Origin of the sequence: Corynebacterium sp. Marseille-P4321, from assembly GCF_903645305.1 — a bacterium.
Classification (GTDB): Bacteria; Actinomycetota; Actinomycetes; order Mycobacteriales; family Mycobacteriaceae; genus Corynebacterium.
Window position 1 is genome coordinate 455,290 of the sequence record NZ_CAHJXO010000002.1, and the last position, 111,286, is coordinate 566,575.

Annotated in this window: 111 protein-coding genes, 2 tRNA genes, 3 rRNA genes, 1 other RNA gene and 1 pseudogene (2 of these 118 running past the window's edge); 48 read left to right on the forward strand and 70 right to left on the reverse strand. The window is 64.4% G+C overall.

Annotated elements, in window-relative coordinates:
• The 3 genes from HWX32_RS07445 to HWX32_RS07455 all read left to right on the forward strand — a co-directional run.
• Positions 1-794 carry the 3' portion of an HtaA domain-containing protein gene (locus HWX32_RS07445; protein ID WP_075469041.1) on the forward strand. 37 nt of this gene lie to the left of the window's left edge, so 794 of the gene's 831 nt are visible here — the last part of the coding sequence; its start codon lies off the left edge, out of view; the stop codon is at positions 792-794.
• On the forward strand, positions 794-1,060 hold the full coding sequence (locus HWX32_RS07450) for a hypothetical protein (RefSeq protein ID WP_131820157.1): 267 nt from the start codon (positions 794-796) through the stop codon (positions 1,058-1,060). The genes HWX32_RS07445 and HWX32_RS07450 overlap by 1 nt, the downstream gene beginning before the upstream one ends.
• Positions 1,061-1,266: 206 nt before the next feature.
• On the forward strand, positions 1,267-1,929 hold the full coding sequence (locus tag HWX32_RS07455) for an HtaA domain-containing protein (RefSeq protein WP_075469043.1): 663 nt from the start codon (positions 1,267-1,269) through the stop codon (positions 1,927-1,929).
• 10 nt (positions 1,930-1,939) lie between these two features.
• Here HWX32_RS07455 and ppk2 read toward each other — a convergent pair whose 3' ends face one another.
• From ppk2 to HWX32_RS07470, 3 genes are read right to left on the reverse strand one after another with little or no spacing between them, the layout of a single operon-like run.
• Positions 1,940-2,791, reverse strand: coding sequence for a polyphosphate kinase 2 (gene ppk2 / locus HWX32_RS07460; protein WP_075469044.1), 852 nt, complete (start codon positions 2,789-2,791; stop codon positions 1,940-1,942).
• Positions 2,792-2,825: 34 nt separating this feature from the next.
• Positions 2,826-3,149: a putative quinol monooxygenase gene (locus HWX32_RS07465; RefSeq protein ID WP_175935372.1), complete on the reverse strand. Its 324-nt coding sequence runs from the start codon at positions 3,147-3,149 to the stop codon at positions 2,826-2,828.
• Positions 3,150-3,199: 50 nt separating this feature from the next.
• Positions 3,200-3,679 carry a hypothetical protein gene (locus tag HWX32_RS07470; protein ID WP_075469046.1) on the reverse strand — a complete coding sequence of 160 codons (480 nt, stop codon included), beginning with the start codon at positions 3,677-3,679 and terminating at the stop codon, positions 3,200-3,202.
• 526 nt (positions 3,680-4,205) lie between these two features.
• Here HWX32_RS07470 and HWX32_RS07475 point away from each other — a divergent pair.
• Entirely contained in the window at positions 4,206-4,847 is a 642-nt protein-coding gene (locus HWX32_RS07475; RefSeq protein WP_075469047.1) for a GntR family transcriptional regulator, read from the forward strand.
• 66 nt (positions 4,848-4,913) lie between these two features.
• Here HWX32_RS07475 and HWX32_RS07480 read toward each other — a convergent pair whose 3' ends face one another.
• The 6 genes from HWX32_RS07480 to HWX32_RS07505 all read right to left on the reverse strand — a co-directional run bounded on the left by HWX32_RS07480 (position 4,914) and on the right by HWX32_RS07505 (position 11,968).
• The gene (locus tag HWX32_RS07480; RefSeq protein WP_175935374.1) at positions 4,914-6,740 is read right to left on the reverse strand and encodes an ABC-F family ATP-binding cassette domain-containing protein; all 1,827 of its coding nucleotides are present in this window, start codon (positions 6,738-6,740) and stop codon (positions 4,914-4,916) included.
• Positions 6,741-6,754: 14 nt separating this feature from the next.
• Complete coding sequence (locus HWX32_RS07485) at positions 6,755-7,876, reverse strand: exonuclease domain-containing protein (RefSeq protein ID WP_175935375.1); 1,122 nt, start codon at positions 7,874-7,876, stop codon at positions 6,755-6,757.
• 47 nt (positions 7,877-7,923) lie between these two features.
• On the reverse strand, positions 7,924-8,889 hold the full coding sequence (locus HWX32_RS07490; RefSeq protein WP_254868334.1) for a 4-(cytidine 5'-diphospho)-2-C-methyl-D-erythritol kinase: 966 nt from the start codon (positions 8,887-8,889) through the stop codon (positions 7,924-7,926).
• Complete coding sequence (gene rsmA, locus HWX32_RS07495; protein ID WP_175935377.1) at positions 8,882-9,730, reverse strand: 16S rRNA (adenine(1518)-N(6)/adenine(1519)-N(6))-dimethyltransferase RsmA; 849 nt, start codon at positions 9,728-9,730, stop codon at positions 8,882-8,884. The genes HWX32_RS07490 and rsmA overlap by 8 nt, the downstream gene beginning before the upstream one ends.
• Positions 9,731-9,766: 36 nt before the next feature.
• Entirely contained in the window at positions 9,767-10,921 is a 1,155-nt protein-coding gene (locus HWX32_RS07500) for a resuscitation-promoting factor (protein ID WP_175935378.1), read from the reverse strand.
• Between the two features lie 216 nt (positions 10,922-11,137).
• Positions 11,138-11,968, reverse strand: coding sequence for a TatD family hydrolase (locus HWX32_RS07505; RefSeq protein ID WP_175935379.1), 831 nt, complete (start codon positions 11,966-11,968; stop codon positions 11,138-11,140).
• A gap of 12 nt (positions 11,969-11,980) precedes the next feature.
• Here HWX32_RS07505 and HWX32_RS07510 point away from each other — a divergent pair, with 12 nt between their 5' ends.
• A complete protein-coding gene (locus HWX32_RS07510) occupies positions 11,981-12,361 on the forward strand; it encodes a DUF3806 domain-containing protein (RefSeq protein WP_175935380.1) in 381 nt (126 codons plus the stop codon).
• Positions 12,362-12,371: 10 nt separating this feature from the next.
• Positions 12,372-12,698, forward strand: a complete 327-nt coding sequence (locus HWX32_RS07515) for a hypothetical protein (RefSeq protein ID WP_131820159.1) — start codon at positions 12,372-12,374, stop codon at positions 12,696-12,698.
• A 36-nt stretch (positions 12,699-12,734) separates the two neighbouring features.
• Here HWX32_RS07515 and metG read toward each other — a convergent pair whose 3' ends face one another.
• From metG to rsmI, 3 genes are all read right to left on the reverse strand, one after another.
• Positions 12,735-14,579, reverse strand: a complete 1,845-nt coding sequence (gene metG / locus HWX32_RS07520; RefSeq protein ID WP_254868335.1) for a methionine--tRNA ligase — start codon at positions 14,577-14,579, stop codon at positions 12,735-12,737.
• Between the two features lie 84 nt (positions 14,580-14,663).
• Complete coding sequence (locus HWX32_RS07525) at positions 14,664-16,478, reverse strand: BCCT family transporter (RefSeq protein WP_175935382.1); 1,815 nt, start codon at positions 16,476-16,478, stop codon at positions 14,664-14,666.
• Between the two features lie 87 nt (positions 16,479-16,565).
• A complete protein-coding gene (rsmI, locus tag HWX32_RS07530; RefSeq protein ID WP_175935383.1) occupies positions 16,566-17,438 on the reverse strand; it encodes a 16S rRNA (cytidine(1402)-2'-O)-methyltransferase in 873 nt (290 codons plus the stop codon).
• A gap of 92 nt (positions 17,439-17,530) precedes the next feature.
• On the opposite strand from rsmI, the gene HWX32_RS07535 reads away from it, so the two are divergent.
• Positions 17,531-19,090: a dolichyl-phosphate-mannose--protein mannosyltransferase gene (locus tag HWX32_RS07535; protein WP_254868359.1), complete on the forward strand. Its 1,560-nt coding sequence runs from the start codon at positions 17,531-17,533 to the stop codon at positions 19,088-19,090.
• A gap of 57 nt (positions 19,091-19,147) precedes the next feature.
• Here HWX32_RS07535 and HWX32_RS07540 read toward each other — a convergent pair whose 3' ends face one another.
• A complete protein-coding gene (locus HWX32_RS07540; protein WP_175935384.1) occupies positions 19,148-19,780 on the reverse strand; it encodes a zf-HC2 domain-containing protein in 633 nt (210 codons plus the stop codon).
• A complete protein-coding gene (locus HWX32_RS07545) occupies positions 19,773-20,180 on the reverse strand; it encodes a DoxX family protein (protein WP_175935385.1) in 408 nt (135 codons plus the stop codon). The genes HWX32_RS07540 and HWX32_RS07545 overlap by 8 nt, the downstream gene beginning before the upstream one ends.
• 52 nt (positions 20,181-20,232) lie before the next feature.
• Between HWX32_RS07545 and HWX32_RS07550 the strand changes: the two genes are divergently transcribed.
• Positions 20,233-20,850: a DNA-3-methyladenine glycosylase I gene (locus HWX32_RS07550; RefSeq protein WP_175935386.1), complete on the forward strand. Its 618-nt coding sequence runs from the start codon at positions 20,233-20,235 to the stop codon at positions 20,848-20,850.
• A 58-nt stretch (positions 20,851-20,908) separates the two neighbouring features.
• On the opposite strand, the gene HWX32_RS07555 is transcribed toward HWX32_RS07550, so the two are convergent.
• Complete coding sequence (locus HWX32_RS07555) at positions 20,909-21,529, reverse strand: cation transporter (protein WP_175935387.1); 621 nt, start codon at positions 21,527-21,529, stop codon at positions 20,909-20,911.
• A gap of 26 nt (positions 21,530-21,555) precedes the next feature.
• Between HWX32_RS07555 and HWX32_RS07560 the strand changes: the two genes are divergently transcribed.
• Positions 21,556-21,888 carry a metal-sensitive transcriptional regulator gene (locus HWX32_RS07560; protein ID WP_175935388.1) on the forward strand — a complete coding sequence of 111 codons (333 nt, stop codon included), beginning with the start codon at positions 21,556-21,558 and terminating at the stop codon, positions 21,886-21,888.
• Positions 21,889-22,465: 577 nt separating this feature from the next.
• Here the strand turns inward: HWX32_RS07560 and HWX32_RS07565 are convergent.
• From HWX32_RS07565 to HWX32_RS07585, 5 genes are all read right to left on the reverse strand, one after another.
• Positions 22,466-22,538, reverse strand: a tRNA-Ala gene (locus tag HWX32_RS07565).
• 127 nt (positions 22,539-22,665) lie between these two features.
• The gene (glpR, locus tag HWX32_RS07570; RefSeq protein WP_175935389.1) at positions 22,666-23,985 is read right to left on the reverse strand and encodes a gephyrin-like molybdotransferase receptor GlpR; all 1,320 of its coding nucleotides are present in this window, start codon (positions 23,983-23,985) and stop codon (positions 22,666-22,668) included.
• A 103-nt stretch (positions 23,986-24,088) separates the two neighbouring features.
• Complete coding sequence (locus HWX32_RS07575; RefSeq protein WP_175935390.1) at positions 24,089-24,736, reverse strand: GNAT family N-acetyltransferase; 648 nt, start codon at positions 24,734-24,736, stop codon at positions 24,089-24,091.
• A gap of 12 nt (positions 24,737-24,748) precedes the next feature.
• Positions 24,749-26,080 (reverse strand): gephyrin-like molybdotransferase Glp, encoded by a 1,332-nt coding sequence (gene glp / locus HWX32_RS07580; RefSeq protein WP_175935391.1) that lies wholly within the window; start codon positions 26,078-26,080, stop codon positions 24,749-24,751.
• 14 nt (positions 26,081-26,094) lie between these two features.
• Positions 26,095-27,096, reverse strand: coding sequence for a UTP--glucose-1-phosphate uridylyltransferase (locus HWX32_RS07585; RefSeq protein WP_175935392.1), 1,002 nt, complete (start codon positions 27,094-27,096; stop codon positions 26,095-26,097).
• A gap of 64 nt (positions 27,097-27,160) precedes the next feature.
• Between HWX32_RS07585 and HWX32_RS07590 the strand changes: the two genes are divergently transcribed.
• Genes HWX32_RS07590 through mscL form a run of 3 tightly spaced genes read left to right on the forward strand, consistent with a single transcriptional unit; the run spans position 27,161 to position 28,882 of the window.
• Positions 27,161-27,748, forward strand: a complete 588-nt coding sequence (locus HWX32_RS07590) for a 5-formyltetrahydrofolate cyclo-ligase (protein ID WP_175935393.1) — start codon at positions 27,161-27,163, stop codon at positions 27,746-27,748.
• A gap of 59 nt (positions 27,749-27,807) precedes the next feature.
• Positions 27,808-28,446 carry an SAF domain-containing protein gene (locus HWX32_RS07595; protein WP_175935394.1) on the forward strand — a complete coding sequence of 213 codons (639 nt, stop codon included), beginning with the start codon at positions 27,808-27,810 and terminating at the stop codon, positions 28,444-28,446.
• Position 28,447: 1 nt separating this feature from the next.
• Entirely contained in the window at positions 28,448-28,882 is a 435-nt protein-coding gene (mscL, locus tag HWX32_RS07600; protein ID WP_075466049.1) for a large conductance mechanosensitive channel protein MscL, read from the forward strand.
• Here mscL and HWX32_RS07605 read toward each other — a convergent pair.
• The 7 genes from HWX32_RS07605 to HWX32_RS07635 form a co-directional block, all read right to left on the reverse strand.
• Complete coding sequence (locus HWX32_RS07605) at positions 28,870-29,082, reverse strand: hypothetical protein (protein ID WP_082259692.1); 213 nt, start codon at positions 29,080-29,082, stop codon at positions 28,870-28,872. The genes mscL and HWX32_RS07605 overlap by 13 nt on opposite strands.
• Before the next feature lie 11 nt (positions 29,083-29,093).
• Entirely contained in the window at positions 29,094-29,648 is a 555-nt protein-coding gene (locus tag HWX32_RS07610) for a molybdenum cofactor biosynthesis protein B (protein WP_075466047.1), read from the reverse strand.
• Between the two features lie 65 nt (positions 29,649-29,713).
• The gene (locus tag HWX32_RS07615) at positions 29,714-30,988 is read right to left on the reverse strand and encodes a S1C family serine protease (protein ID WP_175935395.1); all 1,275 of its coding nucleotides are present in this window, start codon (positions 30,986-30,988) and stop codon (positions 29,714-29,716) included.
• 89 nt (positions 30,989-31,077) lie between these two features.
• Positions 31,078-32,568 (reverse strand): HAMP domain-containing sensor histidine kinase, encoded by a 1,491-nt coding sequence (locus HWX32_RS07620; RefSeq protein ID WP_175935396.1) that lies wholly within the window; start codon positions 32,566-32,568, stop codon positions 31,078-31,080.
• Entirely contained in the window at positions 32,565-33,263 is a 699-nt protein-coding gene (locus tag HWX32_RS07625) for a response regulator transcription factor (RefSeq protein WP_075466043.1), read from the reverse strand. Before HWX32_RS07625 ends, HWX32_RS07620 begins: the two co-directional genes overlap by 4 nt.
• Positions 33,264-33,379: 116 nt before the next feature.
• The gene (rpmF, locus tag HWX32_RS07630; RefSeq protein WP_075466041.1) at positions 33,380-33,553 is read right to left on the reverse strand and encodes a 50S ribosomal protein L32; all 174 of its coding nucleotides are present in this window, start codon (positions 33,551-33,553) and stop codon (positions 33,380-33,382) included.
• A 33-nt stretch (positions 33,554-33,586) separates the two neighbouring features.
• Complete coding sequence (locus HWX32_RS07635) at positions 33,587-33,859, reverse strand: type B 50S ribosomal protein L31 (protein ID WP_075466039.1); 273 nt, start codon at positions 33,857-33,859, stop codon at positions 33,587-33,589.
• Positions 33,860-34,254: 395 nt separating this feature from the next.
• Here HWX32_RS07635 and rpmB point away from each other — a divergent pair, with 395 nt between their 5' ends.
• From rpmB to HWX32_RS07660, 5 genes are all read left to right on the forward strand, one after another.
• Positions 34,255-34,491, forward strand: a complete 237-nt coding sequence (gene rpmB / locus HWX32_RS07640; protein WP_075466037.1) for a 50S ribosomal protein L28 — start codon at positions 34,255-34,257, stop codon at positions 34,489-34,491.
• Positions 34,491-34,655, forward strand: a complete 165-nt coding sequence (rpmG, locus tag HWX32_RS07645) for a 50S ribosomal protein L33 (RefSeq protein ID WP_006063179.1) — start codon at positions 34,491-34,493, stop codon at positions 34,653-34,655. Before rpmB ends, rpmG begins: the two co-directional genes overlap by 1 nt.
• A gap of 3 nt (positions 34,656-34,658) precedes the next feature.
• Positions 34,659-34,964, forward strand: a complete 306-nt coding sequence (rpsN, locus tag HWX32_RS07650) for a 30S ribosomal protein S14 (protein ID WP_075466035.1) — start codon at positions 34,659-34,661, stop codon at positions 34,962-34,964.
• 12 nt (positions 34,965-34,976) lie between these two features.
• On the forward strand, positions 34,977-35,225 hold the full coding sequence (rpsR, locus tag HWX32_RS07655) for a 30S ribosomal protein S18 (RefSeq protein ID WP_075466033.1): 249 nt from the start codon (positions 34,977-34,979) through the stop codon (positions 35,223-35,225).
• A 148-nt stretch (positions 35,226-35,373) separates the two neighbouring features.
• Positions 35,374-36,042: a TetR/AcrR family transcriptional regulator gene (locus HWX32_RS07660; protein ID WP_075466031.1), complete on the forward strand. Its 669-nt coding sequence runs from the start codon at positions 35,374-35,376 to the stop codon at positions 36,040-36,042.
• On the opposite strand, the gene HWX32_RS07665 is transcribed toward HWX32_RS07660, so the two are convergent.
• From HWX32_RS07665 to HWX32_RS07700, 8 genes are all read right to left on the reverse strand, one after another.
• The gene (locus tag HWX32_RS07665; protein ID WP_175935397.1) at positions 36,039-37,436 is read right to left on the reverse strand and encodes a hypothetical protein; all 1,398 of its coding nucleotides are present in this window, start codon (positions 37,434-37,436) and stop codon (positions 36,039-36,041) included. The genes HWX32_RS07660 and HWX32_RS07665 overlap by 4 nt on opposite strands.
• Positions 37,437-37,469: 33 nt before the next feature.
• A complete protein-coding gene (locus HWX32_RS07670) occupies positions 37,470-38,417 on the reverse strand; it encodes a hypothetical protein (RefSeq protein WP_175935398.1) in 948 nt (315 codons plus the stop codon).
• 18 nt (positions 38,418-38,435) lie between these two features.
• Complete coding sequence (locus HWX32_RS07675) at positions 38,436-39,281, reverse strand: hypothetical protein (RefSeq protein ID WP_175935399.1); 846 nt, start codon at positions 39,279-39,281, stop codon at positions 38,436-38,438.
• Between the two features lie 61 nt (positions 39,282-39,342).
• Positions 39,343-40,230, reverse strand: a complete 888-nt coding sequence (locus HWX32_RS07680; RefSeq protein ID WP_254868336.1) for a hypothetical protein — start codon at positions 40,228-40,230, stop codon at positions 39,343-39,345.
• A 3-nt stretch (positions 40,231-40,233) separates the two neighbouring features.
• Positions 40,234-41,115 carry a hypothetical protein gene (locus tag HWX32_RS07685; protein WP_217702894.1) on the reverse strand — a complete coding sequence of 294 codons (882 nt, stop codon included), beginning with the start codon at positions 41,113-41,115 and terminating at the stop codon, positions 40,234-40,236.
• 41 nt (positions 41,116-41,156) lie between these two features.
• Positions 41,157-42,698 (reverse strand): bifunctional phosphoribosylaminoimidazolecarboxamide formyltransferase/IMP cyclohydrolase, encoded by a 1,542-nt coding sequence (gene purH / locus HWX32_RS07690; RefSeq protein WP_175935401.1) that lies wholly within the window; start codon positions 42,696-42,698, stop codon positions 41,157-41,159.
• A complete protein-coding gene (gene purN / locus HWX32_RS07695; RefSeq protein WP_254868337.1) occupies positions 42,685-43,275 on the reverse strand; it encodes a phosphoribosylglycinamide formyltransferase in 591 nt (196 codons plus the stop codon). Before purN ends, purH begins: the two co-directional genes overlap by 14 nt.
• Before the next feature lie 14 nt (positions 43,276-43,289).
• Positions 43,290-44,525 carry a DUF6350 family protein gene (locus tag HWX32_RS07700; protein WP_175935402.1) on the reverse strand — a complete coding sequence of 412 codons (1,236 nt, stop codon included), beginning with the start codon at positions 44,523-44,525 and terminating at the stop codon, positions 43,290-43,292.
• A 296-nt stretch (positions 44,526-44,821) separates the two neighbouring features.
• On the opposite strand from HWX32_RS07700, the gene HWX32_RS07705 reads away from it, so the two are divergent.
• Entirely contained in the window at positions 44,822-45,544 is a 723-nt protein-coding gene (locus HWX32_RS07705; RefSeq protein WP_075466015.1) for a M23 family metallopeptidase, read from the forward strand.
• A gap of 333 nt (positions 45,545-45,877) precedes the next feature.
• Entirely contained in the window at positions 45,878-46,576 is a 699-nt protein-coding gene (locus HWX32_RS07710; protein WP_175935403.1) for a M23 family metallopeptidase, read from the forward strand.
• Positions 46,577-46,623: 47 nt separating this feature from the next.
• Here HWX32_RS07710 and pcrA read toward each other — a convergent pair whose 3' ends face one another.
• Complete coding sequence (gene pcrA, locus HWX32_RS07715) at positions 46,624-48,957, reverse strand: DNA helicase PcrA (protein WP_254868338.1); 2,334 nt, start codon at positions 48,955-48,957, stop codon at positions 46,624-46,626.
• A gap of 92 nt (positions 48,958-49,049) precedes the next feature.
• Between pcrA and HWX32_RS07720 the strand changes: the two genes are divergently transcribed.
• Entirely contained in the window at positions 49,050-49,343 is a 294-nt protein-coding gene (locus HWX32_RS07720; RefSeq protein ID WP_075466011.1) for a chorismate mutase, read from the forward strand.
• A 171-nt stretch (positions 49,344-49,514) separates the two neighbouring features.
• Here the strand turns inward: HWX32_RS07720 and HWX32_RS07725 are convergent, their stop codons facing one another.
• Positions 49,515-49,844, reverse strand: coding sequence for an antibiotic biosynthesis monooxygenase (locus HWX32_RS07725; RefSeq protein WP_175935405.1), 330 nt, complete (start codon positions 49,842-49,844; stop codon positions 49,515-49,517).
• A gap of 193 nt (positions 49,845-50,037) precedes the next feature.
• Here HWX32_RS07725 and pgi point away from each other — a divergent pair, with 193 nt between their 5' ends.
• Genes pgi through HWX32_RS07740 form a run of 3 tightly spaced genes read left to right on the forward strand, consistent with a single transcriptional unit; the run spans position 50,038 to position 53,807 of the window.
• A complete protein-coding gene (pgi, locus tag HWX32_RS07730) occupies positions 50,038-51,675 on the forward strand; it encodes a glucose-6-phosphate isomerase (protein ID WP_175935406.1) in 1,638 nt (545 codons plus the stop codon).
• Positions 51,675-53,162 (forward strand): glutamate-cysteine ligase family protein, encoded by a 1,488-nt coding sequence (locus tag HWX32_RS07735; protein WP_175935407.1) that lies wholly within the window; start codon positions 51,675-51,677, stop codon positions 53,160-53,162. The genes pgi and HWX32_RS07735 overlap by 1 nt, the downstream gene beginning before the upstream one ends.
• A gap of 15 nt (positions 53,163-53,177) precedes the next feature.
• On the forward strand, positions 53,178-53,807 hold the full coding sequence (locus HWX32_RS07740) for a DedA family protein (RefSeq protein WP_175935408.1): 630 nt from the start codon (positions 53,178-53,180) through the stop codon (positions 53,805-53,807).
• Between the two features lie 52 nt (positions 53,808-53,859).
• Here the strand turns inward: HWX32_RS07740 and HWX32_RS07745 are convergent, their stop codons facing one another.
• The 3 genes from HWX32_RS07745 to HWX32_RS07755 form a co-directional block, all read right to left on the reverse strand.
• On the reverse strand, positions 53,860-54,108 hold the full coding sequence (locus HWX32_RS07745; RefSeq protein WP_175935409.1) for a hypothetical protein: 249 nt from the start codon (positions 54,106-54,108) through the stop codon (positions 53,860-53,862).
• Positions 54,109-54,739: 631 nt separating this feature from the next.
• A complete protein-coding gene (locus HWX32_RS07750; protein ID WP_175935410.1) occupies positions 54,740-55,204 on the reverse strand; it encodes a hypothetical protein in 465 nt (154 codons plus the stop codon).
• 131 nt (positions 55,205-55,335) lie between these two features.
• Positions 55,336-56,145 (reverse strand): Fpg/Nei family DNA glycosylase, encoded by an 810-nt coding sequence (locus HWX32_RS07755; RefSeq protein WP_175935411.1) that lies wholly within the window; start codon positions 56,143-56,145, stop codon positions 55,336-55,338.
• 79 nt (positions 56,146-56,224) lie between these two features.
• Between HWX32_RS07755 and HWX32_RS07760 the strand changes: the two genes are divergently transcribed.
• Positions 56,225-56,485 (forward strand): antitoxin, encoded by a 261-nt coding sequence (locus HWX32_RS07760; RefSeq protein WP_217702895.1) that lies wholly within the window; start codon positions 56,225-56,227, stop codon positions 56,483-56,485.
• A gap of 59 nt (positions 56,486-56,544) precedes the next feature.
• The gene (locus HWX32_RS11415; RefSeq protein ID WP_082259686.1) at positions 56,545-56,745 is read left to right on the forward strand and encodes a PIN domain-containing protein; all 201 of its coding nucleotides are present in this window, start codon (positions 56,545-56,547) and stop codon (positions 56,743-56,745) included.
• A gap of 4 nt (positions 56,746-56,749) precedes the next feature.
• Here HWX32_RS11415 and HWX32_RS07765 read toward each other — a convergent pair whose 3' ends face one another.
• Positions 56,750-58,033 carry an ATP-binding protein gene (locus tag HWX32_RS07765; RefSeq protein ID WP_175935412.1) on the reverse strand — a complete coding sequence of 428 codons (1,284 nt, stop codon included), beginning with the start codon at positions 58,031-58,033 and terminating at the stop codon, positions 56,750-56,752.
• 210 nt (positions 58,034-58,243) lie between these two features.
• Here HWX32_RS07765 and HWX32_RS07770 point away from each other — a divergent pair, with 210 nt between their 5' ends.
• Complete coding sequence (locus HWX32_RS07770) at positions 58,244-58,483, forward strand: AbrB/MazE/SpoVT family DNA-binding domain-containing protein (RefSeq protein WP_082259685.1); 240 nt, start codon at positions 58,244-58,246, stop codon at positions 58,481-58,483.
• A 12-nt stretch (positions 58,484-58,495) separates the two neighbouring features.
• Positions 58,496-58,909: a type II toxin-antitoxin system VapC family toxin gene (locus tag HWX32_RS07775; protein ID WP_175935413.1), complete on the forward strand. Its 414-nt coding sequence runs from the start codon at positions 58,496-58,498 to the stop codon at positions 58,907-58,909.
• A gap of 21 nt (positions 58,910-58,930) precedes the next feature.
• Here HWX32_RS07775 and HWX32_RS07780 read toward each other — a convergent pair whose 3' ends face one another.
• Positions 58,931-63,643 carry a DEAD/DEAH box helicase gene (locus HWX32_RS07780; RefSeq protein WP_175935414.1) on the reverse strand — a complete coding sequence of 1,571 codons (4,713 nt, stop codon included), beginning with the start codon at positions 63,641-63,643 and terminating at the stop codon, positions 58,931-58,933.
• A gap of 46 nt (positions 63,644-63,689) precedes the next feature.
• Here HWX32_RS07780 and HWX32_RS07785 point away from each other — a divergent pair, with 46 nt between their 5' ends.
• The 4 genes from HWX32_RS07785 to HWX32_RS07800 are packed head-to-tail and all read left to right on the forward strand — an operon-like array spanning position 63,690 to position 66,046.
• A complete protein-coding gene (locus tag HWX32_RS07785; RefSeq protein WP_175935415.1) occupies positions 63,690-64,463 on the forward strand; it encodes a 3'(2'),5'-bisphosphate nucleotidase CysQ in 774 nt (257 codons plus the stop codon).
• The gene (locus HWX32_RS07790; protein ID WP_303049143.1) at positions 64,464-65,276 is read left to right on the forward strand and encodes a thymidylate synthase; all 813 of its coding nucleotides are present in this window, start codon (positions 64,464-64,466) and stop codon (positions 65,274-65,276) included.
• Positions 65,276-65,767, forward strand: coding sequence for a dihydrofolate reductase (locus tag HWX32_RS07795; protein WP_175935416.1), 492 nt, complete (start codon positions 65,276-65,278; stop codon positions 65,765-65,767). The genes HWX32_RS07790 and HWX32_RS07795 overlap by 1 nt, the downstream gene beginning before the upstream one ends.
• Entirely contained in the window at positions 65,768-66,046 is a 279-nt protein-coding gene (locus HWX32_RS07800) for a glutaredoxin domain-containing protein (RefSeq protein WP_175935417.1), read from the forward strand. It abuts the gene before it with no gap.
• 8 nt (positions 66,047-66,054) lie between these two features.
• Here the strand turns inward: HWX32_RS07800 and HWX32_RS07805 are convergent, their stop codons facing one another.
• The gene (locus tag HWX32_RS07805; protein ID WP_175935504.1) at positions 66,055-66,747 is read right to left on the reverse strand and encodes a hemolysin III family protein; all 693 of its coding nucleotides are present in this window, start codon (positions 66,745-66,747) and stop codon (positions 66,055-66,057) included.
• A 145-nt stretch (positions 66,748-66,892) separates the two neighbouring features.
• Here HWX32_RS07805 and HWX32_RS07810 point away from each other — a divergent pair.
• The 4 genes from HWX32_RS07810 to HWX32_RS07825 all read left to right on the forward strand — a co-directional run bounded on the left by HWX32_RS07810 (position 66,893) and on the right by HWX32_RS07825 (position 70,825).
• A tRNA-Arg gene (locus HWX32_RS07810) sits at positions 66,893-66,965 on the forward strand.
• A gap of 88 nt (positions 66,966-67,053) precedes the next feature.
• The gene (locus tag HWX32_RS07815) at positions 67,054-68,565 is read left to right on the forward strand and encodes a gluconokinase (RefSeq protein WP_175935418.1); all 1,512 of its coding nucleotides are present in this window, start codon (positions 67,054-67,056) and stop codon (positions 68,563-68,565) included.
• 19 nt (positions 68,566-68,584) lie between these two features.
• The gene (locus HWX32_RS07820; RefSeq protein ID WP_217702896.1) at positions 68,585-69,532 is read left to right on the forward strand and encodes a DUF1906 domain-containing protein; all 948 of its coding nucleotides are present in this window, start codon (positions 68,585-68,587) and stop codon (positions 69,530-69,532) included.
• A gap of 330 nt (positions 69,533-69,862) precedes the next feature.
• Entirely contained in the window at positions 69,863-70,825 is a 963-nt protein-coding gene (locus tag HWX32_RS07825) for a hypothetical protein (protein ID WP_175935419.1), read from the forward strand.
• Positions 70,826-70,950: 125 nt separating this feature from the next.
• Here the strand turns inward: HWX32_RS07825 and HWX32_RS07830 are convergent, their stop codons facing one another.
• The 5 genes from HWX32_RS07830 to HWX32_RS07850 form a co-directional block, all read right to left on the reverse strand.
• A complete protein-coding gene (locus tag HWX32_RS07830) occupies positions 70,951-72,594 on the reverse strand; it encodes a cation acetate symporter (RefSeq protein ID WP_075467658.1) in 1,644 nt (547 codons plus the stop codon).
• 3 nt (positions 72,595-72,597) lie between these two features.
• Positions 72,598-72,936, reverse strand: coding sequence for a DUF485 domain-containing protein (locus HWX32_RS07835; RefSeq protein ID WP_075467661.1), 339 nt, complete (start codon positions 72,934-72,936; stop codon positions 72,598-72,600).
• Between the two features lie 267 nt (positions 72,937-73,203).
• The gene (locus tag HWX32_RS07840) at positions 73,204-74,031 is read right to left on the reverse strand and encodes an aldo/keto reductase (protein ID WP_175935420.1); all 828 of its coding nucleotides are present in this window, start codon (positions 74,029-74,031) and stop codon (positions 73,204-73,206) included.
• Between the two features lie 14 nt (positions 74,032-74,045).
• Positions 74,046-74,405 (reverse strand): FKBP-type peptidyl-prolyl cis-trans isomerase, encoded by a 360-nt coding sequence (locus HWX32_RS07845; RefSeq protein ID WP_075467667.1) that lies wholly within the window; start codon positions 74,403-74,405, stop codon positions 74,046-74,048.
• A 141-nt stretch (positions 74,406-74,546) separates the two neighbouring features.
• Positions 74,547-75,842, reverse strand: coding sequence for a citrate synthase (locus HWX32_RS07850; RefSeq protein WP_175935421.1), 1,296 nt, complete (start codon positions 75,840-75,842; stop codon positions 74,547-74,549).
• Between the two features lie 166 nt (positions 75,843-76,008).
• Here HWX32_RS07850 and serC point away from each other — a divergent pair, with 166 nt between their 5' ends.
• Genes serC through HWX32_RS07865 form a run of 3 tightly spaced genes read left to right on the forward strand, consistent with a single transcriptional unit; the run spans position 76,009 to position 79,036 of the window.
• Positions 76,009-77,130: a phosphoserine transaminase gene (gene serC / locus HWX32_RS07855; RefSeq protein ID WP_175935422.1), complete on the forward strand. Its 1,122-nt coding sequence runs from the start codon at positions 76,009-76,011 to the stop codon at positions 77,128-77,130.
• Between the two features lie 30 nt (positions 77,131-77,160).
• A complete protein-coding gene (gene sepH / locus HWX32_RS07860) occupies positions 77,161-78,165 on the forward strand; it encodes a septation protein SepH (RefSeq protein WP_175935423.1) in 1,005 nt (334 codons plus the stop codon).
• A gap of 25 nt (positions 78,166-78,190) precedes the next feature.
• The gene (locus tag HWX32_RS07865; protein ID WP_075465849.1) at positions 78,191-79,036 is read left to right on the forward strand and encodes a hypothetical protein; all 846 of its coding nucleotides are present in this window, start codon (positions 78,191-78,193) and stop codon (positions 79,034-79,036) included.
• A gap of 428 nt (positions 79,037-79,464) precedes the next feature.
• On the opposite strand, the gene HWX32_RS07870 is transcribed toward HWX32_RS07865, so the two are convergent.
• From HWX32_RS07870 to HWX32_RS07880, 3 genes are all read right to left on the reverse strand, one after another.
• Entirely contained in the window at positions 79,465-80,259 is a 795-nt protein-coding gene (locus tag HWX32_RS07870; RefSeq protein ID WP_175935505.1) for an RNA methyltransferase, read from the reverse strand.
• 4 nt (positions 80,260-80,263) lie between these two features.
• A complete protein-coding gene (locus HWX32_RS07875; RefSeq protein WP_254868360.1) occupies positions 80,264-81,676 on the reverse strand; it encodes an NCS2 family permease in 1,413 nt (470 codons plus the stop codon).
• A gap of 180 nt (positions 81,677-81,856) precedes the next feature.
• Positions 81,857-82,525 (reverse strand): DUF3027 domain-containing protein, encoded by a 669-nt coding sequence (locus HWX32_RS07880; RefSeq protein WP_175935425.1) that lies wholly within the window; start codon positions 82,523-82,525, stop codon positions 81,857-81,859.
• Between the two features lie 27 nt (positions 82,526-82,552).
• On the opposite strand from HWX32_RS07880, the gene HWX32_RS07885 reads away from it, so the two are divergent.
• The gene (locus tag HWX32_RS07885) at positions 82,553-83,371 is read left to right on the forward strand and encodes a glutaminyl-peptide cyclotransferase (protein ID WP_254868339.1); all 819 of its coding nucleotides are present in this window, start codon (positions 82,553-82,555) and stop codon (positions 83,369-83,371) included.
• An 11-nt stretch (positions 83,372-83,382) separates the two neighbouring features.
• Complete coding sequence (locus HWX32_RS07890; RefSeq protein WP_175935426.1) at positions 83,383-83,910, forward strand: DUF2771 family protein; 528 nt, start codon at positions 83,383-83,385, stop codon at positions 83,908-83,910.
• A 6-nt stretch (positions 83,911-83,916) separates the two neighbouring features.
• On the opposite strand, the gene HWX32_RS07895 is transcribed toward HWX32_RS07890, so the two are convergent.
• Positions 83,917-84,300, reverse strand: a complete 384-nt coding sequence (locus HWX32_RS07895) for a cold-shock protein (RefSeq protein WP_075467767.1) — start codon at positions 84,298-84,300, stop codon at positions 83,917-83,919.
• Positions 84,301-84,543: 243 nt separating this feature from the next.
• Between HWX32_RS07895 and HWX32_RS11310 the strand changes: the two are divergent.
• Positions 84,544-85,158 (forward strand): annotated as a pseudogene (locus HWX32_RS11310) (resuscitation-promoting factor Rpf1 domain-containing protein); the annotation flags it as partial.
• A 198-nt stretch (positions 85,159-85,356) separates the two neighbouring features.
• On the opposite strand, the gene HWX32_RS07905 reads toward HWX32_RS11310, so the two are convergent.
• On the reverse strand, positions 85,357-86,328 hold the full coding sequence (locus HWX32_RS07905; protein WP_175935427.1) for a YeeE/YedE thiosulfate transporter family protein: 972 nt from the start codon (positions 86,326-86,328) through the stop codon (positions 85,357-85,359).
• A gap of 155 nt (positions 86,329-86,483) precedes the next feature.
• On the reverse strand, positions 86,484-86,678 hold the full coding sequence (locus tag HWX32_RS07910) for a hypothetical protein (RefSeq protein WP_175935428.1): 195 nt from the start codon (positions 86,676-86,678) through the stop codon (positions 86,484-86,486).
• Between the two features lie 65 nt (positions 86,679-86,743).
• Between HWX32_RS07910 and HWX32_RS07915 the strand changes: the two genes are divergently transcribed.
• Positions 86,744-88,777 carry a helicase-associated domain-containing protein gene (locus tag HWX32_RS07915; RefSeq protein WP_175935429.1) on the forward strand — a complete coding sequence of 678 codons (2,034 nt, stop codon included), beginning with the start codon at positions 86,744-86,746 and terminating at the stop codon, positions 88,775-88,777.
• Here HWX32_RS07915 and HWX32_RS07920 read toward each other — a convergent pair.
• Positions 88,774-91,587 carry an FAD-binding and (Fe-S)-binding domain-containing protein gene (locus tag HWX32_RS07920; RefSeq protein WP_175935430.1) on the reverse strand — a complete coding sequence of 938 codons (2,814 nt, stop codon included), beginning with the start codon at positions 91,585-91,587 and terminating at the stop codon, positions 88,774-88,776. The two genes, HWX32_RS07915 and HWX32_RS07920, sit on opposite strands and share 4 nt — an antisense overlap.
• Before the next feature lie 68 nt (positions 91,588-91,655).
• Between HWX32_RS07920 and HWX32_RS07925 the strand changes: the two genes are divergently transcribed.
• The 3 genes from HWX32_RS07925 (at position 91,656) to HWX32_RS07935 (ending at position 94,353) form a co-directional block, all read left to right on the forward strand.
• On the forward strand, positions 91,656-92,534 hold the full coding sequence (locus tag HWX32_RS07925; RefSeq protein ID WP_175935431.1) for an ABC transporter ATP-binding protein: 879 nt from the start codon (positions 91,656-91,658) through the stop codon (positions 92,532-92,534).
• Complete coding sequence (locus tag HWX32_RS07930) at positions 92,534-93,730, forward strand: ABC transporter permease (RefSeq protein WP_175935432.1); 1,197 nt, start codon at positions 92,534-92,536, stop codon at positions 93,728-93,730. Before HWX32_RS07925 ends, HWX32_RS07930 begins: the two co-directional genes overlap by 1 nt.
• 278 nt (positions 93,731-94,008) lie before the next feature.
• On the forward strand, positions 94,009-94,353 hold the full coding sequence (locus HWX32_RS07935; protein WP_175935433.1) for a hypothetical protein: 345 nt from the start codon (positions 94,009-94,011) through the stop codon (positions 94,351-94,353).
• Between the two features lie 89 nt (positions 94,354-94,442).
• Here the strand turns inward: HWX32_RS07935 and HWX32_RS07940 are convergent, their stop codons facing one another.
• Positions 94,443-94,628, reverse strand: coding sequence for a type II toxin-antitoxin system ParD family antitoxin (locus tag HWX32_RS07940; RefSeq protein ID WP_075467742.1), 186 nt, complete (start codon positions 94,626-94,628; stop codon positions 94,443-94,445).
• Positions 94,629-94,736: 108 nt separating this feature from the next.
• On the opposite strand from HWX32_RS07940, the gene HWX32_RS07945 reads away from it, so the two are divergent.
• Together HWX32_RS07945 and HWX32_RS07950 are read left to right on the forward strand one after the other, a co-directional pair.
• The gene (locus HWX32_RS07945) at positions 94,737-96,377 is read left to right on the forward strand and encodes a DNA repair helicase XPB (RefSeq protein WP_175935434.1); all 1,641 of its coding nucleotides are present in this window, start codon (positions 94,737-94,739) and stop codon (positions 96,375-96,377) included.
• A gap of 10 nt (positions 96,378-96,387) precedes the next feature.
• Positions 96,388-97,041 (forward strand): DUF3239 domain-containing protein, encoded by a 654-nt coding sequence (locus HWX32_RS07950; protein WP_254868340.1) that lies wholly within the window; start codon positions 96,388-96,390, stop codon positions 97,039-97,041.
• A gap of 47 nt (positions 97,042-97,088) precedes the next feature.
• On the opposite strand, the gene HWX32_RS07955 is transcribed toward HWX32_RS07950, so the two are convergent.
• The 4 genes from HWX32_RS07955 to HWX32_RS07970 all read right to left on the reverse strand — a co-directional run bounded on the left by HWX32_RS07955 (position 97,089) and on the right by HWX32_RS07970 (position 102,952).
• On the reverse strand, positions 97,089-97,262 hold the full coding sequence (locus HWX32_RS07955) for a hypothetical protein (protein WP_175935435.1): 174 nt from the start codon (positions 97,260-97,262) through the stop codon (positions 97,089-97,091).
• 393 nt (positions 97,263-97,655) lie between these two features.
• Positions 97,656-97,773 (reverse strand): 5S ribosomal RNA (rrf, locus tag HWX32_RS07960).
• Between the two features lie 177 nt (positions 97,774-97,950).
• A 23S ribosomal RNA gene (locus tag HWX32_RS07965) occupies positions 97,951-101,042 on the reverse strand.
• A gap of 397 nt (positions 101,043-101,439) precedes the next feature.
• A 16S ribosomal RNA gene (locus HWX32_RS07970) occupies positions 101,440-102,952 on the reverse strand.
• Together the 16S, 23S and 5S rRNA genes form the textbook arrangement of a ribosomal RNA operon.
• 7 nt (positions 102,953-102,959) lie before the next feature.
• Between HWX32_RS07970 and HWX32_RS07975 the strand changes: the two genes are divergently transcribed.
• The gene (locus HWX32_RS07975; RefSeq protein WP_175935436.1) at positions 102,960-103,502 is read left to right on the forward strand and encodes a hypothetical protein; all 543 of its coding nucleotides are present in this window, start codon (positions 102,960-102,962) and stop codon (positions 103,500-103,502) included.
• Between the two features lie 7 nt (positions 103,503-103,509).
• Here the strand turns inward: HWX32_RS07975 and HWX32_RS07980 are convergent, their stop codons facing one another.
• From HWX32_RS07980 to prfB, 10 genes are all read right to left on the reverse strand, one after another.
• Complete coding sequence (locus HWX32_RS07980; protein ID WP_175935437.1) at positions 103,510-104,265, reverse strand: ABC transporter ATP-binding protein; 756 nt, start codon at positions 104,263-104,265, stop codon at positions 103,510-103,512.
• Positions 104,262-105,269: an iron chelate uptake ABC transporter family permease subunit gene (locus tag HWX32_RS07985; protein WP_254868341.1), complete on the reverse strand. Its 1,008-nt coding sequence runs from the start codon at positions 105,267-105,269 to the stop codon at positions 104,262-104,264. Before HWX32_RS07985 ends, HWX32_RS07980 begins: the two co-directional genes overlap by 4 nt.
• A gap of 4 nt (positions 105,270-105,273) precedes the next feature.
• Complete coding sequence (locus tag HWX32_RS07990) at positions 105,274-106,251, reverse strand: ABC transporter permease (RefSeq protein ID WP_175935439.1); 978 nt, start codon at positions 106,249-106,251, stop codon at positions 105,274-105,276.
• Between the two features lie 4 nt (positions 106,252-106,255).
• The gene (locus HWX32_RS07995) at positions 106,256-107,290 is read right to left on the reverse strand and encodes a siderophore ABC transporter substrate-binding protein (protein ID WP_082259970.1); all 1,035 of its coding nucleotides are present in this window, start codon (positions 107,288-107,290) and stop codon (positions 106,256-106,258) included.
• A 236-nt stretch (positions 107,291-107,526) separates the two neighbouring features.
• Positions 107,527-107,918, reverse strand: a transfer-messenger RNA (tmRNA) gene (ssrA, locus tag HWX32_RS08000).
• Positions 107,919-107,967: 49 nt separating this feature from the next.
• Entirely contained in the window at positions 107,968-108,621 is a 654-nt protein-coding gene (locus tag HWX32_RS08005) for an SDR family oxidoreductase (RefSeq protein WP_075469409.1), read from the reverse strand.
• Between the two features lie 27 nt (positions 108,622-108,648).
• Positions 108,649-109,137, reverse strand: a complete 489-nt coding sequence (gene smpB / locus HWX32_RS08010; RefSeq protein WP_075469441.1) for an SsrA-binding protein SmpB — start codon at positions 109,135-109,137, stop codon at positions 108,649-108,651.
• A gap of 9 nt (positions 109,138-109,146) precedes the next feature.
• The gene (gene ftsX, locus HWX32_RS08015; RefSeq protein ID WP_175935440.1) at positions 109,147-110,049 is read right to left on the reverse strand and encodes a permease-like cell division protein FtsX; all 903 of its coding nucleotides are present in this window, start codon (positions 110,047-110,049) and stop codon (positions 109,147-109,149) included.
• 5 nt (positions 110,050-110,054) lie between these two features.
• Positions 110,055-110,747 (reverse strand): cell division ATP-binding protein FtsE, encoded by a 693-nt coding sequence (gene ftsE, locus HWX32_RS08020; RefSeq protein ID WP_075469411.1) that lies wholly within the window; start codon positions 110,745-110,747, stop codon positions 110,055-110,057.
• A gap of 35 nt (positions 110,748-110,782) precedes the next feature.
• Positions 110,783-111,286: the 3' portion of a peptide chain release factor 2 gene (gene prfB, locus HWX32_RS08025; RefSeq protein ID WP_175935441.1), read on the reverse strand. The gene runs 606 nt beyond the window's last position; 504 of the gene's 1,110 nt are visible here — the last part of the coding sequence; its start codon lies off the right edge, out of view — the gene reads right to left on this strand; the stop codon is at positions 110,783-110,785.

Here is a 111,286-nt window from a genome sequence, read left to right on the forward strand (position 1 = left end):
CCACCGTGGCCGCCTCCACCCTCGTCGCGCCCGCCGCGTCCGCCGACGCCCCGGCAATCCAGTCAGGCACTGCCAACTGGAACATCAAGGCTTCGTTCCTTCGCTACGTGCAATCGTCGTTCGTGAACAGCACCATCACCGTCACCGACGGCGCGGAGAAGGTGCTCGCCGACGGCAAGCTGACTAACTTCACCCTTCCGGTCAACGCCGCCGACTCCGCCCTGGACGCGAACGGCAACGGCACCATCGATCTCGACGGTGCAGTGCACATCGTGGGTCACCACGGCGCTATGGACATTCGAATGTCAGACTTCAAGATCGTGGTCAACGGTGACAAGGGCGCCCTTCAGGCCGACTACGAGCGCAAGGGCTCCATGCCGGGCAGCTCCGAGCCGGACACGGCTACCGGCGACGACAAGCCGATCGTCGAGTTCGTCGTCAGCGACAAGATCGTCCCGGGCGCAGACCAGAAGTACAACGCCACCTTCACCCCGACCTCCATGACGGAGTTCGGTGTCGACATTTTCGGTTCCAGCTACACCGCCGGCAAGCCGATGGAAGACGGTCACGTCGCCCTCAACCTTGCTTTCGAAGGCGCCAAGCAGGAGACCACCCCGTCCAACACCACGGATAAGCCGGGCGAGACCAAGCCGACGGACGCCGGTTCAAGCACCGGCGCCATCATCGGCATCGTCGTCGCAGTTCTCGCAGTGCTTGGCGGCCTCGCCTTCGCCGCGACTCAGCCGGGCGTACAAGCGATGATTAACCAGTTCCTCGGTGGCTTGCCGTTCTAATGCGTACAGCAGGAGCCCTCACCGTGGCGGCGGCAATCGGCCTCAGCGCAATCCCGGCCGCCGCGGTTGAAAAGCCCGCAGAGCAGGGTGTGACCGAGCGCCTGTCGTCTACCGACGAGGGCTCACCAGCCGCCAATTTGACCGCGGTGGTGAACTCGCTCATCGCAGTTGTCGGTTTGGCATTCGCGCTTGCCGCGCTAGTGCAAGGAGCGGCGACCATTCTGGGAATCACACCACCTCCGCTACCGCAGCTTCCCACGCGGTAGCAGGACCCCTCCACGCCATCTCGGGAACAACAGGGACACTGCCCTGCCACTCCGAGGTGGCTTTTTCATACCTAAAACACCGAAAAGACAGCACCATGCACACACCTAAATGCTTGAATACCGCGGTTGCTACGAGCCTCATCGCCGCTGCGGTAGCTTTCTGTCCAAACGCCACCGCGGCCAACACAGCGAAGGTTGCCGATGGATTGTTCGTATGGCCAATCTCAAAGGGTTTCCTGAACCAGGCGGTCAACGTCGGCAAAGGGCAGGTCACCACAAGCGACGGCGCGAGATGGAACGCGGAGACGCTCAAAGTCTCGTTCCCCGTCACCTCCACAACCCGCTCCGGTAACACGCGGACATTCGCCCTCGACGGATCCGCTCAAATCCAGGGGTACAAGAACGCAGGCGGCTTCGACGGGTGGGCCGTGGACGTCACTTACTCCGATCTGAAGATCGAGGTGCAGGGCACCGATGCCACTCTCATCGGCGACTACCGCCTCACCGGCGTGGCAAATAAGACCTTCGATCCGGTCGGCGCTGAAGGTGACAACGAGCCGCTCGTGACGTTCACGCTGAACGACGCAGTCGCCCCACCGAAACCCATCGCAGAAGAAAACCGCACTACTTTCTCAGACACGGGACTCGAAAAGTCCCTCATGCACTACCCGAAAGGCACGGAATTGAAGGACTCCGGTGCGGATTTGCGCGTCGAGTTCGACAAAGACACAGCCTTAGCACCGAGCAGTCTCTCCCCCGGCGCGGTAGCAGGCATTCTGCTGGGTGTGGTAGCCGTGCTCGGTACGCTGGGCTGGGTGGCCACCCAGCCATCTGTCCGTGCACAGGTTGAGCGGCTGTTGGCGTCGTAAAGCTAAAGCCCTATTTTTTCTTTTTCTTCTTGCCGTCTTTGCCCACCTTGCGCTGCTCCAGCTGCGCGGCGGCGTCCGGCACGTAGCGGAACTCCTCACGCGGCGGGCGCTCGTAATCGGTGGTCTCCGGGCGTTCCGGGATCTCCGGCAAATCACGGTCGACGTGCTCGTACGGGATCGTCGAGAGCAGGTGCGAAATCACATTGATACGCGAGCGCTTCTTGTCTTCACTCTCCACCGTGTACCACGGCGCGGAAGGGATGTCGGTGTGCACGAACATCTCGTCCTTAGCGCGGGAGTATTCCTCCCACTTCGTGATGGATTCCAGGTCCATCGGTGAGAGCTTCCACTGACGCAGCGGGTCCTCGCGGCGGGAAACGAAGCGCTTGTACTGCTCCTCATCAGACACGGAGAACCAGTACTTGCGCAGCATGATGCCGTCTTCCACCAGCAGACGCTCGAAGATCGGAGCCTGGTGGAGGAAGCGGCGGTACTCCTGCGACGTGCAGAAGCCCATCACACGCTCGACACCTGCGCGGTTGTACCAAGAGCGGTCGAAGATCACGATCTCGCCGGCCGTTGGCAGGCGCTCGATGTAGCGCTGGAAGTACCACTGCCCCGCCTCACGGTCGTTCGGCTTCGGCAGCGCCTCCACGCGACAGGTGCGCGGGTTGAGGTACTGGGTGATGCGCTTGATGGCAGAACCCTTGCCAGCCGCGTCGCGGCCCTCCATGACGATGACAAGGCGTTCGCCGTTTTCCACGACCCACTGCTGCATCGCCACGAGCTCTGCCTGGAGGCGCAGCAACTCCTTCTCGTAAGCCTTCTTGGACAGCTTCGGTGGCTTCTTCTCTTCGCTCATAAGAATCCACCGTACAACTGGGGCCTACTTCGGCCTACTTCACCTGGAATTCCGCCATCTCGTCCCACTCGGTCTTGCCCTCAATGAGGGTGTTGATGATGGTGGGCGTCTCTTTCAGAATCGTCGGGAAGAACTCCTGCGCATCCTTGAAGTGCTGGGAGTTCACGTGCGCCTCCGCGGCGTCGTCCTTGAACCCTTCGACAAGGATGTACTCGTCCGGATTGTCGGTGTCGCGGTACCAGTTGAAGAAGAGGTTGCCCTCCTCGGCGCGGGAGGCCTGCGTGAACTCGTCGACAAGCTCGCGGAAGTTCTCCACGTTTTCGGGCAGGGGCTTAAAACGGACGTTGATAAGGATCATGCCCCTACCCTACAAACCTCGGGCGCGCGACGAGCGCGCAGAAGCCGCGCCTAGTTCAGGAAGTACTCCACCAGGTAGATGGTTTTGCCGTCTTTCGAGGTAGCGGTGGCGACGCCGAAGCGCTTCGGGTTCGGGTCCTGGGTCGTTTCAACCGCGTCCACGCGCTCGTCTTTGGTGAGGTAGTTCATCCGCTCCAGCGCATCGGTGGGGCTGAGCCGGTAGATGTTGCCGGTTCCGCGGGTCAGACCAGTCGTGCCACGCCCCACATCACCGGTGAACGTCGCCTTGCCCTCCACGGCCTCGCGCGCCCAGTCGCTCGCGATGCGCTGCGCTTCCGCGTCCTGCGCGTGCCCCTGTGCCAAGAGCTGTTCGCGGGACTTGGCGGCCACCTTCTCCTCCAGCGGCGCAGTTTCTGGCACCTCGACAGGAGCGGTGGTGGCCTGGCGCTTCGCGGCCGCGTTGTTCACGCGCGGATCCAGCTCAATACGCTGCGGAACCGCAATACCGAAGACACTCGCAGCGTCGCGCACGCCCTTGGGCACCTCCACGGAAGGAAGGCGCGGGAACGTAAACGAACTGGTGAATACCGGCGACGCCGGCTGAGACGACGTGTCGTTCGCAGTTTGCGCAACGGGGACTGCAGGGGCTGCAGGGGCCGCGGGGGCTGAAGGGGCCGCGGAAATGGGCTGAGCAAGGGCCGCCGGTGCTGCCCCAACAAGCAGTGTGACTGCCGCGGCGACAGCGAGCGGCCTACGTGTGTTATGTCCGAAAATCCTCATGCGTTATATTCTGCCACATTTCTCCAGTAAGTACACCTGCATAGATGTGCTGCAATGCGTACAATGGGCGAAGATGCCACCCCCCGATCTAGGTGTGAGCTGCACGCAGTTCGCGCACGTAATGGCTCTGCGGACGGCAAATATAAGAAGGAGGGATCTTTTTTGGAGCCGGAGTACATTGTTGAACAATAGATGGGTTATACTTTTCCAAGTTCCTAGCAATACAGGTGACATTGCACCGTAAAGGTGCAGGTCACACGATAAAAACACGGATGTCATGCTTGCTCACAACGTTTCCGCCGAGATTCGCCGCGCGATTTCGCGAGGCGAGTTCGCCCCGGGGCAGAAGCTCAACGAGGTAGCCCTCGCTGAGCGCTTCGGCGTATCGCGCAACACGCTGCGCGAGGCGTTCGCGATGTTGACGGCTGAGGGTCTCTGCGAGCGCATTCCTAACCGCGGCGTATTCCTCGCAACCCCGTCGCCGGAATTTGTCACTGATACCTTCCGTGCCCGCGCCGCTATTGAGCCGGCCGCTCTGCTGTGGGGCCCGGACTTGGATATCGAGCGACTTGAGGAACTTAACGCCGAGGGGCAATCCGCGATTGAGCAGGAAGACGACGATCTCTTCATCGCGGTGAACCAGGCATTCCACCACGTGGTGCTGTCCTCCATGGGTTCCAAAACCCTGGGCGACACCATGGACCAGCTTGACGCGTTCATGCGCCTGGCAATGCTGCCCATCTTGGAGCGCGACCCTTCGTTCAACCGCCGCTTCATCGAGGTCAATGAGCACGTCGTCGAGCTGGTGAAGTCCGGCGACCGCCAGGCGGCTTCGGACTACTTGCAGGACAAACTCCTCGAGCAGTCCATGGTGATCAACGAGATGATCGAGAAGATCAACAACGGCCAGATCGGCTAGGCCAGCCCGAGAACCTTGGCCAGCCCTAGCCCTTAAGGGCCTTCGAGCTGGCATCGGGCTTTCGCCCTACCCCTCCAGCTGCTCGCCGAGTTCGAGCCACTCCATTTCCAACTCGTCGCGTGTCTCCCGCACCTGCGACAGTTCTTTGGTCTTCGACGCGATCGCTTCGAAATCAGGCGCAGCCTCACCTGACAGCGCGGTGATCTCCCCCTCCAGCGCGTCAGCTCGCTCGGTCTCCTTCGCGATCTTGCGCTCCAGAGCATTCATACGCTTGCGAACTTCCCGCTCCTCTTGCGAAGACAGGGTGTTGCCAGCAGTGCGTCCCTCCGCAGTCGCGGCTACCTCAGCCGCCTGGGGCCTATCCCCCAGATCGAGCTTCCCGGATGCAGGTACCTGCTGCGCGCGCTGGTCCAAGTACTGCTGGATCCCGCCGGGCAGGTTGGTCAGCTTGCCGTCGCCGAACAGCGCATAGGTGGTGTCGGCGATGCGCTCAATGAGGTAGCGGTCGTGCGAGATAACCACCAGCGTTCCGGGCCAGGAATCAAGCAGGTTCTCCAGCTCCTGGAGTGTGTCGATATCTAGGTCGTTCGTCGGCTCGTCGAGAAGCAGCACGTTTGGCTCGCTCATCAACACCCGGGTCAGCTGCAAACGGCGCCGCTCGCCACCGGAGAGATCGCGCACCGGGGTGCGCTGGCGCTTCGGGGAAAAGCCGAGGCGTTCCGCGAGCTGCGAGGCTGATAATTCCCCCTTTCCGAAGGAAATGTAGCTCGCCACGTCCTCCACCGAATCGATGACCGCACGGTCTGGATCCAGGTCGTCGAGCTCCTGGCGCAGCCACCCAATCCGCGTGGTCTGGCCCTCGATCCGCTTGCCCGCCGCGAGAGGGTACTCACCGGCCAAAGTGCGAAGCAGAGTCGTTTTGCCGGAGCCATTGACCCCCACAAGGCCGATACGCTCGCCCGGCGCGAGCCGCCAGGTGAGATGGTCGACGAGCGTGCGCCCATCCGGCGCGTCGATACGCGCGTCTTCGAGCTCGATGACCACTTTGCCCTGGCGCTGCTTGGAAAACGCCATCAGCTCCACCGTGTCACGCGGCGGCGGCACGTTCTTAATTAGGGCCTCGGCCGCCTCGATGCGGTAGCGCGGCTTCGAGGTGCGCGCAGGTGCTCCGCGGCGCAGCCACGCGAGCTCCTTGCGGGCGAGGTTCTGTCGGCGCTGCTCAATCGCGTCCGCTTGGCGGGCACGCTCCGCGCGTGCGAACGTCCAGTCGTTGTATCCGCCCTCGTAGACGTCCACCGCACCATCGTGCACCTCCCAAGTGAGGTTGGCCACCGTGTCTAAGAACCAGCGATCGTGCGTCACCACAACCACCGCGACCTTGCGCGCAAGTAGATGCTCGGCAAGCCACTGCACACCCTCGACGTCTAGGTGGTTCGTCGGCTCGTCGAGCACCACCAAGTCGAGGTCCTGCACGAGCGCGGCCGCCAGGTTCACGCGCCTGCGTTCACCGCCAGAGAGTTGCCCCACCGGTGTATCCAGGCCGAGCTCGGCGACGCCCGTGCCCTGGAGCACTTCGCGTACCTTCGCGTTCGACGCCCACTCGTAGGTGTTCAGGCCTAGGGGTTCCACCACAGCCTGGCCTACGGTGAGCTCCTCGTCTAGCTCGAAGCGCTGAGTAACTACCGCCATGCGCAACCCGGAGGTATGTGACACCCGGCCTTCGTCCGGCGGCTCGATGCCAGTGAGCACCTCCAGCAACGTAGTCTTGCCGCCGCCGTTCACGCCGACGATGCCGATGCGGTCTTGCGTCTGCACGCCGAGCGAGACCCCGTCGAGCAGCGTTTTCAGCCCCCAGGTTTTGGAGACGTTTTCCAGGTTGATCAGGTTAGCCATATCGGGAGTTCATTCTACGCAGGCAGCAAATGGTGCAGCGTGCGAGTACGTCGCAGCATCGCGACGATATGCGCACAAGCCAACGCGTCCGAGTCAGCCCGGTGGTGGTTCAGTGCGAAACCGGGGGCGCAGTACTCGGTGACCGTCGGCAACGTGTGGTCCGCGAGCCCCGGAAGCAGGCGCCGGCTCATGCGGCACGTGCAGTAAAACGCCTTGGGGTACGTGCCCGTGAAGTAGTAGCGATCGAGGCCCCGCCACACCGACGCATCGAACGTGGCGTTGTGCGCGTAAACGGGTGCATCGCCCACGAACTCCACCACGTCGTCGGCAATGTCGAACCAGCTCGGCGCATCCTCCACGTCGCCGCGATAAATGCCGTGGATGTGGCTGAATTCGAACAGGATGTACTCCTCCGGCGGTCGCAGGTAGGTGCAGAAAGAATCGACGACTTCCCCACCGGAAACCTTCACCATGGCGACTTGGCACGCAGAGGCGCCGGAGATGCGGTTCGCAGTCTCAAAATCCACGGCGACGTAGGTGTCTTTAAGCAGTTCAGCCTTGGGCGGTATCCATATCGACGGGGCCGCTTTCTTCACCCGCGGCTGCCTCGCCCTCCCGGTGAGTTCCGCGCGCGGCGTGGCCGGAATAGCTTTTGCCTGCGCCACTTTCTCCCGCCACCGTGCCCGCGCCGGAGCCGGGTCTGCGCCCGCCTGCCGGGCGAGGTTCTCCTCTGCTTTCGCGAGACGCTTTTCTAGATCGGCACGCATGTCGGGGTGCGGCGGATCGAACCCGAGAGCAAGCCAGTCAGTGATGGTGGCTACCGCGTCCTGGTCTCTTCGCAACGCCTGTTGCAGGGCTACCACCTCCACCACGTAGAGCTCGTAGACGTTCGACGGGTCGCGTTGCGCCGCTTGCCGCATTGCGTCCATCGAGCCTTCGGCCAGCGCGAGCGCTGCACGCAGCTCGCCGCCGCGCTTCAGACGCGCGATCTCGGGCAGGTGCTCCCAGATCGGCCGCCCGCGAAATTCCGGCGGGCGCCACTGCGGTTCCGGCGGTTCAGCGAGGTCGCGGAGGTTGGCTTCCACCGCGCTGGTGGTGCCGTGAAGGTAGTTGCGGGTTGCGTCGAGAAGCGGCATGCCCCGCACCCTAGTAGGACGAAAGACGCGAGGCGAACATACATTCGCTAAAGCAACGTAGCCCCCTGGTCAGGGCCCGCGGCGACGAAGATTTCATACCCCGGGAACTCCTCTAAAAGATGCTCAGCCACCCACCGCGCGTGGTCCTCGTCGCTACACAGGACCGCCACCGTCGGGCCAGATCCGGAGACCACCGCGCGCAGGCCAGCCTCGTTGCCGACGGTGAGTAGACGAGCGAGCTGCGGGCGCATAGTCACCGCCGGCGCTTCGAGATCGTTGTGGAGCGCCGCCGCCACCCGCTGCGCATCGCCGGACGTCAGCGCCTGGGACAACTCAGAGGTGTTGAGGTGAGGGACGACGGAGGCATTGTTGAACCGGAGGTCGTCGAGAAGCGAAAAAGCCCCCGGGGTGGAGATGCCTACCTTCGGATTGACAAAAACCCAGTGCAGTTGGCCGCGCGAAAGCATCTCCACCAGCTCGTCGCCTCGTCCCGTACCCAAAGCTGTGCCGCCCATGAGGGAAAACGGCACGTCAGCGCCTAGGGTTGCTGCGAGCGGGTGCAGATCAGCCACCGGCTCGGCGTACTCGCCCATCAGTGCGTTCGCCGCCACCAGCGCAGCCGCGGCGTCTGCGGAGCCACCTGCCATGCCACCGGCGACGAAGACGTGCTTATCCACCTCGATGCGCACCTTCGGCAGCGCTAACGTCGCCCCATCACTCTCGGTGTTCTCGGTGCGGATCTGCTCCGCCACCGCCTCTACTGCGCGCCAGGCGAGGTTGTCAGGCCCATCGATGTCCTCGTCCGGCTGATCGACGAAAAAGCGCGTCTCCATCGCTTCAACCACGGGCCCCTCCGTAAACTCGCCGGTGGGCAGTAGGCGCACGACCTCGCGGCGGTCGACTGCGTGGAAGACGCTCACCAGGTCGTGGTAGCCGTCCGCGCGCACCTCACCCACACCGAGGTGGAGGTTCACCTTGCCCGGGGCCGAGGCGCTGAACACTCGCTTATCCACGCTGCCTCCCCAGCTCGATGAAGTCCTCGACGGAAAGCTTCTCGCCGCGCAGGCCTGGGTCGATACCGGCCGCGCGCAACGCCTCCTCCGCATCCGCGGGCGAGCCGTACACGCCTGCGAGCGTGGAGCGCAACGTCTTGCGTCGCTGAGCGAACGCCGCGTCCACCAGGGGAAATACCGCGTCGCGCAAGCTGCGGTCCACCTCCGGGTCCACGTCGATGCGCACCAGCCCAGATTCGATGTTCGGCGCGGGCCAGAACACGTGCTTGCCAATCGTGCCGGCCTGCGAAACGTCGCCGTAGAACGCCGCTTTCACACTCGGCACGCCGTACACCTTCGAGCCAGGCTTCGCCGCGAGCCGGTCCGCCACTTCTTTTTGCACCATCACGAGCACTTTGCTTATCGACGGCACCTCAGCCAACAAGTGCAACAACACCGGCACCGCGACGTTGTAGGGCAAGTTAGCCACCAGCGCTGTCGGTTCGGCAGGCAGGTCTTCGCGCATGACCTTCAGCGCGTCGGTGTTAATGACGGTGAGGCGGTCGGCGAATTCCCCGGCCCGTTCCTGCGCGGTGCGCTCAAGGCGGCCCGCAAGGCGCGGGTCGATCTCTAACGCGATGACCTCGCGGGCGGTGTCGAGTAGCCCCAGGGTGAGCGAGCCCAGGCCGGGGCCTACCTCCACCACCACGTCGTCAGGCGAAAGATCCGCCGCGGCAACGATGCGACGCACCGTGTTCGGGTCGTGGACGAAGTTCTGGCCCAGCTTCTTTGTGGGCGTGACATCCAACTCGGCAGCGAGCTCGCGGATCTGGGCGGGGCCTAACAGGTGGGATTGCGCCATGCGTGAAAGCGTAACGCAGACTTATCTGCGCGCCGCTTAGCGCAGGCCAAGCGAGGCAGAGCAGGCCGGCCATGCGCCCCAGCCCTGTGCGGCCTGGGTCTTCTCGGCGATGGCAATCTGCTGCTCGCGGGTGGCCTGGTCCGCAGTCGGCGCGTACGCCGTGCCGCCGTATGCCGCCCAGGTACCGGCGTTGAACTGCAGGCCGCCGTGGTAGCCGTTGCCAGTGTTAATCGCCCAGTTACCGCCGGACTCACACGCGGCAAGCGCGTCCCACACGGAGCCGTCAGCCACAGCGGGAGCGGCCGCGCCAGTGTTGCCGGCCGCCGCGCGCTCCGCCGGCTTCGTGCCGCGCTTGACCACGGACGGCTTCGCCTTGCGCACGACCTTCTCCTCGGCCACGCCGTCGGACTCCACCACGCCGTTGACAGTCACCGTGCGGTGCACGAGCTTCTTCTCACCCGCCTTGCCCTCTTCGACGAGTTCCTCGGTGCCCTCGTCCATCTCGGCATCATCGATGTAATCCACCGGCGCGTCGATCGGCAGCGTCTCGGTGCGGTTGGACACATCCACGCGGTCGAGGACGATCTCCATCCCCTCAGCGATCGGGGCGTCGAGCGGGACGTTGAGACGGTCGTTGGAGTCGAAGGTCACCCCGCGGGCCTTGAGCAGGTCGCCCACCGTCTTCGCCGGTGCGGAGACGTAGGTCAGCGCGCCACCGTCGCGAAGCGCGACGATCTTCGGCGTGGTCACGTCCACGTTCAGGCCCTCAGTGACCGGGTGGTCGCGGTCCACGTCGGTAGCCGACGCGACGGCGATGCCAGCCTCGTCCATCAGCTCGCCGACAGTACCTGCGGTGGAGGTGAGCTGCTGCGCCACACCGTCAATCACCACGGCAACCGGCTTCGCGGTGCGCACGGTGATGGTGTCACCGCCGGAGAGGTTTTCGCCCGGCGCCGGGTACACCAAGTCGGCCGGGGCCACCTCAACGCCAGCGGCCTGTAGCGCGCCGGCAACGTCGCCCGCGTAGGTGCGCACCTGCTGCGCCTCACCGTTGACCTCGACGATGACCTGCTTCTGGGCCGCCACCGCGGTGCCCGCACCGCCGACCAAAACGGCGCCGGCGACGGTACCAACCGCTACCTGCTTCGCCTTCGAGGTCTTCGGGTTGATCCGCTTCGTCTGACGGGTCATGTGGCAACGCATCCTTTGGCTTAGAGGGCTTTCGTACGGCTTAGCGAGTGACTAACTCCGGTAACAGTACGGTAACGAAACGGCGAAGACAAGGGCGGTGCCCCAGCTCACAGGCCATTCACACGAAAGCGCGCCACTCTTTTCGCTCGCGTCACACCCCGTCACACAAGTCCCTTGCGCTAGCCCTTGCGCCACACCTTGGCCCCAGCCCTTGCACTAGCGTGCGAGCCCGTACACCCGGTTAAAGGTCGCCCCGATTTCCGCCGCCAAATCCTCCACGGCCACCCCGCGCACCTCCGCGAGCAGGTTCGCGGTATGCCCAATCAAAGAAGGCTCATTGCGCGCCCCGCGGAACGGCTCCGGGGTCATATACGGCGCATCGGTTTCCACCAGCAACTGCCCCGCCGGCGCGAGCGCGGCGGCCTCGCGCAGCTCTTCGTTGCGCTTGAACGTGACATTGCCGGCGAAGCTGAGCACGTAACCCCGCTCGATGGCCTCCTTCGCCACGTCCAGCGGGGAGGAGAAGCAGTGCAGGATCACGTGCTCGGGTCGCGGGGCATCGTCGAGAATGCGCATGATCTCCTCATCGCCCTCGCGGTTGTGGATCATCAGCGCCTTGCCGGAGCGCGCCGCCAGGTCGATGTGCCAGCGAAACGCCTCCTCCTGCACGTCGAGCGGCGCGGTGGATTCCGCGTCATGCTTGAGCCAGTAGGTGTCTATGCCGGTCTCCCCCACGGCCACGCAACGCTCGTCGGCCGCCATTTCCTCGAGGCGGGCCCGGGCCGCGCCATCCAACGTGTGGGCTTTCGTCGGGTGAATCGCGCACGCCGCAAAGACGGATTCGTGCTCGTGCGCAGCGTTAAGGGCCAGCTCGGCTTCTTCTAAGCCGTCGCCCACGGTGCAGATTCGCCTCACCCCCGCCTCGGCCGCGCGGGCGACCAGCTCCGCGGTGGGCACTTTGCAGGAGGCGAGGTGCGTGTGCGCGTCGATAAGCCCCGCGATCGGCTCGGCGGGCACGGGAGTGGGGCGCGGCTTCTTCTTGCTCATAGGATCAACCCTATGGCATACACCGACATCGATTCAGCCACCCGCACCCAGATCGAAGCCGACCTCGCCGAAGCCGCCGGGCGTGGCATCAACGGCCACGCAAGCGACATCGTCGCCTCGTTCGAGGCGGAACTCGCCGACTACCTCGCACTGCCCGCCGACGTGCGGCGCAGCTTCCCCCGCGGCGAAACGGCCCGCATTTTCGGCACCGCGCTCGGGCAGGCACTGGTGCGCGACGAGGGTTTTGCATGGCAGTTGCTTATCGACGATTACGGCACCGACCTCGTCGTCGCCCGCGGCGAGAATTACACCGCGCCGCTCGTGGTGGTGGACCAGCGCTTCGAGGACGAAGAACCCGGCAAGCTCACCGTGTTCCTCGAGCAGTTTCTTTAAGGTGGGCGACATGTCTTCTCACACCGCCATCATCGCCCGCGACACCGTCCAGCCGGAGGCGCTGCGCGCATTCGCGGACGTCTACTTCCCGAAGATCGCCGAGTTCTTGGAATCCGTCGGCGCGAACCCAAAAGCCGCGCGCATCTACTACTTCGGCTCGGGCGAGGTGGGCGCGGGCTTTGCGCTTGACGACGCAGACCTGCCCATGGTCGAACCCCTCATCGGCGACATCGGCGATCCACTCGTGCAGCTCGTCCCCATCAGCGATGAGGCCGGTGAGAACGTCGAGGCCGGGGGAACCGGCGTCCGCGTCGAGGAGTACACCGGCGACCTCTAGCCGGTAGGCGTCACGTGCCTTCTACGCTGGCTTCGCCTACTGCACCGGCGCCCAGGCGGGGCCGGTCTCGCCGAGCTCCGGGTCCAGCTTCGCCACCAGCGGCTGCGGCTTTGCAAGCTCCGTGCCCGGCTCCACGTCCACGCGCTTCCAGACGGCCTGCTGCTGGGTGTAATCGCCGGTGATGGTGAGGTAGGTCTGGCCCTTCTCCGGCAGGCCCACGCCCACGAGGTCGTAGTCCGCGTCGTCCACGACCTCCTCGATGCGCGGCTCCGCCGCCCACACACCACTGCGGCCCAGAGTCTCGTGCACCTTCTGCGCGGTGTGCGGCAGGAACGGGGTGAGCATCGCATTGCAGTCGGAGACCACCTGCAGAGCGGTCCACAGCACCGTCGCCAAGCGTTCGCGCTGCGCGTCATCCTTCGCCAACTTCCACGGCTCCTGCTCCGCGATGTAGGCGTTCGCCTCGCCGACGACGTGCATGATCTTGGTGATGGCCGCCTTGAAGTGCGCCAGGCTCAAGTCCGCCCCGGCCGCGTCGAAGGTCTCGGCGGCGAGTGCAAGGATGCGCTCGTCCGACTCCTCCAGCGGGCCCGGCGCGGGCACCTGGCCGAAGTTCTTGTGCGCCATGGACACTGTGCGGTTCACCAGGTTGCCCCAGCCGTTTGCCAGCTCGTTGTTCACGCGACGGACGAACTCATCCCACGTGAAGTCGGTGTCGTTGTTCTCCGGGCCCGCAACCGCGATGAAGTAGCGCAGCGGGTCGGCGCCGAACTCTTCGAGGAAGTCCTTGACGTAGATCACCACGCCCTTCGACGAGGAGAACTTCGAGCCGGACATGGTGAGGAACTCCGACGAGACGACCTCGGTCGGCAGGTTGAGCTCGCCCAACGGCCCGGCCTCGCCGCCCTTGGAACCCTTACCCGCGTAGCCGAGCAGCTCGGCGGGCCAGATCTGGGAGTGGAAGGTGATGTTGTCCTTGCCCATGAAGTAGTACCCCTCGGTGGACGGGTCCTGCCAGAAGTCCTTCCACGCCTCCGGGTTGCCGATGCGGTGCGCCCACTCGATGGACGCAGACAAGTAGCCCACCACGGCGTCGAACCACACGTAGAGCTTCTTCGACGGGTTGTCCTGCCAGTCCTCCACCGGAATCGGAATCCCCCAGTCGATGTCGCGGGTCATCGCGCGCGGGCGCATGTCCTCAAGCAGGTTCAGCGAAAACTTCAGCACGTTCGGGCGCCAATCCTCGCGGGTGGTCAGCCACGCCTCCAGCGCGTCGTGCAGCGCAGGCAGGTCGAGCATGAAGTGCTCGGTCTCGATGAACTCCGGGGTCTCCCCGTTGATCTTGGACACCGGGTTGATCAGGTCCGCCGGGTCGAGCTGGTTGCCGCAGGTGTCGCACTGGTCGCCGCGCGCGTCGCCCGCCCCGCAGATCGGGCAGGTGCCCTCGATGTAGCGGTCCGGCAGCGTGCGCCCCGTCGACGGGGAGATCGCGCCCTGGGTGGTCTCGCGCAGCATGTAGCCGTTCGCGTTGAGGCCCTTAAACAACTCTTGGACCACCGCGTAGTGGTTACGCGTGGTGGTGCGGGTGAACAGGTCGTAAGACAGGCCAAGACCGGCCAGGTCCTTCACAATCTGCTCGTTGTAACGGTCCGCGAGCTCCTTGACCGTCACGCCTTCCTTGTCCGCCTGCACCAGCAGGGGCGTGCCGTGCTCGTCTGTGCCGGAGACCATCAACACGTTCTTGCCGGTCATTCGCTGGTAGCGGGCGAAGACATCGGAGGGCACCCCGAAGCCGGCGACGTGGCCGATGTGGCGCGGGCCGTTGGCGTACGGCCAGGCAACGCACACGAGAACGTTGTTGTTGGTGTCAGGTGAAGTCATGGCTTCAAGCATAAGTTATGGCCCCGGACAGCACTCAACGTGCCGTCCGGGGCCGTCCGCCCTAGGGCGGGAAGGGGCGAAACGCTAGCTGCGGCTAAACCGCCCCTTCAGCTCGCGCTTGCGCGCCTCCAGCTCCATCTGGTCGCGGTGCATGCGGCGCTCGATGGCCAGCTGGCGGTTGAAGCGCTCCTGTTCCTTCTGGTCCAGGTAGATCGTGTCGTTGGACATGTCCTTCACAATCGCGAACATCAGCGCGACGAGGATGAACAGGAACGGGGTGGCGGCGACGATGGTCACCGACTGCAGCGAGTTCAGCGCGTCGGACCCGCCGGAGATGAGCAGCGTCAGGCCGACGAACGCGGTGGCCAGGCCCCACACGGCGGCGAGCCACGGCTTCGGATCCGACTTACCGTTCTGCGTCAGCGAGGCCATCACCGTGGAAGCCGAATCCGCCGAAGTGATGAAGAAGGTGGCCAGCAAGATCAGGGCGAAGATTCCAACCACGTAGCCGCCGGGCAGGGCGTGCAGCAGGTTGAACAGCTGCTGCTCGTTCGTGCCGTCGCCGTAGATGGAGTTGCCGGACTGCTCCAGCTTGATCGCGGTGCCGCCGAAGATGGCGAACCAGACGGTGGACAAACCGGCAGGCACGAGCAGGATGCCGAGGCAGAACTCGCGCACCGTGCGGCCGCGGGAGATGCGCGCCAGGAAGGTGCCCACGAACGGCGACCAGGAGATCCACCAGGCCCAGTAGAAGATGGTCCAGCCGGAGAGGAACTCGCCGGCCTCGCCGTCGGCGGACTCGGCGGTGCGGGCCGCCATCTCGAAGAAGTTCTGCAGGTAGTTGCCTAGGGCCGTGGGCAGCATGTTGAGCTGCGCAACCGTCGGGCCCATCACGAACACGAAGATGGCCAAAATAGCGGCGATGACCATGTTCGTGTTGGACAGCCACTGAATGCCCTTGGACACACCCGACATCGCGGACAGCAGGAACGCGAGCGTGAGCACGGAGACGATGCCGATAGTCAGTTTCGTGGAGGGGTTGTCCACAAACCCGGACGCCTCAAGGCCCGAGGAGATCTGCAGGGCGCCCAAGCCCAGGGAGCATGCGGTGCCGAAGATGGTGGCAAAGACCGCGAAGCCGTCGATAAGCTGCCCCAGCCATCCGTTCGCGCGCTCCTCCCCGATCAGCGGGATGAACGCGGAGGACAACAGTTGCTTGCGCCCGAGGCGGAACGTGGAGTACGCGATGGCCAGGCCCAAGATGGCGTAGACCGCCCAGGGGTGCAGCGTCCAGTGGAACATGGTCTGCGCCATGGCGGTGCCTACTTCGTTCGGCTCGTGGCCCGGCACGCCGTCGCGGTACATGGCCAGCGGCTCCGCCGCGCCGTAGAACATCAGGCCGATGCCCATGCCGGCGGCGAACATCATCGCAACCCACGACGACGTCTTGAATTCGGGGCGCTCCCCGGACGCGCCGAGGCGGATGCGGCCGAAGCCGGAGAAGGCGATGACCAGCACGAACGCGACGAACGCGGTGCCGAAGAACACGAACGCCCAGCCCAAGTTCTCAATCACCCAGGTAAACGCGGCGTCGGAGAAGTCGGAGAAGTGTGCCGGGGCGAGCAGTCCCCACAGCACCACCCCGGCCACGATGACGGCCAGCGGCACCACGATCGCCCAGTTGACCGGCGCCGAGTCGTCCTCGGACTGCAGCGGGGTGTTTTCCTCCGGGTCTTCGGTCTCGCCGCGGTTGCCGGTGTTCTCGGCCTGCAGCAGCGAGGCGAGCTCGCTGGTGGCCGAGGGTTCCGGGGCAGTCGGATCATTCTCCAGTTGCGGGTCCGGCGAGTGCGGTTGCGCGTGCGGATCGTGCGGATCCCGTTGCGCCTCACGCTGCGTCATAGGATTCTCCTTACAAAGTTTCAGGAAATCTGGAACTTTGGCAGGTTAACGTAATCCCGGTGACCTCGCTAGCCGGGCGGCGGTGCGCTACTCCCGGTTCGCCAGTGCCGCGTCGTATAAATCGCCGACCTTTACCCCGTTGGCCTTGGCCACTTCTTTCACGGCGTCTTTCAAGCGCGCGCCATTATCGACGAGCTCCGCTACGGCCCCCAACAACTCTTCCGGCTCTGCTTGCTTCGCGGCGCCACCTTCGATCACAAGCGTGATCTCGCCGCGCACACCCTCGGCGGCCCACTCGGCCAGCTCGCCCAACGCGCCGCGTTTGACCTCCTCGTACGTCTTCGTCAGCTCGCGGCACACCGCGGCGCGACGGTCGGGGCCAAGTACCGCGGCTGCGTCGATAAGCAACTGCTCGATGCGGTGCGGCGACTCGAAGCAGCACACCGCGCGACGCTCCTGCACCAGCGATTCCAGCCAGGCGCGGCGCGCGCCGGATTTGCGCGGAGCGAAGCCGTCGAAGATGAAGTGGCCCACATTCAGCCCGGACAGCGCGAGCGCAGTGGTCACCGCCGATGGCCCCGGGATGCACGTCACCGGCACGTCAGCGTCGTGCGCCGCCGCAACAATCGACAACCCCGGGTCGGAGACAATCGGCATGCCCGCGTCCGTGACCACCAGCACCACCCCGTTTCGTGCCGCGGCGATAAGGTCGGCGGCGCGCGCGTCCTCGTTGTGGTCGAAGTTGCTCACCACCCGGCCGGTGATCTCCACCCCCAGCGCCGCGGCGAGTGCACGCGTGCGGCGGGTGTCCTCCGCAGCCACCACATCGGCGCCCGCGAGCGCCGCCCGCAACCTGTCGGAGGCGTCCCCGATGTTGCCCAGCGGCGTGGCGGCGAGCACCACCCCGCGGGCGGGAAGACGGGCGGAATCGGCATCGAGTGCATCGTGCGGTGCGACCATGGGCCTTGAGTGTACGCAGCAGGCGCTAGAATCTTTGAGCCGTGACCACAATTGCGCCCCTCCCCGACACGCACGCCACCTCCACCCCGGCCGTGCGGCCCAACCGCCCGGACCCCAAAGCGCCGGTCGACTCGCCTTGGACGCGCCGCGACACCATCGCAGCGTGGGTGATCGGCGTAGTCGCGCTACTCACCCGCTTCATCGGGCTGACCCAGCCCACCAGCTCCGGCACCCCGGTCTTCGACGAGAAGCACTACGTGCCGCAGGGTTGGGACATGGTGCGCAGCCACTTCAACATCGTGCTCGGCGGAATCGAATCCAACCCCGCCTACGGCTTGGTGGTGCACCCGCCGCTGGGCAAGCAACTGCTGGCGGCGGGCGAGATGATCTTCGGCTACACGCCGCTGGGCTGGCGCATCATGACCGCGTTGTTCGGCACCGCCGTGATTGTGTTCATCTTCCTGCTTGCGCGCCGGTTGTCGCAGTCCACGAACATCGCGATTGTGGCGGGCATCATCGCCATCTTCGACGGCGTGCTGCTGGTCGCCGCGAAGTTCGGCATGCTGGATATCTTCCAGGTGCTCTTTGTGGTCATGGCGGCCTGGACGATCGTCGGCGACATGCGCCAGGTGCACCACCGCTGGCACGACGCGTGGCTGGCCGGAAAGCTGGAGGGCACCGGCCCGTACGGCCCGCGCATGGGGTTCCGCTGGTGGCGCTTCGCCACCGGCGTGCTTTTGGGGCTCGCGCTCTCCGTGAAGTGGTCGGGCCTGTACTACATCATGTTCTTCGGGCTGATGAGCTCGTTTTGGGATTTGTGGTTGCGCCGAAAGTACGGGGTGGAAAAGCCGGTTGCGGGCACGTTGCTTCGCGACGTCCCCTCGGCGCTCGCCTCCATCGTGCTCATCCCGGCGCTGCTGTACATCTGGTCCTGGCGCGCCTGGTTCGCCTCCGAGACGTCCGTGTACAGGCACTCGCTTGCCGACGGAACCATCGCCGACTCCGACTGGCCCTGGCTTTCCCACCTGCCTGAGCCCGCGGCGGGGTGGCTGTACTACCACTTCTCAGTGCTGGACTTCCACAGCTCCCTGACCTCCTCCGGCGGGCACTCGCACCCGTGGGACTCCAAGCCGTGGGCGTGGCTCGTCTCGGCGCGCCCCATCCTCTACTACTCCGCCACCGACCTGGAATGCCCGGTGGGCGACGGCACGTGCCGCGAGATGATCTACATGTTCGGCACACCCATCATCTGGTGGCTGACCATCCCGGTGTTGCTGTGGGCCGCATGGGTGTGGCTCACCCGCAAGGACTTCCGCGTGATTGTCCCGTTCATCGGGTTCATGGCCGGCTTCGTGCCGTGGCTGGCCGCCTTCGACCGCCAGATGTACTTCTTCTACGCCATCGCGCTGGTGCCGTTTACCATCGTGCTTATCGCTCTCGCGCTCGGCGAGCTATCGAAGCGCGGTGGGCCTGTCACCTGGGGCTGGGTGCGAAAGCTCGCAGGGTTTGAAATGCGCTGGGGCCAGCTTGCCGCCGTGGTCTACCTCGCCGCCGTGGTGGCCGCGTTTATTTACTGGTCCCCCATCTTCTACGGCTTCACGGTGCCGGAGGGCTACTACCAGTCCCTGATGTGGCTGCCCAGCTGGCAGTAACCGACTCGCGCCGGCTGGCACCGGCTAGGGCCTGCGGGTCTACTTTGGGTTGCGAGTCTACTGCGGGTTGGCGCTGAGCATTCGCCACCAACGGCGCAGACCGAAGCCGCGGTCCGCCGCCCACGTCCATGTCAGCGCCAGCAAGGTAAGCAGGGGGATAAACACCACTGCAGGCGAGCTCGCACCGGTGGAAAGCACCGCCTCGCGCAACGCGTAGCCGATGTTGAACGTGCACATCGTGCCCACGATGAGCAGCACGCCGGGGATCTGCGCGGGCCGCCAGGCGGTCACACCGAGCGCGAGCGCCACGCCAAGGCGCACGGACGCGGCAGAGGCCGCCACCGGGTCGTCGCCCCCGCTAACCAACAGCCGCACGGCCCACACGACCCACACCACGGTCATCACACCCAACAGCACCTTGCCCACAGCCAGGGTGAGCGCGCGCTGCTGGGAGATCCGGCGCCACTCGTCGTCCACCCCGGCCAGGATCACCGCCGACAGGTCCTGCGGCGGCGCCATCTCGCCCTCGCCGCCGTTCAAACGCTCAGACAGCGCGAGCGCGCGCTCGAAAAAAGCCTGGCACTGGGTGCAGTTGGACAGGTGGGCGTCGACCACGGCGTCGTCGATAAGCGATTGCTCCCCATCAATGCGCGCCGAGAGCGCCGCCTGGACCTCCTCGTGCCTAATCACGCGTTAACACCCCGTCCAAGCTCGCACGGCCGGTGCCGAACACCACGAGGATGAGCAACGCCGCGGTGAGCACCAGCGGGTACTCCACCCCGCCCTGCTCCGCGAAAAACCCGTTGCCCAAATGCACGAAGTAGCCCGCCGCCACCACAAGCAGCGCCAACACGGACGCAACAATGGTGGTCAAAAGCCCAATGGCCAAAAACGTGCCGCCGATCAGCTCGACAGTGCCCACCACAAACGCCGACGCCTGCGGGGCCGGCACGCCGTAACCCGCGAACTCGCGCCCCGTCGCCGCCATGCCCTCGCTGAACCAGTGCTGGTAACCGCGCGCCACGAACACCACGCCCAGCACACACCGCAGCAAAAGCAGGGCGAAGTCGCGGACAGCGGGCCGATTCATGCCAATTAGCATAACCATGGAACCGAACCGCCTTAAAACAAGTCCAATACATATGACACAACAAGAAGACGAACAGACGGAACTCCACGGCTGGCCGGTCGTCGGCGACGACGGGCTCGCGCGCCCGCCCTGGGCCGCCCACGACGACCTGCTGCGCCACTACTACGACACCGAATGGGGCATGCCCGTGCGCAACGAAGCCGGCATGTTCGAACGCATCTGCCTCGAAGGCTTCCAAGTCGGCCTGTCGTGGCGGCTCATCCTGCAAAAACGCGACGCGCTGCGCCACGCGTTCCACGGCTTCGAACCTGACAAGGTCGCAGGGATGAGCATTGAGCATTTGCTTGACGACGCAAACCTCATCCGCAACCGCCGCAAACTCCAAGCAGCAGTGACGAACGCTCAGGCGACGTTGAAGCTGCGCGAGGAAGGCGTGCACCTCGGGGAATTCGTGTGGTCCTACCAGCCATCGGAGACTCCGGCGCCCCGCGCGATGGAGGAGGTGCCCACCCAGTCGGAGGAATCGCGCCAGCTCGCGCGCGACCTCAAAGCGCGCGGGTTCACCTTCGTCGGACCCGTGACCATGTACGCGCTAATGGAGTCCGTGGGGATCTTGGACACGAACCTCATCGGCACGTGGCGCCGCGGCGCGTCCGGGGTGTGGGCGTAGGCACGGGCTGTGCGGCTGACTGGGCGTCGCTAAGCGAGCGTCGATAAGCGATTGCCCCTTAGTCGTCGTCCATGTCCGCAAACGCTTCCTCGATGGAGTCGTGCTCCTCGCGGGATGCCTCCCAGACCTCCTTGGCGGCCGACAGGTTGATCGCGGCGATGATCGCGCCGACCACGATATCGAACCACGCGGTCGGCCACACGAACGTGAGCAGGCCCGCAGCGATGATGAGCACGTTCGCCACCGCGTCGTTACGCGCCGCGAGCCACGCACCGGTGGCAAGCGAAGACTCCTCCTCGCGCAACCGCAGCAGAATCACCGCGCAGATCACGTTGACCAGCAGCGCACCCACAGCAACGCCCGTCAGTCCCTCCGGCGACGGCGGCTCCTGGCTGACGATCTTCACCACCACCATCACGATTGCCGCCACAGCCGGGATAAGGATCAGCCCGGCAAGTACGGCACCCACCTTGCGGCGTCGCTCCGGCGGCCATGCCACCGCGAAGAAAACCAGCAGGTTGATCGCGGTGTCCTCGAGGAAGTCGGCGGAATCGGCGAACAGCGACGCGGAGCCGATCGCAATCGCGGCCGCGAACTCCACGAAGAAGTACGCGAAGTTCAGCGGCGCGACGATAAGCACCGCGCGACGGATACGTTGAGCATTCAGGGTCAGCAGCATACCCCCGAGGGGTACACTGCAGCGCCATGGCCAACCAGAACGAACAACAGTGCCAGCAGTGCGGCTGCGACGACGCACATCAGCACGGCTACATCAGCGACAAGTCCCGCTACCTTGCCAGGCTGAAGCGCATCGAAGGACAAACGCGCGGCATTTACCGGATGGTGGACGAGGACGCGTACTGCATCGACATCCTCACCCAAATCAGCGCCGTGAACTCCGCACTCGAAAACGTCGCGCTTGCGCTTCTCGACGACCACCTCGCCCACTGCGTCACCTCCGCCCTCCGCGAAAACACCGACGACGCGGAGGCGAAGCTGAAGGAGGCCAGCGCCGCCATCGCCCGGCTGGTGAAGTAGCCCCGCCTCGGGGGGTCGGGGGCGTTCCGGAGCCAGGACCGGGTCCGCGCGCGTACAGCGCGGCCGTTGCTGGCGCAGCTGATGTAGGCGCGGCGCCGTTCCTGGCGCGGCCGATGCTGGTGCGGCCGTTGCTGGCGCGGCGCCGTTCCTGGCGCGGCCGATGCTGGTGCGGCCGTTGCTGGCGCGGCTGATGTAGGCGCTGTCGTTGCTGGCGCGGCCGAAGTTGGCGCGGCGCCGTTCACATGCACGCAGTTGTAGACCCCAGCGCTGGGGTCTACTTTAAGCACCCCGCGAAGTAGACGCCAGCGTTTGAAGTAGACCCCAGAGATTCAGTGACCAGGGCTTTTGAAGTAGACCTCAACGCTGGGATCTACTTCGCGAAAATTGAATGTAGACGCCAGCGTTTCCTGTAGACGCCAGCGTTTCCTGTAGACGCCAGCGTTTCCTGTAGACGCCAGCGTTTCCTGTAGACGCCAGCGCACCTAGCAGCGAAACCAAAGCACCGCGCGATACCCCCAGCACGCGAAGCGGAATTAAACGACGAAACCACAGGCCTTGTGACCTGCGGTTTCTCTTGTGGAGCTAAGGGGAATCGAACCCCTGACCTTTGCATTGCGAACGCAACGCTCTACCAACTGAGCTATAGCCCCTTTGCTGGGAAAGAACGTTACTCCTTTCCCGTGTGCGCACTAAATCGCACGTCTGAACTGGGCGTTTACGGGGCGTTTACGGGGCGATTACGTGGCTAATACGTGTCGACTCGGCGGTGCCACGCAGTTAGCTGGCGCGGGCGCCGTAGCCGTCGTCGAGACCGTCGCGGTCGTGGTCACCGTCGCCGTCGTGGTCGGCGCCAAAGCGACCACCAGAGCGACCACCGAAGCGTCCGGCGCCGAAGCGCTCGCGGTCGTTGGTGTCGCCGTAAGGCGTCGGGGCCTCAGTCGGGCGGGCGGTGGGCAATGCCGAGAAGTCCGGGTGCTCGTCGTCGAGGTCAACCACGGTGGACGCGCCGCGGCGGGAGCGCCGGACCTGCTCCGACTCCGCGGTCACTACACCCAGGCGGGCGCGGCGCAGCTGGCGCAGGCGACGCTCGCGAAGCGCACGCTCCTGCAGCACGACGCGTCGCAGCGCCACCATGAACCACACCGTCAGTCCAACGGCAATTGCGGGAAGTGCCCAGGTCCAACCGCCAGCTACAAATGCGACGACGAAGGTCACAACACACGCTGCGATCAGCGCAAGCAGTGTGCGCTGGCGGCGCTGGAAACGGGTGGCTGTGGTGGTGAGCTCGCGCTCCGGGTCGTAGCCGCCGCGGCCACGGCGGGCAGCGGCGAAGGCCAGGTCGTCCTCGTCTGCCTCGACACTGGTCTCAGCCTCAGGATCGGCTTCAGCGTCAGCGTCGGTTTCCGCATCGGGGCCAGCGTCGGCGTCGAGCACTTCGCCGTCTACGTCCTCGAGTCCTTCTTCAGTCTCCGCGTTGGCAACCGCAGCCTCGTCGACCGCGTCCCCATCCGCCTCGGGTTCATTTGCGGCGTACCCGTAGTCCTCCGGCCCGGCGTAGGACTCCTCGAGGTCGTAGCGCTCCTGCTCGTCCTCCAGGCCCTGCTCTTGCTCCGTGTCCTGCAGCACGGAGATCGCGGTGGAGCCGGAGGAGGCAGCGGCGGCGACATCGGCGTCAACCGAAGCGTCGTCAGCCGTAGCATCAGCCTCGACCTCGTCCTCGTCATTGACCTCGTCCTCGACGTGCTCGATCACTTCGCCGTCGATGTGCGCGGGAGCCTCCGCCGGCTCGTCGGCGGCGTGTTCGCGTTGGGGGAAGATGCGTAGGGCGGGAGCATCGTCGATAAGCACTTGCTCCTCCTCGACTGCCTCGACGAGCTCGTAGTCATCCTCCTCGCCGTGGCGGTGGATGTCGGCGGCCGTGAGCTTCGGCCGGCGCCGCGTGGGCATCGGTGCGGTGCCGCCTTCGTGCAGCACGCGCGTTTCTTCGTAGCCTTCGCCGGAGCGGCGGATCGGCTTGCTGTTGCCTACCGCGAGCGGGGCTAAAACGATGATCCACACAACGAGGATCAGGACGATCATAAGGCTCGGGCTGCCCACTGAGGTGCCACCTTTCCGCAGGATAGTGAGTTGAACCCCAACGCTATAAGGGCAATTGCTTATCGACGGCCCGGCGCGCCGACCTCCCCGCGAAAATTCACCGTTATTTCAGGTTCCCGGCGCGGCGCTGCCGCTCGACTGCGGGCACCTTGAAGTCGTCGGCGTTTAAGGCGACGAAGTGGTGGTCGCGCCACGCGCCGTCGATGTGCAGGTTGCGGCGCATGTAGCCCTCCTCGACGAACCCGTTGGCCTCAAGCACCCGCCCCGAGGCCGGGTTGTACGGCAGGTAGGTCGCGGTGACGCGGTGCATGCCCACACGGTGAAAGGCGTGGTCCACGCCGAGCGCGCACGCGGCTGTAGCTACGCCGCGGCCCATGTACGGCGAGTGGACCCAGTAGCCGATCCAGCACTCGGACACGATGCCGTGCTGGATGTTGCCCAGGGTGACTTGGCCCGCGAAGTGGCCTTCGACCTCGATGACCATCGGCACTACGTGGCCCCTGCCGGCCATGCGCTTCAGGTTGAGCCAGTTGTTGCGCCACGCCGTGTAGCTGTGGGCGGACTCCCAGGTGCCGTCGACGGTGGGCTCGACGGGTTTGAGCCAGGCCTCGTCCACGATGCGGCAGCCGCACCACGCGTCGCCGTCGGAGGCGCGCAGCGGGCGCAGGTGCATGCGTTCGCCGCTGCGCAGGATGACCTGCGGGGTGCTCTCGGGCCAGCCCGGGGTGGGCTCGCGGAAAAGGTCCAACATGGCGCTTCGCTGCTAGCTGCGCTGGCGGAGGAACTCGACGTCCACAACCTCGCCCGGGCGGATGTGCGTGACGTCCTCCGGGATGTGGATGATGGCGTTGGCCTCCGCGAACCCGGCTAGAAGGTGGGTTGGGCCAGCGGAGAGCGAGCTGAGCGATTCCACCAGGTAGTCGCCGGTGTCAGCGTCGCGCATCAGCTTGGCACGCACGTAGCCGCGGCGCCCGGCGATCGAATCGATGGGGCGCATGGAACGCGCAGGCACCGTGCGCCGCGACAACGCGGACTTGCCCAGCGAGCGGCGGATGGCGGGGCGCACGATGGCCTCCGCGATCACAAGGGCCGCCACCGGGTTGTTCGGCAGCAGGAACGTGGGGATGCGCTCCTCCCCCAGCAGCCCGAAGCCCTGGACGGACCCGGGGTGCATGGCCACGCGAGCGGTGTCGATTTCACCGAGCTCGCGCAGGATGTCCTGCAGCGGCGCCGCGCCGGAACCGCCCACCGCGCCGGTGACGATGATCACCTCGCTGCGCGCGATCTGGGTATTGAGCGTCTCGCGCAACTGACGCGGTTCGGCGTTCATGATGCCCACGCGGCTGACATCCGCGCCCGCTTCCTTCGCGGCCGCGGCCACCACGTAGGAGGCGATGTCATAGACCTGCCCCTGGCCGGGCTCGCGCTCCAGGTCGACCAGCTCAAGGCCGTAGGACAGCACGGTCACGCGCGGACGCGGGTAGACGAGCACCTTGTCGCGCCCCGCGGCAGCGGCCAAGCCAATCTGCGCAGGCCCGAGCACCGCGCCCTGGCGTACGGCAACGTCGCCGGGCTGGATGTCCGCGCCGGGCGCGCGTACGAAATCTCCGGTGGCCACCGGGCGTTGCGGGGTGACACGCCTGCGGCCGCGGTCGGTCCACTCCAGCGGCAGCACCGCGTCGGCGAGGGTGGGAAGTGGCGCGCCTGTTGCCACGCGCACCGCCTGGCGCGGCTGCAGCCGCAGCGGCTTTTGCGAACCCGCGGGCACCTCCCCCACCACCGGCAGCGATTGCTCGCGGGCGGGCTGGGGCGCCCCAGGGGCAGCAGGGGCAGCAGGGGCAGTAGCAGCAATAGCGTCAGCGTCGCCGTCCTCGTCAGGCGCGGTGCGCGGGCGCAAGCCCACGGCCCCACCGACGTCCACGGCGCGCACCGCGAAGCCGTCGACAGCCGCCTGCGCGAAACCCGGCACGGGGTGCGAGGCGGTGACTTCCTCGGCGCACATCAAGCCGAGCGCGTCGGTCAGCGACGCCCGGATCGGCTCCGGCACCACCGCCGCATCAACCACCATTGCAAGCTGCTCATCAACGCTGCGCATGGCTTAAACCTTAATTAGCCGCGGGCCTGAAACCGCGTCTGAAACTCCGACGCCGCCTCAGGGTGCTCCGCCTCGTACTCCGCGATGATGCGCTTGAGCACCGGGTAGAGCGCCGGTCCGTACTTTTCGTCGTGTAGGCCGAAGTCCACGTTCGCCGGGATGTAGCCGCCCGGGTTGCCAAGGTCGTGGCGCTTGCCCACGTGCACCACCACGTGCACGGGGTGACCTTCGGAGATCATCAGCTCGATCGCGTCGGTGAGCTGCAGCTCCCCACCCTTGCCGGGCGTGATGCGGCGCAACGCGTCGAACACTGCGCGGTCAAGCAGGTAGCGGCCCGTGGCCACCAGGGTGGACGGCGCGTCCTCCACCGCCGGCTTTTCCACCATGCCTCGCACGCGTTTGACCTCGAAGCCTTCGAACTGCGCGTCGCCCTCAGCCCCCGCGACGTCCTCAACGTCCTCAACATCAAAGACGCCGTAGTTGAACACCTCCTCGCGCTCAACGTTGAAGGCGCACAGCACCGAGCCGCCGAGGGCTTCGCGCACGCGCACCATCTTCTCCATCACGCCTGCGGGCAGCACGAGGTCGTCAGGCAGCATGACGGCCACCACGTCTTCGTCGTCGCCCAGCGCTGATTCCGCGCAGCCCACCGCGTGGCCGAGGCCGAGCGGGGCGTCTTGGGTGACCGCCACAGCGTCGATAAGCCCGTTCGCGCGGCTAACCTTGTCCGCCTGCTCCTGCTTACCGCGCTCGAGCAGCCGGTCGCGCAGCTCGTCGAATTCGCCGAAGTGGCGCATGATCTCCTGCTTGTTCGGCGCGACCACCACGGCCAGGCGCTGCGCGCCCAGTGCCGCGGCTTCCTCGGCGATCAGCTCAATGCCCGGCGTGTCTACAACAGGCAGCAGCTCCTTCGGCACAGTCTTCGTGGCCGGCAGGAAGCGGGTCCCCATCCCCGCGGCCGGCACCACCACGGTCTTCACGCCGTGGCCGGTGGGCTGTTCAGTAGAATTCTGCATAAGTAGCAAGCTTAGCGTCCAGCACCCGCCTAGCCGCGTGCGACTCGAGAGGAAAGGCGGTCCAATGGTTTCGAAGGAAAGCATGCGGTCGGCCCACGTCGCGGCACGCAAGGGGTTGCGGCAGGAGCAGAAGCAGCTTTACGACGCGGCCGTGGCCACCCACACCCTCGCATGCATCTCCGCCTGCGGGGCCGACGGCACGAATGTCGCCGCGTACAACCCGCTGCCCTCAGAACCCGGGCCTGCCGATTTCGCGGCGCGGCTGGCTACTCACGCCCGCACCGTGTGGCTGCCCATCTCGCTCGCGCAAGGCCGCCTCGCGTGGTCGGAGGCAGGCGGTGGCGCGGACGCTTCTGTCGCGGGCGCGCTCGGGGTGACGGAACCAACCGGACCGCGGTTTACCTCCGCGGTGCTGCGTTCCTGCGGTCTCATTGTCGTTCCTGCACTCGCCGTGGATTCCCACGGCATGCGCTTGGGCAAGGGCGCGGGCTACTACGACCGGGCCCTTACTTCGCTCGGTGAGCCGGGCGGGCGCCGCGTGCCGGTTGCCGCCGTGGTGTATGCAGACGAAGTCGTGGACTGCGTCCCGCACGACGCCCACGACGTTCCGGTCGACGCCGTGATTACCCAGGACGGGTTCTACTTCCTGTAAAGCCCGCCGTTTTTCGTGGTGCGAGGGAACCGGGGCAGGCGCGCGAGCGTCCAAAACACATGGACATCTCCACACGCCTTGAAAAGTTCACCGACCAACTGCGCACACCCGGCCACCGCCGCTCCGTGATTCTGCGGCGCGCGTTAGCTCTCGCACTCCTCGTCGCCGCCTTGGGCAGCGCTCTCATCAACGCCGCCCACGCAGACCCGTACGTAGTCACCTTCGCGCGCGAGGTCGCACCCGGCACCACGCTTTCCGCCGACGACCTGGAGCTGCGCCGCCTCCCGCCCGACATGGTGCCGGAGAACGCGCTGCGCGAGACCGCGCTCGCCGAGGGCCAGCTGCTTGCCGCCGCAGCCGCCCGCGGCGAGGTGGTCACCACGACCCGACTCGTCGGACCGGATCTCTCCGCCGCGCTACTCGCCGATGCGCCACCTGGCGAGCCGTTCTCCATGGTTCCAGTGCCGCTCGCCGAACCCGACATCATCCCCCTGATGCACCACGGCGCCCAGGTAGACGTGGTCGGCCAGGGCCCGCGCGTGGTTGCCACTGGCGGCAAGGTGGTTACCACCGGCGATGAGGGCACCGTGCTGGTGTTGCTGCGCCAGTCTGAGGCCTCCGCGGTTGCGGCGGCGTCGCTGGGCGAGCCTTTGACCCTCGTGTTGAGCGGGGCCGCGCCACCCCCTACGATCCCCTAACATGCTTCAAGGCTTCAAAGACTTCATCCTGCGCGGCAACGTCATCGACATGGCGGTCGGCGTGGTCATCGGCGCCGCTTTCACGGCCGTGGTCACGTCGTTCTCCGACGCGATCATCAACCCCCTCGTCGCCTCCATCGGCGGCGTGGACTTCAGCGACGACGGGCTGGGCTTCCGCATCATCCCGGGCAACAACGCCACCTTCGTCAATTTCGGCGCCGTAATCACCGCAGTGATCAACTTCCTGCTCATCGCCGCCGTGATCTACTTTGTGCTCATCGTCCCGCGCAACAAGATCGAGGCCTTCGAAAAGGAACGCCGCGGCATCGACAAGGAAACCCCAGAACCCACGGACACTGAGCTGCTCACCGAAATCCGCGACCTGCTCGCCAGCAAGCAGCAGGGCACCCCCGGCGCGCCGACTCAGTCGCCGTAGTGCGGCGGCCGCTCGGCCTCGTAAAACTCGCGGCCGGTCAGCGCCTCCTCCGCGTCGTCGTCCAGCACGACGTCGCGCACCGAGTCGAGGGAGCTATTGCTTATCGACGCATCCTTGGCCGGCCTATCCGCCTGACGGTCATAGTCCACCGGTGACTTACGCGCTGCGCGTCGTCGTTGCCGCACTCCGTTGCCTTCCACCAGCTGCCAGGCTAAACGCTGTGGCGGTTGAGCTCATCGATGAGGTGGGCGACGAGCGGAGCCATCGTCGATACGCCATCGCGAATCGCCTGTCGCGAAGACGCGAGGTTGACCACCACCGTCGAACCGGACACGCCGCAGATGCCGCGGGAGGTGCAGGCGTCCACCGCGCCGCACGCCTGGCCCGAGGAGCGGATCGCCTGGCCCACGCCCGGCACCATCGTGTCGATCACCGCGCGGGTAGCCTCCGGCGTCTTGTCGCGCGCGCCCACGCCGGTGCCGCCCAGGGTGAGCACGAGATCCACCCCGCCGACCACGCCGGTCTCAATCGCTTTGCGGATCTCGGACTTCTTCGACTTCACGCGCACCACGCCGTCGATCTGAAAGCCGAACTCCTCCAGCAGCTCCACCACCATCTGGTCGGTGTTGTCGCCCGGCGCGTCGTAGCGCCTATCGCCCACCAGCACGACAATCGCGCACGGCTGACTGGGGGTATCGCTTTCCAGCTCGCGCAAAGTGGCGTCGTCCGGCTCGGAAAAGTCCAGAGTGTCGAACAGTTCGGGCATGGGTGCAGCTCCCGTCAAATGGGTGGTGTGCGTGGACCGGTAAGTGGGTTTTCCCTGTGATGAACTTACTCTGAACTCAAGGTCACATCTACCGGAATGGGCGCATTTTCTCCTTCGCGCTCCACCTGCAAGGTGACCGTCTGCCCGAAGTCCTGCGAACGGGTGGCTGCAATGAGTGCGTCCGCCGAATCGATGGGCCTGTCGTCAAGGCGCGTAATCACGTCGCCCGGGACCAGACCTGCATCATCGGCCGGGCTGCCCGGCTCGACGCCCGCCACGACGGCGCCGCCCGTGGTGTCCTGCATGATGGATACCTGCACGCCCAGCATCGGCTGGCTTGCCTGGCCGTTCTGGATGAGCTGGTCCGCTACGCGTTTGGCGAAGTTCGACGGGATAGCAAACCCGAGGCCGATGGAACCTGCTTGGCCCTGCGAGCCGAAGCCGCCGGTGGACAGCGACGCAATCACGGAGTTCATCCCGATGAGGTTGCCGTTCATATCCACCAAAGGGCCACCGGAGTTACCTGGGTTGATCGCGGCGTCGGTCTGGATGCCGTCCATCAGGGAGCTTTCTCCCCCGCCCTGCGACGCACGCACCGGGCGGTTCAGCGCCGAAACGATACCGGTGGTCACCGTCGCGGAGAGCCCCAGCGGCGAACCAACCGCTACCACCTGCTGGCCCACTCTCAGGTCGTCGGAGTTGCCGAACTGGATCACCGGCAGGTTGTCCACGCCCTCAATCTTGATCACACCGACATCGGTGTTCACATCGGAGGCGACGAATGCGGCCGGGTGGCGGGAGCCGTCGTTAAGCGTGACCATGATCTCGGCGCGCGGGTCCTGCGCATCCGCGATGACGTGGTGGTTGGTCAACACATACCCGTCGGAGGAAATGATGGAGCCGGAACCCTCCGCCCCACCGCGCAACGTGCCCACCTCGATGGACACCACAGCCGGCAGCACGTTCGCCGCGACCTGCTCCACCGAGCCCTCCGGTGCCTCGGCCGGCTTGGCCACGCTCGGGTTCTCCAGCGCGTTTTCCGGCTCCTTCGTTTCAGCGCCACCGAGGCCGCCGAAGCCGCCGCTTCCCGCAGTGCCCGCGAGGTAACCGGCACCCGCCCCGGCTAGCAGCGCGGTGACAAGCGCCACCGCGAACGCGGTTCCCGCCCCGCCGCGCTGCTTCTTCTGCGGCTTCGGCGGTTGTTGGGGCTGGGTCTGCGCCACCGGGGGAACCTCGTACTGTGGCTGCGTGTACCGCTGGTCCTGCGGCTCCTCATAACGGGGAAAGCTCGAGGTGTCGCCGTTTTGGGCAGGGTCGCGGGGAGGAAACGCATTAGTCATAAGGGACGAGTATGCCCCACCCCGCTGTGCCCGCACTTATGGGCCGACCAATCAAGACGTAACAGTTTCTGTGCGTTTGCTGGACAGGTTTAGCTGTAGCTCTTCTTCGGGATGACCTTCAACGTCGTTCCAGCCTGCGCCGCGTCCCCCTCGCCTTCGCCGCTGCTGTCGTCGGCCTCAGGGGCTTTGCCTGGGAACACTACGCGGAAGCGGGCACCGCCGTCGTCGGACTCCTCCGCCACAATCGTCGCGCCGTGCCGCTCACACACCTGCTTCACAATCGCCAGGCCGAGACCAGAGCCCGGCATAGAGCGGGACTCCGGCGCGCGGTAAAAACGCTCGAACACTTTCGCGCGCTGCTCCGGGGCGATGCCGGGCCCGGAGTCGTCGACAATAAGCACTGCGTTTCGCGTGGCCGCCTTGAGCGAAACGCGCACCGTACCGCCCTTCGGCGACCACTTCGCGGCGTTATCGATGAGGTTGAGCGGGGCGCGACCCATGGCGAAGCGGTCGCCGTGAATCACCCAGGGATCGGCGTGGAACTGGAACGTCACATCCGGCCGGCGGCGGCGCACCCGGTCGACCGCTTCTTCGAGCACCTCGTCCAACCTGAAATCTTCCGGCTCGGTACCGCGCATAGCCTCGTCGCGCGCGAGATCCACAAGGTCGCCGATGAGGATGGACATCTCCTCCATCTGGGCGAGCACATCACGCTCCAGATCCGCGCGGTCCTGCGCAGAAATCTGGTCCTGCTGGCCGGAGTTATACAGCATCATCAGCAACTCAATGTTGGTGCGCATCGAAGTCAGTGGCGTCTTCAGCTCGTGGCTCGCGTCGGCAACCAGCTGCGCCTGCTGCGTCTTCGATTCCTCAAGCGTGCGGATCATGGTGTTCACCGAGGAGGTGATCTGCGCGAACTCATCGTCGCCTTCCACAGGCAGCTGGGCGAGCTCGTCCGACTCGTTGGCCTCGTCGATGGCGTGGTGCAGGCGCCGCACCGGCCGCAGGCCCACCGCTGAGATCAACGCGCCGGCCGCCCACGCAAGCAGGCCGCCCGCGCCCGCGATCACCAGCGAGGCCGCCCCCCAGCTGCCGGAGACGAGATTCAACGGATCCGTCGGCTGCGACATCGCAACCGTGACCCCCTCCGTCGTGCGACGGGCGACGGTGCGCTGCCCGCTGTAAGTGTGCTCCGAGATCTCGTCGCCAGTAGATGCCTTCATGTACGGCCCCGCCACCGGCACCGGATCTCCGTAAAACACGTCGGAACCCTTCGGCGAGGCAGCCACCTTTACCCGCGGGTTTGCGCGGCGGAACGCCTCCACTTCGGCGCGTACCTGTGCGGGCTCCGTGATGTCGTCCTGCGTCAGCTGCGCCGCGAGACCGTACGTCTTGGTCTGCAAATCCGCGTCGATCATGTCCATGCGCGTCGTGGCGGACAGCCAGAACGCGAGGCTGGTGGACAACAAGATCACCACGGCCACAATGCAGCTGGCCAACACAGCCAGCTTCAAACGCAGCGATTGCCCCGCTCCGGGCTGGTGCGGGGCTTGCTCGCCGTCGTAGCGGCGCAAGATCACGGGGCAGTCTCCCGCAGCACGTAACCCACACCGCGCACGGTATGGATCAAGCGGGACTCACCGCCCGCCTCAGTCTTGCGGCGCAGGTAGCCGATGTACACCTCGAGCGCATTGCCCGAAGTCGGGAAGTCGTAACCCCACACCTCTTCCAAAATGGTTTGGCGGGCCAGCACGTGCCGCGGGTTCTGCATCAACAGGTGCAGCAGCGCGAACTCCGTGCGAGTCAGCGAGATCGCGCGGCCGCCGCGGGTGACGTCGCGCGTGGAGGTGTCCATCACCAAATCCTCGAACTGCAGGCGCGTCTGCTCCGGCTCCGCGTTCTTCTTCGCGTCCGTGCGCGCGCGGCGCAGCAGGGATCCGACGCGGGCCAACAGCTCCTCCAACGCGAACGGCTTCGCCAGGTAATCGTCCGCGCCGGCGTCCAGGCCCGCAACACGGTCGGACACGCTATCACGCGCAGTGAGCATGAGAATCGGTCCCTCATACCCCGAAGAGCGCAGGGTACGGCACACGCCGAACCCGTCCAGCTTGGGCATCATGAGGTCCAAGATGGTCAGATCCGGCTGTTCCTGGCGGATCTGGTCGAGCGCGTCCTCGCCGTCTTCAGCGAGCACTACGTCGTACCCGTTGAAACGCAGCGAGCGGCGGAGCGACTCGCGCACCGCCTGCTCGTCATCAGCTACGAGAATTTTCATAGGGATATTATGACTTATTTTTTCTTTAGTGTTGGTTAGTTATAAAAAATACCGGACACCTGTTAACGGTGACCGGCATGTGCGCCGCGCAGATCAGCCTGAGCGGCGCGGTCGGCTTAGAACTGCTCGACGTCGATAAGCCCAGCCTGTGCAGCCTTGACCAGGCGGCGCGGGATCTGCACCTCGCGGCCGTCGACCTTCACGTTGACCAGATCCGGGTTGTTGGCCTTCCACTGCGCGCGGCGAGTGCGGGTATTCGCGCGGGACTTCCTGAACTTGGGTGTTGCCATTGTGTTTCTCCTTTACGCCCTGTTGTGTACCTGTTAGTTGGAGGCCTTCTTCTTGCGGCGGGCCATGCCACCGAAGCGCTGGTTGAACTTCTCAACGCGGCCAGCGGTATCCATGAGACGCTGGGCGCCGGTCCAGAACGGGTGCGACTCGGAGGTCACGTCGACAACCACGAGCGGGTACTCGTTGCCGTCCTCCCACTGCTCCGTGCGGTCGGAGGTCAGGGTGGAACGCGTCAGGAACTTGTGGCCAGTGTTCGCGTCCTGGAAAATCACCGGGTGGTAATCCGGGTGGATCTCATTCTTCATGTGTATTCGTCTCCCTCAGGATTGAACTTCAGGTCGGTTCCGCGTGCCGCGGATCGTGCCTGAGTTGGGTGCGAAATGTCTTCTCGCCCGGCGGATGCCGGACAACCTGCAGTATCCTACTGGGAGAACCACGCATCTCCTAATCGGACCAGTTGCTTAGCGGTTGCTTATCGACGGCTCCGCGGAACCACCAAAGCGTTGCGGAGCGAAAACGATTAGGTTTCTCGGGGCTGAACCGGTAGGGTTGTCTTCCGCTGTTGTCGAAGTACACGTATACGCCTACGTCAACCGATTACGCATGCACCGGTGACGGGCCCTCACCCCGTCAGTATCCAGGTGCTTTGTTGTTTTGTGGTCGATTGCGTGGGCGGCAGAAGATTTAAGGAAGTGAACCCATGTCGGCACATTGCCAGGTCACGGGAAAGAAGCCGTCGTTCGGCAAAACCGTGTCCCACTCGCACCGCCGCCACTCGCGCCGTTGGAACCCCAACGTGCAGAAGCGCCGGTTCTACCTGCCCTCTGAGGGCCGCACCATCACCCTGAACGTTTCCACGAAGGGCCTGAAGATCATTGACCGCGACGGCATCGAGTCTGTCGTGGCACAGATCCGCGCACGAGGTGAGAAGATCTAATGGCACGTAACGATATCCGCCCGATCATCAAGCTGAAGTCCACTGCGGGCACCGGCTACACCTACGTCACCCGCAAGAACAAGCGAAACAACCCGGATCGCATCACGCTGAAGAAGTACGACCCGGTTGTTCGCAAGCACGTCGAATTCCGCGAGGAGCGATAATCAATGGCAAAGAAGTCCAAGATCGCTAAGAACGAACAGCGCAAGGAGATCGTCGCTCGCTACGCGGAACGCCGCCGGGAGCTCAAGGCGATCATCAACAACCCGGAGTCTTCGGACGAGGAGCGTCTCGACGCTCAGTTCGAGCTCAACCGCCAGCCACGCGACGCCTCCCCGGTGCGCGTGCGTAACCGCGACTCGCGTGATGGCCGCCCCCGCGGCTACCTGCGCAAGTTCGGTGTGTCCCGTGTCCGTATGCGCGAGATGGCTCACCGCGGTGAGCTGCCTGGCGTCCGTAAGTCTTCGTGGTAAGGAGGACCGAGAATGAAGCGCAACAACCAGCGCAAGCCGCGCATGGAGCAGTCCCGCCGCCCGAAGAAGAACCCGCTCAAGGCGAAGGGCATTGAGAAGGTCGACTACAAGGATGTTGAGACCCTGCGTCTTTTCATCTCCGACCGTCACAAGATCCGTTCCCGCCGCGTGACGGGTCTGACTCCGCAGCAGCAGCGCCAGGTCGCTACCGCTGTGAAGAACGCGCGCGAGATGGCTCTTCTGCCGTTCACCACCCGCTAAATAGCAGGTTGACGATGACAGCGTAGAGTTCTTTCGACTCAAGCGCCCGCTCTCCCCTTCCGGGTTGAGGGCGGGCGCTTTCATCTATAGTTGACATCCGTGCCGCCGTACGACGGCTGTAGGAACGGACGCACGAGGAGGATGCCGTATGGCCAAACCGGTCGGCCGCCCGCGTAAGCAAAGCCCGCGGCGCAAGGGCGCTACGGCGCGTGAAGAGATCCTTGACGCTGCTTCAGAGCTGTTCACCCGCAAAGGCTTTGCCACCACGTCCACCCACGAGATCGCGGATGCGGTGGGTATTAGGCAGGCATCGCTGTACTATCACTTCCCCTCCAAGCGGGACATTTTCCTCACCCTGCTGATGGGCACCATCGAGCCGGCACTCGATTTGGCGTCAGAACTCGCTGGGTCGGATGAGTCGCCGGCGCTGAAGCTTTGGGCGCTTGTGGCCGCAGAGTCGCGCATCCTGTTGTCCTCCAACTGGAACATTGGCCGCCTCTACCAGCTGCCGGTGCTCGTGTCTGAGGAGTTTGCGGAGTACCACGAGGCCCGCTCGAAGCTCGAGGGCCTCTTCCGCGACTTAGCCTCCGAGATCGTCGGGGACGACGACCCGCGCATCGAGCTGCCGTTCCACATGACGCTTTCTGCGATTGAGATGCGCGACAACACGGGTACCGCACCGTATCCGCTTGTCGACGACGCCCTGCCCGCCCCGTCCGTCACCATCGCCGACGCCGTGCTCGACGTGTTGCACGCCGAGCTGCCGGACAACCGCGGTATGCGCACCCTCGATCTTGTCAACGGGGTGCGCGACTAGAACTTGCCGAGATCCTCCTTGGCTACGAGCACGTCGTAGCTGGCAGTCTCCTCATCTAGTACCTTCCAAATGCGAGCGCCTGACGGAGAGTTCACGGGGTAGACCTGCGGGTTATCGTCGATTAGCTGTCTAGTCTCGATGCTGTTCTGCGTCACCCCACCTGAATGGCTGGAAGTGAATAGGGATTCGCCGTCGGAGATGGCGTTGCGAATATTCAGTTCGCGTTGGTCTCCACCGCTCAGCGCGAACAGTTCGGTGCCAGTCGCCGCGTTAACCACCGTGATACCCGAGCCCCCGTCCTGGTTAATCGTGACAATGTCACCGACGACGAATGGAGCATAACCACGGCTGAACGATCGACTGGATTGGAACGGGACCTCATGCGACACCTCGGCCCCGTTTAGCGTAAGCATTGTGTACTTGCACGTCTCAGCATCGCGGTCGTCTTCGCAGCGCTCAACCTCTCCCGGGTCAATGCCCAGAGCGAACGCGCGATCTTGGAACGGGAACACCGCCACGTACTTGAGGTCGCCGCGGATCGAGTCATCTGCACCGGTGCTCAGGTTCTTCACCCGTAGCTCATCGTCCCGCGTCGTGTAATACGCCAGCAGACCCTCGCTTGTGAAGACCGGGAAATACTGCACACCATCGTAATCCGCGAGTACACCGTCGATCTTTTCGTAAGCAACCTCCTCGCCGGTTGCAACATCAACAGCGACGAAGTCAACTGAGGCTCCGCGCGAATCGGTGTTCGCCACGCTGAAATACGCGCGATCGCCATCGGTTCCCTCGAAACGGAAGTTCGACTCCTGCACGATCAGCGAATCAACCTCCGCCTCGTGTTCCACATTTCCGCTGCGCAAGTCGATCTGGGCAATCCTTACCCCGGCCGAGCTAGCCTGCAACCCCTTGGCAGCTTCATCCCATTCGAACAATGCGATAGCCTTCGGCGCACCGTCCTTCATCACCGGCACCCACGCACTGGTTTCTTGCTCGCCGCCCTCGAGCTCAGCGATGAGCGGGTTAACCCGATACACCATCCCTGTGCCCGGGTCTAGGGCGGCGCCATGTTGCTTAGAAAACAGCATCGCCTTGCCAGGGATGAACGGCGCGTGATCCGGAATGGTCAGATTGTCTTCACCTACTTGGTCGAAGACAAACCTGTCCGGCAGCTCTGTAGCCGCCTCTGGTAAATCCCCAAACGGAGTGAATAGGACATCGTCAGCCGCCGCCCACTTCGGCAGCAACTCCTCCCCCGCCCAGCTGAGGTGCTTGGACGCCGAGAGGTGCTCAGTCGCCGGCACCTCCGGTTCGGCACAGGCGGTGAGCCCGAGCGCGAGAGAACCCGCGCACACGGTTGCCATTGCGCGGAGGCGGATCTGTGATCGATTCATGATGTGTGCTCCTAAAGCTTTGGTGTGTGCGGGTTACTCGGCGGTGACGGCGTAGAGCTTCCACTCGCCGTCAGTCTTGCCGTAGAGGAACAGGTAGGCGTTCTTCATTGCGCTGGACTCTGTGGCGGTTTCCAGTGCGAAATCCACCCCCACCATTTCGGCCTGCTCGAGGTTCGACGCCTCATAGACCTGCGCAAGCTGCTGCGCGAGCTTCGACTCCGGCCCGTATGCCTCGTCCGCGAGTTCCTTCACGTCATACGTCTCGCCCACGGTGTACTCGATGTCGTCGTAGCTCGACATGATGTTGCTGATGCTGTCTGCTACATCCGATTCGTGGCCAGGGGCCGCGTGCTCACGAGCCCAGTCCGCGCGTTGCGACGGCAAAAGCTCGATGACTTCGTCGGTCATCGCCGCCGGGGTGCCGCTACCGAAACCGCCGCCGGAGCGGGTGAGCAAGCTCGCCGCGAGCGCGATCACGCCGATAATTGCAACAGCTGCGATAGCGATCGGGATCCACTTCTTCGAGGTGGCAGAACCCGCCGTGGCAGAGGTGCTCGACCCGCTGGGGTTGGGTTCGCCAGCCGAGGGCGCGGCCCATTGTTCCTGCGGCTGAGTATGCGGCGCCTGCTGCTGGGCGCCCGGAGCTTGGGCGCCCGGAGCCTGTACGCCCGGAGCGTGTGCGCCCGGAGCTTGGGTGCCCGGAGCCTGTACGCCCGGAGCCGGGGCACCGACCTGACGCGCCGCCAGCGAACGCAGCGATTCGACGTTCATCGGCGCACCGTTCTGATCCGCCAGGCGCCTGTCGTACATGGAGCGCTTCTCCGGGGTACCCAGAATCTCGCGTGCGAGGTTGAGCTCTTCTGCCCCGCCCTGGTTGGACGTGTCGCCGTCGATAATGCGCTGCTGGATCTTCTGTGCAAGCTCCTCGCTCGACGCCTCCGGGTCAAGACCGAGCGAGTTGTAGAGGTTGTAGTGGCTCATGGGTACTGCTTCTCCTGGTTAGAGCTCGGGGATGAACACGGACGCGTTGTTGCCGCCGGTGCAGCGGTAGCCACCGGTGACGGCGCGGCATGACATGTCGTACGTCAGCCCAGTAACCGAGCTGTAGGTCCGCAGCGACGAGGGGGCCTCGCCGTGCTCCTTGAAGTAAGCACGGAAGTCGCTACCCACCGCGGAGGCGAACTGATCAGAGGTGAGCGAAGTTTCCGGCTGGCCCGCGCCGAACTCGCGCTCGCGGGCGCCGCGGCCCCCATCGCGCTCACGGCGTGGTTCGCGGTCTTCGCCGAACCGCTCACGCTCGGAGGTGCGGCCGGGTTCGCGCTCCCGGTCTGTCTCGCGCTCAGTTTCGCGCGCGGTTGCCTTCTCCCTCTCGCGTTCTGCGGCGCCACCGTCCGAGTCATCCTCGGCGTCTTCGCCTGCGTCCTTCCCCTCGCCCTTTTCACCGTCCTCGTCCCTATCTTCGGTGAACAAGGCCGTTGGCTCCTCCGAGCCCGCCGGCGCAGTGCCGCTCGGCGATCCAGTGCCGCGCAGCACCATGTAGCCCACCAGCGCAAGGAGCGCGACTGCCAGCACCGCGATCACTGCGTAGAGTGCCGCGTTCGACTTCTTCGGCGCTGCCGCCGCCGGTGTGGGCTGCATCTGCACTGGCTCGTACTGGTCGTACTGGGTGTACTGCGGCTGCTGGTACGGCTGGTCGTATTGCTGCGGCTGGTCCCAGCCCTGCGGCGGGAACTGCTGCGTGGGAGGGTTCTGCTGCGAGTAGGAACCCCACTCATCACCCGCCTGGGAATCTTGCGGGTACGAAGAACCCCACTCGTCTGACCGGCCGTTATACGGAGTTGACATGACTACTTTGACCTCGAAAACACGGGATGGAAAAAGATACAGCTATCTTAACCCCCGGCTGTTACATACAGCGCGATTGCGGTAGTTCCGCGGCCAGCGGCGCGAGACCCGCGGCGAGCTCATTCGCCATTAGCTGCGCGGTGGCGTAGCTGCCGTCGGCTGGCGAAGCGGTAAGGGCGAGCCCGTGGCCGTCGATAAGCGCGAACTGCCTCACCGTGTACCCGCCTGCCTCGTTCGGCCCCCAACCGCCTTTGAACTGCGCGCCGGGCAATTGCCCGAAGCCCCACGACTGGTCCGGGGCGACGCGCGACATCATGTCGAGGACCGGTGCGGCACCCGCCACGCACGGCAGGCCCGCGGCGAAGGTGGCCTGATCCCCCGTCGACCACGGGGTTTGACCGAACGCTGTGAATCCGGGTCGGGTGACAACCGGGTTCACTGCGAGCGGGGTTCCGGCTGCGGCGAGCACGGCCTCCGCGTCGGCGGGCGCGATGTTGAGCCACAACGTTTCAGCGGCCCCGTTGTCGGAGACGGTTATCGCGGCCTCCGCCAGCGGGGCAAGAGTCGCGTCGGCGTTCAGCGCGGCGACGGCGATGGGCACCTTGATGGTCGACCACGCCACGGGCACGTATTCCTCGCCCGAGGACGCGGTCTCCTCGCCCGAGGACACCGCCACGGCTGCGCTTCCCCCGTACGTCGACGCGACGCGGTCCGCGAGCTCCTGCAGCTGCGGCTCGAGGTCGGCGGCGGCTGATTGGGCAGGGCTCGGTGCAGGGCTGTACTTTTCAAAGCTTTTCGACGGCTTCGCGGACGACGACGCCACACTGCTCGACGTGGGAAAGCTCGTGGTTGGTGCGGCGGTGGAAGGTGCCTGCTCCGGCAACGGGGCGCAGGCTGTAAGGGCAAGCGCCCACACTGCAGCTAGCGCCGCACCGCGTGTGCCGCGCATGGCTTAGCAGCGAGCCTTTGGCAGGCTTCCGCGCATCCTGGCGATGCCGTCGGCCAGTTCGTTGAGCATGGCGAAGCTTCCCTGGTAGCCCTTCGCGCTGTGCGCGGTAATAGCCACCGCGATGTCCCCGTTCGGTCCCGGGATGAGACCGAACTGCCGCGCAAGGTGGCCGCCCTGGTAGTAGTTCCAGCCGCCCTTGAAGCGCGCGCCCTGGATGCGTCCCAAGCCCCAGCGCTGCTCGGGGATCACTCGTCCCATCATCTCCAGCACAGGCTCATGGCCTGGCACGCAGCGCAAACCGGAAGCGAATGCCGCCTGGTCACTGGTGGTCCACGCCGTACCCATCTGGTAGCCAGCCGGCGAGGTGGTGCGCGATCCTGCCTCCGAGATCACGCCTGCAATCGACTGTGCTGGCACTCGGGCAAACATGCGGTGTGCTGCCGGGTTGTCGGAGCGGGTTACAGCCACCTCCGCGTCCGGGCGCATCCTCGGATCTTGGCGCAGTGCCGCGATGGAAAGCGGAACCTTCATGGTGGAAAACGCGGGCTCCGGCCGGTTATCGCCCGCGGTGAAGCCGCCCACCGACACCGCGGCACGGCCACCGTGGCGCGCCACTACGTCGTTGACAAGACGGTCGAGCTCTGCCTGCACGTTCACCCGCGGCGGCGGGGCGGGCTTCGGGGTGGTCAGCGGCAAGGGCAAGTGGATGACACGCTGCACCTGCGGGGGCAGTTGCTTGTACGTGTTCACCAGCGCAGGCCCGACCACCGGGATCTGATCGATCGCGGTAATCGGCGGCGGCGGTGGTGGCAAGGCGGGCAGTGCGGGACCTGAGGGCAAAACGATGCCCGCTGCCAAAGCAGCGGCGGCAAGCTTGGACGACACGGGAAACTGGACTTTCTACGAGGGCCGAAGCGCGTGTTCAATTAGTGGGCGAAGTGGCGAGTGCCGGTGAGGTACATCGTCACGCCGGCTTCCTTCGCGGCGGCGATGACTTCTTCGTCGCGGATCGAGCCGCCCGGCTGCACAACCGCCTTCACGCCCGCATCCGCAAGAAGCTGGAAGCCGTCGGCGAACGGGAAGAACGCGTCGGATGCCGCAACGGCACCGTTGGTGCGGTTGCGCCCCTCGTCCAACGTGTTGGCGCGGTCCACAGCCAACTTCGCGGAGTCCACGCGGTTGACCTGGCCCATGCCGATACCCACGGATGCCCCGTCGGCTGCGATCAGGATGGCGTTGGACTTCACGCAGCGCACGGAGCGCCAGGCGAACTCGAGGTCTGACAACGTCGCCTCGTCCGCCGCGTCGCCAGCAACAAGATCCCAGTTGTCCACCGCGTCGCCATCAGCCTGGAAGGTGTCGCGCTCCTGCACCAGCCAGCCGCCGGAGATCTGCTTGCGCTCTTCTTCCTGCTGCTTCGGGTCCACCTCGAGGATGCGCAAGTTCTTCTTCGTCTGCAGCAACTCGAGTGCATCAGCGGCGTACGACGGCGCGATGACCACCTCGGTGAAGATCGGCTTGATCTGCTCTGCCAGCTCCAGCGTCACCTCGCGGTTGGAAGCGATCACGCCGCCGTAGGCGGACACCGGGTCACATGCGTGCGCCTTGCGGTGCGCGTCCGCAATCGACTCGTCCGACACAGCCACACCGCACGGGTTGGCGTGCTTGATGATGGCCACGCAGGGACGCTCGTGGTCGTACGCAGCGCGCCACGCCGCATCCGCGTCCTGGTAGTTGTTGTAGCTCATCTCCTTGCCGCCGTGCTGGACCGCGGCTGCCAGACCCCATCCCTCGCTTTCCAGGCGGGCCGGCTGGTGCGGGTTCTCGCCGTAGCGCAGCTCCTTCGACCCGGCTGCGCCTGCACCACTGGCCGCCAGCTGCGAGCCAAGCCAGGACGACACGGCCGCGTCGTACTGCGCGGTGTGGGTGAACGCTTCAAGTGCGAGCTGCTTGCGCTGGTCGATAGAGAACCCGCCGTGGTTCACAGCGTCGATCACCGCGCCGTAGCGCTCTGGCGACGTCACGACAGCGACGGACGGGTGGTTCTTCGCGGCGGCGCGCACCATCGACGGGCCGCCGATGTCGATCTGCTCGACGCATTCGTCGTAATCCGCGCCCGAGGCCACAGTTTCCTCGAACGGGTACAGGTTGACCACCACGAGCTCGAACGGTGCGATCCCCAGCTCCTCCAGCTGTTGGGCGTGGTCTTCCTTACGCAGATCCGCGAGGATGCCGGAGTGCACACGCGGGTGCAGCGTTTTCACACGGCCGTCGAGCACCTCCGGGAAGCCAGTCAACTCAGCGACCTCGGTGACCTCCACGCCAGCGTCGGCAATGCGCTTTGCAGTAGAGCCGGTGGAGACGATCTCCACCCCAGCAGCGCCGAACGCCTGAGCGAGATCCTCCAAGCCGGTCTTGTCGTAAACGCTGATCAGGGCGCGTTTGATTTCCCGCTTATTGTCCGACATTGAATTTCGCCTTCCCGTCCTCAATGGAAATGTTCTCCAGCAGCTCGACCAACTGCTCACGCTCGGCCTGCTTGATGCGCTCGTGGAGCGAAATCTTGGTATCGCCCTCCTCAACCTCCACCGCACGCTGGGCGATGATCCGGCCGGTGTCCATGCCCTTATCCACGTAGTGCACAGTGCACCCAGTGACCTTCACGCCGTAATCCAGCGCATCTTTGACGGCAGTAGCGCCGGGGAACGCCGGCAGAAGCGACGGGTGCGTGTTGATCGTGCGTCCCTCGAACTGCTGCAGGAACGGCTCTCCGAGAATGCGCATGAAGCCAGCGGATACAACCACGTCTGGCTCCACCGCCGCCACCGCGGCGGTCAGCTTTTCGTTCCACGCGTTGCGGTTTTTCTCCATCGGAACGATTGCGGTGCGAATACCAGCATTCTTCGCGCGCTGCACACCCGGGCAGATTTGATCCGCCACCACGATGTCCACGCGGTAGAGGTCACGTTGATTGTCGAGAATCGACTTCAACAACGTCCCCGTGCCGGAGACGAGCACGGCCAACGATTTAGCAGAATCACTCACGGCCCACAGTGTAATCACGCGTCGCGAGAATGTGCGCGTTGCCTAACCTTTGCCACCACCCGCACGATCACCCCGGCCACTGCCACCCACACGAACGCTAGCAAAGCCAGGGTCCATGGGTTCGCACCCACCAGCCCGTAAGCGCCCGCAACACCGGTGGTAAATACGCCACCGACCGCGCCGAGGAGAGCCGCCCATGTGGCCGCCTCCGCGATGCCGGTATACGTCAGCTCGCGCGAGACGAACCCGTGCAGCAGCACCGCCGCGGGCACAATCAAGAGCACCGGCGCCCAGGCGGGCATCTCTGACGGAATGGCGGCGAAAAGCGGAAGCGGCGGCAGGACCACGTTGCCTGTATTGAACAGGCTCACCGTGTCTCCCCCGTACTCGAACGATCCACCGAGCAGCACGGCGAGCGTGGCGATTGCCGCGTTGGGCAGGTAGAGAACGCACAACAGCACTAGCACGGCCCCGCCAGCGAAGCCCAGGTTGGGGAACTGAGAGACGAGCTCGCCGACGCGCGCGTACCCGAAGGCGAGCGCCACAAGAAACACGGCACAAGCGGCGAGCACGAGGCGGCCGCATAAGCTGCCAGCTGCAACGCCTGCGTCCACGGCCTCGGTCGGAATGCCCGCTCTGCGCGCGAGCGCGTGCCACAGCACTTTCCGAATACCCAGGATGAAACCGATGAGGTGCACCAGCACCGGGTACGCCAGCGCGGCCCCTACAGGCGGGGTTTCCACGGGGAACACCATTGAGGCGTCATGCACCATAAACAAGGCGACGGCGCTGAGTGTGAGCGAAAACGCCACCGTAAGCCCTAGCAGCGTGCACAGATCCAGAATGCTTACGCGCCCGGCAGTTGCGGCCCGCACTCGTGCGGCTATAAACGCCGCGACTCCAACCGCGGGAAGTGCGGGCATGGCGGTAAGCAAGACACCGTCGATAGCAATAGGCGCCCCATGCAGCGCAAACCAGGACTCCCCGATCGCTGCGGGCAGGTAAGCGAGGCGCCATCCGCCGATAAGGGTTACGGCGAAGCACAAAGCCACGACACCGAGCACCAGTGCCAAATTCGGCGCAGCAATGTACGGCAGGTAATAACGCAGCCGCTCGCGGGACGTTTCAGGGGCGGGCTTCGGCTCCTGGCTGCGCGCACTTCGGGTAAACGTCGTCTTCGTTACGTCGCGTCGACGCTCTCGCCTACTACCCTTCGGCGAGACTGGCCTCGGTTGTGGTGTGGTGCTCATCGTGCAATAACTCTGCCACCATTACGCGCGCCCCAGCGCAATGACACCCAGCGCTCGGCCCGGGGGCCTGGGAGGCATGAAAAGCAGCCAGTGTGACCTACGGCGCGGCTTAGTTTATATCGAGGTCAGCGGTGTAACATTCAGGCGATTGCGAGCGATTAAGAGAAAATTCAGTTTCGCGCTTGCCCTGTTGAAACCGATTCGTTACAGTTACCACTCGTAGATAACAGGAAGGTCACAAAACTGCGCCCGACCGGGATGCGGCACCGACCAACGGACGATCTCAAAGAGGGCTGATGTTCAACTCCACGAAGCAGGGTGGCAAGCACCGCAAGCAGACCCCGAACAAGGGCCGCGTTGCCGCCGTCGCAGTTGCCACCGGCGCCGTCTCGACCGCAGGTTTCTCCGGCTTCGCCGCTGGCGCACTGACCTCGGATAAGGAAGACATCGAGCTGGCCGCCAAGTCGGACGTCCTCGCACCACAGCAGGGCGAGGGCACGGACGCGGCCGAGGAGACTCCGCAGATCCTGGCAATCGCGGAGTACAAGCCGGTAGCCAACCTGGCTGAGCAGTTGGACAAGGCCGTGCAGCACTCCGACGAGGTCGCACGCCTGGACGAGGCAGCTCGCGCTCCCCTATCCACCCGCCCGGCAGACGGCGCCTACACCTCCGGTTTCGGCATGCGCTGGGGCTCAATGCACAACGGCATTGACATCGCCAACGTACCGGGCACCCCGATCCGCGCGGTGACCGACGGCACCGTGATCGATTCTGGCCCGGCCCAGGGTTACGGCCAGTGGATCCGCATCCTCCACGGCGACGGCTCCATCTCTGTGTACGGCCACATGCAGTCCCTCTACGTCGCAGTCGGCGAGACCGTGCAGGCTGGCCAGACCATCGCCGGCATGGGCAGCCTGGGCTTCTCCACCGGCTCGCACCTCCACTTTGAGATTTGGCCCGACGGCGCAAACCCGGTCGACCCGGAGCCGTGGCTCGCGGCCCGCGGCATCATCCTCTAAGCCTTTCACCGCGCACTCAGCCCCGCGCAAGAATCAGGCCCCGCTTTGGCGGGGCCTTTTACGTTGCCAACCCAGCCTTAGCTGTGCGACACGCCGATCGGGGGTAACGAAGTCCACCCCCGCACCAATTCCCAATTGTCACAATTTTCACATCCGTAACACGCCTAGTGAGCTGCCGTTTCTTTCCCACCCCGTCAAATTTTAGAACAAACGTGCACGTCACACCGTTGCTCGACCGGACTCGCGACGTTAAGTTTCTATGCTGTGCGCGCAGCTCACGCTGTGCCGATACACATGCAAAATATTTCCGTGTAGAGAAAGTTTTCCGCGTTTATGAACCGTCGCATGCTCTCCGGCATCCTGTCCGCCGGTGCCGCCGCAGCAGTCGCGCTCGCTCTCGTACCGGCTCCCGCCTCGGCCCTCACCCTCCACGTCGGCGGCGCCCCAGTTGCCAACAACGGCCAGGCGCTCAGCTCGCTTGTGAAGGCCGCCGACTCCATCGTGAGCAACGGCGCCACCATCACCGCGGGCGGCTACAAGATCGTCTACGACCCGCGCGCGCTGCAGGGCCCGCTTGCCGACGCATTCGCCCCGGCAACCGAAACCGACTGGGTGGCCACCCAGCGCGGCCGCACCGCCGATGGCCGCACGGTGGTGTTCCCCACCACGGGCCGTTACACCTCCGGCTACGGCTCGCGTTGGGGCACGATCCACCGCGGCATCGACATCGCCAACGACCTGGGTACCCCGATCTACGCCGTGATGGACGGCACCGTGATCAACGCGGGCCCCGCACAGGGCTTCGGCAACTGGGTGGTCATCAAGCACGACGGCGGCGAGGTGTCCGTCTACGGACACATGCGCTACTACGACGTCCAGGTGGGCCAGCGCGTCAAGGCGGGCCAGAAAATCGCCTCCATCGGCAACGAGGGCCAGTCCACCGGCCCGCACCTGCACTTCGAAATCAAGCCGGACGGCGTCAACCACGCCGACCCGGAGGTGTGGTTCAAGCAGCAGGGCATCACCATTTAGAAGCCGCTCGAGCCGGTTCGAGTCGGCCCGAGCCAACTCGAGCCGACCTAGAGCTTCTCCATCGGCACGCCGCCGATCAGCATGAGGCGGACGGTGCCGGAGGAGCCAAAATCAATAGTCACGGTTTCGCGCACGCCAGAGCCCTCCACCGAGAGCACAGTCCCGAGCCCGTACTTCGCGTGATTCACCCGGTCGCCTGCAACCAGGTTGAGGTTCTTGTTCACCTTCACGCCACCGGCGCCGCCGGAACCGCCGGCCCCGCGACGCGGGCGCGACGAACGGTTCGGCACCGGAGCCGGTGAACCCCACGCGTCGGAAGTAAAGGAGCGCTCCGGTTCCGTCCTGCGCCAGTCGACGAGGTCTTCCGGGACCTCTGCGAGGAAGCGGCTGGCAGGGTTGGTTACCGGGGAACCCCACGAAGACCGAAGCATGGCGCGCGTGAGGTAGAGCTGCTCGCGGGCGCGTGTAATGCCCACGTAGGCGAGGCGGCGCTCCTCCGCGAGTTCCGCCGGGTCCCCCAGTGCGCGCAGGTGCGGGAACTGCCCGTCCTCCCATCCGGTGACAAACACCACCGGGAACTCAAGCCCCTTCGCGGTGTGCAGCGTCATGAGCGTCACCACGCCCTGCTCATTGTCCGGAATCTGGTCGGCGTCGGCCACCAGCGAGACCTTCTCCAAGAACGCCTGGAGGGATCCCGGCGCGGGCTCGCCGTCCGACATCACCTCGTCCAGCTCGTCCTGCGTCATGTACGCCACCTGGTTGGCGGCCTCGGAGGAAAACTCGCGCGCCACCGAAACCAGCTCGTTCAAGTTGTCCAGGCGGGCACCGTCCTGCGGGTCGTTGGACGCCTCCAGCTCCGCGCGGTAGCCCGTCTCCTCCAACACCCGGGTGACCAGCTGCCCCAGATCCGGCATGCCTGTAACCTCGTTGCGCATCGCGGGCATCTCCTCGCGCAGCCCCCGCATCATTTCCACGAAGCCGCGGATGGCATTGGTGGCGCGCGAGGCGAGCATGTCCACGTTGCCCTCGGCAGCGTCGATAAGCGCACGCCCAAAGCTCACATCGTGGTTGTCCGCGTGCAATGCAACCATCGCCTGGGCCTTATCCCCAATCGCGCGCTTCGGCACGTTCACAATGCGCCGCAGGCTGACCGTGTCATCGGGGTTGTCCAGCACCTTGAGGTAGGCGACGATGTCGCGGATTTCGCGCCGCTCGTAGAAGCGCGTGCCGCCGACCACCTTGTACGGGATGCCCGAGCGGATGAAGATGTCCTCCAGCGCGCGCGAGGAGTTGTTGGTGCGGTACATCACTGCGATGTCGGAGTACGGCACACCACGGTCGGCGAGCTGGTCGATCTCGGCGGCGACGAAACGGGCCTCGTCGTGCTCGTTGTCCGCCACGTAGCCGACGATCTTCTCGCCCGAGCCGTGGTCCGTCCACAACTTCTTCGGCCGACGCCCCTGGTTCTGCGAGATCACGGCGTTCGCCGCGTTCAAAATGTTCTGCGTGGAGCGGTAGTTCTGCTCCAACATGATGGTGGTCGCGTTCGGGTAGTCGCGCTCGAACTCCTCGATGTTGCGGATCGTCGCACCACGAAACGCATAAATGGACTGGTCCGAGTCGCCCACCACGGCAAGCTCCGGCGCGTCTGGCCCGTCGCCCACCAGGGTGTGGATGAGTTCGTACTGGGCGTGGTTGGTGTCCTGGTACTCGTCGACAAGCACATGCCTAAACCGCCGCCTGTAGTATTCCGTGACCTGCGGGTGCTCCTTGAATATGCGCACGACCTCGCCGATCAAATCGTCGAAGTCCAGCGAGTTCGCCTGGCGCAGGCGCCTCTGGTACTCCGCGTACACCTTCGCCACGGTGGTTTCGAACGGGTTGTGCGTCTTCTCCGCCTGCGCAAGCGCCGCCTCGGGCCCCACCAGCTCGTTTTTGTGGTTCGAGATCGCGTTCGCCAACGTGCGCGGGGTGAACTTCTTCAAATCCAGGCTGAAGTCCTTCGCGATCATGCCGAGCAACCTGCGCGAATCATCCGCGTCATAGATGGTGAAGTTGGTGTTCAGCCCCGGGACGAGCTGCGCCTGCTGCCGCAGAATCCGCACGCACACCGAGTGGAACGTGGCCACCCACATCCGCTCGGCCTCCGGCCCCACCAGCTCGCTCACGCGCTCCTTCATCTCGGCGGCGGCCTTGTTGGTAAAGGTGATAGCCAGAATCTGCCACGGCGCCACTCCCCTGTGCTGCAGCAGGTAGGCAATGCGGCGCGTGAGCACCGCGGTCTTGCCCGACCCGGCGCCAGCGACAATAAGCAGCGGGCTGCCCTCATGCGTCACGGCGGCCTGCTGCTGCGGGTTGAGTCCCAGGGTCAGATCAGTCATGGGGGTCACTGTACCCACCGCCCCGACGCGCCCCGGTCGAGCATTCGAACATTTGCTTATCGACGAGCTGCCGCATGGCATAATCCCCTTCCATGAGCGAGCTTGAAATCCGCATGCCAAGCGGTACCGAGGACCCGTTATCGGACGCGGAGATTCAGCAGTACCGCAAAGAAATCGACCGGTTGGACCGCGTGATCTTGGACGCAGTGAAGCGCCGCAGCGAGATCTCGCAGGCCATCGGGAAAACCCGCATGGGCTCGGGCGGAACGCGCCTGGTGCACACGCGGGAAGTGGCCATTATCAACCAGTTCCGCGACGAACTCGGCGAAGAAGGCCCCGGGCTGGCCTCCATCCTGCTGCGGCTCGGCCGCGGAAAGCTGGGGTAAAGCGGCTGGGCGACGCTTCGTTCGGTCGGTTCTGAGCGCAAATGCCCGCCAAGAGATGCCCGCCAATCAAGTAAACCCGCTGTGCCTCCGTCTAGTTACTCGACTGACGGGAGTTTCTTGGCGGGCATTTAGCACTCGGGGGCGAGCCCGCCCCCGATTCGAGGTAGCGGACTATTCCTGCTCGAGAGAGTCGAGGACAACCTCGAATTCCAGTAGCTCGGCCTTCTGCGATACCGGCTTGCGCTCCCCCGCTTCACCAGCACCGTCACCAACACCGTGCCCGGCGCGGCCCTGACCCTCCCACCAGGCGTTATAGGCGTCCTCGTCCGCCCAGCGGGTGACCACGAAGTAGCGCTCCTCGCCCTTCACGGGGCGCAGCAGCTGGAAACCCTCAAAACCGGGCTGACCGTCGATCGAATGCTTGCGGGCTTTAAAGCGGCGCTCGAGCTCCTCGCCAGCGCCTTCGGGGACTGAAATCGCGTTGATCTTCACAATGCTCATGCGCCCCATTATGCCCGCGGTCGAATGAAGGATTTGACCGCAGCGTGTCAGATCCTTCATTTCCCCAGCAGGTTTCCGGGGCCGGTGCGGAATCCTTCAGTGCGACCCTTGGCAGCACCCGTCAGCCCCCTCCCCAGCAGAGCGTTTTTGACTACCGTGGGCAGTGACTGACCCGAAAGATCTGGGAGGAAACATGGCAGACATCACGTCCACAGAAAGCTGGGGCAACCTGGAGAAACTGCATGCGGAGAAGAACCGGGTCACCCTGCGCGACCTGTTCGCCGCAGACGAGGAACGTGCCGAAAGGTTCGCGTTCGACGCGGCGGGCTTGCGGGTTGATTTGTCGAAGAATCTGGTTGACCAGGACGTCGTCGACAAGCTTCTTGCTCTTGCTGATGAGGCTGAGCTTAAAACCAAAATCGACGCCATGTTTTCCGGCGCGCACATCAACACCACCGAGGACCGGGCCGTGTTGCACACCGCACTGCGCATCCCGGCGGAAAACGACCTCGAGGTGGACGGCCAGGACATCGCCGCGGACGTGCACGAGGTGCTCGGCCGCATGCGCGACTTCGCTTCCGATCTGCGCTCCGGCGAGTGGCTGGGGCACACGGGGCGCACGATTAAGAAGGTGGTGAACATCGGCATCGGCGGCTCCGACCTGGGCCCCGCGATGGCTACAAAGGCGCTGCGCAGCTATGCGACGGCTGGGATTACCGCCGAATTCGTCTCCAACGTGGACCCCGCGGACCTCTCTGCAGTGCTGGAGCGCTGCAACCCGGAGGAGACGCTGTTCATCGTCGCCTCTAAGACGTTCACCACCCAGGAAACCCTGTCCAACGCCCACGCAGCGAAGCGCTGGCTGCTCGAGCAGTTCGACGGGGACGAGACCGCGATTGCGAAGCACTTCGTCGCCGTGTCCACGAATGCGGAGAAGGTGGCGGAGTTCGGCATCGACACCAACAACATGTTCGGGTTCTGGGACTGGGTCGGCGGGCGCTACTCCATGGATTCCGCGATCGGGCTGTCGCTCATGGCCGTGATCGGGCCGATGGACTTCATGCGCATGCTCGACGGCTTCCACGCGATGGACGAGCACTTCCGTTCCGCTCCGCTCGACGAAAATGTGCCGGTGCTCATGGGGCTTCTCAACGTTTGGTACCGCAACTTCTGCGGCGCGCAGACCCACGCGGTGCTGCCGTACTCCGAGGACCTCTCTCGCTTCCCCGCGTACCTACAGCAGCTGACCATGGAGTCGAACGGCAAGTCCGTGCGGCACGACGGCACCCGCGTCACCTACGACACCGGCGAAGTGTTCTGGGGCGAGCCGGGCACCAACGGCCAGCACGCGTTCTTCCAGCTCATCCACCAGGGCACCTCGCTCATCCCGGCGGACTTCATCGGGTTTGCGAAGCCGAAGGAGGACCTGCCCACCGCGTCTGGCGAAGGCTCCATGCACGATCTGCTGATGGGCAACTTCTTCGCGCAGACGAAGGTTTTAGCGTTCGGCAAAACCCAGCAGGAGATTGAGGCCGAGGGCATTTCCCGCGAGCTGGCGCCACACAAGGTTATGCCGGGCAACCGCCCCACCACTACGATTCTGGCCGAGGAGCTCACGCCGTTCACCCTCGGCGCGCTCATCGCGCTGTATGAGCACATCACGTTCACCGAGGGCGCGATCTGGGACATCAACCCCTTCGACCAGTGGGGCGTGGAGCTTGGCAAGCAGCAGGCTAACGACCTCGCGCCAGCTGTGTCCGGCGAGGAAGAGCCGAACACCGGCGACGCCTCGACCGACGCTTTGATCACCTGGTTCAGGGAGCACCGCTAATGGGCGACGCAGTATCCGCAGAAAAGTACACCCCGCGCCAACGCACCGTCTACCGCCGCCAGCTCGAGGAGGAGCTGGAAGCGTTCGACCGCCATCTGCAGGAGGCGGAGTTCATCAACAAGGGGACGATTGGGCTCGAGCTGGAGCTCAATCTCGTCGATAAGCATATGCAGCCCCACCCCAACAACCAGGCTGTGCTGGAGGGCTTGAGCGACGAATACCAAGCCGAGGTCGGCCAGTTCAACGTCGAGCTGAACCACCCCCCGCTTTCCATTGAGGGCGACGGCTTGGCACGGCTCGAGCAGGGGTTGGAGCAAAGGCTTAACGACGTCCGCAGGGCCGCCTCCGAAGCCGGCTCCACAGTCGCGATGATCGGTACACTACCGACGCTGACCACCGAGTTCTTGGAAGACCCCATTTGGATGACACCCGAAAACCGTTACGCGGGTCTGAACAACTCCGTGATGGAGTCGCGCGGCGAGCTGGTGGAGATCAGCCTCTGGCGCGACGAAAACTACACCCACGACTTCGAAAGCATCTCGCCGGAGTCCGCCTGCACCTCCATGCAGCTGCACCTGCAGGTCAACCCGACGAAGTTCGCCGCCGCGTGGAACGCGTCCCAGGCCATCGCGGGTGCGCAGGTGGCGCTGTCGGCGAACTCGCCGCTGTTCCTGGGGCACCGTTTGTGGCATGAATCGCGCATTCCCGTGTTCAAGCAAGCGGTGGACACACGGACGAAGGAGCTGATCAACCAGGGTGTGCGCCCGCGCGTGTGGTTCGGCAACGGGTGGATCACATCCGTGTTCGACCTCTTCGAGGAGAATGTCCGCTACTTCTCGCCGCTGCTGCCGGAGGGTCGGGCGGAATCCGGCAAGCAGGAGATGCAGGGTAACAACCCTGGCCTGCACTACCTGAACCTGCAAAACGGCACCATCTGGCGCTGGAACCGGCCCATCTACGACCCCAACGGCGAGCTGTCCCACATCCGCCTGGAGAACCGGATCTTGCCCGCAGGCCCGACGGTGAAGGACATCATCGCGGACGCCGCGTTCTACTACGGGTGCGTAAAAACACTCGCGGAACAAACCCGCCCCGTGTGGTCGCGGTTGAGTTTCGAGGACGCGCGCGAGAACTTCCGCCAGGGCGCCCGCCACGGCCTGGCATCGAACTTGGCGTGGCCGACGCTCGGCACCATCCCCGTGACCGAACTGATCGGCGATCACCTCCTCCCGATCGCCGAGGAGGGTCTGAAGATGCTGGAAGTCGACCAGGGGTGCATCGACGAGTATTTGGGCATCATCGACGGCCGCGTGAAGAACCGCCAGAACGGCGCGATGTGGCAACTCAACGCCCTCGGAAGGTTGGCTCCGGGATCGAAGGCGGGGACGACGGAGCGTCGAGAAGCAATTGCCCGAGTGCTCCGGCAATACCTGGCGAATCAGGCGAGCGGCGCGCCGGTGCATACTTGGTCGCTCGAGGTTGAGTAGGGCAAGATAGTCGGAATGCAAGGCATCATCGACTGGATCGTCAACCTCATGGAGCTGCTCGGCGCCCCCGGCGTCGGCATTGCCATTTTGCTGGAGAACCTCTTCCCGCCGATTCCGTCGGAGGTGGTGCTGCCGCTGGCCGGCTTCACCGTCGCGCAGGGTTCGCTGAATTGGCTGGCAGTGTTCATCTGGTCTGTGATCGGTTCAGTGGTGGGTGCGTATGTGCTCTACGGGGTCGGCGCCTGGCTCGGGCTCGAACGGCTGCGCCGGATCGCCGACTGGATGTGGCTGGTCAAGGCGTCTGACGTGGACGCGGCTATGAACTTCTTCAACAAATACGGCCGCCCGTCGATTTTTATCGGGCGCTTGATCCCCGGCGTACGCTCATTGATCTCCATTCCTGCGGGTCTGGACCGCATGAACCTGCTGGTGTTCGGCCTGTGGACCACGCTCGGCTCCGGCATCTGGAACGCCATCCTGATCTACCTCGGCTACCTGCTCGGCGACAACTGGGAGAAGGCCACCGGCTACGTGGACACGTACTCCAACGTGATCTACGCGGTGTTGCTGCTGATCATCCTCGGGTTCCTAGTGTTCTTCGTGCGCCGCGCGGTGCGGGAGAAAAACGCGGATCCATCTGCGTAGAAAACACAATCCGAGGCAGCCGTTCACAGATGTGGCGGCTGCCTTTTACGTTCTAGGAAACCCTCTCGCTTCTGGTCCAATATTCAGCGAAATCAGGGAGCTCATCAACCCGGAAGTATCTGGAGTGGGTCACCTTCAAATCTTCGAGTGAGGGCGACCCGATCACCACGATTTCGACGTCAGGGTTCTCGTTGGACTGCTCCTCGTCGAGACGCTGCCTGATCGCTTCGCGAGAATCCGCGTATTCCGTGATGTGGCGCTCGCCGGTTTTCCGGTTGAACACGATGAGAAAGTGCTTCATTTTCTTCACTCGCTTTCAAGCTCGAAAGCGCTCAGGCTTTGCGATCAGCTTCTCGCTGATTTGGTTGACCCTCGCCGGGCCATGGTTTTTCTTCGATGACATCGTAGTCATTATCGGAGGAACTCCTTCTAGATCAGAGCCCCACACGCAAAATTCCGGACACCCTCGTTTTCGTCGACAAACCAACGTAGATTCCTGTTACAGGTGCAATGCCACTATGAGAATGCCGATCGCCATGAGACCGCCCCCGAAGGTCGGCGAAGAAACAACGACCCCGAGAGGAAGCGCGTAAATCACCGCCCCTACGGAAATGATCCCCGCAGCAGCCGAAGCTTTTCTGTTCGGCTTCCAGCAGAGAAAAAGCAGAACAGACACTGAAACGAAGAAGAGAACTAATCCAAGAGCGGAGAAGTGGCGCGACAACGCAACATAGACGCCAGCCCCCAAAACAAGGGCTAACGAAAGAGCCGCAGGGACTCGCCGGCATCGCGTCTCTGGTATCGGGCGCGCACTTTCCATGATGCATAGGCTATCTGCACTTTTCCGCCGGAGGTGGCAGCCATCCGAGGTTAGGTGCCTGTCTAATCGTTCCGCTTACTACGACTAGGTAAGCCAGAAGGCCGCTACGACGTCACGTTTTCTGTGGAGAAGTTTCCTGAATTCTTTGGCGGTAATAATTGCGATCAGCCTCTTGCATGCGGGCAAATTCCATGAGCACGCCCGGCCAGGTGGGAAATGAATCTACAAGGTTCTCCGAGATATTTAACAACGGTGAAAATGCGATCTCACCCCATCTGACGCCTATCCCCACTCTCTCCGAGTAATCCGTACTGCTTAGAGGACCAACAGTCCATTGACTCCCTGACGCGGCGTTCATCCAGGTTCCGGCTATGGCTAGGATGCGGGAGACGGTGTCGTCATAAGAGTGTTTAGACTTTAGAATGTCGAGCACGATTTCGGAGGGAAACTCTTCTACGCCATTGGTAACTTGCTCCCGTTTGGAAGGTTCAAGTTCTTCGAGCGCTGTGGGGACTGCTATTGAAAGGAAGTCCTCCAGCCGGTTTCCGAATTGTTGTTCATATCCGTCAAGCCACATGGTGCCCCTTCTAGTGGTTTGTGCATGTGCGATGTGTGACGTGAATTATATATAGGTGCCAGTGTGCGATTTTTAGAATCAGCAATCGTCGCGAAAGCTCGATACCCCCCCCCCCTTCGCCTCGGAATATTTCAAGGCTCAGGCTGGCACCGCGGACACCACCAAATAACCCGCTCCAAATCGCCCTCCCCGCCGAGGAAGCCCTTGGTGATCAAGGTGCCGCACCGCCGGCACGGCTTGTTGTTCCGCCCGAACACGTAGCTGGTCTCCCCCGCCCGCTTCACGCCGGTGGTCACGCGCACCGGCTCGTCCTTGTTCGCCCACATCAGCCGCCGTGCCAGACGCACATGCTTCTCGACGTCCACGTCACGCACCAGTTCCCTCGGATGCGTACCGGCGAGGAAGTTGATCTCTGCTCGGTACTCGTTGCCGATCCCTGCCAGCTTTCTCTGGTCAAGCAACGCCCGCCCGATCTCGCGGTCCGGCTCGGCTTCGATCCGCGAGATGGCCTCGTCGACGTCGAAGTCTTCGGCCAGCAAATCAGGCCCGAGGTAGCCCATCTCCACCTCGTATTCGCGCGCGGGAAACACACGGACGAGTCCCAGCCAAAACCCGACGAGTTCGATGTCGGGGCGGGGATCGTCGTCAAGCCTTAGCATCACTCGTGCCGCGTGCCCGGGCTTGCGCCACCGCTCCCCCGCGCGGTGCATGGACCACGTGCCCTCCATTTTCAGGTGGGTGTGCAGGATTTGCGGCTCGTGTCCGTCGGCGGCGAACTCCATGAATAGGTGCTTGCCGTACGGCCAGACACGCTTGCAGGTCATGCCGGTGAAGTTGACGGTGGCGTAGCGCGGCACGCGGATGCTTGTGCGGGTGACCTCGCGGCCGGCCATCCACTGCAGGCGTTTCGACAGCTGGTAGACGGAATCACCTTCAGGCATGCGTGCGAGGGTACTCGCCTGGCCTCCCTTGAACCACCCTTCCGAGGTTATACTCACAGGTATATACAAGGAGGGCGAAATGGCATCACCGATGATTCCGATTGAAACCACCGCCTTTAGATCCGGTAACAGTCAGGCCATTCGGATTCCCAAGGATCTTCGTCTGGAGACCGAACGGGTCTGGATTTCAAAAGTCGGCGATTCTCTAAGAATTTCCCCTACGCGACCATCCGCGATGGACGTCATCGACGAGATCACCGCTGGCCTGCCGGAAGATTGGGCCGACGGACTGACAGAACCAGAGGAACTCCCCCTGGATGACGTCCCAGCGTGGGAGTAAACCTGTGTCCTATCCACTAGATACGAACGTGTGGATTGACGCGCTAGAGCTACCCGTCTGTGGGCATCGACCGAGCTGCAGCGGTGGTATACGCCGACATACGCCACGAGCTCGAGTCCGTTGGTAGGCCTATTGGTCCGAATGATCTGTGGATAGCGGCGCAGGCCGTCGCTCACGGGATGGTTCTCGTGACTGCTAATTCCTCGGAATTCCAGCGGGTGCCGTCCTCTCGGAGCTGCGCGACTGAAAGGTCCGCGTGAAAGGTCACAGCCCGAGGAGGGCGAGGGGGATGACGGCGATGCCGTCGGAGCGTCGATAAGCATGCTGCCCTGAGGAGAGGACCGCGAGGTCTGTCACCTTTCCCTTCATCTGATCCTTAAACCAGTGGAGGTGGCGGACGTCGCGGTCGTCGATCGCGCCGGAAAGCTTGACCTCGATACCCACGAGCGCACCGCGCTGGCCCTCAACCACCAGGTCAACCTCGTGGTCGCCGTTCTGGGTGCGGAGGTGGAACACGCGAGCCTCGCATGCCTGAGCCAAGGTTCGCACCCCCAGCGTGGCCAGCGACTCGAATAGCGGCCCGAACATGTGGGCACCCTGCCCGGTGAGCAGATCGTCACCAGAGAGATTGAGTAGCCGGAGCGCGAGCGCCGGATCCGCAAGCTGATGTTTTGGAGCTTGTGCAATCCGCTTCAGCGGGTTGTGAAACGATGTCCACCCCGGGACAGGATCCAAAAGCCAGAGCTGGGAAAGGTGGTCCCGGTAGCGGATCGTGGTGGGCTTAGACGGTTGGTAGCCGTCACCGCCGGTGGTCGCATCCAAGATGCTGCTGTAGGACGCAGTAGTTGACGATGCCGCACCATAGGCCGCCAGCCATCGGCGCAACGTCTCCGGACTACGAACGCCCGCGCCGCGTTCCGGCAGGTCCCGGTCGATTACTCGCTGAAGGTAGGCGTCGAGCTGCCCATCCCTGAGGCGGCGAGGCGCAGCCATTATCCCTGGAAACCCGCTTGCTGCGATCGCCTCCGCATAATCCCCTACAGCGACATCGGTACTGCCGTCGATCTCGGCCAGCGTTTCAAAACGCGGTTCGTCGACCGAGCCGCCCTGACCGTACAGCAAATCGGAAAATTTCACGGTTGGGGTGGACAGACGCCTTTCATGGAAACCCATCGGCCGCATGCGCAGCGACAGGATACGACCCGCGCCACTATGGGTCCCCGCTGCGTCAACCGGGGTCGCGGAACCTGTGAGAAGGAAGCGCCCGGGCGGCGCCCCGTCATCGACGCTTCGCCGTACCGAATCCCAGACCTGCGGCAGGTGCTGCCACTCGTCGAACAGGATGGTGCCCTGGGGAAGAGTGTCCAGGTCGAAGTCGTTGCTGATGACTGTGCGCTCACCAGGCCTATCCAACCTCACCGTGCGCGCTGCGCGGCGAGCCGCGGTACCGGTTTTGCCCACGCCCTTCGGGCCATCCAAAGCGATGGCGGCGGCGAATGGCATGAGCTCGTCCAGTTCAGAGTCTATGGTGCGACGAAGGTAGTCCATGCAGGGAACTTTACCATTCGCACGAGCTTTATTTTACCATTCGCATGGGATCTGCTTTACCCTTCGCACGGGGTCCACTTTACCAATTAGCGGATCGACCCCCTCCCCACCACCTGCGTCAGGACATCAATGACCAGGGGCCTAGGATTGCCTGCACCCCCGGGGAGTTTGGTCACCGATTCGATGGGATTTGGATGGTAGTCTGTCCCCATGGAAGCAAGAATTGATTCTGGCGGACGGCTGCTGCTGCCCAAGATGTTGCGCGACACCCTCGGCTTGACCCCAGGCTCAATAGTGGATGTCAGCGCATACGGCACCGGCCTCACAGTCATCCCTTCCGGTCGCACCGCCTCGATTGAAACCACCTCGGAAGGATTTCTCGTGGCTCGAGGAACAGGCACCGTCACCGACGAGGATGTACTCGCGCTGATTGATGCAGGCAGGGTCTAGCTCAAGCGCGTTATGGCAAACCTTGTTGCGTTAGACACCAGCGTCGCGGTGCCACTACTCCTTGCTTCGCATCAAGCGCATGACCGGGTGTACGAATGGGCGTTGAGCCGTCAGGTGGTTCTCTGCGCTCACTCGCTGGTCGAGACGTATTCGGTACTCACCCGTCTGCCTGGCGATCACCGGGTCTCAGCCGAAGACGCAGTTCGGGTGATGGACACTTGGTTTCCTGAACCCCTCATGCTTTCGCAAGCCGGAACCGTCGACGTTCACCGCCGTCTTGCTTCGGCAGGAGTCGCCGGAGGAGCAGTCTACGACGGGCTCGTGGCACTCACAGCGCTGGAGAACGGGGTCCCTCTGGCAAGCCGGGACCGCCGGGCGGTGAACAATTACCTCAGCCTCGGTGTGGATGTTCGCCTAGTGCCCTAACTTCCTGCAAATGATTTCTTCCTAGTCGTCGAAGCTCAGGCTCTCCGGCGGCTCCGCGTCCCCAGCGTCGAGCTCCCCCAGCGCCTCGGCCACGCTGCGGCCCCGCCGCTTCGGGGGCGCCGAGGCCTTGCCGCCGATCCGCACACCCTTGTGGCTCACGGTCGCACCGTACTCCTTCAGGGAGAACGCAGGCGAGCCATTAAGCTTCTCGACGCCCAAAGGTTGCATCCGCCCCTCCCTCACCGCCTGCGTCAGCGCGTCGACGACAAGCGGCATCGGGTCGCCCACACCCTCCGGGAAGTGGTCGAAGAACGTGGTCATGGTCTTGCCGCCGCGGGTGATGTGGGCGGCGAGCAGGCCGTCGATAAGCACGACCATCGCCCCCGCGGAGCGGGTTGGGCCCTGCTCCGGCCACGGCAGCGCTGCGCCGTACGGGTTCGCGGGGTCGGTCGCGGCCAGCACGTGCACATTCGGGTTCTTCGCGCCCGAGGGCCAGCCAACCAAGTCGTCGGAATCCTGGTGACCCCGCAGCCGGTCGATCGTCGCGGGCGTGGAGAACTGCGACGCACCGAGTCCCTCCACCAAGTAACCGCGCATCGCCTTGCCACTTTCCTCGAACCCGGACAGCGTCTTGTAGGCCAGCGCGAACCCGCCCAGGATGTCCTCCGAGACCACCGATCCGCGCGTGACCACGCCGTAGCGGTCCAACAGCGACTCGCCCAGCGCCACCGAGCGCCGCGTCGCATCAGCGTCCGGGGTCGGCGTGAGCGACCAGCGGCCGATCATGTCGGGCGGGGTCAGCGTGGCAAACGAAGTGCGGCCCGAGCGCACCCTGCTTCTCGACGGCCTCCGCTTCGCCCTGTGAGCCGTCTTCCCACCAGCCAACCGCGCCCGGATCGGGGCGAAGGAGTCGGGCGATAAGAACCCGGCCTCGACCAGGTCCCACATGGCCTCGCGGAGTTCTTCAGTCGTGGTCGTGGGTTCCAGGAGGTCTGTGAACAGGAACCCGCCGCCGCGGCGCACCTTTTCCATGATCTGGGCTTGCGTCAAACTTAAAAGCGGCTCGTCCACCTGCGGCATGAGCTGGGCGGCGTAGTCCGCCGGAAGGAGCATGATCCAGGGGTCGCGCGCGCCGGCCTTGCCCGCGCCGACGATGACGATCTCGCCGGAGGCCGTGAGCTCGTCGAGCATCGCCGGCGAGTAGTCCCCCACCCGCGCGGGCAGGATGTGGGACTCCCAGGCCGAGGCCGGCAGGCGCACCCCGGCGAGCTGCTCCAGCACCGAGTACACCCCGTCCGCCCCGCGCAGCGCAGGCGTGACCCCCACCGGCGCGACGTTCGACCACGCCGGCAGGAAGCGCCCGTACGCCGACTGCGACACGGGGCGGGTCTGGGCCCGCGCCGCCGCGAGCGAGCGGGTGCGGATGATCCTCAGCACCTCGGCGGCGACGTACTCCTCTTCGTCCACGCCCTGGCGGTAGCGCCCGGGAATGACCTTGTCCTTGTCCATGAGCCGCGACAGCGGCTCATGCGCCGCACCCACCGCCAACCCGAACGCTTCCGCCAGGTCCCGCAGGGTGAACGGCCCACGCGTGCGCACCCACCGGCCTACCAGCTGGGCCAGCGCGTCCGGGATGGTGTCCACCTGGGCGGCCACACCCGGTGGGACGGGGACGCCGAGGGCGTCGCGGAGCAGCGGCGCATCCAGGGTTTGCGCGATGTGCTCGCGCCCGCCGATGCGCACCCGCATCACCCGGCCGTGCAAACTCTGCTCCAGCGAGTTCAGCGGCACCGAGGTGTACGCCTCGAGCTGGTCTAGCGGCACCGGGCCCACGATGCGCAGGGTGTCCGCGAACTGTTCGCTCGTGGAGGCCCGCCCGACGCGGCGCAAGCTGGCGTCCACCTCGGCGATGATGTCGGCGTCGAGAAGCTCGCGCAGCTCCACGGTGCCCAGCAGCTTCGCCAAGAGCGACGGGTCCAGCGACAGCGCCGCGGCTCGCTTTTCGGCCAGCGGCGTGTCGCCCTCGTACATGAATGCGCCGGTGTAGTTGAACAGCAGCGAGGACGCGAACGGGCTCGGCGTCTCCGTGGTCACCTCAGCGATGCGCACCCGGCGCGTGTTCACGTCCCGCATGACCTCCTGCAACGCGGGCAGGTCGTAGACGTCCTGGAGGCATTCGCGCACCGTCTCCAGGATGATGGGGAAGGACGGGTAGTTCCGGGCGACGTCGAGAAGCTGCTCGGCGCGTTGGCGCTGCTGCCACAGCGGCGCGCGCTTGCCGGGGTTGCGGCGCGGCAAAAGCAGCGCGCGGGCGGCGCATTCGCGGAAGCGCGAGGCGAACAGGGCGGAGTTGCCCACCTGTTCGGTCACGATGTCCGCGATCTCGTCCGCGTCGAATTGGAAGAGCGCGCCGTCCGGCTCCTTGTCGCCTTGCGGCAGGCGCAGCACGATGCCATCGTCGCCCGCCACCGCCTGGGCGTCCATGCCGGTCTCCTGGGCCACGCGCCAGCCCGTGGCCAGCGCCCACGCGGCGTTGACGCCCTTGCCGAAGGGCGTGTGCAGCACCACGCGCCAGTCCCCCAGCTCGTCCGTGAAACGCTCGAGCACCAGCGTCGTCTCGTCCGGCAGGATGCCGGTGGCCTCCTCCTGCTCCTCCAGGTACTGGAGCAGGTTGTTGCGGGCCCGCTCGTCCAAGCTGGGGTCCAGGGAGCTTTTTGCTTCTCTGCGGAACGCCCCCAACGCCTTGCCGAGTTCATACGGCCTGCCCAGACCCTCGCCCGACCAGAACGGCAGCCGGCCGGTGTGCCCGGGCGCCGGGGACACCTGCACCTGGTCGCGGGTGATGTTCTCGATGCGCCAGCTCGAGGCGCCGAGGGTGAACACGTCGCCGACGCGGGACTCGTAGACCATCTCCTCGTCCAACTCGCCGACCCGGCGGGGTCCTTTGCCCCCCTCTTCTTGCGAGCCTGCGAGCAAGAAGACCCCGAACATGCCTCTATCCGGGATCGTGCCGGCGTTGGTCACGGCGACCCGCTGCGCGCCGGGGCGGGCCTTGAGGGTGGACCCCTCGAGGATCGCGCGGGGGCGCAGCTCCGCGAAGTCCGTGGACGGGTAGATGCCGATGACCAGGTCGATCACCGAGTCGAACACCTCGCGCGCGAGATCCCGGTAGGGCCAGGCGCGGCGGACGGTGTCGTACCACTCGTTGACGTCCAGGTCCTCGAACGCGACGGCAGCGACGGTCTGCTGGGCCAGCACGTCGAGCGGGCTGCGCGGGGTGTGGAGCTCCTCGATGAGCCCCTGGCGCATCCGCGGCACCACCACCGCCGTCTGCACCAAGTCGGAGCGGTGCTTCGGGTAGAACGAGCCCTCCGAGATCGCACCGACGGTGTGCCCGGCGCGGCCCACACGCTGCAGGCCGGAGGCCACCGACGGCGGGGACTCCACCTGGATCACCAGGTCCACCGCGCCCATGTCGATGCCCAGCTCCAGGGAGCTCGTGGCGATGACGGCGCGCAGCGCGCCCTCTTTGAGCATCGTCTCCGTCAAAGCACGCTCGTCCTTCGACACCGATCCGTGGTGGGCGCGCGCGATCACGGGGGCTGCGTGGCCCGCGGTGTCCACGGACTTCATCAGCTGCGCAGGCGGGCGCCGCGTCGCAGGCGATAACGATTCCGGGTCGTGTTCCGCCGCCCACAGCTCGTTGAGCTGGCTGGTCAGCCGCTCCGCGGTGCGGCGCGAGTTCACGAACACGATGGTGGAACGGTGCGCCATCACCTCCCGGTACACGGCCTGTTCAATGTGGGGCCAAATGGAGGACTGGGATTTCGCGGCGAAGGGTTCGACTGGGGTGTCGGGCTCCGTGGCGGCCGCTAGGCCGCCACCGTCGTCAAGCGAAAGTGTGCTCTCGAAAATGGCGTCCCCGATCGTGGATGCGTCCTCGGGTACAGGCAGATCGCTCATGTCGTCGACGGGGACGTGCACGTCGAGTTCCCAGCGCTTCTCCCCCGGCGGGTTCACAATGGTGGTCTTGGGACCTAAGAAGTTCGCCACCGCCTCGATGGGGCGGACGGTGGCGGAAAGCCCGATGCGCTGGAAGTCGCCGGCGAGCATGCGCAGGCGCTCGAGCGAAAGGGTGAGGTGCACACCGCGTTTGGTGCCGGCGAGCGCGTGGATTTCGTCGACGATGACCGTGTCCACAGTTTTCAGGATCCCCGCCGCCTTGGACGTGAGCATGAGATACAGCGACTCGGGCGTGGTGATCAGGATGTCCGGGGGCTTGCGCAGCTGGCGGTTGCGCTCGGACTGCGGGGTGTCGCCGGAGCGCACCGCGACGGAGATGTCCGGCAGCTCCTTGCCCATGCGCTGCGCCACGCGTGCGATGCCGTTGAGCGGCGCGCGGAGGTTGTTCTCCACGTCCACGCCGAGCGCTTTCAAAGGCGATATATATAGGACGCGTACGCCACCGTGGGTGGATTGTTTGGCGGCGTCGCCACCACCAACCGGAAGGGCCTGCTGCCCCTCCCGCTCCACCAGCGAGTTCAGCGACCACAAGAACGCCGCGAGCGTCTTGCCCGAACCAGTGGGGGCAACCACGAGCGCGTTCTCCCCCTGGGAAATCGCCTCCCAAGCGCCTTCCTGCACGGTGGTGGGGGCTTCGAAGACCTCCGTGAACCACGTGGCCACCTGGGGGCGGAAGCGGGAGAGGACTCCCGTGACGTGATCGGACGGCATGGCTGAACTTTAGCCCGCCTTACCTGCGCGCGGTAACATCGGGCGCATGACTGCTCAGTTATCGGATTCGCGGCTGACCAACCTTATTGCGGAGGGCACCGGCGAGATCCTCAAAGGCATCCGCGGCGTGGGCCTGCTCCGCGGCCGTGAGCTCGGCGAGGCGGGCGACGAATTGGCGCAGAACTGGATCGCCCGCGTGCTCGCGCAACACCGCCCGGGCGACGGGGTCCTCTCAGAAGAGGCGGCCGACAACCCCGACCGGCTGGGCAGGGACAGGGTGTGGATCGTCGACCCGCTGGACGGCACCAAAGAGTTCGCTACGGGCCGCCAGGACTGGGCCGTGCACGTCGCGCTGGTGGAGGACGGCGTGCCCACCCATGCGGCCGTGGGCCTGCCGGATTTGGGTGTGGTGTTTAAATCCTCCGACGTCCGCCACGTCGCAGGACCGTTTGCGGGGAAGGTGGCGATGAGCCGCAACCGCCCGCCCGCTGTGGCGCGCCACGTGGCGGATGCGCTCGGGTTCGAAACGGCGCAGATCGGCTCCGCGGGTGCGAAGGCGATGCACGTGCTGCTCGGCGATTTCGACGCGTACGTCCACGCCGGCGGCCAGTACGAGTGGGACCAGGCGGCGCCGGTGGGAGTGTCGCTTGCAGCGGGGCTGCACTGCTCGCGTCTCGACGGCTCCCCGTTGCGCTACAACAACAAAGACACCTACATTCCAGACATGCTGATTTGCCGCCCGGAACTGGCGGACGACATTTTGGAGGCCGCCGCCCGCTACCGCGAGGAGCACGGCACGTTCGAGGGAGTATCCAAGTAAGTGGCTGACACGCACCCAATCCCCACTCCGTACGAGGATTTGCTGCGCGACGTGCTGGAAAACGGCGCGCAGAAAGGCGACCGTACCGGCACCGGCACGCGCAGCGTGTTCGGCCGGCAGATCCGCTACGACTTGTCGGAATCCTTCCCGCTATTGACCACCAAGAAGGTGTACTTCAAGGGCGTGGCGGGTGAGCTTTTGTGGTTCCTGCGCGGCGATTCCAACGTGCGCTGGCTGCAGGAGAACAACATCCGCATCTGGAACGAGTGGGCGGATGAAAACGGCGAACTCGGCCCGGTCTACGGAGTGCAGTGGCGCTCCTGGCCCACCCCGGACGGGGCGCACATTGACCAGATCGCGGAGGCGCTTCGCACGCTGAAGGAGAACCCGGATTCGCGCCGCAACCTCGTCTCTGCCTGGAACGTCGCGGAGCTGGACAAGATGGCGCTGATGCCCTGCCACCTGATGTTCCAGCTTTACGTCGCCGACGGGCGCTTGAGCATGCAGGTCTACCAGCGCAGCGCGGACATGTTTTTGGGCGTACCGTTCAACATCGCCTCCTACGCGTTGCTCACCCACATGTTCGCCCAGCAGGCGGGCCTGGATGTTGGCGAGCTGATTTGGACGGGCGGCGACTGCCACATCTACAACAACCACATCGCGCAGGTAGAAGAGCAGCTTTCCCGCGAGGCCCGCCCGTATCCCCAGCTGGAGCTGAACAACCCGGGTTCGCTGTTCGACTACACCTTCGACGACATCGCGGTCGTGGGCTATGACCCGCACCCCACCATTAAGGCGGAGGTGTCGGTCTAATGGGCATCACCCTCGGCGCAATCTGGGCGCAGTCCCTCGACGGGGTCATCGGCGACGGCAAAGGCATGCCGTGGCACCTGCCGGAGGACCTCAAGCACTTCAAGGAGAAAACGTACGGCTACCCGGTGATCATGGGCCGCGGCACGTGGGAGGCTCTGCCGGTCAAACCGCTGCCCGGGCGCGCGAACCACGTGTTGTCCTCGCGTGATCCTGGCAAATGGTCCGACGGCGCGTACGTCTCGCGCGACATCCCCGACCTCGAGTCGGACGCGTGGATCATCGGCGGTGCGCAAATCTACGAGGCCACCATCGACGAGGTAGACATCATTGAGCGCACGCTTATCGACGTTTCCTTGGCCGACCAACTCGGCTCAAAAGCCGTCTTCGCTCCGCGCATTGACCGGGACTTTGAGTTGGTTGAGGACGGGGCCTGGCAGACGTCGACAAGCAATGCCCTGCGCTACAAATTCCAGCGATTCGAAAGGAAGTAAATGACCCAGCCGGAAACCTCTGCCCCAGTGACCATCTTCGCGGCCGAGTGGTGCCCGTTCTGCCAAAAACTGCGGCAGCGCCTGGACCGCACCGAGACCCCGTACGACCTCGTCGACGTTGACGCGGACGGGATGGACGAGGTCAACGCTTGGATCGAGAGTGTCAACGACGGCAACCGCATCGTGCCCACGGTGCTCTACTCCGACGGCACCCACGCCACGAACCCCGAGGCCTCCGCCGTGCGCGCGAAGCTGCGCGAGCTTACCGGCGAAGAGTAAAACGCGCTTTAGCCCGCCTGCACCACGACCATCCAGATGGCCACGAGGTGCAGCACCGCCGCCACGATCGTTGCGGTGTGGAAGTGCTCGTGGTAGCCGTAGTAGCGCGCAGTGCGCCCCGGCCACTTGAAGCCGTACACCAGCGCGCCGAGGGTGTAGATCACCCCGCCCGCGAACAGCAGCCACCCCACCGCCGCTCCCGCCTCGCGCCACAGCGTGGGGATCAGTGGGACGATAATCCAGCCGAGGCCGACGTAGACCACCACGTCCAACCAGCGCGGATGGTTGATCCACGCGAGGTTCAAGATTGCGCCGCCGACGCCGCCCGCCCAGGCGACTACGAGCATGACAGCGGCGGTGCGGGGCTCGAACACGATCAGGCACAGCGGCGTGTACGTCGCGGCGATAAACACCGAGATGGTCGCGTGGTCGGCCCGGCGCCACCACAGCACCGCCTCAGCCGTCTTCCAGGGCCATCGGTGGTACATCGCCGAAACGCCGAACAACAGAAATAGTCCGGCGCCGTAGACTGTCACCCCTATCGCCTGCGGCCAAGAAAGCGTCATCCACGCGAATGTGATGAGCACCGCGGAGGCCAGCGCCGAAAGCATTGCCGCTACCAGGTGGAACCAGCCGCGTGTTGCGGGGCGCTCGCCCCGGTCGGCCACAAGGTAGGTGCGCTCTATTTGTCCTGTTTTCAGTGCCACAGTGCGCTCCTTTACTCTCTTGGGCGGCCCGGCTACCTGCGGGATGCGTTTCACTGTAGCCCCTGAAGCTACGTTTCGGTAGGTTCCTGCGGGCGCAATTAGGGGCGCTCTGAAGCAGTGCGGTACCCTACTGCGTGATGCCCTAGTAGCTCAGTGGATAGAGCACTTCTCTCCTAAAGAAGGTGTCGGAGGTTCGATTCCTCTCTGGGGCGCAGAAAAAATACCCTTCTACCTGCGATTATTCCGTCGCCGGTGGGAGGGTTCCACATTGCACGGCTCGCTGGCCGTAGCATCGGCACCATGAGCGCGAAACCGAAGGCCCGGAAAATCCCCACGATGTCCATTCCGCTGGACGAGTCGCGCGGCCCGTACGTGCTGGGCATCGACGTCGGCTCCACCGCCAGCCGCGGCGGACTCTACGATGTCACCGGCTGCCCGGTGAAAGGCTCCAAGCAGCGCGTCGCGCACGAGTTCACCACAGCCGCCGACGGCACGAGCACTATCGACGCCGACCAGGTGGTCGAGGAAGTCCGTAGCGTCATCGACGGGATCGTCGCCTTCGCGCGCGAGAAGGGTTTGCGCATCGAAGCGGTGTGCATGGGCTCGTTCGCGTCGAGCTTTTTGCTTATCGACGCCTCCGGTGACCCCCTCACCCCCCTTTCCACCTACGCGGATTCACGCTGCCGGGAGTACGTCGAAAAGTTGCGCGCCGGGATCGACGAAACGGCCTACCACCAGCGCACCGGTGTGCGCCTGCACAACAGCTACCACCCGGCGCGCCTGGCCTGGGCGAAGGCGGAGCTGCCCGAATGGGCGGACGCGGCGAAGGTGATGACGATCGGCGAGTACGTCTACCTCAAACTCGCCGGCATCGAGGGCCTTGCTGTGTCCACCGCTGCCTGGTCCGGGATCGCAAACGCGCACACCGGCGAACTGGACACCGAGATCCTTGACGCGGTGGGGGTCTCCCCCGACATGATCCAGCCGCTGCGCTTCCCCGACGAGCCCGCGCACCCCACCGGCACCGCCTGGCCCGAGCTGGACGGCCTGCCCTGGTTCCACTGCATCCCGGACGGCTGGCCGTCGAACGTGGGCCCGGGCGCCACCGGCCCCGACACCGTCGCCGTGGCCGCCGCAACCTCCGGCGCGATGCGCGTCATCCTGCCCGAGGTCCCCGCCGAAATCCCGCCGGGACTTTGGTGCTACCGCGTGGCGCGCGATAAGGCGATTTTGGGCGGTGCGCTTAACGACGTCGGCCGCGCCGTGAGCTGGCTCGAGCAGACCATCCAACCCGTTACCCCTGACGACCTTGCTGCCGCGCTTGCGGCGGAGCCGTCCGCCAGTACCCCGCTTGTGCTGCCGTTTTTCACCGGGGAGCGCTCCACCGGTTGGGCGGCGGGAGCGAAGGCGCAGCTCCTCGGCGTCACCGCGGCGACGACGCCGTTGGATCTGCGGCGCGGCGTGATCGAGGGCATCGCGCTTTCCTATCAGCGCGTGTTTGAGCAGCTCGGCCAGGCGGGCGCACGACCCGAGCGCGTGGTCGCCTCCGGGCGCGTGACCACCGACCACCCGGAGTGGCTCCGAGTGCTGGCGGACACCCTCGGCACCACCGTCGTCCCGCTGGAGATGAAACGCGCCACCCTGCGCGGCACGGCAATCATCGCGCTCGACCAGATCGCCCCCGGGGAAAAGCGTGCGGTGCCGCCGTTTGGGGTGGGCTGCGGAGCCGTCGATAAGCATCGTGCTTACTACGACGACCTGCGCGAAACCTTCGACGACGCTTACGGGCGCCTGATTCAGAAATACACCTAATGGTGCTAATGTTGCGCGTGTGACTGAACTGAACCGCCGCCGCTTCCTCCAGGCCAGCGCCGCAGCCGCCCTCACCGCCGGAGCCGCGTCCTCCGTGTCCGCCGCGCCCTTCGCAAACGCGCAGCAACGCCGCGTGCTGGGCACCGTCGTCGACTACTCCGCCGGCGTGCCGTCCGCACGTTCCGTGAAGGCCGCAGGCCACATCGGTGCCGTGCGCTACGTCTCCGAACGCCGCCCCGGCGCCGACTGGATGCGCGGCAAACCCGTCACCCTGCGCGAGACGCAGGATTTCAAGGCGAACGGCCTGGCCACCGCATCCGTGTACCAATTCGGGCGCGCCGAAACCGCGGACTGGAAACGCGGCGCCGCGGGTGCGGCCGTGCACGCGCCGCAGGCGATGCGCCTCCACGCGGCGGCGGGCGGCCCCACCGGGCGCCCCATCTACGTGGCCATCGACGACAACCCCACCCTCCAACAGTTCAACTCCCTGATCAGCCCCTATCTGCGGGCCTTCGGCGTCGCGCTGGAGACCGCCGGGTACAAGCTCGGTGTCTACGGCAACTACTGGACGATCGCGTGGTGCCTCGAGGACCGCATCGGCAGCTACTTCTGGCAGCACGACTGGGGCTCACAGGGCAAAATCCACCCGCGCGCAAACATTCACCAGGTCGCCCGCTGGCAGGCGCACATCGACGGAGTGCAGGTGGACATTAACAACGTGTACGCCGCAGACTGGGGACAGTGGACCCCGGGCAGCGGCCCCACCCCGGCACCGACGCTCACGTTCGACGACGTCAACCGCCTGATCCAGGGCTCCAGCCAGATGTCTTCCAACGCGCTCGGTGGGGTGCAGCAGGGGGTGCAAGGCGCACAGCAGGCAGTGCAGGGCGCGCAGCAGGCGGTGCAGGGCGCGGCCCGGAATGCGCAGCAGGCGGCTCGCGACGCTGCGGCGCGGTTCCTGCCGTAGCGCTTCTGCTGTGGCTCTTGCTGTAGCTCTTCTGCTGTAACCCTTGCTATCGCGGTTCTCTGTCTGCCGGCACGGTTTCCCTGTCCGCCGGCGCGGTTCGCTTCTCCTGCCTGCAGATTCACCCCCGGGCCAGCGCGGTTTTTCTCGCCCGTTGTAGTCCCCAACGCTGGCGTCTACATCACCCCTCCCGCGAAGTAGACGCCAACGCTTCTTGTAGACGCCAGCGAAACGCCAACCAGGCACTTTGCGGTAGACCCCAACGCTGGCGTCTACATCACCCCACCCGCGAAGTAGACCCCAGCGCTGGGGTCTACAACGCACGCACTGGGCATGCACCAAAACACACCAAACCCCACCGACCCAGCACCAAACCCCATCACCCAACGCAGCCAACAACTACCTGTTCACTTTAGTGAACAGATTCTTTTCTTTTGCTTGCGCATCGTTCACTATGAGTGCATGGGGAGAAAAGAGTGGGTGGAACAGAAGCAACGAGATGAGCTCGACCTGATCAAACGGGTCGCCTCGCAAACCCGGAACGCCGTGGTGACCGGCCCCGCAGGCGCACGGTGGCACGGGCTGGCAACGTTGGATTGGGTTGGATCCGTCGACCTCGTCATGCCCGGCTACAGCAAGGCGTGGGGCAAGGCCAGGCAATACCCGGACCGCGTCTACCGCTCCGGCTCGATCACCGACGAAGATTTCAAGGAAAAGGACGGCGTGCGCGTGGCCAGCATGATTCGATGCATCTTCGACACCATGCGCTATCACGGGTGGCTCGCGGCGTTGGTGCAGCTTGAGTCGGCACGTGCAAAGTGGCAGTCGCTTACTATCGACGAGCTCCTGCACCGCACCAGTTCCCTCCCCCGGGCGCACGGCCTCCGGAAGTTCCGTCGGCTCATTGAGTATTCCGCGGCAACTTCGGAGAGCGTGTTGGAAACCCTCATGCGCCACGAAATTTTACAGGCAATTGACGACGGAAGGCTCACCGGCGTGAACACCCTCGACTTCCAAGTGACGTTTCCCATTACAGGCGCGGACGGCAATCCAACCACTGCCCGAGTCGACGTGGTGATCAACGGCGAGCTGCTGGTCGAAGCCGACGGCGCCTTGAAGAGTGACGGCACCTTCGGCGATCCGCTCGCGTCCACATCCGCAGAACGCCATCGAGAGAAACAGCTACTCAATCTAGGGCACCCCATCAACCGGTTCGGCTGGGACGAGGTAACCAGCCGAAGCTTTCTGCAGGTTCTCCAGCGCGCGATTAACGCGCTTGCTGCCCGCGCGGCCTAGGTACAAGCGGACCCCGACATGCGGAAGCGGCGCCCCGCGTAGGTTGCGGGGCGCCGCGAAGTGCTCGCGCTGAGAGTGCTCCGAGCACTGCGTCTGTGACTCACTGGGTGAGCCGCAGGTTCGGTCTAGTGGTCGACCGGAGCCTCTACGCCGACGCCGGTGAGCGAGCGGACTTCCATCTCGGCCTGCAGCTCGTCGAAGTTGTCCGGCTTGCCCAAGAGGGTGCCGACGATGCCGGCGAGGAAGCCGAGCGGGATCGAGACGAGGCCAGGGCTGGTCAGCGGGAACCACGCCCAATCGGCGTTCGGGAACATCGCGGTCTCAGTACCGGACACAGCCGGCGAGAAGAAGATCAGCACGAGCGCGGAGATCAGACCCGTGTAGATGGAGCACACGGCACCGGTGGTGTTGAAGCGCTTCCAGTACAGCGAGTACAGAATCGTCGGCAGGTTGGCGGACGCCGCGATCGCGAACGCCAGGGAGACCAGGAACGCCACATTCTGCGTCATGGCGAGGATGCCGAGGATGATGGAGACAACGCCCAGGATAACCACTGTGATGCGCGAGACGCGGACTTGCTCCTCTTCAGTGGACTGGCCGTCGCGAAGCACAGCGTCGTAGACGTCGTGGGCGATGGACGCCGACGCGGTGATCGCGAGACCGGCCACGACGGCAAGCACCGTCGCGAAGGCGACCGCGGAGATCAGCGCCATGAAGATTGAACCGCCGAGCTCGAAGGCCAGCAGCGGAGCCGCGGAGTTGGCGCCGCCAGGTGCCGCGAGGATGCGGTCCGGGCCGACGAATGCGGCCGCGGCGTAACCGAGGATGAGGGTGAGCAGGTAGAAGGAGCCGATCAGGACGATGGCCCAGGTCACGGACTTGCGGGCTTCCTTCGCCGTCGGAACGGTGTAGAAGCGCATCAGCACGTGGGGCAGACCCGCGGTACCGAGCACAAGTGCCAGGCCGAGCGAGAGGAAGTCGAGCTGCTTAGTAAGGGTGCCGCCGTACTTCAGGCCCGGCTGCATGATCGCCTCGGCCGCGTAGCCCTTCTTGGCCAGCGTCTCGGAGGAGGCGTGCATGTCGATCGCGGTGTCGAAGAGGCTGCCGCCGCGCAGTTTCACAAAGACAAGCACGGCCATGATCGCGACACCGGTGATGAGGAGCACGGCCTTGATCATCTGCACGTAGGTGGTGCCCTTCATGCCACCGACCAGGACGTAGATGATCATGATCACGCCGACGACACCGACGCAGATCGCCTGCGCGGTAAATGAGTGCAGGTTCAGAAGCACGGACACCAGCGAGCCTGCACCCGCCATCTGGGCAATCAGGTAGAACAGCGACACGAACAAGGTACCGAAGGCCGCGGCCACACGGACCGGCTTCTGGCGCAGGCGGAACGACAGCACGTCCGCCATCGTGAAGCGGCCGACGTTACGCAGCGGCTCAGCCACCAGCAGAAGCGCCACCAGCCACGCCACGAAGAAGCCGATGGAGTACAGGAAGCCGTCGTAGCCGTTGAGCGCGATGGAACCCACGATGCCCAGGAAGGACGCAGCGGAGAGGTAGTCGCCGGCGATGGCGAGGCCGTTCTGCGTGCCGTTGAAGGTGGCGCCGCCGGTGTAGAAGTCGGCGGATTCGCTGGTGGTCTTGCCTGCTCGGGTCACGATGAACAGGGTGACAACGATGAAGATTGCGAAGATGGCGATGTTCAGGGCCGGGTTGCCGACACCTTCCGATGCGGCTGCGGCGAGGACGTAGTTCTGCATGGTTTAGCCCTCCATTTCCTGGCGGATAGCGGCCGCGCGCGGCTCGATGTTCTTGTTGGCCCACCGGACGTACACCCAGGTGATGAGGAACGTGGTGACGAATTGCAGAAGGCCCAGCCACAGGCCCCAGTTCAGCCCGAGGAACGGCCGCGCCATGAACTCGGGCGCAAACGTGGCCAGCAGCACGTAGAAGACGTACCAAACGAGCGCGGCGATCATCATCGGGAACGTAAATCCCCGGAAGGTGCCGCGGAGGTCCTGAAATTCCGGACTGCGCTGCATTGCCACGAACTCTTCGGGCGTGGGTTCCCGACGCTGCGGGACTGCAGAAGCTCCAGCCATGGCCTCAATCCTTTCTGTGTGAAAAAAGATGTGGTTGTGAAACCTTGCGCGTTTTCGTCGCCAAGCAATGAGCTTCGCAACTCAACACACAGAATGTAACCTATCCCACACTGAACTGTGAGTGTTTCATTCATCGCATGTGCCGCGCGCCACACCACTACCCCCGCAAACCGGGCTGTACTGGGGCAATTCGCTTGACGACGTCACCCCCGCACACAAAAACCGCCCAGCAGGAAATCCTGCCAGGCGGTGAAAACCGGTGACGGCTTAGCCGGGGAATGTGCGCGGATCGCCCGAGAGCCGCTCCCCCGCGACGCGCTCAAGGACCTCGCAATCCTGCGCGGTCAACTCCACATCCACGGCCCCCAGGTTCTCCACCAGGCGCTGCGCGTTCGACGTCTTCGGCACAACCGAGCAACCGAGCTGCATGAGGTAGGCCAGCGACACCTGGGCGGGCGTAGCCGAGTGCGCGTCGGCGACCGCCCTTATCTCCGGGTTGTCGAAGTTGCCGCCGCGCGCCAGCGGCGCCCACGCCTCGGTGAGGATGCCCCGCTTCGCGTGGTACTCCCTCAGCTCCGACTGGGTGAACCCGACGTGCAGCTCAACCTGGTTGAGCGCCGGCGTCACACCGGTCTGCTCGATGATTTCGTCGAGCACCTCCGGGTAGAAGTTCGCCACACCCACGGACTGCAAACGCCCCATCCCCTGCAGCTGCGCAATTTGCTCGAAGGCCTGCACGTAGGTGCCGTGCTGCGGCCACGGCCAGTGCACGAGGTAGAGGTCGACGAACTCCAAGTCAAGGCGGCGCAGCGACTCTTCGTACGCCTCGCCCACCCGCTCCTGGTCGTCGTTCCACAGCTTCGTGGTGACGAACAGCTCCTCGCGGGTGACGTCGCCGGCGGCAATAGCACCGTTGATGGCCTTGCCCACTTCCACCTCGTTGCCGTACAGCGACGCGGTGTCGATGTGGCGGTAGCCCAGCTCGATCGCCGTGCGGACGATAGTCTCCGTCTCCGCCGGGTCCAGCTTGTAGGTGCCGAGGCCGAGCAGCGGCAGGTCGTAGCCGTCGTTCAGCGTGGTCACTGGGACGCGCATGACTTAGCCCTCCCCTAGCTCGCGTCGAGCAGGTCGATGATGAAGATTAGGGTGCGGCCCGAAAGCGGATGCCCTCCGCCCGCCGGCCCGTACGCCTTCTCCGGCGGGATGGTCAGCTCGCGGCGGCCACCAACACGCATGCCGGGGATGCCCTCCTGCCAGCCTTCAATCAGGCCAGCGAGCGGGAACTCTGCGGCTTCACCGCGGTCCCAGGAGGAGTCGAACTCCTCGCCCGTTTCGTAGTCCACGCCCAGGTAGTGCACCTTGACGAAGCCCCCGGCCACTGCTTCTTCGCCATCGCCGACGGTGATGTCCTCAATAACCAGGTCAACCGGTGCCGGCTCCTGGGGAACCTCGATGATTGGCTTTTCCATGAGTTAAAACTCCTTGAAGGTTGTGCGGATGGAAAGTAAAAATCCGCCGAAAACTTCCTCCCAGAATTATAAGGGAGGAAGTTTTCGGCGGTGAAGCCGACGCTCAGCGTGCCAGTCGGCAGCGTTCCAGCCGGTAGCGTCTTAGCGCTTGTCGACGGGCACGAACTCGCGCTTCGTCTCGCCGGTGTAGATCTGGCGCGGGCGGTTGATCTTGGTGTTCATCTCCAGCTGCTCGCGGTACTGGGCGATCCAGCCCGGCAGGCGGCCGATGGCGAACAGCACGGTGAAGAAGTCCGTGGGGAAGCCCATGGCGCGGTAGATCAGGCCGGAGTAGAAGTCCACGTTCGGGTAGAGCTTGCGCTGGACGAAGTAGTCGTCCTTCAGCGCGATCTCCTCGAGGTCGATCGCGAGATCCAGCAGCTCGTCGCCACCGAGGTGCTCGAGCACCTCGTGCGCGGTGTCCTTCACAATCGCGGCGCGCGGGTCGTAGTTCTTGTACACGCGGTGGCCGAAGCCCATCAGGCGCACGCCCTTTTCCTTGTTCTTCACGCGGTTCATGAAGTCCGTGGCGTCGCCGTCGTGGTTGTTCTTGATGTCCTCGAGCATCTCCAGCACAGCCTGGTTCGCGCCGCCGTGCAGCGGGCCAGCCAGGGCGTTGATGCCGCCGGCGATGGCCACGAACATGTTGGCCTGCGCCGAGCCGATCATGCGCACCGTGGAGGTGGAGCAGTTCTGCTCGTGGTCCGCGTGGAGGATGAACAGCTTCTCCATTGCGGTGGAGAGCACCGGGTCTACCTCGTAGTCCTCGGTGGGGTAGCCGAACATCATGCGCAGGAAGTTCTCGGTCTGGTTGAGGTTGTTGTCCGGGTACATGTACGGCTTGCCGCGGGAAGCTCGGTACGCGTACGCGGCCAGCATCGGTACCTTCGCCATGAGGCGCACGGTTGCCTTGTCCAGCTGCTCCTCGTCGAGCGGGTTGAGCTGGTCCTGGTAGTAGGCGGACAGAATGTTCACCGACGACGCGAGCACCGCCATCGGGTGTGCGTTGCGCGGGAAGACGTTGAAGGCGGCCTTGAAGTCCTCGTCCAACAGCGTGTGGTGGCGGATGTCGTTGGAGAACGCCTCATGTTGCTCTGACGTCGGCAGCTCGCCGTTGATCAGCAGGTAGGACACCTCGTTGAAGGTGGCGTTGTTGGCCAGGTCGGCAATGTCGTAGCCGCGGTAGCGCAGGATGCCTTCAGCGCCGTCGATGTAGGTGATCTTGGACTCGGTGGAGCCGGTGGACACGTAGCCCGGGTCGAAGGTGACGTAGCCGGTCTCGCCGAGGAGGTTGCCCAGCTCAATGCCACTCTGGCCTTCGGTGGCCTCCTTTATCGGCATTTCGTATTCGCCGCCCGGGTACTGCAGTACGGCCTTTTGGTTGTTCTCAGTAGCCACTGAAAATCACTTCCCTCTATACAATGTTTCAGGCTGGCTTCAGGCTGCCGGGGTTGTCCCTTGCGGGCCTCAGATTGCCATTTACGCTTACGCACTCTAGCAAAGCTTGTGACGCGGCCGACAGTTATGGGATTTTTCCTTCCGCACCACAGTTTAAGGAGCCCCTTTGCCCTACCCCGCCCTACCGCAGGAGCTTTTGCTTATCGACGGTCGCCTCGGCTGCGGCCCCTCCAAAATACGACAGGGGCAGCTCGATGCCGTGCGCGACTCCGTTGCCCTCGGCACCTCCCACCGCCAACCGCCGGTGAAGCACCTGGTGGCCCGCATCCGTGAGGGTCTGCGCGATCTTTTCGCCCTGCCTGACGGCTACGAGGTGGTGCTGGGCCTCGGTGGGGCGACCGCGTTCTGGGACGCCGCGTCGTTTCACCTCGTCGAGTCCCGCGCCGCGCACCTGGTCTACGGCGAGTTCACCTCGAAGTTCGCCGCAGTGACGCGAAACGCGCCCTGGCTCGCGGAGCCGCACGTGGTCTCCGCCGAGCCGGGTGACGCCCCGCTGCCCTCGTCTCTGGACGGCGTGGACGCGGACGTTGTTGCGTGGGCGCACAACGAGACGTCGACAGGCGTAATGCTGCCCGTCACCCGCCCGGACACGGACGCGCTGACCGTCGTCGACGCAACTTCGGCCGCGGGTGGCCTGCCCGTGGACGTGCGCGAGGCGGATGCGTATTACTTCTCCCCGCAGAAGTGCTTCGGCGCAGACGGCGGCCTGTGGATCGCGCTGCTCAGCCCCGCCGCCATCGAGCGCATTGAGCGCATCGCTGCCTCGGGCCGCTTCGTGCCTGCGTTTCTCAACCTCGCGACGGCACTGGAGAATTCGCGCAAAGACCAGACGTACAACACGCCCGCTATCGCCACCCTGGTCATGCTTGCGGAGCAGCTCGATTGGATGCGGGCCGCAGGCGGGCTTGAGGTGATGGCGTCGCGCACGCTGGCGTCGTCGACAAGCTTCTATGCCTGGGCGGACGCGCACGAACTTGCCGCACCGTTCGTGCGCGACCCGAAGCTACGCTCGCAGGTGGTGGGCACGGTGGACTTCGACGAGTCAGTGGACGCCGCCGAGCTCGCCGCCGCACTGCGCGCCAACGGCATCGTGGACACGGAACCGTACCGCAAGCTGGGCCGCAACCAGCTGCGCGTGGGCATGTTCCCCAACGTCGAGCCGGGCGATATCGCCCGTTTCACCCGCGCCGTGGATTACCTCTTAAGCGCCGGAGTGGGTTTCAAGTAATGCGGCTGCGCGTACATTAAGCTTGCCTGCATGCGCGAGCTGCACTTTTTGGAAGAGGAATCGACGGAGACGTTTTTCGTCCTGCGCGACGACGACGGGGTGCGCTACCAGCTCGCCCGCGCGGAGCTTGAGGGGCAGTTGCTTATCGACGGCTCCGCGGCACCCGCCGAGGCGCCCGAGTCCGAGCATGCCGAGCCCGCAGAACGCGCCGTGCCCACCGAGCCAGCAGAACCCGCCGAGCCAGTGGAGCGCTCGCTGCCCGAGCCGGACCCGCTGTACGCCACCCCGCTTTCCATGCGCCCAAACGAGATCCAGGCACGCATCCGCGCTGGCGCCTCCGTGGCCGAGCTCGCCGAGGAGATGGGTGTGGCCGAAAGCCGCCTCGATTCCTACGCCCACCCGGTGATGCTCGAGCGCACCCAGGTTGCCGAGGCCGCGAAGCAGTCCCACCCGGTGCGCGAGGACGGCCCGGCGAAACTCACCTTGTTCGAGATCCTGGCCACCGCGTTCGCCGCCCGCGGCCACTCCATTGCAGACGCAACTTGGGACGCCACCCGGGAGCAGGGCGACGACTGGGTGGTGCACGTCACCTGGCAGGCGGGCCTGAGCGAGAACGAGGCGCTGTGGTCGTTCAAGCGCTCCATGGGCTCTGCCCCACGAACCGAGGCGCGCAACGCCATCGCGGCGGATCTCACGGACCCGGACTTCGCGCAGCCGGTGCGCTCGCTGACCGCCGTCGGCCGCATCGGTGGCGCCCGCACGGATGAAAACGCGGACTACGACGACGGTGTGAACGCGGCCGCGGAGTTCGAGGACTACGACGAGTACGACGAGCTCGAAGCCCAACAGCACGCCAACGACAGTGACACAACCTCTGAGCCCGCTGGCCCCGAGGACACGGTGCTCGAGGGCGACTTTCTGCGCCACCCTGATGAGGAGGAGCAGCCGCAGAAGCGCCGTCGTAAAGCTGTGACCCCGCACTGGGAGGACGTGCTGCTCGGCGTGCGCACAAACACGAAACGCCCCAAGAAGTAGGGCTTTCTCGTTTACTATTAGCCCTATGAGTTTCCCCGCGGTAGTTACAATCTGGTTTGTCAATTCCGCCGACCCGGCCGGCGTGCTCGCGCAGGAGCCGAAGGCGGACCGCGGGTTCGGCCGCAAACTACTCTCCCAGGTCAACCCGGCCTGGCCCATCACCCCCATCGGCTCCTTTCCCCTGAACCGCTCCTCCACCCCGGGCCGCGACGAGTTCTACATCGCGGGTTTCCCCGGGGTGTCGGTGGTGCGCATGCTTATCGACGATGCGTCCACCCTCTCCGAGCCCGGCCCCTGGGCCGGCGCCCTACCCGCGGCGGACGTGTTCGTCATCGCCGTGGGCACCGACTCGGATTATGGCGGGTTCGCCCACTACACCGGCGGCAAAGTGGTGCGCAGTCTGTGCGCCACCCGCACCACGGTCCTCGAAGATGTTGGCCTGCCCGAGCCGTTCGAGGCCCCCTTCTGGGCTGGTGAAAAGGCCGAGCAGGCGGGCGGCATCGCGCTCCCCTTCGAGCCGAAGGACCTCGCACTGGCTGCGGAGCGCGAGTGGATTGGCACCGACATCGGCGCCGATGGCCCCGACATCAACGTGGTGGGCTACGCCGTCGACGGCCGCCCCGAGCCGAAGATCGAAGAGAAGAAACCCGCGGTAAAGACGGTCGACGAGGTAGCCGCGAAGTTCGCCGAAAAAGATAAGGCGTACGACGACTACGAGGACGCCCCCGAATCCGAAGAAGGCGACGAGTTCGCCGACCTCGCCGACGCCTCCGTCGCCGCCGCGAAGCGTGTGGGCCGCGAGGTGCGCAACATCTTCGAGGGGATCAAGGAAAACGTCACCGAGCGCATCCGCCACTCCGACCGCGATTAGGCCCGCCCGCCCCGGGCGTCTCACCCGCCTCACCCACCCCATCCGCCCGCCCCGCCGTCTCACCCGTCTCACCCGCCTCACCCTCACTCACCCCACCGCGGGCGTCTCACCCGCCTCACCCACCCCACCGCGGGCGTCTCACCCGCCTCACCCACCCACCGCGGGCGTCTCACTGAAGGATTCGACATGGTCTTGTTAAATCCTTCAAAACCCCAGGGACTTTTCGGGGTGCTTGCAGAATCCTTCAGTCTGCAGTGGGCTACCGGGCGCCGGGCATCGGCTGTCGGCCGGCGGTAGGCTACCAGCCACCGGGCGGTGGGCCACCGGGCGCCGGGCGGTGGGCCACCGGGGGCCGGGCAGTGGGCTACCGGGCGCCGGCGGGGCCACCAGGGCGGCAGTGCGCTACCGGGCGGGGGAATTGGGCGGCGCTAGCGGTTGCGCTCGTAGAAGGCGATAGCCGCGGACGTCGCGACATTCAGCGAGTCGGTGCCCGGCGCCATCGGGATTTTCGCGCGCACGTCCGTCGCCGCCATTGCGTGGCGGGTCAGCCCTGGGCCCTCCCCGCCCACGAGAAACGCGACCTTCTCATGTCCGCCGACGACGCCGTCGAGCTCAAAGACGCCGTCGGCGGGGGTTAGCGAGACGAGCCACCAGCCGGCGTCGCGAAGCTCGTCGAGGGAGCGCTGCCATGTGGTGGGTGTGCCGTCCAAGTGCGCGAACGGCGTGCGCAGCACGTGTCCCATGGACACGCGCACGCTGCGGCGGTACAGCGGATCCGCGGTGGATGCGCCGAAAAGTACGCCGTCGACGCCCATGCCTGCGGCGTTGCGGAAGATCGAGCCGATGTTTTCGTGGTCTCCGACGCCCTCGAGCACCACGAGGGTGCGGGCGCCGTCGATCACCTCGGCTACCGATAGTGGCTCCGGCTTGTCAGCGGAAACCAGCAGGCCGCGGTGCATGTCGTAGCCAGCAACCTCGCCCATGATCTCGCGGGTGATCTCGTACACCGGGATTTCGCGGCGCTCTAACTCGGCGCCGTAGTCCCCCAGGAACGTCTCCAACCGGCCGCCGAAGCCGAACACGGCGCGCACCGGGAAGCGGGACTCCACCAGGCGGCTGGCCACCAGCGGGCCTTCGGCGAACACCAAGTTCTTTTCGCGATCCGAGTGTTTCAGGTCGCGGATGTCGTCGAGGAGGGGGTTCAGGGGGTCGTCGATAAGCATGTGCTTAACCAAGCGCCGCCATGATCGGGCCCTGGGCGAAGTACACCACGAACAGCGCGGAGATCAGCCACATGATCCAGTGGATGTCGCGCGCCTTGCCCGCGAACAGCGCCATGACGGTGAACGCGATGAAACCGACGCCGATGCCGTTGGCGATGGAGTACGTCAGCGGCATCGCGATGATGGTGAGGAACGCTGGCAGCGCGATGTGAAACTCGTCCCAGTTGATCTGGCCGACCTGCATCATCATCAGCGCGCCCACGACAACCAGGACGGGCGCGGCGGCCTCGATCGGCACGATCTCGTACAGCGGGGTGAGGAACATCGCGGCCAGGAAGAGCACGCCGGTGACGACGTTGGCAAGGCCTGTGCGCGCCCCGTCCGCGATACCTGCGGAGGAATCCACGAACACGGTGTTGGAGGAAGCGGACACGCCGCCGCCCACCACCGCGCCGAAGCCCTCGACCACGAGCGCGCGCTTCATGTCCGGCAGGTTACCGTTTTCGTCGGTGAGCCCCGCTTGGCGGCCGAGCGCGGTCATGGTGCCCATCGCGTCGAAGAAGTTCGCCAACACCAGGGTGAACACGAGCAGGGACGCGGCGACGGCGCCCAGGTTGGTGAACGCACCGATGAGATCGACGTTGCCCACCAACGACAGGTCCGGCACGCCGCCGAAGGAATCCGGAAGCGTTGGCACCGCGAGCGACCAGCCCTCCGGGTTGTCTGCCGAAGATCCGGCGCCGGTGATCGCCTCAACGATCATGGCGATGATGGTGGTGGCAACGATGCCGATGAAGAGCCCGCCGCGGACGTTGCGGATCACCATGAACCCGCAGATGATCAGGCCGATGACGAACACGAAGGTAGGCCAGGACGAGATCGAGCCGCCCGTGCCCAGCTGCACCGGCACGGTGGTCATCGCGGCGTCGGGCACGCGGCGCACGAAACCTGCGTCCACCAGGCCGATGGTGGCGATGAACATGCCGATGCCCACACTCATGGCCACCTTCATGGAGTTCGGGATGGCGTTAAACACCGCGGTGCGGAACCCGGAGACGGCGAGGATGACAATGATGATTCCGTCGATGACCACCAGGCCCATCGCCTCGGGCCAGGTGAGACCCTGCTGACCCACCATCGTCACCGCGACGAGGGTGTTAATGCCCAGGCCGGTGGCGATGCCGAAGGGGTACTTCGCAATCACGCCGAAAAGAATGCTCATCACGCCGGCAGCCAGCGCCGTGACGGCTGCGACCTGCGGGATGCCCAGCACGGTGCCGTCGCGGTCCGGGCTGGTGCCCAGGATCAGGGGGTTGAGCAGCACGATGTAGGCCATCGCGAAGAAGGTGACCACACCGCCGCGCACCTCGGCGCCCACGGTGGAGCCGCGCTCGGAGATGTGGAAGAACTTGTCCAACCCGCCTTTGGGCTGGCCCGCCGCGCCTGCGGCCGAATCGCCTGCCGCGCCTGCGGCCGAATCGCCTGCCGCGCCTGCGGCACTTGTATTACCAGTGGCTGTACTCACGGAGAGTTAGCTTTTCACTCCGCCCGGGAAAGTTCCAATCGTGCGGAATTAAAACGCCGGCCGACGCCGGCCCTATAGCTGCGCGGTCACGTCCGAGTGCGCCCCGCAGCCGTAGGACGAGGCGACCACGCGCCCGTCGGCGGAGTACTCGTTGGCGCAGATGCCGAAGTGCTCCCCCACCGGCTCACCCAGCGGCAGGTAAAACGCGCACGTGCGGCACGACAGCGTGGCTTGCTCGGCGAACTCGGAGTTCGGTCCGAAGTCGCCGGTGCGCCAGCGCCGCTCCGCGTCCTCGAGACCTTTGACGGTGAGGTAGCGCTTCGTCTCGCGGCCGGTAAACGTGATGGCGTGGCGGGAGAAGGAATCGTCGGTCACGCGCTCGTCGTCAGGCGCGAGCTCCAAAATGTCGCCCGGGCCGAGGTCGCCGGGGCGTAGGCGCTGGGAGTACGGCACCCACTCCGGCGCTTCGAGCGCGCCCTTGGACGGCACCAACGCGATCTCGTTGACGGTTACCCAGTCCGAGCCGTCGGCGCAGGCCACCACGGCTTGCCATTCCCAGCCGTTGTAGCCGGGCACGTCCGCGGCGAAGCGGTGGGTGGCCACATTGCCAGCCAGGCCGGTGACGCCGATGTGCTCACCGATTTCGCCGTCTTGCCCCACTTCGTTGAGGGCTTGGCGCGCGGTTTCTACTGCGCGGGGGCCAATGAGCGGGTTCTTCGGGCGGTGGTTGCTGCGTGACACGCTTCCCTATTATTCCCCAACTGGTGCATGATGTTGCCCATGGGCCAGATCCGCAGAAGCATATTGCCGTTGTCCGCACTCGCCGCGAGCCTGCTTGTCGGGTGCGGCGGGCCGGGCGCCGAGGTGGAGTACCTGCGCGCGGAGGTTAAGGAGCGCCTGCCGTTCGACGAGGAAAGCTTCACGCAAGGGCTGGAGGTCGGCGCCGACGGCGCGCTGTACGTGGGCACGGGGCTGGAGGGCTCCTCGCGCATCTACGCGCGCACACCGCAGGGCGATACGTTGCGCTCCGAGGAGCTGGATCCGCAGTTCTTCGGGGAGGGCATCACGCTTGTCGACGACTCCGTGTGGCAGCTCACCTGGCAATCCGGCACCGCAATCAAGCGCGACGCGAACACGCTCAAAGAAACGGGCCGCGCGAACTACGACGGCGAGGGCTGGGGCGTGTGCCACAGCGAGGACGCCCGCGAGCTGATCTTCTCCGACGGCACGGACGAGCTGCGCCGCCTAGACCCGGAAACCTTCGAGGAGCGCGACCGGTTCGACGTCACCCTCGACGGCCGACCGGTGCCGGGCCTGAACGAGCTGGAGTGCGTGGGCGGCGATGTGTACGCCAACCTGTTCACCGAAACCGACATCGTGCGCATCGACGCGAAAACCGGCAACGTCACCGCGGTCATCGACGCCTCCGGGCTGCCGAACAACGCCGAGGACGACCCGAACAACGTGCTCAACGGCATCGCGCACATCCCAGGCACGGGGGCTGAGACAGGCACGCCGGATGAGTTCTACCTCACCGGCAAGCGTTGGCCGGACATGTACCGCGTGACGTTTGAGGCGGCTGATTAGACTTAACCGCCATGGCACAGCAGCGCAGCGCGAAGCAGTCCAACCTGATCAAAACTTTGGCAATCACGCTCATCGGCGTCGTCGTCCTCGTCGGCGGTGTGTACGCGTTTTTGGAGTACCAGCGCAACCGCCCGGTCACCCCGGTGCGCGACCTCAACGTGGAGATCGCCGCCGCTGGCTCCGAGGAGGTGCGCGAGATCCCGCCGTACACCGTCTGTGAGCTGGACGAGGAGTGCGTGGGCGATGAAGCGCCAACGGTGTCTTTGGGATCTCTGGGCGGCGCTGAAGAGGTTGTGGTGCGGGTGCCACGCGAGCTTTCGTCGATAAGCTGGCGCCTCTTGCTCGTCTACGACGACCCGGATGCGAACGAGGAACGCATCCTGCAGTCGGGCGAATCGCAGGAGGAAACCGCGCCCGCGGTAACCGACAGCGGCGCGCGCCTCGTTGTGGCAGAAGTCAGCGCGCTGACTATTGACGTGGACGATAACGGGGAGGAAACCCCCGTCATCGCCACCTGGTCCGTCGGCTTCGAGGAATAAACCTACCTAAGCGTCGAGCTCCCGGGCCACGGCCCGCAGGATTTCGGCGACCTGGCGGGCTTCCTTGCGCTCGGGGTAGCGGCCGTTGGTCAGCGCGGGCTGCACCTGCGTCTCAATGAGCGTCATCACGTCGGCGAGCATGCTGCCCAACTCCTCCGGCTTGCGGCGGTGTTTCTGGGCGCGCTTCGGGGTGTCCAGGACCTTCACACGAAGCGCCTGCGGGCCGCGGCGGCCTGCGGCGAAGTCGAACTCCACGCGTTGCCCGGCGACGAGCTCGTCGACCCCCTCGGGCAGAACCGACTTGCCGATGAACACGTCGTCTTCCCCCGGGTTGGATGCAAAGCCGAAGCCCTTCTCGGCGTCGTACCACTTCACCTTTCCTACAGGCATGGTGTGCTCCCTTCCCTTCCGGTTGAATACAAGGATTTCAGCCTACCCGCCGAGCCGATCCGCCCCTCCCGCGCCTTGTGTGTCGCAGAACACATTGCACATTGCTTTTCGACGCCACCTGGGGAAACGCCGCCACAGAACCCCGAACCGCACCCGTTTCGTCATTTTTGCGTGACACAATCGTTATAAACCGTTAGGCTTTCGCTCGACTTTGGCGGTCAACGAAGAGAGGAAACAATTTCAATGGGACGCCACTCCAAGAAGACCACCTCCCTGGGCAAGAAGGCCCTCGCAGGTTCCGCGGCAGCCGCAGCGCTCGCCGGCGTCGTCGCCCCGCAGGCCACTGCGGCCCCGGATTCGGACTGGGACAAGCTCGCACAGTGCGAGTCCGGCGGCAACTGGTCCATCAACACCGGCAACGGCTACTACGGTGGCCTGCAGTTCTCCTACGGCACCTGGCTGGCATACGGCGGCGGCGAGTTCGCCCCCACCGCCAACCTGGCTACCCGCGAGCAGCAGATCATCGTTGCAGAGCGCACCCTGGCTGCCCAGGGCTGGGGCGCATGGCCCGCTTGCTCCGCCCGCTACGGCTTGAACTCCGCGCCGACCAACCGCGACGCGCAGGCAGCGAAGCCGGCCCCGGCACCCGCACCGCAGCCCGCCGCTGCCCCGAAGCCCGCGCCGAAGCCGGCAGAGCTGGAGACGGACGCACTGTACCGCCAGCTGCAGGGCGCGCTGCGCTCCTTCGGCCTTGAGGTGCCCACCACCGTGCACTCCAACTACGTGGCCAACCGCCACGACTACAACGCCTTCTACCTGGCAAACCAGCCGCTGATCGACGCGGCACTGGCAGGCGACTTCAACAAGGTATCCGCCATCATCGGCGCAAACGTCGCGCAGGCGCAGGCCGACTTCGCCGCGCAGGTGAACAACACCATCGCGTCGGTGCAGCAGACCTACCTGCCGCGCTAAACCGGGCGCAACGGCCGGAAAACAACGGCGCCCACGCCCCTCATCCGAGGGAGCGTGGGCGTTTTCGCGTACCCGGGCGTGGAGCTACGGGCGCGCTCCGTGCTTCACCACCGTGAGCTGCCAGCCGGCGTTCTGATTCTGCGCGAAGTCCTCCACGGTGTGGCCGTTGTCGGCGGCCCACTGCGGGATAGACTCGGTCGCCTGGGTGCAGTCGAAGTCGATGACCAGCTTCTCGCCGTCTTCAAGCTCCGCGATTGCCTCCTTGGCCTCGATAAGCGGGAACGGGCAGACCGCGCCGAGCGTGTCGAGCGCGTAGCGCCCCTGGCCCAGCGGCCGGGCCTTCGTGGGCGCCGCCGCCTGCTTCGGCAGCGTGAGCACGCCGGTTGCCACCGGGATCGACGCTAGCCCGTCGTTGCGCCCGGTCGCAGCGGACAGCGGCCACGCGATCACGCCGAGCAGGCCGATCAACACGCCCGCCAGGTAGGGGTGCAGGGGGCGCTTGCGCAGCGGCAGATCGAGCGTCGCCTTCGGGTTCGCGGCGTCGCGGGCGAGGTAGCGCACCGCCAGCCAGCCGGTGAACAGCGTAAACGGGATTACGAACCACCACGCGGAGACGCCCAGCGCCTGGGGGATGGTGGTCAGGCCGGTGTCCCACTGCTTCATCCAGCCGCTGAAAGATTCCAGCGCCCCGAACTTCATCGCCGCGGCCGAAAGCCCGTAGAACAGCAACGCGAACCAGGAGCCGACGAGGCCCTCAGCCGAGCGGTACCAGGTGCCGGAGGCGCACCCGCCGGCGAGAATGATGGACAGCCCGAAGATGAAGCCTCCGGTAACCACCGCCACGGGGTGGAACGAGCGGTAATCCGGGGCGATGACGCCGAGCGATGTCAACGTGGCGAGCCCGACGGCGTGCACCGCGATGACGATGAGAAAGGCGACGAGGCCGCGGCCGGTGCGCTGCAAGAAGACATCCCGCATCATGCCGGTGACGCAGAACCTTCCGCGCTGCATCACGACGCCGAGCAGCCCGCCGACAGCGAGAGCCGAAAGCAACATAATCCCTCCAGTTGAGTAGTCGATCAGGTGAGGGAAAGCCTAGAGCAGAACGAACCGCTTTGTCTATAGGAAACAGACAAATCGGTTTATTTCTGCATAAAAAACCGGCACGCAGGACCTTTATATGGGTCCCGCGTGCCGGTAAACGAACCGTATTAGCGGTTGATGCGGGTGGTGGTGTGCACGTAGCCGGTCTTCTCCGGCGGCACCGGAAGAATCAGGTCGTCGCCGAACGGGCTGGATGCGCCCGTGAGCTTGGAGGAAATCTCGGTGACAGGGTGGCCGTCCGCGGGAACGTTGGAGGGCCAGGCCGGGTTCGCGCGGCCGATCTTCTCTACATCTTTAGCCATGTTCCTCATTCTTTCACGCCCCGGGCGAAATCGCACACAAAATCCCACGTAACATCACCCCCGTCATGGTTACTTTCTCCGAGCACATCCGGTCCATGAGCGACGACGCGCTCCGCGGGCTCATTTCCGCCCGCCCGGACGCCTTCATCCCCACCCCGCCGTCCGCGGTCTCACTGGCTACTCGCCTCGCGCTGCCGATGTCAGCGTCTCGCGCGATGCATCAGCTCACCGCCGCGGATTTGGTGGTGCTTGAGCAGCTTGCCGACGCCGGCGCGGAACTCGAGCCCGTCAACTCTTTAGCCATGGGCGACAGCGCCCACTTGCGCTCGCTTGCGCTGGTGTATGGCCCGCCGGAGGAGGCACGCATCGCGCCCGGCGCGCTCAGTGCGCTGCCCCCGGGGTGGCGGTTGACTGATGTGGTGCCGGATGGGGCTGCGGAGCTCGTCGATAAGCTGCCCGCTCGGGAACGCAAAATCTTGCAAACCCTGGCGTTTTCGGGCGGCGTCGGCGCGACGAAGTCACCTGCGGCAGGCGCAGACCCGGACGCGCCCGTGACCAAGCTGGTGGAAAAGGGCCTGCTCATACGTGTGGATGAGAACACTGTGCGGCTGCCGCGGCCGGTGCGTGAGTTTCTGCACGGGCAGACACCGCGGTCATTTCCGCTCACCGAGCCGCCCGCGCCCGAGGTGGACCAGCAGGAGGTGGATGCGGCGGCCGTGGCCCAGGGGTTGGAGGCCGTGCGCCAGATGCGCCAGCTGCTCATGCGGCTGCTGGCGGAACCGGTGGCGCTGAACAAGGACGGCACCGTAGGCGTTCGGGCGCGGGCGAGCCTGGCAAAAGACCTCGGCTTCGACCCGGCGTTCATGATTCTGGTGGGCGTTTCCGCAGGATTGGTCGGCGACGACTACGACGGCGATACCGAGATCCTCGCCGCCACACGCGACGCGCTGAGCTGGATCGACGCGATCCTTTCAGACCAGTGGGCCATCCTCATCGCCGGCTGGGCGGCCTGTCAGTGGCGCATGGACACCGACGAGAAGATCTTCGCCGACGAGATGTACGCGCCGTACATCCGCGAAACCCGCCTGCGGGTCCTGCGCTACGGCGGCGATCTGCGGCGGCTGTTGTTCCACGCGCCGCTTTCCACCGCGTCCTGGTCCGAGGAGTTCGTCGCCAGCTACGCGGCGGAGGCTGAGCAGGTCGGCGCTCTCGCCCTGGGCGCACCGTCTACGCCCGCGTTGGCACTGCTCAACGGCGAAGACGTCGCCGCTGCGGCGCGGCCACTGGTGCCACCGGCGGTGGACACGCTCATCGCGCAGGCCGACATGACGGTCCTCGCCCCGGGCCCGCTCGAGCCGGAGGTCGCCTCGTTTCTGGGGCGCATCGCCGAGCTGGAGTCGCCGGGGGTGGCGAGCGTGTGGCGCATCACCGAAGCGAAGGTGCGCTCCGCGCTCGACGCGGGGAGCACCGCGGACGAGATCACCGGTTGGCTGGACTCGCACGTGCTGGGAGAGGTGCCGCAGGCGGTCACCTTCATCGTCCAAGACGCAGCGCGTAACCACGGTGCGATCCGCGCCGGCGCGGTGGGCAGCTACATCCGCTCCGAAGACCCCGCGCTCATCGCGCGCGCCGCCGAGATCGCCGGCGTGCGCGTGCTCGCCCCCACCGTGGCGGTCTCCGAGCTCGCGCTGCCGAAGCTCATGGCGGTGCTGCGCGAGGCCGGGTTGCAGCCTGCGGCGGAGGACGCCCAGGGCGCGACGGTGAGCATGGCGCCGGAACCCGTGCTGGTCTCCCCCACCCCGTCGACGCTTCCAGTGCAGAAGGCTATCGACGCAGCACAGGCGGACGCGATCATCGCAAAGCTGCGCGCCTCCGACACGGCGGAAGAGACGGGCGGCGACACGCTAGAGACGCTGCGTGCCGCGGCGCGTGCTCGGCGCCACGTCGCCCTCGGCTACGTGGACAAGCACGGCCACGGCCAAACCATTACCGTGGTCCCGCTCTCCGTCACCGCCGGGCAGGTCGACGCGCTGGACGAGGCGGGCGAGCGCGTGGTGCGCATCGCCCTGCCCCGCATTACCAAGGTGGTGCTGGCTTAGCGGCTCACCCGCTCCAGGATTTCCAACACGTGCTCATAGTCACGCCCTGTGGCTGAGGTCAAACCCAGCTCGCAAGTGCGGTTCGAAGACGCGTGGCACTGCGAGCCGAGAGCCTTCGACTGCGCCGCCTCACGCTTCGTGGCCGCACGGGTGAGCTCGGGGTGCAGCATGCCGCGATCGCCCGCGTAGCCGCAGCAGTTCCACTCCGCCGGCACGCGTACCTCATTCGCCGCGGCCGCTGCGACGCGTTTGAGCGTGTCCACGATGCCCAGGTGCGTTGAAGAGCAGGTCGGGTGCAACGTCACCGACTCCACCTTCTGCCCCACCTCAAGGCGCCCCACGACGTGCTGGTCCACGAACTCGATGGCGTCGATAACGCGGATGCCAATGCTCTCCGCCATGTCCTGGAACCCGTGCGTGCAGCTGGACGCGTCCACCACCACGGGTAGGCGGCCGCCGTCGGTCGCGGCGACAAGCTGGTCGCGCACGCGCTTTTGCATGATGTCGTGGCCGGTGCTCATGCCTTTCGACGCCCACGGGGTGCCGCAGCACATCCCGTCGATGCCCTCCGGCACCACGAGCGAAAGCCCGGCGCGCTCCACCAACCGCGCAAACGCCTCGGAGGCGCCCACGCCCTCGCCCTGCGGGCCGAACATGGAGTTCACGCACGCCGGCACGAATACGCCGGAGGGTTCCACGCCCGGCGCGCCGACCCGGGTGCCGAACGCCTTCGAGCGGCGCGCGCCGCCCTTGGACAGCTCGGGGCGGTACTGCGGCATCGTGTCCTCGCCGACGATCAGGCGCGCCACGTCCGTGACTTTCTGCACCAGCGTCGTCGGCAGGTAGTACGCGCCGGTCAGCGCCGTGGAGGCAAGGGTGTTGCCCGGCCCCCACGCCTTCGCCGCGGCCGCCCAGCCCGCGGACTCCACCGCGCCGGCCTGTTCGCGGCGCAGCGACTTGATGAACTTGCCGGTGTCAATCTTCACCGGGCACGCGGTCACGCACATGGAGTCCACCGCGCAAGTGTCGATGCCGTCGTACTGGTACGCCTCGTCCAGGTGCTTCACCAGCTCGGTGTCGCCCTCCTGGATCGCCTTCGCGCGGGCGCGACGCACCACGATGCGCTGGCGCGGGGTCATGGTCAGGTCGCGCGAGGGGCACACCGGCTCGCAGTAGCCGCACTCCACGCACGGGTCGATCTCGTCTTCCACCTGCGGGTTGAGCTTGAAGTTCTTCATGTGCTCGCGCTCGTCGTCGGTGATAATCACGCCCGGGTTCATCACGCCGCGCGGGTCGGCGGCGCACTTGAGCTCCACCATCACCTCGTAGAGTTCGTCGCCGTACTGGCGGCGCACGTACGGCGCCATCACGCGGCCGGTGCCGTGCTCCGCTTTCAGGTTGCCGCCGGCGCCGAGCACCAGGTCCACCATGTCCTCGTTGAACCCGTCGTAGCGGCTCAAGTTCTCGTCGCCTTCGAACCGGTCCGTGATCAGGAAGTGGATGTTGCCGTCCTTGGCGTGGCCGAAAATGACGGCTTCGTCGTAGGAGTAGGCGTCGAAAAGCTGCTGCAACCCTCCGCACGTATCGGCCAAGTCCTCCACCGGCACTGCGATGTCCTCCAGCAGCGCGGTGGTGCCGGACGGGCGCGCCTCCGCCACCTGGGCGTATAGGCCCTTGCGGAACGCCCAAGCCTTCGCGGCCTCGGCCGCGTCGGTGGTGAACCTCGCCTCGGTCTGCAGCTCGAACTCGCGCAGCAGCTTTGAGCCGGCCTGCTCGTACTCGCGCAGCTGCTCTTGCTCGTTCGCGTGGTATTCGATGAGCAGCGCGGCCTGCCCGCCGAGCTCGAAGCCGGTGATCTGCTCCGGCACCGAATCGAAGGTGCGGCCCACCGCGATGGAGCGCGAATCCATCAGCTCCAGCGTCGCGGCACGAGAGTCGAACAGCGCTGGCAGGGAGCGCGTCGCCGCATCGAGCGTCGGGTAGACCGCGATCGTGGTGGTCTTCAGCTTCGGCACCTCAACCGTGCGCAGCACTGCCTCGGCGATGAACGCCAGCGTGCCCTCCGATGCCACGAGCAGGTGCATGAAGATGTCCAGCGGCGAGTCGTAGTCCAAAAACGCGTTCAGGCTGTAGCCCATCGTGTTCTTCAGCGCGAAGTGGCGCTCGATGGTTTCCACGGACTCGCGGTTGTCGCGCACTCGGCGCTTAAGTTGCACAAGCTTATCGACGAGCTCCGCTTCCTCCCGCGCAAACTGCGCCTCAGCGTCCTCGTGTTCGGTGTTGATCACGGTGCCGGACGGCAGCACGAACGTCATCGCCTCAATCGTGTTGTACGTGTTGAACTCCGTGCCGCAGGCCATGCCGGAGGAGTTGTTGGCAATTACGCCGCCCATCGTCGCCGCGCCCTCGGAGGCCGGGTCCGGGCCGATCTTGCGCCCGTATGGGGCGAGGTGTGCGTTGACCTGGCGCACGGTCGAGCCGGGTTGCACCCTCACACGTGCGCCGCCGTCGAGCACCTCGACGCCGCGGAAGTGCTTGCGCACGTCGACAAGCATGCCGCCCCCGCCCGCCTGACCGGACAGCGAGGTGCCGCCCGCGCGCAGCACGACCGGGGCGCCGGATGAAGCCGAGGCGCGGAACGCGGCCGCAACGTCGCTCGCGTTGCGCGCCTCCACCACCACGTCCGGGGTATAGAGGAAGTGGGACGCGTCGTGGGCGTACTTGATGCGGTCGATCGGGCGGGTGGAAAGCACCCCGTCGGAGCCGAGTTCTTGGGCGAGGCGCTCCGCGGAAGAAACTGTAGCTGTCATAGCTCCATGCTATCCCTGCCGGTTACGCAATACGCTGCTAGGTTCGGGGGCACGGAGGTAAGCGACACATGACGACAATAGAGATAAACAACCTGTATAAACGCTTCGGCGACGTCCAGGCGCTCGACGGCATGGACTTCTGCGTCGGCGACGGCGAGCTCTACGGCTTCGTCGGCTCCAACGGCGCCGGCAAATCCACCACCATGCGCATCGCCCTCGGCGTGTTGGAGGCAGATACGGGCGAGGTGCTTCTCGACGGGCTCCCGCTCAACGACGACACCCGCCGCCGCATCGGCTACATGCCCGAGGAACGCGGCCTGTACGGCAAAGAGAAAATCCTCGACCAGCTCGTGTTTTTGGCCAAGTTACACGGCGTCGACGGCGCGACCGCCAAGCGCCGAGCCACCGAGCTATTGGAGCAACTTGGCCTAGGCGAGCGCCTCGGCGACAAGCTCGACGACCTCTCACTGGGCAACCAGCAGCGCGTCCAGCTCGCGGCTTGCCTGGTGCATGACCCGGACATCCTCATCCTGGACGAGCCGTTTTCCGGACTCGACCCCGTCGCCGTGGACGTGATGAGCACGATGCTCACCGACCGCGCCAGCCAGGGCGTGCCCGTGATCTTCTCCTCGCACCAGCTCGACCTCGTGCAACGGCTCTGCGACCGCGTAGGCATCGTCGCCCACGGCCGCATGGTCGCCGAGGGCGGCGTGAACGAACTGCGCAGCCGCGGCCCCGTGCGGTTCAGGGTGGGCACCACCGCGCGCGGTTGGTTGCCGGAGGGCACCACGCTTATCGACGCCTCCGGTGACCACGTCATCGTAGAAACCACCGACGCCGCCGACGACCAAAGCATCCTGCACGCGGCACTTCAAGCAGGCGACGTCCACGAATTCAGCCGCGTCGTCCCCGACCTGGCCGACCTGTTCAAGGAGGTAGTGCAGTAATGGCCACCACCGAATACTCCCCGATGCACACGGTGAAAACCACCGCGGCACGCGAAATTCAGGTCCTGGCGAAGTCCAAGGGCATCATCGCCACAGTGCTCATCCTGCTGCTCGTCGTGCTCGGCGCGATTGGGTTCATCACCTGGCAGGCAAATAAGGAAGACGGTGGCGATGAGGGCTCTGGGGCTGAGGTGGCCACCGTAGGCGTCGATAAGCAACTGCTCGACGATGCGGGCCTTGCTCCCCGCGACGCCACGGACCGCGCCGAGGCAGAGCGTCTTGTGCGCGACGGCGACGTCGAAGCCGCGGTGGTGGCCGAGGGCGCTGCGTGGGAGGTGCTCTCCGACGGGCTGCCCAGCACCAGCGTGATGGACACCGTTAGCGGGCTCGCCGACGTGCAGAACCAGGCCGGCGCACTCGGCGCCCTGGGCATCTCCCCGCAGGAATACGAGGCGGCATCGCCCGGCATCAGCGTCGAAGCCGTAGACATCAGCGCGGACGCGGCCGACGGCGGCGAATCCGATTTCATCCGTTTGATGACGGCCTACGTGGCCCTGCTGGTGATCATCCTGACCGTGATCACCTTCGCCGCCCAAGTGGGCAGCCGCGTGACCGAAGAGAAATCCTCCCGCGTGGTGGAGCTCGTGCTCGCATCTGTGCGGCCGCTGGACTTCCTCGCGGGCAAGATCCTTGGCACCCTCCTACTCGGCTTCGGTGCCACCGCCGTGGTCCTTATCGCCGGGGCGCTCGGCCTGCATTTCTCCGGACTTCTCGACGGCGTGGAATTCGACTGGGCGATCCTTCCGGTCATGCTCGGCTCCTGGATCCTGGCCATGCTGTTCTTCGGGGCTCTCTACGCCGCGGCCGGCGCCATGGTGCAGCGCACCGAGGACCTGCAATCCACCCAGATGCCCATCCTCGTACTCATCATGATCTCGGCCTACGTACCGCTGTTCGGCTGGATGAACACCGACACCACCTGGATGCAGGCCATGAGCTGGATCCCGCCGTTTTCCATCTTCGCAGCACCCTTGACCTACGCCGCCGGCAACTTCACGGCGATGCAGCTCGCAGCTTCATTCGCGCTCTCGCTGGTGGCAACCTTCCTCGTGGTGTGGTTCGCCGCCCGCGTGTACCGCCGCACCATCTTGAACAACGGCCGCGCGGTGAAGTGGTCGGAGGTGCTGCGCAAGTAGCCAGCTATCGGAGTGACATATGTGATCGCAGCGCTCCTGGGCGGCATCGGCGCGGCTGCGTACTTCAACCTCATCCCGGGCCTGAACGAGGCGATCCGCCAGTTCATCCCGCAGTTCTAGTACGACGCTGAACTGACCTTCGTGCGCCCCAGGGCTTCCCTGGGGCGTTCGTGTCTACCTGCTGGCTGGCCGGGGATCATTCCCCGTGTTCCCCCATGCGCGCATGCGCGAAAAGTTATACTTCTGCCTAACCGTTTCCCCTACCTGAAGGATCTCCCATGAAGAAGAACGCCATCATCGCCGCCGCCCTCATCGCCGGCGCCACCACCCTGACCGCCTGCGGTGCGAGCCTGGACGGCACCTACACCGGCACGAGTGACATGGGCGAGGGCATGACCGCGCAGTGGGACCTGACCATCGACGGCGACACGTGCACCATGACCGGCACCGCACCGATCGTGGGCGCTATCCCGATGGAGTGCGCCGTGCAGAACGACGAGACGCTGCTCATTGATGGGGAGCCGGTGGCGATCAGCCGCGACGGCGACACCCTCCGCCTCGCCGATCCGTCTGGTGAAGACGCCGACGGCGAAGAGGACATCGTGCTGAATAAGGTTAGCTAGTTCCGCCCGAGTTCAGGCCGGACGATCAAGAGCGCCGAGGCGGTTGATCCGCCCCGGTGCTTTCGGTTATCTGATCGTTTTCGGCGAGACTACCCGTCGTTTTTCTTGCCTTGTTGTTCCTCGAGTTCGTTGAAGCGCAACTCTCGCTCCTCCACCAGCCTCAGCCCTTCGCGCAGGACTTCGCTCGCGGACGCGTAGCGCCCTGAAGCGAGCAGCTCCGCGATGAATTTGTCGTACCGCTCGCCCAGCACCACCGATGTGTTTTTCGCAGCCATGGTGTGGAGACTACCGAACGTTTGTGGGCCCGGCGCACACAATTTGGCCCCACCCCGTTTCAGGGCATACTTGAGGTCTCTTCCCGCGTTTCCAACGAAAGGACTCCCGTGGCGCTCGGCGACGGCCCCCTCATCGTGCAATCGGATAAAACCGTCCTCCTCGAGGTCGCGCACCCGGACGCGCCGAAGGCCCGCGCCGCGCTCGCCCCGTTCGCCGAGCTCGAGCGCGCCCCGGAGCACGTGCACACCTACCGCATCACTCCGCTCGCTTTGTGGAATGCGCGGGCCGCGGGCTTCGATGCGGAGCAAGCCGTCGATACGCTCGAGCGGTTTTCGCGGTTCCCGGTGCCGCAGGCATTGCTTATCGACGTTGCCGAGACCATGGCGCGCTACGGCCGCCTCAAACTGGTCAAACATCCGGCGCACGGCCTGATCCTGGAGGCAGAAGACGCCGCTATCCTCGCCGAGGTCCGCCGACACAAGAAGATCCAGCCGCACATCGCATCGCCTATCGACGACCTGACGGTGCCCGTCCCCCCCTCCTCCCGCGGCCAGATCAAACAGGAGCTCACCAAAATCGGTTGGCCGGTGGAGGACTTGGCAGGATACGTCGATGGTGAATCCCACCCCATCGCCCTCGAACAGGACGGTTGGGCGCTGCGCGATTACCAGCAGTACGCCACCGAGTCGTTCTGGGAGGGCGGCTCCGGCGTGGTGGTCCTGCCCTGCGGCGCCGGCAAAACCATCGTGGGCGCGGCCTCGATGGCGCAGGCGCAAACCACCACACTGATCTTGGTCACCAACACCGTCGCAGGCCGGCAGTGGCGCGACGAACTGCTGCGCCGCACCTCGCTCACGCCGGAGGAGATCGGCGAGTACTCCGGGGAGAAGAAGGAGATCCGCCCCGTCACCATCGCCACCTACCAGGTGGTCACCCGCAAGACGAAGGGCGAGTACAAGGCCCTCGAGCTCTTCGATTCCCGCGACTGGGGCCTGATTATTTACGACGAGGTCCACCTCCTCCCCGCCCCCGTCTTCCGCATGGCCGCCGACCTGCAGTCGCGTCGTCGCCTGGGGCTGACCGCCACCCTTGTTCGCGAGGACGGCCGCGAGGACGACGTCTTCTCCCTCATCGGCCCGAAACGCTACGACGCCCCCTGGAAAGAGCTCGAAATGGCCGGCTACATCGCTACCGCCGAGTGCGTCGAAGTGCGCACCACGCTCAGTGCGGAGGAGCGCATGACGTACGCGACAGCGGAGACCCGAGAGCGGTACAGGTTGGCTGCGTGCAGTCAGGGCAAGCTGGGGGTCGTCGATAAGCTGCTTGCGAAACATGCCGGGCAGCAAACCCTGATCATTGGCGCCTACGTTGACCAACTCCAGGAGATCGCCGCGCGCATCGACGCTCCGCTTGTCGACGGCAAAACCTCCACCAAACAGCGCGAAACCGCATTCCAGAAGTTCCGCGACGGGGAGATCTCCACACTCGTGGTGTCCAAGGTGGCGAACTTCTCCATCGACTTGCCCGAGGCGGCCGTCGCGATCCAAGTGTCCGGCACGTTCGGGTCCCGCCAGGAGGAGGCGCAGCGCCTCGGACGCCTGCTGCGCCCGAAGGCGGACGGCGCGGAGGCAGTGTTCTATACCGTTGTCGCCCGCGACACGCTTGATTCGGAGTACGCGATGCACCGCCAGCGCTTCCTCGCCGAGCAGGGCTACGCCTACAGGTTGGTCGACGCGGACGACCTCTAAACTTGGTGCCATGAGCGGCATGAAAGTATTCAAGTTTGAGGTCGACGAAGACTACGCCAAGCAACACAACGAGATGGTGCGCGATACCCGCAGCTTGGTCATCTCCGGTGTGGCGCTATTTGCCATCTCCGTAATCGCCGGCGTGATTATCTGGTTCGTGGTCGACCCCGCATCCCCGTGGCGCCTCCTCGGCTCCGTCGGGCTGGTACTGTTCGGCATCCTCATGCTTGTGGTGGCGCTCGTGCTTCCCCGCAGCGTGGGCAAGACGCAAGAGCTTTACGACGCGCATCCGCTCGCCCCCGCCATCATCACCGAGAACGCCGGCACCACGATCACGTTGACTGCACTCGTGAACGAGAACGTGGAGCCCGAATTGCCTCCGCGCTGGGCGATCACGTCGAAGGTGCTCCGACCGATCCCGAACACCTCCGATGCCACGGGCACCAAGGTTCCCGTCGCCGCCGTCGGCGCTGCGCGTTCGACCCGCGACCAGCAGCACTGGAGCACCATCACGCCGATGCCAATCGCGTGGGCCACGCCGGACAAAGACATCGTCGCCCAGGCCCGCAAGTCCATCGCCCCGGACCAGTGGTCGATCCTCGAGCGAGCACGCAAGGACCACGAGCTCATCGAACGCTCCAAGAACAGCCTCGCGGAGCTTTAGAGCGTATCGAGGCCCAGGCCGACGCTACCGGGCGTGGGCAAGCACCCTCACTCGACGTCCCGCGTAGCGAAGGCGTAGCCGAGGGAGGAAGCAAAAAGACCACCGAGCGCGAGGGCAGCCGCCGGCCAGGTGAGCCCGAGTACAAGCAGCAGCGCCGCCGCCACATAGGTGAATGCCGCACCGACGTACGCTGCGAACGCCATGTCGGACTTCTTTTCCACGAGCGGGTGCCTCGGGTTGGCGCGTCTGGAATTAAGCGCCGCTGTCAGAGTGGTGAAGCCCGCGGCGGCGAGCATGGTAAACGGAAACCACAGTTGCAAACCGTTTCCTTCCCGCTCCAATCGAAGATCTGCCCGTGCAAGCGTGATCGATTCTACGGTCTCGCCGCGGAAGTGGCACCGCTGCGATGACGCAGTGACACTCGCGTTTTGGTATTCGGCAAATAGTTTCGGCAATGCGCTGCCGGGCCCAGCGCGAACACCACACAACCTTGTGACATGGGGGTTTAGCATCTCCGTCGGGGTGCTATGCGCGGTGTTTTTCGGAAAGTATTTTCCAGGGTATGAGAAAACGCCCACCGGTGTGGTGGGCGTTTTCGTGTTTTGAAGTTGTTGGGTCGGCGGTAACCTACTCTCCCACTCCCTCCCGGGAGCAGTACCATCGGCGCGGGCGGGCTTAGCTTCCGGGTTCGGAATGGGACCGGGCGTTTCCCCGCCGCCATCAACCACCGACACACTTATTGGGGCAATGAGTGTGCCACGCGTTGGGCGTAACTGTTCATTTATGTTTGTGGCCACCCGGGGTTGGGGTGGGTGTGTTGTGTCAGATACTGCACAGTGGACGCGAACACGACTGGTTCTCTTTGTTTTGCGTGTTTTTTGTTGGTGTTTTGCAACACGTATGTGTTGGTGTTGGTTGTCAATCGGTGTATTAGTACCGGTCGTCTCAGCACCTTACGGTGGGTACAACTCCGGCCTATCAACCCAGTAGTCTGCTGGGAACCTCAATCGAAACCTCATCTTAAAACAGGCTTCCCGCTTAGATGCTTTCAGCGGTTATCCCTTCCGTACGTAGCCAACCAGCGATGCCCCTGGCGGAACAACTGGCACACTAGAGGTACGTCCGTCCCGGTCCTCTCGTACTAGGGACAGCCTTCTTCAAGTTTCACACGCGCGCGGCGGATAGAGACCGAACTGTCTCACGACGTTCTGAACCCAGCTCGCGTGCCGCTTTAATGGGCGAACAGCCCAACCCTTGGGACCTACTCCAGCCCCAGGATGCGACGAGCCGACATCGAGGTGCCAAACCATCCCGTCGATATGGACTCTTGGGGAAGATCAGCCTGTTATCCCCGGGGTACCTTTTATCCGTTGAGCGACACCACATCCACAAGTAGGTGCCGGATCACTAGTCCCGACTTTCGTCCCTGCTCGACTTGTAAGTCTCACAGTCAAGCTCCCTTGTGCACTTACACTCTACACACCTGATTGCCAACCAGGCTGAGGGAACCTTTGGGCGCCTCCGTTACATTTTGGGAGGCAACCGCCCCAGTTAAACTACCCACCAGGCACTGTCCCCAACCCAGATCATGGGCCAAGGTTAGATATCCACTACGGTCAGAGTGGTATTTCAACAACGACTCCACAACCACTAGCGTGGCCGCTTCATAGTCTCCCACCTATCCTACACAAACCGCACCGAATGCCAATACCAAGCTATAGTGAAGGTCCCGGGGTCTTTTCGTCCTGCCGCGCGTAACGAGCATCTTTACTCGTAATGCAATTTCACCGGGCCTGTGGTTGAGACAGCAGAGGAGTCGTTACGCCATTCGTGCAGGTCGGAACTTACCCGACAAGGAATTTCGCTACCTTAGGATGGTTATAGTTACCACCGCCGTTTACTGGGGCTTAAATTCTCCGCTTCGGACAAAAAATGTCCTAACAGGTCCTCTTAACCTTCCAGCACCGGGCAGGCGTCAGTCCGTATACATCAACTTAACCGTCTTCGCACGGACCTGTGTTTTTGATAAACAGTCGCTCCCCTCTCTTCTCTGCGACCCACACCAGCTACCACACGATACGTGTGTCACCAGTGCAGGTCCCCCTTCTCCCGAAGTTACGGGGGCATTTTGCCGAATTCCTTAACCACAGTTCACCCGAGCGCCTTAGTATTCTCTACCTGACTACCTGTGTCGGTTTCGGGTACGGGCCGTACATGCACATCGCTAGAGGCTTTTCTCGGCAGTACAGGATCACCAACTTCACCCAAAAGGGCTTACGCATCACGCCTCACACTATTGACACCCGCATTTGACCATGGTGTCGTGCCACACGCTTGCACCGCAATCCAATAAGCGGCATTGGCTACCAACCTGCGTCACCCCATCACTTTGCTACAACAGATCAGGCCCCACGCATCACCACCAACCACACAACCAAAGGTCGTGTTTGGCCGGCGGGTCAGGGTGGTTAGTATCACCGCTTCACAATTTGTCGCGCACACACGGGTACGGGAATATCAACCCGTTGACCATCGACTACGCCTGTCGGCCTCGCCTTAGGACCCGACTCACCCTGGGAAGACGAACTTGACCCAGGAACCCTTAGTCATCCGGCGGGCAAGATTCTCACTTGCCATTCGTTACTCATGCCTGCATTCTCACTCGCATGCAGTCCACCGCTCCTTACGATACGGCTTCACCCCACACACGACGCTCCCCTACCCAACACAAAACAAGTGTTGCCGCGGCTTCGGCGGTGTGCTTGAGCCCCACTGAATTGTCGGCGCAGAACCACTCGACCAGTGAGCTATTACGCACTCTTTCAAGGATGGCTGCTTCTAAGCCAACCTCCTGGCTGTCTTCGCGATCCCACATCCTTTTCCACTTAGCACACCCTTAGGGGCCTTAACCGGCGATCTGGGCTGTTTCCCTCTCGACTATGAAGCTTATCCCCCACAGTCTCACTGCAATGCAACACTATAACCGGCATTCGGAGTTTGGCTGACGTCGCTAAGATGATAGTCCCGCTCAACCAACCAGTAGCTCTACCTCCGGCAAGCTCACATCACGCTGCACCTAAATGCATTTCGGGGAGAACCAGCTATCACGGAGTTTGATTGGCCTTTCACCCCTACCCACAACTCATCCCCTCAGTTTTCAACCTAAGTGGGTTCGCGCCTCCACAACCTCTTACAGCTGCTTCACACTGGCCATGGGTAGATCACCCCGCTTCGGGTCCAGGACATGCCACTAAAAAAACACCCCATTAGGATTCGCTTTCGCTACGACTACCCCACATACGGGTTAACCTCGCGACATGCCGCTGACTCGCAGGCTCATTCTTCAAAAGGCACGCCATCACACCACAAAACGGTGCTCTGACGGATTGTAAGCGCATGGTTTCAGGAACTCTTTCACTCCCCTCCCGGGGTACTTTTCACCATTCCCTCACGGTACTATCCACTATCGGTCACACTGAGTATTCAGGCTTACCGGGTGGTCCCGGCAGATTCACAGCAGATTCCACGAGCCCGCTGCTACTCGGGGATTACGGGTAACACATCTTGCGGTGCCTACACGTACGGGGCTCATCACCCACTCCGGCGTGCCATCCCAGACACTTCCGCTCACACCGCAACACATGCGCACAGCTGGTAGACCATACACACCCGCACCCCACAACACCGCATGCGCAACCCCTACCAAGTATCACACACACACGGTTTAGCCATCATCCGCTTTCGCTCGCCACTACACACGGAATCACAATTGTTTTCTTCTCCTGCGGGTACTGAGATGTTTCACTTCCCCGCGTACACCCCCACACCGGCTATGTATTCACCAGCAGGTAACCGCACACAACCACGGCTAGGTTTCCCCATTCGGACACCCTCGGATCAACGCTTTGTTGACAACTCCCCGAGGCTTAACGCAGTCTCACACGTCCTTCATCGGCTCAGCATGCCAAGGCATCCACCATACGCCCGTAACACACAACCATCACAGACAAAAACAGGTACAAAACACCAAAACACAAACAAAAAATAAAAAGAAAGATGCTCGCGTCCACTCTACAGTTCTCACACAACACACCCCCACACACCACACACGCATGCAACACACACGCATGCAGCACATGGAAGCCACAAGGAACAAAACACATCACGTGCTGCCCCAGACACCCAACAGCGCACCAACACACACTTGCTTGCAGGAAAGCTCAACGCGCACACCACAAAAGCAACCAACCCATGGCCGCCGGCGTGTGTCCACCCGGACAATTTTTCCAAAACAAAAAAGGCGGCAGCCATTCGTTCGACGACTCAACCACCAACCCACACCACAAAACGTGTGGGCACACCCGCAACTGCGGGCACAAAAACAAATAAGCTCCTTAGAAAGGAGGTGATCCAGCCGCACCTTCCGGTACGGCTACCTTGTTACGACTTCGTCCCAATCGCCGATCCCACCTTCGACAGCTCCCATTACAGGCCACTGGCTTCGGGTGTTACCAACTTTCATGACGTGACGGGCGGTGTGTACAAGGCCCGGGAACGTATTCACCGCAGCGTTGCTGATCTGCGATTACTAGCGACTCCGACTTCATGGGGTCGAGTTGCAGACCCCAATCCGAACTACGACCGGCTTTCAGCGATTCGCTCACCCTCACAGGCTCGCCGCGCGTTGTACCGACCATTGTAGCATGTGTGAAGCCCTGGACATAAGGGGCATGATGATTTGACGTCATCCCCACCTTCCTCCGAGTTAACCCCGGCAGTCTCTCATGAGTCCCCAACCAAATGCTGGCAACACAAGACAAGGGTTGCGCTCGTTGCGGGACTTAACCCAACATCTCACGACACGAGCTGACGACAACCATGCACCACCTGTACACCAGCCACAAAGGGAAACTACATCTCTGCAGCGATCTGGTGTATGTCAAGCCCAGGTAAGGTTCTTCGCGTTGCATCGAATTAATCCACATGCTCCGCCGCTTGTGCGGGCCCCCGTCAATTCCTTTGAGTTTTAGCCTTGCGGCCGTACTCCCCAGGCGGGGCGCTTAATGCGTTAGCTACGGCACGAACCCCGTGGAAGGGACTCACACCTAGCGCCCACCGTTTACGGCATGGACTACCAGGGTATCTAATCCTGTTCGCTCCCCATGCTTTCGCTCCTCAGCGTCAGTTACTGCCCAGAGACCTGCCTTCGCCATCGGTGTTCCTCCTGATATCTGCGCATTCCACCGCTACACCAGGAATTCCAGTCTCCCCTACAGCACTCAAGTTATGCCCGTATCGCCTGCAGTCCCGCAGTTAAGCTACGGACTTACACAAACGACGCGACAAACCACCTACGAGCTCTTTACGCCCAGTAATTCCGGACAACGCTCGCACCCTACGTATTACCGCGGCTGCTGGCACGTAGTTAGCCGGTGCTTCTTCTCCAAGTACCGTCACTTAAAGCTTCGTCCTTGGCGAAAGGAGTTTACAACCCGAAGGCCGTCATCCCCCACGCGGCGTCGCTGCATCAGGCTTGCGCCCATTGTGCAATATTCCCCACTGCTGCCTCCCGTAGGAGTCTGGGCCGTATCTCAGTCCCAATGTGGCCGTACACCCTCTCAGGCCGGCTACCCGTCGACGCCTTGGTAGGCCATTACCCCACCAACAAGCTGATAGGCCGCGAGCTCATCCCACACCGAAAAACTTTCCACCACAACCTCCAAGAAGTGGTCCTATCCGGTATTAGACCCAGTTTCCCAGGCTTATCCCGAAGTGCAGGGCAGATCACCCACGTGTTACTCACCCGTTCGCCACTCGAGCACCCCAGCAAGCTAGGGCCTTTCCGTTCGACTTGCATGTGTTAAGCACGCCGCCAGCGTTCATCCTGAGCCAGGATCAAACTCTCCACAAAAAAGGCCGTGAAAAGCCCAACCAAACTGGCAAAAAACAAACCAACCAACACCCAAAACAAGATGCCGGACTGGCAATCCTCAAATTACTGCTGCAAAAAATCACAACACATGGCACCTGCGCATCCGACGAGGAAAAACCACAAGCACCACAAACATGAATCAGTTCACGATCCACCAGAAACAATCATTGCCATCAAAGGTTCACAACAACTGCAACCAGCACACACCAACCACACCAAAAACGATGCAGCACAGCGCACACGCAACCAACCCACAAACAAAAAATATGCATTGGCACACTATCGAGTTCTCAAACAACACCAGCACACTCAGCGCAACAAGCTCTTGCCTGCCTGCCGCAGCGGCCTCGATCGAAGTTACACCGTCATGAAACTCTGTGTCAAACCAGCGTTTGAACCACGTTCACTCAGCCGTAACCTCTATTTGATTTTCGTTGCCCCGCTCCTTGAATCAGGCGCTCGAAGCAACGGGGGACAATATAACCACGCCACGCAACACCTACGCAAACATGCAGCTAGACACCCATAAACCCTTGCTAATGGTACGCGGCAATAGGGCCGTGCGGGCCGTCGATGACCTGCACCGGGGTGTTGAAGATGTCGGTGAGCAACGCGTTCTTCATGATTTCCTCCACGGTGCCGAACGCCGCGATCTCGCCGTCTTTCACTGCGCAGATGTAGTCGGCGTAGCGCGCTGCGAAGTTGATATCGTGCAGCACGATGATGATCGTGCGTCCGAATTCGCGGGCTGCAGTATGCAGGTGCTTCATCATCTCCACGGAGTGTGCGATGTCGAGGTTGTTCAGGGGCTCGTCGAGAAGCACATAGTCCGTTTCCTGGCACAACACCATTGCCACGTACGCGCGCTGGCGCTGTCCGCCGGAAAGCTGGTCGAGGTAACGGTGCTCGAGCGGGCCAAGCCCGAAGAAGTCGATGTAGCGCGAAATGATCTGCTCGTCCTCTGGTGTGAGACGGCCGCGCGAATACGGGAAGCGGCCGAAGCCCACCAGTTGGCGCACGGTAAGGCGCGTGACGAAGTGGTTTTCCTGGCGCAGGATAGACAGGATTTTCGCGAGGTCCTGCGATTTGGCTTTGGTCACGTCCATCTCGCCAATGCGGACAGCGCCGGCGTCGAGAGGCAAAAGGCGCCCGATGGTGGTGAGCAGGGTCGACTTGCCCGCACCGTTCGGGCCCACCAGCGCGGTGATGCCGCCGGCGGGGATGTCTAGGGTGACAGGCCCGATGTCGGCGCCGTCCCCGTAGGTTTTGCGTACGCCCTCTAGCTCGATCACAGGCTCCCCTTTCGCAGGATCACAATCAAAAATGTCACGCCACCGACTAGCTCGATGATGATGGACACCACGCCCTGCGCGTAGAAAATGTGGTTCATCACGAAGTACGCGCCGGCCAGGATGCAGTAGCCGAGTAGCGCCGCCATCGGGAAGAGAAAGCGGTGGTCGTAGGTGTCGGCGAACTGGTAGGCCAGGGTGGCCACCAGGAATCCGAGGAAGGTCATCGGCCCCACCAGCGCCGTCGACACTGCCATCAGCACAGAGACCAGCACCAGGGTGTAAATCGCGTTGGCGGTGTGGTTCACCCCAAGGTTCACCGCAACGTCGCGCCCCAGCCCGAGCACGTTGAGCCGCCGCGAGTTGAGGCACATTAGCGTCACCGCGGCGATGACCAGCGGGATGGCTAGCGGGTAGTACTCGGGGTCGGCGTTATTCACCGAGCCGAACAGTCGCGCGGTGAGCACGTCGAACTCGCTCGGGGTGAGCATGCGCTGCATGAAGGTGGACACGCTTCCCAGTCCCCCGCCGATCACAATTCCCACCAAGAGCATCGCCTGCATATCCGCGCTTTTCCCGGCGAGTAGCCAGGTATACAGCAGCAGACTCAGGCCCACCATGAGCACGAGTTGGAAGACGAACATGCTCAGTGTGCGGGCATTGCTCAGCCCTGCGGCACCGAGGAAGTACACGGTGGCGGTATGAATCGCCACGTAAAGAGACTCAAACCCCATGATCGAGGGCGTGAGAATTCGGTTGTTTGTCACGGTCTGAAACGCCACCGTCGCCACCGCCTGGCACACCGCCACCAGCGCCATCGCAATGACGGAGTTCAGTCGCCGCTGCGCAATCAGCCAGTAGCCGCGCGAACCGAACTCCATCGGATTTTCATACGCAAGCAGGCCAGCGGTGAACAGCACCGCGGCGACGGCAAGGCAGGCAAGGATCAGCCAGTAGCGCGATTTGCTTGTCGACGTTTGAAAGGCGCCCACACTTCTCTGTTCCACGGTTTTAACCACGGCGCGACTGCCTCACAATCATCGCCACGAACACCACGGCGCCCACCACGCCCAAGATCACGGCCACCGGCATCTCGAACGGGGCGATGATCGTTCGACCGATCAGGTCGCAGACCGTCACCACACCGATCCCGGTCAGGCAAACCCAAGGCAGGTTGGACCTGAGGTCGTCGCCAAGCACCATGCTCACAATGTTCGGCACGATCAACCCGATGAACGGCAAGTTGCCCACCACCACCGTCACCACTCCCGAGGCAACCGCGACGAGCGCGGTGCCCACGAACACGATGCGGTTGTAGTCCAAGCCGATGCTCACCGCGATGTCCTCGCCCAAACCGGCGGCGGTAAGCCGGTCGGCGTAGAAGAACACCGCAACCACCACCAGCGCCACGATCCACAGCACCTCGTACTGGCCGGCGATCACACTGGTGAACGAGCCGGCGAACCACACGCCGAGCGACTGCAGCAAGTCGGTCTGCAGCGCCCAGAACGTGGAAATTGAACTGACTACTGCCCCGAGCATGATGCCCACGATCGGCACGATGAGGCTGGAGCGCAGCGTCACCCGGCGCAGAAACGCAAAGAACACCATGGTGCCCACAAACGCGAATGCAACCGCAAGCAGCATGCGCGCCATCACGCTGCCGTGCGGGAAGAAAACGAAAGAGGCGAGCAAACCCAGCCCCGCCCACTCCGTGGTGCCCGTGGTAGTGGGTTCGACGAAGCGGTTCTGGGTGAGCATCTGCATAATCAGCCCGCTCATTGCCATGGCCGCGCCCGCAAGCACCAGCGCAATGGTGCGGGGGACGCGGGTGGTGCGAAACATCGCCCAGCCGTCCTCTGAGCCCAACACGTCGTACTGCCCGACTGTGAGCGACAGGGCGAGCAAGGCGGTGACAATGACGAGACCCACCGCAAGCTTCCTATTGAAAAGCCTGCGGCGGGTGGTCGCTGTCGCGGTTTGCGTCATAAAACTACTTGGCTGCCTCAAACTGGTCGGCGAGCTGGTTCAAAATCTCGGTGTACGTAATGATCGACTCGTTGGTGTATGTGTCTTTCGGCGCAATGTACACGTGATCCCCCTTCACTGCAGAAACGTTCTGCAACGCAGCGGAATCGCTGATCACGCTCAGCGCCTCCGGCGAGCCCTCGTCAGTCTTCGTGCCAGCGTCGCGGTCAAGCACCAGCAGCCAATCCGGGTTGGAGTCCGCGATGGCCTCGACAGAGATGTCATCACCCTGGTGGTCGTCGGAGGCATTTTCCACCTCCAGCGCCGGGGTGAGGCCGATCAGGTCGAACAGCGGGCCCCACGTGCGACCGATAGTCGGCGCGACGTAGCCAATTTCGCCGCCGGAGACGTTGAGCGCCATCACGGTCTGCTCCGGGTTGTAAGTGTCACGGGCGCGCTGGACGGCCTTGGTAAACTCCTCGACGGTTTGCTCCGCCTCGGCCTGCTTGCCGAAGACCTCGCCGAGCTCAAGCGTTTGGCGGATGAGCTCCTGGTCGAACTTCTCACCGTCGCGAGGCTCGAAGTCCAGCAGCACCGCGTCCGGCACGAGCTTTTCAATGTCCTGGTCGTACTGCTCGAAGCGCTGGCCCGAGATCACCACGTCCGGGTCCGCCGCGACGATGGCCTCCAGGTTCGGCTCGCGGTGGTTGCCGATATCCACGATGTCGTCATCCTCGCCGATCCCCGGGATCGTGTCGGGCACCAGGGCGCGAGCCGCGGCGACAGGCTTCACCCCCCAGCTGTCCAGCAGCTCGAAGGTGCGGTTGTCCAGGGCCACGACGCGCTGCGGCGGGCTAGGCACCGTCTTCTCGCCGTAGTTATCGGTGACGGTGACAGTGCCCGTTGCCACGTCGTCGCCCGCAGCCTCGGTTGCGGTGGTGGTTTCCTCCGAAGGCTCGTTGGAATCCACGGCCGGCTCGGTGTCGGTGGAGCAGCCTGCGAGCACGAGGGAGCCGGCGGCGGCGAGGGCAATCAGCGAAGTGCGTGAAAAACGGGTCATGTTCATCCTTGACTTATCCGTAAAGTTAGGGTTGCCTGACATACTTTAGGCTAACCAAACCTAGACGCACAAACAGCCCCGGCCATCCGGCCAGGAATAGGGTGGGCAAGATTTTGTTTGTTGATGAAACATCTATGAGGAGAGAACTTCGCCGAACACCGAGGGCCCCGTCACCGGCTACCCCATCGACTAAACAAAAACCCGCTGGCCAGTGACGGCCAGCGGGTTTTCGCACTAGGTGGAGCCGCCGGGAATTGAACCCGGGTCCTTCACCACCGCGCCAGGGCTTCTCCGTGCGCAGTTCGCGCGCTATCTCTCATCGGCCCTCCGGATCAGGCGAACATGTCCGGATGATGGGCCCAGTTGGTGAAAAGTGTCCCTTCCAAGGCCCCACCAACAGGGCCGGAAGGCTAGTCCCCTGAGTCGACGCCAGGTACCGGGTCGGGGACATCCCCGGCCTGACGGACACGCAGGTCGCTGAACCTATTTCAATTAGGCAGCGAGGGCGTAGTCACGCTGAGAGTTCTTCTCTGCGTTTATTAGTTACAGCGACGCTTTCGGTGGTCTCCTGCCTGCACCGGCACGCTTCCCCTGGCTTAGTCGATGAAGTCGAAACCAAATCGACCCCTTCACTACGAAGAAACGTAGGAGTAGGAACTTTATCCCCTCCACGTCACCTACGTCAAGGCCGGGCGCACGCGCAGGAACTCCACCACTGCGTCCGGGCCTGCGTCGACGGCCAGGCGCACCGCTTTTGATACTTCCTCGGGCGCCATCTTCGGCCGTCCGTCGTCGCCGGAGAGCATGTCGGTGTCGGTCCGCCCAGGGTGAATTGAGGTCACGCGCACGCGTCCCGCTTCCTCCAGCTGCAGCGATTCGGTGAAACCGCGCAGCGCGAACTTGGAGGCGCAGTACGCCGTGTTCTCGGCAACTCCGTGGAACCCGGCGCCGGAGTTGATCGTGATGATCAAACCGGAGGATCGTCGTAAAGCTGGCAAAAGCTCCCGGGTGAGCGTCACGGGCGCCATCACATTGACCTCGAGCGACTCGCGCCACTGCTCATCGCTCAGCTCCTCGAACGGGCCCTTGTGCAGCACGCCTGCCGCGAGTACGAGCACGTCGAGCTCCTCGATCTCGCGCGCGGCCTGCACAATCGCGCCCGAGTCGGTGAGATCCACCTCGAAGGGTTCGGCGCTGGGCAGCTTATCGACGGCTTCCGCCGCCCCACCCTTCCTCGACGCCCCAACGTAAATGTGGTGGTCCCTGCCTAAATCCTCTGCGATGGCGCGACCGATGCCGCGCGACGCCCCGGTGATGAGTGCCTTCTTCATAGACATCAACCGTACAGAAACCGACGTCTAGGCCTTGATGCCCTTGAATTTGCGGCCCAGCTCGCGGGTGATCTCGCGGTCCTCGGTGCGGCGCTTGATGGCCTGGCGCTTGTCGTAATCCTGCTTACCTTGGGCAAGCCCCAGTTCCACCTTGGCGCGGCCGTCCTTCAGGTAGAGCGAGAGCGGGATGAGGGTGCGGTTGCCGTCGCGAACTTTGCCCTCCAGCGAGTCGATCTCGCGGCGGTGCATGAGCAGCTTGCGCGTGCGGCGCGGCGGGTGGTTCGTCCAATGCCCCTTCGAGTACTCGGGGATGTGCATGTTGCGAATCCACACCTCACCGTTATCGATGGTGGCAAACGCCTCCACCAGCGACACCTTGCCCTCGCGCAACGCTTTGATCTCGGTGCCTTGCAACACGATGCCGCACTCCCAGGTGTCCAGGATGTGGTAGTCGTGCCGCGCCTTGCGGTTGGTGGCCAGCACGTTGGACTGCGGTTGCTTTTTCTTCTTCGCCATCTGCTTCACCTACTTCCGCACGTACGAGCGCAGCGCCACCTGTGCCGCCGCGCCACCGAGCAGCATCGCAATCAAGCCGGTTAACGGCATCACGGTCCACACCGCGGAATCCGGCACGCGCGCGATGAGCTGGGAGGCGTACAGGTCGCCGAGCAACGGGTCCACCAGGAACTGCTTCAACGCCCAGACGCCGAAGGTGGCAATCACCGCGCCGAGCGCCACTGCGATCACGGCTTCCAGCACAAACGGGGCCTGGGTGTACCAGCGCGACGCGCCCACCATGCGCATGATGGAGATCTGCTCGCGGCGGTTGAACGCGGCGAGCTGCACCATGTTCGCGATGAGGAACACCGCCGCGAGCGCCTGCGCGGCCGCGACGATGAACGCGACGTTCCTGAACGTGTTCAGGGTGCCCGCTGCGGAGCTGACGGTGTCGGCCTGGTCGGTCACAACTGCCACCTGCGGCAGATCCCGGATGGCATCGAGGGGCGCCGTGTCCGTCGGGTCCGTGAGCCGCACGTGCAACGCCGCCGGCAGCGCCTCCGGGGAGGTTTCGCGCACCAGCTCCGGCTCGGACTCCTGGAACAGCTCCACGAAACGCTCGTAGGACTGCTCGCGCGAGCGGAACGTCACCTGCTCCACCCTGTCGTCCGCCTGCAGGCGGTCGCGCACCTCGGTGCACGCCTCGGAGGAGCAGTCTTGGTCCCCTGCCGAGATGCTCTCGTCCAGCTCCACCATCACCTCAACGCGGTCGAGGTACATATCCTTCGTGTCGGCGGTGGCCTGCGAAATCATCACGCCGGCGCCGACGAGGATGAGCGAGAGCGCGGTAGTGATCACCAACGCGATGGTCATGGTGATGTTGCGCCCCAGGCCTTTGAAGCCTTCGCGGAAAATGAAGTTCCAATTCACGGTTTCTACCTCCTCACGTCGCCGTACATGCCGTTGTGTTCGTCGCGGACGACGTCGCCAAGCTGCAGCTCCACCACGCGCTTGCGCATGTCATCCACCGCGCGCGCATTGTGGGTGGACATCAGCACGGTGGTACCCATGCGGTTGATGCGCGCCAGAAGCGCCATGATTTCGGCGGCGGTGCCGGGGTCGAGGTTGCCGGTTGGCTCGTCGGCAAGCATGAGCGGAGGCTTATCGACGAAAGCTCGCGCGATCGCCACCCTCTGCTGCTCACCACCGGACAGCTCCCGCGGCATACGCTTTGCCTTCGAACCTAGCCCGACAAGTTCCAGCGCATCCGGCACCTGCTTGGCTATGCGCTGCTTCGACTTGCCGGTTACCTCAAGCGCGAAAGCCACGTTGTCGTAGACGTTCAGGTTCGGCAGCAGACGGAAGTCCTGGAACACGTAGCCGATGGACTGGCGCAGCGCGTTGATCTCCTTGCCCTGCAACGCGTTGACGTGGAAATCGTTGAAGAAGATGTCGCCGGAGGTGACGTTTTCTTCGCGGATGAGCAGCTCGAGGAACGTCGACTTACCGGAGCCGGACGCGCCGATGAGGAACACGAATTCGCCGTCCGGGATTTCCAGCGTGACGTCGTTGAGCGCCGGGCGCGTCGACGTCGGGTACGTCTTGGTCACGTGGTCGAATCGAATCACCCGCCACACCTTACCTGCTGCGACATGAAACGATGTCACCCGTGGTAGGCGTCGGTCTCCTCGGCCATGCGCCAGCGGATGCCCGCCTCCAAAAAGCCGTCGATGTCACCGTCGAGCACCTTCTGTGGGTCCCCCACCTCGTATTCGGTGCGCAGGTCTTTCACCATCTGGTACGGGTGCAGCACGTAGGAGCGCATCTGGTTGCCCCAGCTGGCGTTGCCGCCGGCGCCGAGCGCGTCCATCTCCGCTTTCTCTTCCTGGCGCTTCTTCTCCAGCAGCTTCGACTGCAACACGTTGAGCGCCGAGGCCTTGTTCTGAATCTGCGACTTCTCGTTCTGGCAGGTCACCACAATCCCGGTCGGGATGTGGGTGATGCGCACCGCGGAGTCGGTGGTGTTCACGCTCTGCCCGCCAGGGCCGGAGGAGCGGTACACGTCGACGCGGATGTCTGAATCCGGGATATCGATGTGGTCGGTCTGCTCCACCACCGGCAGCACCTCCACCTCGGCGAACGAGGTCTGGCGGCGGCCCTGGTTGTC

Excerpts from the sequence above, each read along its gene's own strand:
- HWX32_RS07895 (WP_075467767.1), bottom strand. The coding sequence starts at position 84,300 with ATGCCTGTAGGAAAGGTGAAGTGGTACGACGCCGAGAAGGGCTTCGGC.
- HWX32_RS07735 (WP_175935407.1), top strand. The coding sequence starts at position 51,675 with ATGGGCGACGCAGTATCCGCAGAAAAGTACACCCCGCGCCAACGCACC.
- HWX32_RS07815 (WP_175935418.1), top strand. The coding sequence starts at position 67,054 with ATGAGCGCGAAACCGAAGGCCCGGAAAATCCCCACGATGTCCATTCCG.
- rpsR (WP_075466033.1), top strand. The coding sequence starts at position 34,977 with ATGAAGCGCAACAACCAGCGCAAGCCGCGCATGGAGCAGTCCCGCCGC.
- HWX32_RS08005 (WP_075469409.1), bottom strand. The coding sequence starts at position 108,621 with ATGAAGAAGGCACTCATCACCGGGGCGTCGCGCGGCATCGGTCGCGCC.
- HWX32_RS07725 (WP_175935405.1), bottom strand. The coding sequence starts at position 49,844 with ATGAGCATTGTGAAGATCAACGCGATTTCAGTCCCCGAAGGCGCTGGC.
- HWX32_RS07765 (WP_175935412.1), bottom strand. The coding sequence starts at position 58,033 with ATGGACTACCTTCGTCGCACCATAGACTCTGAACTGGACGAGCTCATG.
- HWX32_RS07585 (WP_175935392.1), bottom strand. The coding sequence starts at position 27,096 with ATGCAGAATTCTACTGAACAGCCCACCGGCCACGGCGTGAAGACCGTG.
- HWX32_RS07930 (WP_175935432.1), top strand. The coding sequence starts at position 92,534 with ATGGCCACCACCGAATACTCCCCGATGCACACGGTGAAAACCACCGCG.
- HWX32_RS07560 (WP_175935388.1), top strand. The coding sequence starts at position 21,556 with ATGGCCAACCAGAACGAACAACAGTGCCAGCAGTGCGGCTGCGACGAC.
- pgi (WP_175935406.1), top strand. The coding sequence starts at position 50,038 with ATGGCAGACATCACGTCCACAGAAAGCTGGGGCAACCTGGAGAAACTG.
- HWX32_RS07775 (WP_175935413.1), top strand. The coding sequence starts at position 58,496 with ATGGCAAACCTTGTTGCGTTAGACACCAGCGTCGCGGTGCCACTACTC.
- HWX32_RS07515 (WP_131820159.1), top strand. The coding sequence starts at position 12,372 with ATGTCTTCTCACACCGCCATCATCGCCCGCGACACCGTCCAGCCGGAG.
- HWX32_RS07840 (WP_175935420.1), bottom strand. The coding sequence starts at position 74,031 with ATGCGCGTCCCAGTGACCACGCTGAACGACGGCTACGACCTGCCGCTG.
- HWX32_RS07505 (WP_175935379.1), bottom strand. The coding sequence starts at position 11,968 with ATGAGCAAGAAGAAGCCGCGCCCCACTCCCGTGCCCGCCGAGCCGATC.
- HWX32_RS07795 (WP_175935416.1), top strand. The coding sequence starts at position 65,276 with ATGGGCATCACCCTCGGCGCAATCTGGGCGCAGTCCCTCGACGGGGTC.
- HWX32_RS07590 (WP_175935393.1), top strand. The coding sequence starts at position 27,161 with ATGGTTTCGAAGGAAAGCATGCGGTCGGCCCACGTCGCGGCACGCAAG.
- rsmI (WP_175935383.1), bottom strand. The coding sequence starts at position 17,438 with ATGGTCGCACCGCACGATGCACTCGATGCCGATTCCGCCCGTCTTCCC.
- HWX32_RS07625 (WP_075466043.1), bottom strand. The coding sequence starts at position 33,263 with ATGAAAATTCTCGTAGCTGATGACGAGCAGGCGGTGCGCGAGTCGCTC.
- HWX32_RS07635 (WP_075466039.1), bottom strand. The coding sequence starts at position 33,859 with ATGAAGAATGAGATCCACCCGGATTACCACCCGGTGATTTTCCAGGAC.
- HWX32_RS07845 (WP_075467667.1), bottom strand. The coding sequence starts at position 74,405 with ATGGAAAAGCCAATCATCGAGGTTCCCCAGGAGCCGGCACCGGTTGAC.
- HWX32_RS07705 (WP_075466015.1), top strand. The coding sequence starts at position 44,822 with ATGTTCAACTCCACGAAGCAGGGTGGCAAGCACCGCAAGCAGACCCCG.
- HWX32_RS07610 (WP_075466047.1), bottom strand. The coding sequence starts at position 29,648 with ATGCCCGAACTGTTCGACACTCTGGACTTTTCCGAGCCGGACGACGCC.
- HWX32_RS07760 (WP_217702895.1), top strand. The coding sequence starts at position 56,225 with ATGGCATCACCGATGATTCCGATTGAAACCACCGCCTTTAGATCCGGT.
- HWX32_RS07510 (WP_175935380.1), top strand. The coding sequence starts at position 11,981 with ATGGCATACACCGACATCGATTCAGCCACCCGCACCCAGATCGAAGCC.
- HWX32_RS07745 (WP_175935409.1), bottom strand. The coding sequence starts at position 54,108 with ATGAAGCACTTTCTCATCGTGTTCAACCGGAAAACCGGCGAGCGCCAC.
- HWX32_RS07885 (WP_254868339.1), top strand. The coding sequence starts at position 82,553 with ATGATGTTGCCCATGGGCCAGATCCGCAGAAGCATATTGCCGTTGTCC.
- HWX32_RS07785 (WP_175935415.1), top strand. The coding sequence starts at position 63,690 with ATGACTGCTCAGTTATCGGATTCGCGGCTGACCAACCTTATTGCGGAG.
- HWX32_RS07740 (WP_175935408.1), top strand. The coding sequence starts at position 53,178 with ATGCAAGGCATCATCGACTGGATCGTCAACCTCATGGAGCTGCTCGGC.
- HWX32_RS07675 (WP_175935399.1), bottom strand. The coding sequence starts at position 39,281 with ATGTCAACTCCGTATAACGGCCGGTCAGACGAGTGGGGTTCTTCGTAC.
- HWX32_RS07800 (WP_175935417.1), top strand. The coding sequence starts at position 65,768 with ATGACCCAGCCGGAAACCTCTGCCCCAGTGACCATCTTCGCGGCCGAG.
- rsmA (WP_175935377.1), bottom strand. The coding sequence starts at position 9,730 with ATGGCGCAATCCCACCTGTTAGGCCCCGCCCAGATCCGCGAGCTCGCT.
- HWX32_RS07950 (WP_254868340.1), top strand. The coding sequence starts at position 96,388 with ATGAGCGGCATGAAAGTATTCAAGTTTGAGGTCGACGAAGACTACGCC.
- HWX32_RS07575 (WP_175935390.1), bottom strand. The coding sequence starts at position 24,736 with ATGTTGGACCTTTTCCGCGAGCCCACCCCGGGCTGGCCCGAGAGCACC.
- HWX32_RS07525 (WP_175935382.1), bottom strand. The coding sequence starts at position 16,478 with ATGACGCAGCGTGAGGCGCAACGGGATCCGCACGATCCGCACGCGCAA.
- HWX32_RS07925 (WP_175935431.1), top strand. The coding sequence starts at position 91,656 with ATGACGACAATAGAGATAAACAACCTGTATAAACGCTTCGGCGACGTC.
- HWX32_RS07905 (WP_175935427.1), bottom strand. The coding sequence starts at position 86,328 with ATGTTGCTTTCGGCTCTCGCTGTCGGCGGGCTGCTCGGCGTCGTGATG.
- HWX32_RS07940 (WP_075467742.1), bottom strand. The coding sequence starts at position 94,628 with ATGGCTGCGAAAAACACATCGGTGGTGCTGGGCGAGCGGTACGACAAA.
- HWX32_RS07700 (WP_175935402.1), bottom strand. The coding sequence starts at position 44,525 with ATGAGCACCACACCACAACCGAGGCCAGTCTCGCCGAAGGGTAGTAGG.
- HWX32_RS07665 (WP_175935397.1), bottom strand. The coding sequence starts at position 37,436 with ATGAATCGATCACAGATCCGCCTCCGCGCAATGGCAACCGTGTGCGCG.
- HWX32_RS07770 (WP_082259685.1), top strand. The coding sequence starts at position 58,244 with ATGGAAGCAAGAATTGATTCTGGCGGACGGCTGCTGCTGCCCAAGATG.
- purH (WP_175935401.1), bottom strand. The coding sequence starts at position 42,698 with ATGTCGGACAATAAGCGGGAAATCAAACGCGCCCTGATCAGCGTTTAC.
- HWX32_RS07720 (WP_075466011.1), top strand. The coding sequence starts at position 49,050 with ATGAGCGAGCTTGAAATCCGCATGCCAAGCGGTACCGAGGACCCGTTA.
- HWX32_RS07670 (WP_175935398.1), bottom strand. The coding sequence starts at position 38,417 with ATGAGCCACTACAACCTCTACAACTCGCTCGGTCTTGACCCGGAGGCG.
- HWX32_RS07475 (WP_075469047.1), top strand. The coding sequence starts at position 4,206 with ATGCTTGCTCACAACGTTTCCGCCGAGATTCGCCGCGCGATTTCGCGA.
- rpmB (WP_075466037.1), top strand. The coding sequence starts at position 34,255 with ATGTCGGCACATTGCCAGGTCACGGGAAAGAAGCCGTCGTTCGGCAAA.
- HWX32_RS07755 (WP_175935411.1), bottom strand. The coding sequence starts at position 56,145 with ATGCCTGAAGGTGATTCCGTCTACCAGCTGTCGAAACGCCTGCAGTGG.
- HWX32_RS07555 (WP_175935387.1), bottom strand. The coding sequence starts at position 21,529 with ATGCTGCTGACCCTGAATGCTCAACGTATCCGTCGCGCGGTGCTTATC.
- HWX32_RS07920 (WP_175935430.1), bottom strand. The coding sequence starts at position 91,587 with ATGACAGCTACAGTTTCTTCCGCGGAGCGCCTCGCCCAAGAACTCGGC.
- HWX32_RS07830 (WP_075467658.1), bottom strand. The coding sequence starts at position 72,594 with ATGCAGAACTACGTCCTCGCCGCAGCCGCATCGGAAGGTGTCGGCAAC.
- sepH (WP_175935423.1), top strand. The coding sequence starts at position 77,161 with ATGCGCGAGCTGCACTTTTTGGAAGAGGAATCGACGGAGACGTTTTTC.
- HWX32_RS07450 (WP_131820157.1), top strand. The coding sequence starts at position 794 with ATGCGTACAGCAGGAGCCCTCACCGTGGCGGCGGCAATCGGCCTCAGC.
- mscL (WP_075466049.1), top strand. The coding sequence starts at position 28,448 with ATGCTTCAAGGCTTCAAAGACTTCATCCTGCGCGGCAACGTCATCGAC.
- HWX32_RS07780 (WP_175935414.1), bottom strand. The coding sequence starts at position 63,643 with ATGCCGTCCGATCACGTCACGGGAGTCCTCTCCCGCTTCCGCCCCCAG.
- metG (WP_254868335.1), bottom strand. The coding sequence starts at position 14,579 with ATGACTTCACCTGACACCAACAACAACGTTCTCGTGTGCGTTGCCTGG.
- HWX32_RS07480 (WP_175935374.1), bottom strand. The coding sequence starts at position 6,740 with ATGGCTAACCTGATCAACCTGGAAAACGTCTCCAAAACCTGGGGGCTG.
- HWX32_RS07545 (WP_175935385.1), bottom strand. The coding sequence starts at position 20,180 with ATGAATCGGCCCGCTGTCCGCGACTTCGCCCTGCTTTTGCTGCGGTGT.
- HWX32_RS07995 (WP_082259970.1), bottom strand. The coding sequence starts at position 107,290 with ATGACCCGTTTTTCACGCACTTCGCTGATTGCCCTCGCCGCCGCCGGC.
- HWX32_RS07835 (WP_075467661.1), bottom strand. The coding sequence starts at position 72,936 with ATGGCTGGAGCTTCTGCAGTCCCGCAGCGTCGGGAACCCACGCCCGAA.
- HWX32_RS07680 (WP_254868336.1), bottom strand. The coding sequence starts at position 40,230 with ATGCGCGGCACACGCGGTGCGGCGCTAGCTGCAGTGTGGGCGCTTGCC.
- HWX32_RS07550 (WP_175935386.1), top strand. The coding sequence starts at position 20,233 with ATGACACAACAAGAAGACGAACAGACGGAACTCCACGGCTGGCCGGTC.
- rpsN (WP_075466035.1), top strand. The coding sequence starts at position 34,659 with ATGGCAAAGAAGTCCAAGATCGCTAAGAACGAACAGCGCAAGGAGATC.
- HWX32_RS07485 (WP_175935375.1), bottom strand. The coding sequence starts at position 7,876 with ATGCCGCTTCTCGACGCAACCCGCAACTACCTTCACGGCACCACCAGC.
- HWX32_RS07910 (WP_175935428.1), bottom strand. The coding sequence starts at position 86,678 with ATGGCTAAAGATGTAGAGAAGATCGGCCGCGCGAACCCGGCCTGGCCC.
- HWX32_RS07865 (WP_075465849.1), top strand. The coding sequence starts at position 78,191 with ATGAGTTTCCCCGCGGTAGTTACAATCTGGTTTGTCAATTCCGCCGAC.
- HWX32_RS07890 (WP_175935426.1), top strand. The coding sequence starts at position 83,383 with ATGGCACAGCAGCGCAGCGCGAAGCAGTCCAACCTGATCAAAACTTTG.
- smpB (WP_075469441.1), bottom strand. The coding sequence starts at position 109,137 with ATGGCGAAGAAGAAAAAGCAACCGCAGTCCAACGTGCTGGCCACCAAC.
- HWX32_RS07825 (WP_175935419.1), top strand. The coding sequence starts at position 69,863 with ATGCACCAAAACACACCAAACCCCACCGACCCAGCACCAAACCCCATC.
- HWX32_RS07615 (WP_175935395.1), bottom strand. The coding sequence starts at position 30,988 with ATGACTAATGCGTTTCCTCCCCGCGACCCTGCCCAAAACGGCGACACC.
- HWX32_RS07915 (WP_175935429.1), top strand. The coding sequence starts at position 86,744 with ATGGTTACTTTCTCCGAGCACATCCGGTCCATGAGCGACGACGCGCTC.
- rpmG (WP_006063179.1), top strand. The coding sequence starts at position 34,491 with ATGGCACGTAACGATATCCGCCCGATCATCAAGCTGAAGTCCACTGCG.
- ppk2 (WP_075469044.1), bottom strand. The coding sequence starts at position 2,791 with ATGAGCGAAGAGAAGAAGCCACCGAAGCTGTCCAAGAAGGCTTACGAG.
- glp (WP_175935391.1), bottom strand. The coding sequence starts at position 26,080 with ATGCGCAGCGTTGATGAGCAGCTTGCAATGGTGGTTGATGCGGCGGTG.
- HWX32_RS07870 (WP_175935505.1), bottom strand. The coding sequence starts at position 80,259 with ATGCTTATCGACGACCCCCTGAACCCCCTCCTCGACGACATCCGCGAC.
- HWX32_RS07935 (WP_175935433.1), top strand. The coding sequence starts at position 94,009 with ATGAAGAAGAACGCCATCATCGCCGCCGCCCTCATCGCCGGCGCCACC.
- pcrA (WP_254868338.1), bottom strand. The coding sequence starts at position 48,957 with ATGACTGATCTGACCCTGGGACTCAACCCGCAGCAGCAGGCCGCCGTG.
- HWX32_RS07660 (WP_075466031.1), top strand. The coding sequence starts at position 35,374 with ATGGCCAAACCGGTCGGCCGCCCGCGTAAGCAAAGCCCGCGGCGCAAG.
- HWX32_RS07990 (WP_175935439.1), bottom strand. The coding sequence starts at position 106,251 with ATGACGCAAACCGCGACAGCGACCACCCGCCGCAGGCTTTTCAATAGG.
- HWX32_RS07595 (WP_175935394.1), top strand. The coding sequence starts at position 27,808 with ATGGACATCTCCACACGCCTTGAAAAGTTCACCGACCAACTGCGCACA.
- HWX32_RS07750 (WP_175935410.1), bottom strand. The coding sequence starts at position 55,204 with ATGTGGCTTGACGGATATGAACAACAATTCGGAAACCGGCTGGAGGAC.
- rpmF (WP_075466041.1), bottom strand. The coding sequence starts at position 33,553 with ATGGCAACACCCAAGTTCAGGAAGTCCCGCGCGAATACCCGCACTCGC.
- HWX32_RS07500 (WP_175935378.1), bottom strand. The coding sequence starts at position 10,921 with ATGACCCGTCAGACGAAGCGGATCAACCCGAAGACCTCGAAGGCGAAG.
- HWX32_RS07465 (WP_175935372.1), bottom strand. The coding sequence starts at position 3,149 with ATGATCCTTATCAACGTCCGTTTTAAGCCCCTGCCCGAAAACGTGGAG.
- HWX32_RS07710 (WP_175935403.1), top strand. The coding sequence starts at position 45,878 with ATGAACCGTCGCATGCTCTCCGGCATCCTGTCCGCCGGTGCCGCCGCA.